Annotated in this window: 110 protein-coding genes, 1 tRNA gene, 1 pseudogene and 2 other annotated features (1 of these 114 running past the window's edge); of the genes and pseudogenes, 51 read left to right on the forward strand and 61 right to left on the reverse strand. The window is 36.0% G+C overall.

Going from position 1 to position 115,343, the window contains the following annotated elements:
• Positions 1 to 364 precede the first annotated feature (364 nt).
• The 4 genes from nrdJ to OZX59_RS06060 are packed head-to-tail and all read left to right on the forward strand — an operon-like array spanning position 365 to position 4,100.
• Positions 365 to 2,599, forward strand: a complete 2,235-nt coding sequence (gene nrdJ / locus OZX59_RS06045; protein ID WP_277125233.1) for a ribonucleoside-triphosphate reductase, adenosylcobalamin-dependent — start codon at positions 365 to 367, stop codon at positions 2,597 to 2,599.
• Between the two features lie 34 nt (positions 2,600 to 2,633).
• A complete protein-coding gene (locus tag OZX59_RS06050) occupies positions 2,634 to 3,029 on the forward strand; it encodes a DUF4430 domain-containing protein (RefSeq protein ID WP_277125235.1) in 396 nt (131 codons plus the stop codon).
• A 16-nt stretch (positions 3,030 to 3,045) separates the two neighbouring features.
• Complete coding sequence (locus tag OZX59_RS06055; protein ID WP_277125237.1) at positions 3,046 to 3,561, forward strand: ECF transporter S component; 516 nt, start codon at positions 3,046 to 3,048, stop codon at positions 3,559 to 3,561.
• Positions 3,561 to 4,100 (forward strand): cob(I)yrinic acid a,c-diamide adenosyltransferase, encoded by a 540-nt coding sequence (locus OZX59_RS06060; RefSeq protein ID WP_277125239.1) that lies wholly within the window; start codon positions 3,561 to 3,563, stop codon positions 4,098 to 4,100. Before OZX59_RS06055 ends, OZX59_RS06060 begins: the two co-directional genes overlap by 1 nt.
• A gap of 41 nt (positions 4,101 to 4,141) precedes the next feature.
• Here OZX59_RS06060 and OZX59_RS06065 read toward each other — a convergent pair whose 3' ends face one another.
• The 6 genes from OZX59_RS06065 to OZX59_RS06090 form a co-directional block, all read right to left on the reverse strand.
• Positions 4,142 to 4,993 (reverse strand): aldo/keto reductase, encoded by an 852-nt coding sequence (locus OZX59_RS06065; protein WP_277125241.1) that lies wholly within the window; start codon positions 4,991 to 4,993, stop codon positions 4,142 to 4,144.
• A gap of 28 nt (positions 4,994 to 5,021) precedes the next feature.
• Positions 5,022 to 5,885, reverse strand: coding sequence for an NAD(P)-dependent oxidoreductase (locus OZX59_RS06070; protein WP_277125243.1), 864 nt, complete (start codon positions 5,883 to 5,885; stop codon positions 5,022 to 5,024).
• Between the two features lie 167 nt (positions 5,886 to 6,052).
• Positions 6,053 to 6,718, reverse strand: coding sequence for a hypothetical protein (locus tag OZX59_RS06075; protein WP_277125245.1), 666 nt, complete (start codon positions 6,716 to 6,718; stop codon positions 6,053 to 6,055).
• A 94-nt stretch (positions 6,719 to 6,812) separates the two neighbouring features.
• Positions 6,813 to 8,183, reverse strand: a complete 1,371-nt coding sequence (locus tag OZX59_RS06080) for a DHA2 family efflux MFS transporter permease subunit (RefSeq protein ID WP_277125247.1) — start codon at positions 8,181 to 8,183, stop codon at positions 6,813 to 6,815.
• 319 nt (positions 8,184 to 8,502) lie between these two features.
• Entirely contained in the window at positions 8,503 to 9,726 is a 1,224-nt protein-coding gene (locus OZX59_RS06085; protein ID WP_277125249.1) for an SLAP domain-containing protein, read from the reverse strand.
• A 185-nt stretch (positions 9,727 to 9,911) separates the two neighbouring features.
• Complete coding sequence (locus tag OZX59_RS06090) at positions 9,912 to 10,916, reverse strand: NAD(P)-dependent alcohol dehydrogenase (protein ID WP_277125250.1); 1,005 nt, start codon at positions 10,914 to 10,916, stop codon at positions 9,912 to 9,914.
• A 114-nt stretch (positions 10,917 to 11,030) separates the two neighbouring features.
• On the opposite strand from OZX59_RS06090, the gene OZX59_RS06095 reads away from it, so the two are divergent.
• A complete protein-coding gene (locus OZX59_RS06095) occupies positions 11,031 to 11,564 on the forward strand; it encodes a TetR/AcrR family transcriptional regulator (protein ID WP_277125252.1) in 534 nt (177 codons plus the stop codon).
• Between the two features lie 87 nt (positions 11,565 to 11,651).
• Here OZX59_RS06095 and OZX59_RS06100 read toward each other — a convergent pair whose 3' ends face one another.
• Positions 11,652 to 12,512, reverse strand: a complete 861-nt coding sequence (locus OZX59_RS06100; RefSeq protein ID WP_277126999.1) for an aldo/keto reductase — start codon at positions 12,510 to 12,512, stop codon at positions 11,652 to 11,654.
• A 114-nt stretch (positions 12,513 to 12,626) separates the two neighbouring features.
• Here OZX59_RS06100 and OZX59_RS06105 point away from each other — a divergent pair, with 114 nt between their 5' ends.
• Complete coding sequence (locus OZX59_RS06105) at positions 12,627 to 13,031, forward strand: MerR family transcriptional regulator (protein WP_277125254.1); 405 nt, start codon at positions 12,627 to 12,629, stop codon at positions 13,029 to 13,031.
• Positions 13,032 to 13,100: 69 nt separating this feature from the next.
• Here the strand turns inward: OZX59_RS06105 and OZX59_RS06110 are convergent, their stop codons facing one another.
• The 11 genes and pseudogenes from OZX59_RS06110 to OZX59_RS06160 all read right to left on the reverse strand — a co-directional run bounded on the left by OZX59_RS06110 (position 13,101) and on the right by OZX59_RS06160 (position 19,908).
• A complete protein-coding gene (locus tag OZX59_RS06110; protein ID WP_277125256.1) occupies positions 13,101 to 14,120 on the reverse strand; it encodes a matrixin family metalloprotease in 1,020 nt (339 codons plus the stop codon).
• A gap of 469 nt (positions 14,121 to 14,589) precedes the next feature.
• Positions 14,590 to 14,966 (reverse strand): annotated as a pseudogene (locus tag OZX59_RS06115) (N-acetyltransferase).
• A gap of 377 nt (positions 14,967 to 15,343) precedes the next feature.
• Positions 15,344 to 16,423 carry a tyrosine-type recombinase/integrase gene (locus OZX59_RS06120; protein ID WP_277125258.1) on the reverse strand — a complete coding sequence of 360 codons (1,080 nt, stop codon included), beginning with the start codon at positions 16,421 to 16,423 and terminating at the stop codon, positions 15,344 to 15,346.
• The gene (locus OZX59_RS06125) at positions 16,369 to 16,569 is read right to left on the reverse strand and encodes a hypothetical protein (protein WP_277125260.1); all 201 of its coding nucleotides are present in this window, start codon (positions 16,567 to 16,569) and stop codon (positions 16,369 to 16,371) included. Before OZX59_RS06125 ends, OZX59_RS06120 begins: the two co-directional genes overlap by 55 nt.
• Before the next feature lie 61 nt (positions 16,570 to 16,630).
• Positions 16,631 to 16,858 carry an HTH domain-containing protein gene (locus OZX59_RS06130; RefSeq protein ID WP_277125262.1) on the reverse strand — a complete coding sequence of 76 codons (228 nt, stop codon included), beginning with the start codon at positions 16,856 to 16,858 and terminating at the stop codon, positions 16,631 to 16,633.
• 3 nt (positions 16,859 to 16,861) lie between these two features.
• Entirely contained in the window at positions 16,862 to 17,245 is a 384-nt protein-coding gene (locus tag OZX59_RS06135; protein ID WP_277125264.1) for a hypothetical protein, read from the reverse strand.
• The gene (locus OZX59_RS06140) at positions 17,229 to 17,684 is read right to left on the reverse strand and encodes a replication initiation factor domain-containing protein (RefSeq protein ID WP_277125266.1); all 456 of its coding nucleotides are present in this window, start codon (positions 17,682 to 17,684) and stop codon (positions 17,229 to 17,231) included. Before OZX59_RS06140 ends, OZX59_RS06135 begins: the two co-directional genes overlap by 17 nt.
• Before the next feature lie 5 nt (positions 17,685 to 17,689).
• Positions 17,690 to 18,028 carry a hypothetical protein gene (locus tag OZX59_RS06145; protein ID WP_277125268.1) on the reverse strand — a complete coding sequence of 113 codons (339 nt, stop codon included), beginning with the start codon at positions 18,026 to 18,028 and terminating at the stop codon, positions 17,690 to 17,692.
• A gap of 89 nt (positions 18,029 to 18,117) precedes the next feature.
• Positions 18,118 to 18,900, reverse strand: a complete 783-nt coding sequence (locus OZX59_RS06150) for a cell division protein FtsK (RefSeq protein ID WP_277125270.1) — start codon at positions 18,898 to 18,900, stop codon at positions 18,118 to 18,120.
• A complete protein-coding gene (locus OZX59_RS06155) occupies positions 18,884 to 19,417 on the reverse strand; it encodes a hypothetical protein (protein WP_277125272.1) in 534 nt (177 codons plus the stop codon). The genes OZX59_RS06150 and OZX59_RS06155 overlap by 17 nt, the downstream gene beginning before the upstream one ends.
• On the reverse strand, positions 19,414 to 19,908 hold the full coding sequence (locus OZX59_RS06160) for a hypothetical protein (RefSeq protein WP_277125273.1): 495 nt from the start codon (positions 19,906 to 19,908) through the stop codon (positions 19,414 to 19,416). Before OZX59_RS06160 ends, OZX59_RS06155 begins: the two co-directional genes overlap by 4 nt.
• 293 nt (positions 19,909 to 20,201) lie before the next feature.
• On the opposite strand from OZX59_RS06160, the gene OZX59_RS06165 reads away from it, so the two are divergent.
• Positions 20,202 to 20,876 (forward strand): hypothetical protein, encoded by a 675-nt coding sequence (locus OZX59_RS06165; protein WP_277125275.1) that lies wholly within the window; start codon positions 20,202 to 20,204, stop codon positions 20,874 to 20,876.
• A 58-nt stretch (positions 20,877 to 20,934) separates the two neighbouring features.
• On the opposite strand, the gene dcm is transcribed toward OZX59_RS06165, so the two are convergent.
• Positions 20,935 to 22,209: a DNA (cytosine-5-)-methyltransferase gene (gene dcm, locus OZX59_RS06170; protein ID WP_277125277.1), complete on the reverse strand. Its 1,275-nt coding sequence runs from the start codon at positions 22,207 to 22,209 to the stop codon at positions 20,935 to 20,937.
• A gap of 114 nt (positions 22,210 to 22,323) precedes the next feature.
• On the opposite strand from dcm, the gene OZX59_RS06175 reads away from it, so the two are divergent.
• A complete protein-coding gene (locus OZX59_RS06175; RefSeq protein ID WP_277125278.1) occupies positions 22,324 to 23,250 on the forward strand; it encodes an NgoPII family restriction endonuclease in 927 nt (308 codons plus the stop codon).
• A 20-nt stretch (positions 23,251 to 23,270) separates the two neighbouring features.
• Positions 23,271 to 24,620: a hypothetical protein gene (locus tag OZX59_RS06180; protein ID WP_277125280.1), complete on the forward strand. Its 1,350-nt coding sequence runs from the start codon at positions 23,271 to 23,273 to the stop codon at positions 24,618 to 24,620.
• A gap of 221 nt (positions 24,621 to 24,841) precedes the next feature.
• Here the strand turns inward: OZX59_RS06180 and OZX59_RS06185 are convergent.
• A tRNA-Thr gene (locus tag OZX59_RS06185) sits at positions 24,842 to 24,914 on the reverse strand.
• A 153-nt stretch (positions 24,915 to 25,067) separates the two neighbouring features.
• On the opposite strand from OZX59_RS06185, the gene OZX59_RS06190 reads away from it, so the two are divergent.
• Together OZX59_RS06190 and OZX59_RS06195 are read left to right on the forward strand one after the other, a co-directional pair.
• Positions 25,068 to 25,769: an MgtC/SapB family protein gene (locus OZX59_RS06190; protein WP_277125282.1), complete on the forward strand. Its 702-nt coding sequence runs from the start codon at positions 25,068 to 25,070 to the stop codon at positions 25,767 to 25,769.
• Between the two features lie 93 nt (positions 25,770 to 25,862).
• Entirely contained in the window at positions 25,863 to 27,062 is a 1,200-nt protein-coding gene (locus tag OZX59_RS06195) for an Mbeg1-like protein (protein ID WP_277125284.1), read from the forward strand.
• Between the two features lie 63 nt (positions 27,063 to 27,125).
• Here the strand turns inward: OZX59_RS06195 and OZX59_RS06200 are convergent, their stop codons facing one another.
• The 13 genes from OZX59_RS06200 to dnaA all read right to left on the reverse strand — a co-directional run bounded on the left by OZX59_RS06200 (position 27,126) and on the right by dnaA (position 41,502).
• Positions 27,126 to 27,284, reverse strand: coding sequence for a CsbD family protein (locus tag OZX59_RS06200; protein ID WP_277125286.1), 159 nt, complete (start codon positions 27,282 to 27,284; stop codon positions 27,126 to 27,128).
• A 133-nt stretch (positions 27,285 to 27,417) separates the two neighbouring features.
• Positions 27,418 to 28,800, reverse strand: coding sequence for a replicative DNA helicase (dnaB, locus tag OZX59_RS06205; protein ID WP_277125288.1), 1,383 nt, complete (start codon positions 28,798 to 28,800; stop codon positions 27,418 to 27,420).
• 39 nt (positions 28,801 to 28,839) lie between these two features.
• Positions 28,840 to 29,295 (reverse strand): 50S ribosomal protein L9, encoded by a 456-nt coding sequence (gene rplI, locus OZX59_RS06210; protein ID WP_277125289.1) that lies wholly within the window; start codon positions 29,293 to 29,295, stop codon positions 28,840 to 28,842.
• 12 nt (positions 29,296 to 29,307) lie between these two features.
• Complete coding sequence (locus OZX59_RS06215) at positions 29,308 to 31,326, reverse strand: DHH family phosphoesterase (RefSeq protein WP_277125291.1); 2,019 nt, start codon at positions 31,324 to 31,326, stop codon at positions 29,308 to 29,310.
• Between the two features lie 150 nt (positions 31,327 to 31,476).
• Complete coding sequence (gene rpsR / locus OZX59_RS06220; RefSeq protein ID WP_277125293.1) at positions 31,477 to 31,713, reverse strand: 30S ribosomal protein S18; 237 nt, start codon at positions 31,711 to 31,713, stop codon at positions 31,477 to 31,479.
• 25 nt (positions 31,714 to 31,738) lie between these two features.
• Positions 31,739 to 32,260 carry a single-stranded DNA-binding protein gene (gene ssb / locus OZX59_RS06225; protein ID WP_277125295.1) on the reverse strand — a complete coding sequence of 174 codons (522 nt, stop codon included), beginning with the start codon at positions 32,258 to 32,260 and terminating at the stop codon, positions 31,739 to 31,741.
• A gap of 44 nt (positions 32,261 to 32,304) precedes the next feature.
• Positions 32,305 to 32,601, reverse strand: a complete 297-nt coding sequence (gene rpsF / locus OZX59_RS06230; RefSeq protein ID WP_277125296.1) for a 30S ribosomal protein S6 — start codon at positions 32,599 to 32,601, stop codon at positions 32,305 to 32,307.
• Positions 32,602 to 32,810: 209 nt separating this feature from the next.
• Positions 32,811 to 35,291 (reverse strand): DNA gyrase subunit A, encoded by a 2,481-nt coding sequence (gene gyrA, locus OZX59_RS06235; RefSeq protein ID WP_277125298.1) that lies wholly within the window; start codon positions 35,289 to 35,291, stop codon positions 32,811 to 32,813.
• Between the two features lie 10 nt (positions 35,292 to 35,301).
• The gene (gene gyrB / locus OZX59_RS06240) at positions 35,302 to 37,263 is read right to left on the reverse strand and encodes a DNA topoisomerase (ATP-hydrolyzing) subunit B (RefSeq protein WP_277125300.1); all 1,962 of its coding nucleotides are present in this window, start codon (positions 37,261 to 37,263) and stop codon (positions 35,302 to 35,304) included.
• Complete coding sequence (recF, locus tag OZX59_RS06245) at positions 37,264 to 38,391, reverse strand: DNA replication/repair protein RecF (protein WP_277125302.1); 1,128 nt, start codon at positions 38,389 to 38,391, stop codon at positions 37,264 to 37,266.
• A 3-nt stretch (positions 38,392 to 38,394) separates the two neighbouring features.
• Positions 38,395 to 38,616 carry a S4 domain-containing protein YaaA gene (gene yaaA, locus OZX59_RS06250; protein ID WP_277125304.1) on the reverse strand — a complete coding sequence of 74 codons (222 nt, stop codon included), beginning with the start codon at positions 38,614 to 38,616 and terminating at the stop codon, positions 38,395 to 38,397.
• A gap of 220 nt (positions 38,617 to 38,836) precedes the next feature.
• Entirely contained in the window at positions 38,837 to 39,967 is a 1,131-nt protein-coding gene (gene dnaN / locus OZX59_RS06255; protein WP_277125306.1) for a DNA polymerase III subunit beta, read from the reverse strand.
• Positions 39,968 to 40,137: 170 nt separating this feature from the next.
• Positions 40,138 to 41,502 carry a chromosomal replication initiator protein DnaA gene (dnaA, locus tag OZX59_RS06260; RefSeq protein WP_277125308.1) on the reverse strand — a complete coding sequence of 455 codons (1,365 nt, stop codon included), beginning with the start codon at positions 41,500 to 41,502 and terminating at the stop codon, positions 40,138 to 40,140.
• 466 nt (positions 41,503 to 41,968) lie between these two features.
• Between dnaA and rpmH the strand changes: the two genes are divergently transcribed.
• The 9 genes from rpmH to OZX59_RS06305 all read left to right on the forward strand — a co-directional run bounded on the left by rpmH (position 41,969) and on the right by OZX59_RS06305 (position 51,641).
• Positions 41,969 to 42,109 carry a 50S ribosomal protein L34 gene (rpmH, locus tag OZX59_RS06265; protein WP_003549412.1) on the forward strand — a complete coding sequence of 47 codons (141 nt, stop codon included), beginning with the start codon at positions 41,969 to 41,971 and terminating at the stop codon, positions 42,107 to 42,109.
• Between the two features lie 57 nt (positions 42,110 to 42,166).
• On the forward strand, positions 42,167 to 42,535 hold the full coding sequence (gene rnpA / locus OZX59_RS06270; protein ID WP_277125311.1) for a ribonuclease P protein component: 369 nt from the start codon (positions 42,167 to 42,169) through the stop codon (positions 42,533 to 42,535).
• Position 42,536: 1 nt separating this feature from the next.
• A complete protein-coding gene (locus tag OZX59_RS06275; protein WP_277125312.1) occupies positions 42,537 to 43,403 on the forward strand; it encodes a membrane protein insertase YidC in 867 nt (288 codons plus the stop codon).
• 114 nt (positions 43,404 to 43,517) lie between these two features.
• Positions 43,518 to 44,903, forward strand: coding sequence for a tRNA uridine-5-carboxymethylaminomethyl(34) synthesis GTPase MnmE (gene mnmE / locus OZX59_RS06280; protein ID WP_277125314.1), 1,386 nt, complete (start codon positions 43,518 to 43,520; stop codon positions 44,901 to 44,903).
• Between the two features lie 9 nt (positions 44,904 to 44,912).
• Complete coding sequence (gene mnmG, locus OZX59_RS06285) at positions 44,913 to 46,811, forward strand: tRNA uridine-5-carboxymethylaminomethyl(34) synthesis enzyme MnmG (RefSeq protein WP_277125316.1); 1,899 nt, start codon at positions 44,913 to 44,915, stop codon at positions 46,809 to 46,811.
• Positions 46,812 to 47,085: 274 nt separating this feature from the next.
• The gene (gene spxB / locus OZX59_RS06290) at positions 47,086 to 48,894 is read left to right on the forward strand and encodes a pyruvate oxidase (protein WP_277125318.1); all 1,809 of its coding nucleotides are present in this window, start codon (positions 47,086 to 47,088) and stop codon (positions 48,892 to 48,894) included.
• A 105-nt stretch (positions 48,895 to 48,999) separates the two neighbouring features.
• Complete coding sequence (gene gndA, locus OZX59_RS06295) at positions 49,000 to 50,385, forward strand: NADP-dependent phosphogluconate dehydrogenase (RefSeq protein WP_277125320.1); 1,386 nt, start codon at positions 49,000 to 49,002, stop codon at positions 50,383 to 50,385.
• Between the two features lie 284 nt (positions 50,386 to 50,669).
• Positions 50,670 to 50,861 (forward strand): immunity protein, encoded by a 192-nt coding sequence (locus tag OZX59_RS06300; RefSeq protein WP_277125322.1) that lies wholly within the window; start codon positions 50,670 to 50,672, stop codon positions 50,859 to 50,861.
• A 39-nt stretch (positions 50,862 to 50,900) separates the two neighbouring features.
• Positions 50,901 to 51,641 carry a CPBP family intramembrane glutamic endopeptidase gene (locus OZX59_RS06305; RefSeq protein ID WP_277125324.1) on the forward strand — a complete coding sequence of 247 codons (741 nt, stop codon included), beginning with the start codon at positions 50,901 to 50,903 and terminating at the stop codon, positions 51,639 to 51,641.
• Between the two features lie 106 nt (positions 51,642 to 51,747).
• On the opposite strand, the gene OZX59_RS06310 is transcribed toward OZX59_RS06305, so the two are convergent.
• The 3 genes from OZX59_RS06310 to OZX59_RS06320 form a co-directional block, all read right to left on the reverse strand.
• Positions 51,748 to 52,413 carry a type II CAAX endopeptidase family protein gene (locus OZX59_RS06310; RefSeq protein ID WP_277125325.1) on the reverse strand — a complete coding sequence of 222 codons (666 nt, stop codon included), beginning with the start codon at positions 52,411 to 52,413 and terminating at the stop codon, positions 51,748 to 51,750.
• 82 nt (positions 52,414 to 52,495) lie between these two features.
• The gene (locus OZX59_RS06315; RefSeq protein ID WP_277125327.1) at positions 52,496 to 53,806 is read right to left on the reverse strand and encodes an NCS2 family permease; all 1,311 of its coding nucleotides are present in this window, start codon (positions 53,804 to 53,806) and stop codon (positions 52,496 to 52,498) included.
• Between the two features lie 170 nt (positions 53,807 to 53,976).
• Positions 53,977 to 55,284, reverse strand: a complete 1,308-nt coding sequence (locus OZX59_RS06320; protein WP_277125329.1) for an NCS2 family permease — start codon at positions 55,282 to 55,284, stop codon at positions 53,977 to 53,979.
• A gap of 224 nt (positions 55,285 to 55,508) precedes the next feature.
• Between OZX59_RS06320 and OZX59_RS06325 the strand changes: the two genes are divergently transcribed.
• Positions 55,509 to 56,300 carry a Cof-type HAD-IIB family hydrolase gene (locus OZX59_RS06325; protein WP_277125331.1) on the forward strand — a complete coding sequence of 264 codons (792 nt, stop codon included), beginning with the start codon at positions 55,509 to 55,511 and terminating at the stop codon, positions 56,298 to 56,300.
• On the opposite strand, the gene OZX59_RS06330 is transcribed toward OZX59_RS06325, so the two are convergent.
• The 6 genes from OZX59_RS06330 to OZX59_RS06355 form a co-directional block, all read right to left on the reverse strand.
• Positions 56,297 to 57,145 (reverse strand): amino acid ABC transporter substrate-binding protein, encoded by an 849-nt coding sequence (locus OZX59_RS06330; RefSeq protein WP_277125333.1) that lies wholly within the window; start codon positions 57,143 to 57,145, stop codon positions 56,297 to 56,299. The two genes, OZX59_RS06325 and OZX59_RS06330, sit on opposite strands and share 4 nt — an antisense overlap.
• Positions 57,146 to 57,799 carry an amino acid ABC transporter ATP-binding protein gene (locus tag OZX59_RS06335; protein WP_277125335.1) on the reverse strand — a complete coding sequence of 218 codons (654 nt, stop codon included), beginning with the start codon at positions 57,797 to 57,799 and terminating at the stop codon, positions 57,146 to 57,148. It abuts the gene before it with no gap.
• Between the two features lie 14 nt (positions 57,800 to 57,813).
• Positions 57,814 to 58,455 carry an amino acid ABC transporter permease gene (locus OZX59_RS06340; RefSeq protein WP_277125337.1) on the reverse strand — a complete coding sequence of 214 codons (642 nt, stop codon included), beginning with the start codon at positions 58,453 to 58,455 and terminating at the stop codon, positions 57,814 to 57,816.
• 224 nt (positions 58,456 to 58,679) lie between these two features.
• Positions 58,680 to 58,913: a binding site (T-box leader), on the reverse strand.
• Between the two features lie 89 nt (positions 58,914 to 59,002).
• Positions 59,003 to 59,689: a deoxynucleoside kinase gene (locus OZX59_RS06345; RefSeq protein WP_277125339.1), complete on the reverse strand. Its 687-nt coding sequence runs from the start codon at positions 59,687 to 59,689 to the stop codon at positions 59,003 to 59,005.
• Positions 59,690 to 59,702: 13 nt separating this feature from the next.
• A complete protein-coding gene (locus OZX59_RS06350; RefSeq protein WP_277125341.1) occupies positions 59,703 to 60,350 on the reverse strand; it encodes a deoxynucleoside kinase in 648 nt (215 codons plus the stop codon).
• 212 nt (positions 60,351 to 60,562) lie between these two features.
• Positions 60,563 to 61,183, reverse strand: a complete 621-nt coding sequence (locus OZX59_RS06355) for a hypothetical protein (protein ID WP_277125343.1) — start codon at positions 61,181 to 61,183, stop codon at positions 60,563 to 60,565.
• 134 nt (positions 61,184 to 61,317) lie between these two features.
• Between OZX59_RS06355 and OZX59_RS06360 the strand changes: the two genes are divergently transcribed.
• Positions 61,318 to 61,842 (forward strand): adenylylsulfate kinase, encoded by a 525-nt coding sequence (locus tag OZX59_RS06360; RefSeq protein WP_277125345.1) that lies wholly within the window; start codon positions 61,318 to 61,320, stop codon positions 61,840 to 61,842.
• Between the two features lie 44 nt (positions 61,843 to 61,886).
• On the opposite strand, the gene OZX59_RS06365 is transcribed toward OZX59_RS06360, so the two are convergent.
• The 9 genes from OZX59_RS06365 to OZX59_RS06405 all read right to left on the reverse strand — a co-directional run bounded on the left by OZX59_RS06365 (position 61,887) and on the right by OZX59_RS06405 (position 71,315).
• Positions 61,887 to 62,510, reverse strand: coding sequence for a helix-turn-helix domain-containing protein (locus OZX59_RS06365; RefSeq protein ID WP_277125346.1), 624 nt, complete (start codon positions 62,508 to 62,510; stop codon positions 61,887 to 61,889).
• Positions 62,511 to 62,668: 158 nt separating this feature from the next.
• Positions 62,669 to 63,178 (reverse strand): Asp23/Gls24 family envelope stress response protein, encoded by a 510-nt coding sequence (locus tag OZX59_RS06370; protein ID WP_277125348.1) that lies wholly within the window; start codon positions 63,176 to 63,178, stop codon positions 62,669 to 62,671.
• Between the two features lie 24 nt (positions 63,179 to 63,202).
• Positions 63,203 to 63,382 (reverse strand): DUF2273 domain-containing protein, encoded by a 180-nt coding sequence (locus OZX59_RS06375; protein ID WP_277125350.1) that lies wholly within the window; start codon positions 63,380 to 63,382, stop codon positions 63,203 to 63,205.
• Positions 63,383 to 63,392: 10 nt separating this feature from the next.
• Positions 63,393 to 63,947 (reverse strand): alkaline shock response membrane anchor protein AmaP, encoded by a 555-nt coding sequence (gene amaP, locus OZX59_RS06380; protein WP_277125352.1) that lies wholly within the window; start codon positions 63,945 to 63,947, stop codon positions 63,393 to 63,395.
• A gap of 136 nt (positions 63,948 to 64,083) precedes the next feature.
• Complete coding sequence (locus tag OZX59_RS06385) at positions 64,084 to 64,797, reverse strand: glucosamine-6-phosphate deaminase (RefSeq protein WP_277125354.1); 714 nt, start codon at positions 64,795 to 64,797, stop codon at positions 64,084 to 64,086.
• A gap of 85 nt (positions 64,798 to 64,882) precedes the next feature.
• Positions 64,883 to 65,155: a DUF2087 domain-containing protein gene (locus tag OZX59_RS06390; protein WP_277125356.1), complete on the reverse strand. Its 273-nt coding sequence runs from the start codon at positions 65,153 to 65,155 to the stop codon at positions 64,883 to 64,885.
• A gap of 110 nt (positions 65,156 to 65,265) precedes the next feature.
• A complete protein-coding gene (locus tag OZX59_RS06395) occupies positions 65,266 to 67,605 on the reverse strand; it encodes an ABC transporter ATP-binding protein/permease (protein WP_277125358.1) in 2,340 nt (779 codons plus the stop codon).
• A 170-nt stretch (positions 67,606 to 67,775) separates the two neighbouring features.
• Positions 67,776 to 70,118, reverse strand: a complete 2,343-nt coding sequence (locus tag OZX59_RS06400) for an ABC transporter ATP-binding protein/permease (protein WP_277125360.1) — start codon at positions 70,116 to 70,118, stop codon at positions 67,776 to 67,778.
• A gap of 108 nt (positions 70,119 to 70,226) precedes the next feature.
• Positions 70,227 to 71,315 carry an ElyC/SanA/YdcF family protein gene (locus OZX59_RS06405; RefSeq protein ID WP_277125362.1) on the reverse strand — a complete coding sequence of 363 codons (1,089 nt, stop codon included), beginning with the start codon at positions 71,313 to 71,315 and terminating at the stop codon, positions 70,227 to 70,229.
• A gap of 85 nt (positions 71,316 to 71,400) precedes the next feature.
• On the opposite strand from OZX59_RS06405, the gene OZX59_RS06410 reads away from it, so the two are divergent.
• Positions 71,401 to 72,123 (forward strand): type II CAAX endopeptidase family protein, encoded by a 723-nt coding sequence (locus OZX59_RS06410; RefSeq protein WP_277125364.1) that lies wholly within the window; start codon positions 71,401 to 71,403, stop codon positions 72,121 to 72,123.
• Here OZX59_RS06410 and OZX59_RS06415 read toward each other — a convergent pair.
• Entirely contained in the window at positions 72,063 to 73,247 is a 1,185-nt protein-coding gene (locus tag OZX59_RS06415) for a cation:proton antiporter (protein ID WP_277125366.1), read from the reverse strand. The two genes, OZX59_RS06410 and OZX59_RS06415, sit on opposite strands and share 61 nt — an antisense overlap.
• A gap of 40 nt (positions 73,248 to 73,287) precedes the next feature.
• Positions 73,288 to 73,347: a sequence feature (sodium ion sensor (DUF1646 type); this cis-regulatory element may regulate processes involved in with the transportation of sodium ions), on the reverse strand.
• A 463-nt stretch (positions 73,348 to 73,810) separates the two neighbouring features.
• Between OZX59_RS06415 and OZX59_RS06420 the strand changes: the two genes are divergently transcribed.
• On the forward strand, positions 73,811 to 74,776 hold the full coding sequence (locus OZX59_RS06420) for an ABC transporter substrate-binding protein (RefSeq protein ID WP_277125368.1): 966 nt from the start codon (positions 73,811 to 73,813) through the stop codon (positions 74,774 to 74,776).
• 110 nt (positions 74,777 to 74,886) lie between these two features.
• Here OZX59_RS06420 and OZX59_RS06425 read toward each other — a convergent pair whose 3' ends face one another.
• The 3 genes from OZX59_RS06425 to cbpB all read right to left on the reverse strand — a co-directional run bounded on the left by OZX59_RS06425 (position 74,887) and on the right by cbpB (position 78,202).
• On the reverse strand, positions 74,887 to 76,752 hold the full coding sequence (locus OZX59_RS06425; protein ID WP_277125369.1) for a heavy metal translocating P-type ATPase: 1,866 nt from the start codon (positions 76,750 to 76,752) through the stop codon (positions 74,887 to 74,889).
• Between the two features lie 132 nt (positions 76,753 to 76,884).
• Positions 76,885 to 77,442 carry a hypothetical protein gene (locus tag OZX59_RS06430; RefSeq protein ID WP_277125371.1) on the reverse strand — a complete coding sequence of 186 codons (558 nt, stop codon included), beginning with the start codon at positions 77,440 to 77,442 and terminating at the stop codon, positions 76,885 to 76,887.
• Positions 77,443 to 77,719: 277 nt separating this feature from the next.
• Positions 77,720 to 78,202: a cyclic-di-AMP-binding protein CbpB gene (cbpB, locus tag OZX59_RS06435; RefSeq protein WP_277125373.1), complete on the reverse strand. Its 483-nt coding sequence runs from the start codon at positions 78,200 to 78,202 to the stop codon at positions 77,720 to 77,722.
• 994 nt (positions 78,203 to 79,196) lie between these two features.
• On the opposite strand from cbpB, the gene OZX59_RS06445 reads away from it, so the two are divergent.
• The 8 genes from OZX59_RS06445 to OZX59_RS06480 all read left to right on the forward strand — a co-directional run bounded on the left by OZX59_RS06445 (position 79,197) and on the right by OZX59_RS06480 (position 85,954).
• Positions 79,197 to 79,349, forward strand: coding sequence for a teichoic acid D-Ala incorporation-associated protein DltX (locus OZX59_RS06445; RefSeq protein WP_277125375.1), 153 nt, complete (start codon positions 79,197 to 79,199; stop codon positions 79,347 to 79,349).
• 15 nt (positions 79,350 to 79,364) lie between these two features.
• Complete coding sequence (dltA, locus tag OZX59_RS06450) at positions 79,365 to 80,879, forward strand: D-alanine--poly(phosphoribitol) ligase subunit DltA (RefSeq protein WP_277125377.1); 1,515 nt, start codon at positions 79,365 to 79,367, stop codon at positions 80,877 to 80,879.
• The gene (gene dltB / locus OZX59_RS06455) at positions 80,879 to 82,117 is read left to right on the forward strand and encodes a D-alanyl-lipoteichoic acid biosynthesis protein DltB (protein WP_277125379.1); all 1,239 of its coding nucleotides are present in this window, start codon (positions 80,879 to 80,881) and stop codon (positions 82,115 to 82,117) included. The genes dltA and dltB overlap by 1 nt, the downstream gene beginning before the upstream one ends.
• A 29-nt stretch (positions 82,118 to 82,146) precedes the next feature.
• Positions 82,147 to 82,386 carry a D-alanine--poly(phosphoribitol) ligase subunit DltC gene (gene dltC, locus OZX59_RS06460; protein WP_277125381.1) on the forward strand — a complete coding sequence of 80 codons (240 nt, stop codon included), beginning with the start codon at positions 82,147 to 82,149 and terminating at the stop codon, positions 82,384 to 82,386.
• Positions 82,379 to 83,686 carry a D-alanyl-lipoteichoic acid biosynthesis protein DltD gene (gene dltD / locus OZX59_RS06465; RefSeq protein WP_277125383.1) on the forward strand — a complete coding sequence of 436 codons (1,308 nt, stop codon included), beginning with the start codon at positions 82,379 to 82,381 and terminating at the stop codon, positions 83,684 to 83,686. Before dltC ends, dltD begins: the two co-directional genes overlap by 8 nt.
• Positions 83,686 to 84,660, forward strand: coding sequence for a serine hydrolase domain-containing protein (locus OZX59_RS06470; protein ID WP_277125385.1), 975 nt, complete (start codon positions 83,686 to 83,688; stop codon positions 84,658 to 84,660). The genes dltD and OZX59_RS06470 overlap by 1 nt, the downstream gene beginning before the upstream one ends.
• 224 nt (positions 84,661 to 84,884) lie before the next feature.
• Positions 84,885 to 85,571: a DUF975 family protein gene (locus OZX59_RS06475; protein WP_348636455.1), complete on the forward strand. Its 687-nt coding sequence runs from the start codon at positions 84,885 to 84,887 to the stop codon at positions 85,569 to 85,571.
• A gap of 8 nt (positions 85,572 to 85,579) precedes the next feature.
• Positions 85,580 to 85,954, forward strand: coding sequence for a hypothetical protein (locus OZX59_RS06480; RefSeq protein WP_277125387.1), 375 nt, complete (start codon positions 85,580 to 85,582; stop codon positions 85,952 to 85,954).
• A 92-nt stretch (positions 85,955 to 86,046) separates the two neighbouring features.
• On the opposite strand, the gene OZX59_RS06485 is transcribed toward OZX59_RS06480, so the two are convergent.
• Both OZX59_RS06485 and tenA read right to left on the reverse strand, forming a co-directional pair.
• The gene (locus tag OZX59_RS06485) at positions 86,047 to 86,283 is read right to left on the reverse strand and encodes a hypothetical protein (RefSeq protein WP_277125389.1); all 237 of its coding nucleotides are present in this window, start codon (positions 86,281 to 86,283) and stop codon (positions 86,047 to 86,049) included.
• A 64-nt stretch (positions 86,284 to 86,347) separates the two neighbouring features.
• Entirely contained in the window at positions 86,348 to 87,010 is a 663-nt protein-coding gene (gene tenA, locus OZX59_RS06490) for a thiaminase II (protein ID WP_277125391.1), read from the reverse strand.
• A 154-nt stretch (positions 87,011 to 87,164) separates the two neighbouring features.
• On the opposite strand from tenA, the gene OZX59_RS06495 reads away from it, so the two are divergent.
• The 4 genes from OZX59_RS06495 (at position 87,165) to OZX59_RS06510 (ending at position 94,074) form a co-directional block, all read left to right on the forward strand.
• Positions 87,165 to 88,472 carry a PTS sugar transporter subunit IIC gene (locus OZX59_RS06495; RefSeq protein ID WP_277125393.1) on the forward strand — a complete coding sequence of 436 codons (1,308 nt, stop codon included), beginning with the start codon at positions 87,165 to 87,167 and terminating at the stop codon, positions 88,470 to 88,472.
• Positions 88,459 to 89,319 carry an alpha/beta hydrolase gene (locus OZX59_RS06500; protein WP_277125395.1) on the forward strand — a complete coding sequence of 287 codons (861 nt, stop codon included), beginning with the start codon at positions 88,459 to 88,461 and terminating at the stop codon, positions 89,317 to 89,319. The genes OZX59_RS06495 and OZX59_RS06500 overlap by 14 nt, the downstream gene beginning before the upstream one ends.
• A 2-nt stretch (positions 89,320 to 89,321) precedes the next feature.
• Positions 89,322 to 91,877, forward strand: coding sequence for an ATP-binding cassette domain-containing protein (locus tag OZX59_RS06505; protein ID WP_277127002.1), 2,556 nt, complete (start codon positions 89,322 to 89,324; stop codon positions 91,875 to 91,877).
• Positions 91,878 to 92,007: 130 nt separating this feature from the next.
• Positions 92,008 to 94,074, forward strand: coding sequence for an ATP-dependent Clp protease ATP-binding subunit (locus OZX59_RS06510; RefSeq protein WP_277125397.1), 2,067 nt, complete (start codon positions 92,008 to 92,010; stop codon positions 94,072 to 94,074).
• A gap of 251 nt (positions 94,075 to 94,325) precedes the next feature.
• On the opposite strand, the gene OZX59_RS06515 is transcribed toward OZX59_RS06510, so the two are convergent.
• Positions 94,326 to 96,077, reverse strand: a complete 1,752-nt coding sequence (locus OZX59_RS06515) for an oligopeptide ABC transporter substrate-binding protein (RefSeq protein ID WP_277125399.1) — start codon at positions 96,075 to 96,077, stop codon at positions 94,326 to 94,328.
• 184 nt (positions 96,078 to 96,261) lie between these two features.
• On the opposite strand from OZX59_RS06515, the gene OZX59_RS06520 reads away from it, so the two are divergent.
• The 3 genes from OZX59_RS06520 (at position 96,262) to manA (ending at position 99,917) form a co-directional block, all read left to right on the forward strand.
• Complete coding sequence (locus OZX59_RS06520; protein ID WP_277125401.1) at positions 96,262 to 97,581, forward strand: C1 family peptidase; 1,320 nt, start codon at positions 96,262 to 96,264, stop codon at positions 97,579 to 97,581.
• Between the two features lie 187 nt (positions 97,582 to 97,768).
• A complete protein-coding gene (locus OZX59_RS06525) occupies positions 97,769 to 98,791 on the forward strand; it encodes a branched-chain amino acid aminotransferase (RefSeq protein WP_277125403.1) in 1,023 nt (340 codons plus the stop codon).
• Positions 98,792 to 98,954: 163 nt separating this feature from the next.
• Positions 98,955 to 99,917 carry a mannose-6-phosphate isomerase, class I gene (manA, locus tag OZX59_RS06530; protein ID WP_277125405.1) on the forward strand — a complete coding sequence of 321 codons (963 nt, stop codon included), beginning with the start codon at positions 98,955 to 98,957 and terminating at the stop codon, positions 99,915 to 99,917.
• A 47-nt stretch (positions 99,918 to 99,964) separates the two neighbouring features.
• Here the strand turns inward: manA and OZX59_RS06535 are convergent, their stop codons facing one another.
• Positions 99,965 to 100,690 (reverse strand): GntR family transcriptional regulator, encoded by a 726-nt coding sequence (locus OZX59_RS06535; protein ID WP_277125407.1) that lies wholly within the window; start codon positions 100,688 to 100,690, stop codon positions 99,965 to 99,967.
• A 145-nt stretch (positions 100,691 to 100,835) separates the two neighbouring features.
• Between OZX59_RS06535 and OZX59_RS06540 the strand changes: the two genes are divergently transcribed.
• From OZX59_RS06540 to OZX59_RS06585, 10 genes are all read left to right on the forward strand, one after another.
• Positions 100,836 to 102,206: a glycoside hydrolase family 1 protein gene (locus OZX59_RS06540; RefSeq protein ID WP_277125409.1), complete on the forward strand. Its 1,371-nt coding sequence runs from the start codon at positions 100,836 to 100,838 to the stop codon at positions 102,204 to 102,206.
• A gap of 14 nt (positions 102,207 to 102,220) precedes the next feature.
• Positions 102,221 to 103,534, forward strand: a complete 1,314-nt coding sequence (locus OZX59_RS06545; protein ID WP_277125411.1) for a PTS transporter subunit EIIC — start codon at positions 102,221 to 102,223, stop codon at positions 103,532 to 103,534.
• Positions 103,535 to 103,547: 13 nt separating this feature from the next.
• Positions 103,548 to 105,524 carry a hypothetical protein gene (locus OZX59_RS06550; protein WP_277125413.1) on the forward strand — a complete coding sequence of 659 codons (1,977 nt, stop codon included), beginning with the start codon at positions 103,548 to 103,550 and terminating at the stop codon, positions 105,522 to 105,524.
• An 18-nt stretch (positions 105,525 to 105,542) separates the two neighbouring features.
• Positions 105,543 to 106,424 (forward strand): ROK family protein, encoded by an 882-nt coding sequence (locus OZX59_RS06555; RefSeq protein ID WP_277125415.1) that lies wholly within the window; start codon positions 105,543 to 105,545, stop codon positions 106,422 to 106,424.
• 33 nt (positions 106,425 to 106,457) lie between these two features.
• Positions 106,458 to 106,793, forward strand: coding sequence for a PTS sugar transporter subunit IIB (locus tag OZX59_RS06560; protein WP_277125417.1), 336 nt, complete (start codon positions 106,458 to 106,460; stop codon positions 106,791 to 106,793).
• Positions 106,794 to 106,805: 12 nt separating this feature from the next.
• Entirely contained in the window at positions 106,806 to 107,150 is a 345-nt protein-coding gene (locus tag OZX59_RS06565; protein ID WP_277125419.1) for a PTS lactose/cellobiose transporter subunit IIA, read from the forward strand.
• A gap of 382 nt (positions 107,151 to 107,532) precedes the next feature.
• Positions 107,533 to 108,126, forward strand: a complete 594-nt coding sequence (locus OZX59_RS06570) for a TetR-like C-terminal domain-containing protein (RefSeq protein WP_277125421.1) — start codon at positions 107,533 to 107,535, stop codon at positions 108,124 to 108,126.
• A 141-nt stretch (positions 108,127 to 108,267) separates the two neighbouring features.
• The gene (locus tag OZX59_RS06575) at positions 108,268 to 109,158 is read left to right on the forward strand and encodes an SDR family NAD(P)-dependent oxidoreductase (RefSeq protein WP_277125422.1); all 891 of its coding nucleotides are present in this window, start codon (positions 108,268 to 108,270) and stop codon (positions 109,156 to 109,158) included.
• 2 nt (positions 109,159 to 109,160) lie between these two features.
• Complete coding sequence (locus OZX59_RS06580) at positions 109,161 to 109,814, forward strand: nitroreductase family protein (protein WP_277125424.1); 654 nt, start codon at positions 109,161 to 109,163, stop codon at positions 109,812 to 109,814.
• Positions 109,815 to 109,958: 144 nt separating this feature from the next.
• Positions 109,959 to 111,353 carry an APC family permease gene (locus tag OZX59_RS06585; RefSeq protein WP_277125426.1) on the forward strand — a complete coding sequence of 465 codons (1,395 nt, stop codon included), beginning with the start codon at positions 109,959 to 109,961 and terminating at the stop codon, positions 111,351 to 111,353.
• 44 nt (positions 111,354 to 111,397) lie between these two features.
• Here OZX59_RS06585 and OZX59_RS06590 read toward each other — a convergent pair whose 3' ends face one another.
• On the reverse strand, positions 111,398 to 113,113 hold the full coding sequence (locus tag OZX59_RS06590; RefSeq protein ID WP_277125428.1) for a BspA family leucine-rich repeat surface protein: 1,716 nt from the start codon (positions 113,111 to 113,113) through the stop codon (positions 111,398 to 111,400).
• Positions 113,114 to 113,232: 119 nt separating this feature from the next.
• On the opposite strand from OZX59_RS06590, the gene OZX59_RS06595 reads away from it, so the two are divergent.
• Positions 113,233 to 113,601 carry a hypothetical protein gene (locus tag OZX59_RS06595; protein WP_277125430.1) on the forward strand — a complete coding sequence of 123 codons (369 nt, stop codon included), beginning with the start codon at positions 113,233 to 113,235 and terminating at the stop codon, positions 113,599 to 113,601.
• A 129-nt stretch (positions 113,602 to 113,730) separates the two neighbouring features.
• Here OZX59_RS06595 and OZX59_RS06600 read toward each other — a convergent pair whose 3' ends face one another.
• Positions 113,731 to 114,723 carry a GMP reductase gene (locus OZX59_RS06600; protein WP_277125432.1) on the reverse strand — a complete coding sequence of 331 codons (993 nt, stop codon included), beginning with the start codon at positions 114,721 to 114,723 and terminating at the stop codon, positions 113,731 to 113,733.
• Between the two features lie 194 nt (positions 114,724 to 114,917).
• Between OZX59_RS06600 and OZX59_RS06605 the strand changes: the two genes are divergently transcribed.
• Positions 114,918 to 115,343 carry the 5' portion of an adenylosuccinate synthase gene (locus OZX59_RS06605; protein ID WP_277125434.1) on the forward strand. The gene runs 861 nt beyond the window's last position, so 426 of the gene's 1,287 nt are visible here — the first part of the coding sequence; it begins with the start codon at positions 114,918 to 114,920; the stop codon falls past the right edge of the window.

A 115,343-nucleotide genomic window follows, 5' to 3' on the forward strand; every position in this document is an offset into this window, starting at 1 on the left:
AAAATTTTTGCTTTCTTATTAATTTGTGCAGTTCTCTTTTTCTGCTTTATTCATTTGTTGATACCTATTTTAATAATTATTGCTGCCATCACTATTTTCTGGGCACTCATCCGTTTTTAAAAAGAAACAATTTATATTTACACGCTAGGACCACTTACTTTCTAACGTGTTTTTTGATGGTAAAACCTTCTTTTAGTAAAAAATTTCAGACTCACAAATCCCATTCTGCCATATAATTGTAATTTACAAGTTAAGCCACCAACTTCATTTCTTATATTTATCACAAGATATTGTGGTATAGTTTATAGGTAAGCCATATATGATGTATATGTGAAACGTTTATCTTTTTAGGAGTTGCTTTTACATGGAAAACACTAGTATAACTTTAGATCAAGCCTATATTGATCAAGTGAAACAAAACATTAAACCACACTGGGGAGAATTAGGTTGGGTTACTTACAAGCGTACCTACGCTAGATGGTTACCAGACCAGAATCGTTCTGAAAATTGGGACGAAACAGTAAAACGGGTTATCGAAGGAAATATTAATCTTGATCCTCGTTTAAAAAATAACCCTACTACTGAAGTAGTAACTGAATTAACCAATGAAGCCAAACAACTATTCAAACTAGTTTATGGTCTTGCTGCCACACCTTCTGGGCGGAATCTTTGGATTTCGGGTACAGACTATCAAAAGCGTAATGGTGATGCTTTAAATAACTGTTGGTTTATTGCCATTAGACCACAGAAATACGGCAACAGCTCAATTGTACCAAGTTATCTTGACCAAGATCAATTGGCCGTCTCACTCCCCTTCTCTTTCTTATTTGATCAACTAATGAAGGGTGGCGGTGTGGGTTTTTCTGTCGCGGAAGAAAATATCGTCAAAATTCCTCAAGTCGATAATCAAGTTGCCTTAACAATTGTGATTGACCAAAAAAGTCCGTCTTATGATAACTCACTTGAGCATGGCGCGGTTGATTATGCAGATTGGGCACAGGCAAACGCGGATGCTGATAATTATATTTATTATAAATTACCTGATACGCGCGAGGGCTGGGTTTTAGCTAATGCTCGCCTAATCGATATGCATTTTAAACAAACAAATCCAGAAAACAAGACAAAACTAGTACTTGATATTAGTGACATTCGTCCCTATGGCGCAAAGATACATGGATTCGGTGGAACTGCTTCAGGCCCAATGCCATTAATCGACATGCTGCTTGATATTAATCAAATTATCAATGAGCGACACAATCAACGAATGACCTCAGTCGATGCAACTGACATTTGTAATCTAATTGGAAAAGCTGTAGTAGCCGGCAATGTTCGTAGATCTGCAGAATTGGCTCTTGGTTCGAATGATGATCAAGATTTTATTACCATGAAACAAGACAAAGATAAATTATATCATCACCGCTGGGCTTCCAATAATAGTGTCGCCATTGATGCAAACTTTGATAATTACCAACCAATTGCTGATGGCATTAAAGAAAACGGTGAACCAGGTGTAGTTAATCTTGACCTATCACGCAATTACGGTCGAATTATTGATGGCTATCAAAAAAACATTGATGGCGAGGTTGAAGGCACTAACCCATGTGGTGAAATTTCTTTAGCAAATGGTGAACCTTGCAATCTTTTTGAAGTTTTTCCTTATATTGCGGAACAACAAGATTGGGATTTAAACGAAGTTTTTCGCTTAGCAACACGTTACACTAAACGAATCACTTTTAGTAACTATGATTGGGAAATTTCCCGGGAAATAATTTATCAAAATCGCCGAATTGGTGTTTCAATTTCAGGAATTCAAGATTGGCTATTAAATGACCTTGGCCACCGGGTAGTTACAGGCTTTAAGGATGAGTTTGATGAAGAAACTGGAGAACAAATTAAGGCACCAATTTATGATCCTAAAGGAATAGAAATGCTTTCCAATGCCTATCAGGCCGTGATTAATGCCGACAATGAATATAGCAAAGCTTTAAATTGTAATACTTCAATTAAGCATACTACCGTAAAGCCATCTGGGACAGTGGCCAAACTAGCCGGTGCTTCTGAAGGCATGCACTTTCATTATGCTGGCTACTTAATTCAACGAATTCGGTTCCAAGCTTCAGATCCATTGCTAAAAGCACTTGATGCCTGTGGTTATTATTCTGAACCTGATACCTATTCTGAAAATACGATTTGCGTTGAGTTTCCAATGCGTGCCGCTCATGCAGATAGTAAAGACTTTGCATCAGCCGGAACAGTTTCAATTGCTGAACAATTCGCTACTCAAGCTTTTTTGCAAACTTATTGGTCAGACAACGCTGTCAGTTGTACTGTAACTTTTCAAAATGACGAAGCAGATCAGATTACTTCACTATTGAAACAATATCGTCACTGCATTAAATCAACTTCTTTACTACCTTATTATGGTGGTTCCTTGAAGCAAGCACCAAAAGAACCAATTGACAAAACAACTTACGAACAGAAGAAAGCTCAGATAAACGGTAATGTTGCTGAGGTATTTGCCAAGCAAAATGACGATCAGAAAGATCTAGAAATAGTTGATCAAACCGACTGTGAATCAGGAGCTTGTCCAGTTAAATAAAAAATAATGCTTTATTAAACTAAGGAGAAAAATCATGAAAAAACAAAAATTAAGTATTGTAACCATTATTGCCACGGTGTTTACCTTTACTTTTGCTGGAACTGCTCAACCAACAAATGTTGCAGCCAAAAGCAGTAAAATTACAGTCACCTATACTTTAAAAAAGAATAATAAGAAATTCGCCAAAAAGAAAGTCAAACTGGCCAAAAAAGGTGCTACTGTAATCAAAGGCCTACGTAAAGCTTGGAAAGTTAAAGGTAAGACTTCACCAGTTCTTGGCTTCATGGTCACCGGCATCAATGGCAAAAACCAAAATACTAGTAAAGGTATCTACTGGACCTATAAATTAAATGGAAAATTTGCTAACAAAGGCGTTAGTTCTCAAAAAGTTCATAACAAAGATCGGGTTGTCTTCAACTTAGCTAAGTAAGTCAGTCTAACCAAAAATGAAACATCAACAAATCAAACAAATTGCCTTGTTAGCCATTTTAACTGCAATGTGTGTTACTTTGCGCATCTTTAAAATTATCCCGATTCCTAACGTACAGCCCGTGACCGATATTTTAATGCTGGTTACTTTAAACGTTGGTTTCGGTTTTGGCTTCGCATTAGCTATCCTTACTATGATAATTTCTAATATTTACTTGGGGTTTGGCATTTGGACTATTTCCCAGATTTTAGCCTATGGTGGCTGTATTTTAACCGTCATTTTCTTTGCGAAAATTACTCCATTGAAAAAACACTTTATATTGCAGCTAATTTTGGCAACTTTCTTAGGCTGGGAATACGGCTTTTTTGTCGATTTAGGTATGTCAATTTTCGGTGGAATTGCTGCATTTTTAGCCTATTGGGCAAGCAGCCTCGCCTTTGACACCTACCATGCAATCGGCAATTTAGTTTTTTATCCTATTTTATATAAACCGATTACCCTGGCTCTTGGCCATTACAAACGGAGAATCTGATGACCCTAAAAATTTATACTAAAGTTGGTGACCAAGGATTCACTAAACAGGTTACTGGCAAAATGGTTCCTAAATATGACCTACAAATTGTAGCAGTTGGCGATATTGACGAACTAGAATCTTATCTTGGTGTAACTACTGCTAACCTGTCAGACAAATGCAGCAAGTTAAAGCAACCTTTACAAAATCTACAACGGCAACTTTATTTACTTGAAGGCGATATTGTTGTTAAACGACGCTCAGAAATTACTGCAGAGAAAGTTTCCGTTCTAGAAAAGAAAATCGACCAATTAAATACTGAATTACCAGAAATGACAGAATTTGTTTTACCTGGTGGTTCAATTACTGCAGCCAATCTACAATATGCCCGTACTATTGCTAGACGTGCTGAACGCTCACTAGTTAAATTAAACATAGAACAACAAGAATTAGCTCCAGAGTGCTTACAATACCTTAATCGTTTATCCGACTATCTCTTTACGCTAGCGCGTTACGCCAACGTTTTAGACGGCGTAACGGATATTAAAAGCAAATATTAACTAAAAAAGCAGCTTCAATCGAAGTTGCTTTTTTCATGCTATTAATCCAAATCCAATGGAATCTTATGTGTCGGTCGAGGATACTCCTTATCAATCAAGTCTAAGTCAGCTTGAGTTAATTCCAAATTGGCCGCAGCCAAATTATCTTGCATATGGCTCACACTGGCAGTCTGCGGAATTGCAATCGTAATATCGTCACGAATCGTCCAAGCTAGTAATACTTGATAAACTGAAACCTGATGCTCTGTAGCAATTTGCTTAATCACAGGATTAGCTAACATATCAGTATGCAAATTGTTGTTAAGTCCGCCAACTGGACTATATGCTAGTAATGGTACATCATGTTCTTTTTGCCACGGAATCAAATCAAAATCTAAGCCACGCGCATTCAAGTTATACAGATCTTCATTAGCAGCTAGATGATGTCCTGCTGGCAGTGCCTCAACTTCTTCTAAATCTGCCACATCAAAGTTGGAAACACCCCACGACTTAATCTTGCCAGTTTCACGCAAGCGATCCAATTCCGCAATTGTCTCAGCTAACGGCACATTACCGCGCCAATGATATAAATATAGATCAAGATAATCTGTCTGCAAACGCTCAAGACTAGCATCCAAATGGTGTTCCATGTCTTTCTTGGTTGCATTTTTGGGTAAAACCTTTGAAACTAAGAACAAGTCTTCACGCCGATATGGTTTGATTGCCTGACCAACTAAACGCTCAGAATCGCCAGAACCATAGGTTTCTGCGGTATCAATTAACTTGGCTCCAGCATCAATTCCCGCTTGGATAGCAGTTAATTCCTGTTGCTTTTTAGCCTCATCGCTACCCATGTGCCAAGTACCAATCCCAATCGCTGGTACCTCTTGATTATTAATTTTTACTTGCTTCATTTGTATTTTCCTCTCTACAATAAATAGTTTATTGCCACCATAATTTGATCAAACCTTGCGTTCCCAAGTCACCTAACTGCTGCTTATCAACCATAGTTTCATACAGTTTTTTGGCTTGCTTAGTAGCAGGTAAATCTAGCTTCATTTCTTTTGCCGTATCTAGCGCAATGCGTAAGTCTTTTAAAAAGTGTTTACTAAAAAAGCCTGGAGAATAATCATTCTTCAAAATTCGCGGTCCATAATTAGTTAAACTCCAATTAGCAGCACTGCCTGCCCCTACGGTTTTAAGAACTTTTGACAAATCCAGTCCCGCCTGTTGCGCATAAACTAGCATTTCAGTTAGACCCGTCATAGTGCCAGCAATCATAATTTGGTTCGCCATCTTAGTATTTTGTCCACTACCTGCTGGACCAAAGTATTGGACTTGTTTACCAAAATCACCAAAGACTGCCTTAAGTTTATTAAAGCCAGCTTGGTCACCGCCAACCATAATCGTTAATGTCCCATTTTTGGCACCTAAATCGCCGCCAGAAACTGGTGCATCTAGGACCTTGGCACCCAATTTTTCACCAGTAGCATAAATTTTTTGTGCTAATTGCGGTTTAGAGGTAGTCAAATCAACTAGATACTTTCCTTTAACTGCGACTTTAAAAATACCATGTTCGCCAAAATAGACATCTTCGACATCGCTAGGAAAACCCACCATCGTAAAAATTACATCGGCTTGCTCGGCCACTTTTTGCGGATTAGCACACCACTTAGCACCGCGATCCATTAAGTTTTCTGCCTTAGACTTAGTCCGATTATAGACCCATAACTCATGACCAGATTGCAACAAATTCAGGCAAATTGCATTGCCCATTACTCCTGTACCTATAAAACCAATTTTCATCAAATCATCTCCCTTAAACTAAATTTGTTAATACTACTAATTTAATCATAGCACGATTAGTAGTTATTTGAAAAAGCGTTCCCTTAATTGAAGCATATGCCTTATTCTTTATAATACAAAAAAGCAATTATCATTAGCTCAAGATGAGATGATAATTGTTTTTTTAGTTAAATACTTGTTGCAAAAGATTGTCCGCTATCAAGAATCGCTGCTTTAACAGCTGGGCTACTCTTCTTGCCTGCCTGCGTTTGGCGGATGGTAAAGGATCCAGTCTTGGCTTTAAGTTCATCAGCGGAGAATACTACCGTTGTCTTTTCCGTATCAGCGCTAACAGAACAGACTTTTTGCTTGTGATAGTAAAAATTGAGTCCACATCCCTTGTTAGTAGCTACTTCATAAGTCATAGCCGCTTGCGTGCGATTGCTAGTACTAATCCAAGGCTTCGGAGCAGCATAATTTTGGCTCGTAATCGTTACTTTATTAGTTGCCTTCTTACCTGCTTTATTTAAACCTAGCAAAGTAAAGTTTTTGTAACCTGTAAATTTGGCATTAGCAACAAACTTGTTAGATTTCTTAACCTTAACTGTCTGCACTAATTTATTATTATAAAAAACTTTTACTTTTTTGATTTCTTTAGCAGCCGTGCCCGTAAAACCCGCTTGCTTTTTACTGCTATCGTAAGTAACTTTAACGTGTTTTAAATTTTGGGATGCTTTTGCATGAGTCTTGGCAGCTAGAGTGCTAAATGCCGCATCAACTGGACTTGCTGACACACTTCCTATCCCAATCACCAAGACACTAATTATTGCTAAAATACTTTTATTGATTTTCATAATCCTAGCCCTCCCTTAACTAAATTATGGGACTAATTAAATTAAGAATACTAGCATCTTCCACATCTTGCAATCGTTTTTATTGATAAACAAACTAGCTATCCTTTCTACCAATTAAATTTATTAGACAGAATATTAGGCCAATTACCGCTAACATAACTAATATTATTAGAACCGATTTATATCCAGCAGTTGTTCCGATTATCAAATTACTATTTTGGGTCTGCATCAGTCCCATAACTGAAGCTGCCATTGCTGTACCAATCGCACCAGAAAACGGTTGAGCCGTCATATAAAGAGCATTGCCATCATTTTTTTCACTTTCAGTTAGCTGGGACAAGCTAAGTGTCATAATATTGCCGTAGCTTAGTCCCAAGCCAATCATAAATATTATGTAAGTAGCTACCACACTCAATACCGAAAGTTGGTTAATTGCTGCCCCTAATAGTGCAACGATGATGATGCCAAGTCCTAAAATTATGGGTAATTTGTGGCTTATTTTATCATAAATCTTCCCAGCTAAAATTGACATGAGTGCATCAATCACGGCAGCTGGTAAAATTAGCAATCCGGTAATATCAGAAGTTTGTTTGAGAGCTAATTGCAATGTATTCGGCATTAGATATGACATACTTAGCGATATTAGCTGTAATAAAAAGAATGTCAGTAAAAATAAAACGAATTGCTTATTCTTAAATAAAGTTATATCAACTACACCTGATGAATTCCCCCGTTCCACCTTTACAAATAGAACACAACTAATGACTACCAATACGAGCAATATCAAGGCTTCATTGATATTGGCACCTGAGGACAAATTGATAATTAGTAACAATGATGACACTAGCAAGACTACCAATAATGCCCCACCCTGATAATCAAAAGATACTCGCTGCAATGCTTGCTCCTGGCTAATACTTATTTCACCTAAAATCCAGGCAACCGCAATTATCGGAACTATCAACCAAAATAAATAGTTCCAAGTAAAGTTTTTCAAAATCAAGCCACCATAAACAGGTCCAACTGCTGGCGCAAAGGCAATCACTAAATTGCCTAAGCCCATAAAAGTCCCCATTTTAGTTGCTGGTGCTTGCTCCAAAATCAGCGAAAACATTAGCGGCAAGCAAATTCCGTCTGCTACTCCCTGTAAAAGTCGTCCGCATAATAAGATAGAAAAGTTATTGCTAACTGCGGCGCAAAGTGTCCCTATTAAAAACGTCGCTGCTGCTACCCGAAATAAAATAAGTGCCCTGAATCTTTTTCTTAAAAACGAGCCGAACGGAATAATTAATGTCGAAACAATCATATAGCCGCTGGTAAGCCACTGAACTGTTACTGCAGAAATCTTGAATTCTTGCATTAAACTTGGAAAAGCAATGTTAAGTGCAGTTTCAATCACAATCCCTAAAAAACTTAATAAACCTATCCCGAAAATTGAAACAATTAATCTAGTATTTTTAGTCAAAATGCATCCCCCAATTACTGCTGAAAATAAAATTATCTTAATAAATTGCCATACCATTATTTCCATATATGGTACCTAGGTACATATTATACCACAACATATTGAAGTGACTAATCAGCATATTGTGTTTTTGCTGGTCATCTCTTAAATATTCAAGACTTGTTTTAACTAATACAAATTTTTGTAAACAAAAAAGCAGCCTAGAAATTCTAGACTACTTTACAAAATTTTTACTCAGCTAACCATTCTTGGGGAGGCACTTTCTTAATTCTGCTAATTTGATATTAATTTATCACTTGAATTAACTATCAGATCTTGCTTAATAAGTAAGCCCAACAGCAGAATAAATTTGTCCACTATCCAATGCGACCACAGCACCCAATCCTATCGTCTTTTGATTAGGATTTAATAAAATATCGCGATGTCCCCAATTTGAATCAGCATCATTATAAATATATTCATAAATCATATTTTGAGCGACATCAGCTGAAGACCCACCATCTGGAGCAGGAATTAATTCATTAGTATCATGGTCCGTAACCCAACCCCAAGGATACATTGCTAAACATTCGCCAATACTATAATAGCTTATTCCGGCATTTTTATAATAGTCTTCAAGAATAAAGCTACCATTTTTATCAGTATGACTAAAATTATTTGGTAGTAATTGCGATCTCTTCTGAACTACATCATCATGCTCAGGATCTTCTGTAACAGTGGTTAATCCACGTTTTGAACGTTCATTATTTAGTGCTGTTATAAATGCCTTTCTGAAATCACTAAGTGAAAAATCAGCGATAGAAGTTGCGCTTGACCCACCAGTACTGCCAGCAGAATTACCGCCAATATTATTAGCAGAATTATTGATACTATTCCCTGAATCATTATTAACAGTTCCGCTTTCACTTGTCCCACTGGCTTCATTTGCAGAACTATTGCTATCAGTTTTATCTGGTTGACTCACTGATGAAGAATTATTTAAATTGTTATCTATGCTGTCTACCGGATTAGGAACTGGCTCGGGTTGACGTACAGTAACATTGGTAGCGAGAATATATTGACCATTACCTAAAGAATAATACTTTTTACCCTTAATGTTTTTAGTGCCATAAACATTAATCGTTTTGCCTTTTTTCAAGACTTTCTTGCCATTACGCTTACCCTTTTTAGTATATAAGTAAGATTTTTTAACCACCGTTAACTTTTGAGATAATTTTACTTTATTTTTCGGTACATAATATCCATTACCTAAAGAATAGTACGTTTTATCTTTAATTACCTTAGTTCCATATACTTTAACAGTCTTGTTTTTCTTAAGGATTTTCTTATTAGCGCGTTTGCCTTTGCTATTATAAACATAACTTTTTTTCTTAATTTTGCCTGTTTTAGCAGTACCAGTATCTTCGTGTACTGCTGTTTGTATAGTTGCCGCATTAGACACATCAGTCTGACCAAGTAACATATTTAAACCACTAAAAACACTGCCTAATGCAATAATTACAACAAGCACATTTCGTCTAATTTTTTTATTTTTTAAACCCACAAAATATCTCCTAACTATAAATCAATAAGTACTAAATTAATCATAACTGTTCTTTTCAAAAAAGCAATATGCGCTCAAGTTCTGCAAACAAGAAAAAAGCCTATTACCAAATAATTCATAGAACCTTGATAATAGACTTCTTTTTAAGTGAGAAATATTCTGACCATGAATTTATATATTCTTACTTAAATATCCATTTTGATTACAACTTTACCATGAGTATGATATTTAACTATGTATTGAATTGCAGCAACCGTATCATTTACTGAATATATCTTGTCAATATAAGGTTTTACTTGGCCTGTATCGGATAACTGCTTAATAGTCGATAAAGCATTTTCCTGTTTAACACTTTCTGCAAAAGAAGCTCCAGTAAATTTCTTACTACTTCCTATAGATGAAATGCCACCAAACATACCGCCCATTATTCCCTGTTTAATACCACCAACCGACACATATATACCATTAGGTTTTAATAATTTTCGATACACATGAAGAGGATTATAGCCATTTATACCAAGTATGACGTCAAACTTATCGTTGCACTTAGTAAAATCTGCTTTTTTATAATCAATCGTTTGAGAGCAACCTAGTTTTTGTGCAATTTCTACATTTCTGGTACTACACACTCCCGTAATAATTCCGCCAGATGCTTTTGAAATTTGAATTGCATACTGTCCAACTCCGCCAGACGAACCATAAATTAAAACTTTTTTTCCTGGTTCAACTTTCCCTTTTCGCACCGCTCCTAAAGCTGTAATAGCAGATATCGGAAGAGCCGACGATGCTTCGAATGTTAAAGATTCGGGCTTTTGATAAACTAAATCATCAGAGCAAATTGCAAATTCTGCAAGACCACCATTGGGAAAAGATCCTAATGTAACGCCAAAAACTTCATCACCTATTTTTACATTTTTAACTTGTTTGCCAATACTTTCAACAACACCCGCAATTTCTCCACCGATTGGTTTACCAGGGGCTTGCTGTACTTTATCAATCATTTTAGCAAAAAATGACATTTTACCGTTACTTTTAGTAGTAGTAAATCTAGTATAATCATTTACATTTAGAGAACATGCTTTTACTTTAACCAATACCTGATGATCTTCGGGAACTGGTTTAGCAATATCTTGTATTTTTAAAACTGCTTCTTGATTAGTGCCTTGTTTAGTATAAATTACTGCTTTCATTAAAAATTCCTCTAAAATTAGTTGTCACATTTGTGTCTTTATATAATGTATAATAATATTAAATAATTACTTATACAACACAATTATATTAAGTGCTACAAAGGAGTATGCTCTGTGACAGATAGAAAAACTAGAACTAAACAGATTAGAGTATCTAAAAATTTATTGGTTAATGCTCTATTAGCTTTAATGTCAAAGCAACCATTTAATACCATTACCATTTCTGAACTGACACAAGAAGCAGGAGTTTCTCGGAGAACTTTTTATCGTCATTTTAAAAAAATAGAGGATATTTTAACCTATTATCTTGAAGATTTATTGAATTTATTAATCGAAAAATTAATGAAGCAAGAAAAATTTGACTTACAAAGTATAGTTATCCAATTTTTTGAATTTTGGAAACAATATACAGATTTCTTAGTTATATTAGATAAAAACAATTTATTCTACTTAATCTTTGGTAACTTTTTTCCTAAAGCACCAATAGAACATGGCGATTATCAAAACATTGAAGAAGAAAGCTATGCCTACTATTTTATTATTGGTGGTTTATGTAACTTACTTTTAAAATGGATTAGAGATGGTGCAAAATTAAAGCCAACAGATATAGAGAAGATTGTCGAAACAATGCTCACTCAGTTCAAATAATCAAATTATGACCAAAAAAGCAGGCATTAAGCCTGCTTTTTAAAAATATATAAATCGCATAATACTGGGATTTCATTAACTGAAAACCTATTTTGGAGCGTTATTCTTGCTATAATCCACAAAGAATTTAACACTCTCTGGTGCATCATGGTCAAGTGTCAATGACTGCCCCGTATCCAATTGACGAATTTGTTCTAATTCAACTGAAGTTAATTCAAAATCCCAAATATTTATATTTTGTTGCATACGTTCTTTGTGTGTCGATTTAGGAATAATTATTATGCCATTTTGTGTCAAAAATCTTAAAGCTACTTGTGCTGGCGTCTTATTATACTTTTTACCAATCTCAGTTAAAACTGGATTGGTAAAAATATTGTTCGCACCTTGAGCCAACGGAGCCCAAGCTTCAAGCCTAGTTTGATATTGATCAAGATATGGTCTAATTGCTTGCTCTTGGTAAAAAATATTCGTTTCTAACTGATTAACAGCAGGAGCAATCCGATTAAATTCAGCCAAATCAACTAACCTAGCTGCCGACCAATTTGAAACACCAATTGCACGAATCTTTTTTTCATCATATAAATCTTCTAATGCACGATACGCGCCATAATAATCATTAAATGGCTGATGTAATAAAACCAAATCAAGATAATCAGTTTGCAACTTTTGCAAGGATAACTCAATTGACTTTTTGGTTAGTTCATAGCCATAGTCATCAATCCAAACTTTTGTAGTCAAAAAAATCTCTTCACGAGAAACTGGACTTTCAGCAATTGCTGCTCCAACTGCTTCTTCATTATAATAAGCTTGTGCAGTATCAATTGAACGATATCCCACCTCTAAAGCATCCTTAACAGCTTGTTTACATTCACTTAAATCATCAATTTGATATACACCAAAACCTTCTTGTGGCATTTCAACCCCATTATTTAATGTAATCATTGGTATCTTACTTGTCATCACTTTACCTCTATTCATTTTTAGTATAAATTTATTATATTCGCTTAGAGTTACTCTAAGGCAAGCAAAAACTGTAAAAAATAAATGAAAGAAGTTAAATATATGAAACTAACTGTTAAACAAGCAGCCGAAAAGTTAAATATGAGTGAACACACAATCAGATTTTATACAAATAAGGGACTAGTTCCTGCAGTCGAACGCGATCAAAATAATCATCGTTTGTTTAATCAAGAAGCACTTAATTGGCTTGAAGGAGATAATTATTTGAGAAAAACTGGCATGTCATTAACAGAAGTTAAGCACTATGTTGACCTCTGCATTACTGGTGAAAAGACCATTCCTGAGCGCTATCAAATAATTAAAGCCCAAATGGCTAAGACTCAACAGCAATTAGCTGATATTCAAAAACAAATTGCTTTTTTAAAACATAAAGAGGAAATTTATCAAACAGCTTTAACAAATACTGCCAAAGATTATTTAAACCCAAAAACCTGGAACAGAGAATAATCAAAATCCTATTAGCCAGAATAGGCAAATACTTGTCAATAAAGGTTTTATGTTCATACTATTTCTTTGCTAATTTTGATAAAGCACTGCCACAGCCTGTTTATAATGATTATCTAACAGCTCCTTATCCTTATCAACACGGCGTGTAGTTGAATAATTGGCCATAATATCATCGCCCGTATTTTCACAGTGTGCTAAGCCTATCGCATGACCTAATTCATGTGCCGTTACTGTCATAAAAGCAGATTGATAATTAAGTTTCGGTTCCCAAGTTAACCAATGTCTAATTCTGGCTGGCAGAATGGTAACATGATTTTGAACGTCTTCATCTAATCCTTTATGTTGATTCTTTTTGAATGGCTTAAAAGAAGTTAACCCAACCGCATTTTTTCCAATACCATCATGTTGCTGAATATAGTTGTCATCGTTACTATTTTCAACAGTAAAAATGATGTTGGCACTGTCCTTATTGCTTGTCGGTACAAATTTTACTAAATTTAAGTTATTAATCTGTTTGATAACTCGCTTTACATAGTTTATGCTGTCTTTGTCAACCTCATCTGTATTGTAAGTAATTGATAACTTGGCCCATCTGTGTCCTTCTAAGTGGTATTTATCAAGAACAGATTTATCAAAACTGCTGATACTTGGTGCGTTGTATGCAGGGTTTGCCTCAGCTTGTTCAAATCCATCATTCGAAGTAATAGTAACTGGCATACTAACAATTTTAGTATTGCTATTACCATCGGGATCGGTAATTGTAACCTTTGCTTCGTAATTAGTCTTACCCACTTTGGAAGTATCAGGTACAGTAACCCAAGTTGCTTTAACCTCATAGCCTTTTTCCGCAGGAAAACAATAATTTAAAAGCTGCTCAACAATTGTTGGATTAGTCCCTAGTTGAAAACTAGGCAGTTGATTAATTGTAAGGTGACTAAACGGATTGTCAGAATTAGCTTTTTTAGCAGCCTGCACGGTCTGTAAAAAGTTTGAATTTAAATTGGTATTACTAATGAAACTAGTTGCTCCAATACTTACTAATATAGTAGCTGAAATCCTAATTAGTTTTTTGCTATTTTTACTTTTCATGATAGAACCTCTTTCTAAATATTAAGCTGTTGCCATTCTAATCAGAAAACCAATAATTAACACACACTTTGCTGATTAAAATTTTTTCACCAGTTCAAGTACCGATATCTTGTTCTGGCTCAATGGTTGGCTCCGCTTACAACTCTAGCTTTAATTTAGTCAGATTTGAGTCTCTATTCAAATTATTTGCACTTTTTTGTTTGACTAGCAAATCAAAAACAGCTTTACCACACAAAAACCAAATATTAACAACTTTGCATAACTATCAACTAAGAATTAAAAATAATAAAAAAGTCTATTACCAAGGTATTTATAGAACCTCAATAATAGACTTCTTAAAACTAATTTATAAAATTGTGACTAAGCATGGAGACTTGTTAATTCTTATCTTGCAACAGTAATATTCATAATTACCATTAAATTGTAAAACTCACCCCAGAGCTTTTATCAACTTAAACATAAATAGTAACTATCCGTTAAATTTTCGTCTCATTTCAATAAAAGGATAACCCGAATTATTTGTTTCTTGCTGGTGCTTTTTAACTGGTATAAAGCCCAATCGCTGATAAACCTTTTGTGCACGTACGTTAAATTCGGCTTCATCCCCAATCCTAATTCATAGCTACCTTGATTTTCATCCGCTGGTTCAATCACAAAAAAGCCGATTAATTTATCATCAGCAAGTACCTGATAATAACTATTTTGTCGCAATTTTGGAGTAACGATTTCTTCATAATCTTCTGGGTCAGCAGTCATATCATAAAAAGCATACTGCCCATCATAGTGCCATTTATCAGCAATTTCTACTGCATTTTCTTGCGTTAATTGCGTAATTTTATAGGTCATATTATTTAGTCGTCCATTAACCTTTCTTCAATTTTCTTAGTTTATATTTTTCCCAGATTTAAAATTTCAATACCCAGAACCATTACTATCTATTCCAACTTGATCACAAATATTTTTCAGTATATCTTTCATGCTTTTTTGAACTTCCGGATAGCCTAATGTACACAAACGAAAACCTTTGATATTTCAACATTATAAGATCATTTTTATTAGCCGTATCCTGCTCAAAAAGAGAACTATTCTTGTAGCACGTAAAGCTTTTTCAGTGACTGCAGAAAAAATTTACAAAAAAATAAGCCTAACTAATACACTGTTAAGCTTATCTTATTTAAGTCTTTTAATTGTACATTTTACAGCACCTTAAAAGTTCAGTGTGTTCAGTGTGTTTGACTCAAAAGTTTCATCATATACTGACTTTGATCCCTTGCAACATGAACATAAGTTTTCAAGAACATTTCAGTTGTGTGCCCTAAGCGCGAAGCTGCCCAAGGATAAGACATTCCTGGTGTATTTCCCAATTTAGTTGCTATTGTGTGTCTACAAGTATACATATTTATTTCTTTACTTGTTGCTTGAACTCCAACCTTTTTTGCAATCTTTTTAATAATTTCATTCATACTTGTCTGAACAATCGGCATACCTTGTTCAGCTCGTCTATAGTCACGAACGTTCAATAAAATAAAGTTATTACCATTCACGATTCCTTTATTATTTAATATCTTATCTTGGCTACTCTTATAGCAAAGTAAAAGGTTATATAAATCTTCTGATAAAGGAAGAGTTTTGCGATAAAAGCCATGTGGTCGACTCTTTAAATGGCCATTCAATCGATGAAGTTTTTCATTCCAAGCATCATTAATTTCAAATTCAGGATAATCTCCTTCTTTGACTAATTGCTGCCATTTTATAGCTTGTAATTCTTGAGATCGCATTCCAGTTTCAAGAGCAATTAAAACAGCTAATCTACTTACCCAAAAATCTACTTGCAATTTTTTCAATTCACAAAATATTTCTTGTTTAATTTTAATAACTTCTTCTGAAGAAAATACATATTTTTCTGAAATCACAGAAAATTCTTCTATCCTAAAAAACTTTCGTAGCGGATTTTTGGGAACTGGATTAATTTTGACTATTCCTTGCTCTTTTAATACTGAAAAATATTGCCTAAAATGTTGCAAACGCCTATCTATAGTTGAATGTTTTGAAACTTTTGCCTTATGCGTTTCAATATAGTTGCGTGAGAAAGCTCTAATTTTTAACTCAGTAATATCTTTTATCCTAGTTTCACCAAAATACTTACAAACCAAGCGGCATGTATATTTCCAATCGCCATAAGTAGATAAACTCCATCTACCAGCACTATGTTCTTCCTCACAATAATCAAGTAAGCTTTGTGCAAAGCTTATACTACTTTTACTATCAAATACAGAACTATCTTCTTCAAATTCAGCCCACATCTTTCTTTCAAGTTTTTTGCCTCAAGAAATGTTCCAACAACTTTACTTGGTAAACTAATTTGCTTTCCTGTTGTTATATCTTTAGGCTGAATTCTTACACGAAATCCACCTGCATATCTTCCTTTAATAATTTTAGTAATTGACATTTTTACTCCCTTAAAAAATAAGAGAGTACCAAAACAGTACTCCCCCATTATAACAATTAATTTATTTGTCAGGAACAAAGTTAGAAATTTCATCTAACCAGATTTCCATCTCTCGAGCATAAAAATATTTTCTACCAGTAGAATATGTTGCATGTTCTGGACATCTATGAAGATTATATTTCTTTGCCTTTTTCTTATTTTCTTTGATTGCACGCCATAAAGTAGTCTGACTAACATGCAAAGCAGTTGCTAATTCTGTCTTATTCAGTTTTTGTTCCGTATTCAACACTTTTTATCTTCCTTTTGTGTCATTTTCATATAGATTTTTACTAATCTCAGTCAAGTATTCATCTAGTGCAAATAATCTTGCAGATTCACGATACTTACCTAACTCAGTTTTGACATTAGCGGATGGATGATAATGTCCTAATGTATTTTCATCGTCCATGTACTTCAAAACAAATTTAATAAATTCTTCTAAGCCTGAATTTCCAAAAATACTTTTTATTAAATATAGAATGCCAACGGACCCATTAAACAGGAACCATTGAACTTTATGGTCTAACCAAATATCAAAGTAAGGTGATAATCTATCTGTACTAACATCACTTTCTTTTGCTAGTTTAGCTATTTCTTTCCACTCTTGCGTATAAATAATTTTATTCTTGGCTGCCATCATTAATCACCATTTTCCAATGCTTTAAAATGCATCCAGCTAAATAAGGATAAATATTATTAGTATTTAAAGTAGATATCATTGCACCAATAGCGTGAGCTTCACGGTGCTTAAATTCGCCCTCAAATCTAACCCAATTATCATGCTTATCAGCAATTAAGCGATATAATCTTTTATTATCACTTTGCTCTTGCTTTTTATTGTATAAACGTAAAAAAGCATCTGAATTCCTACTTCCTACATAAATGGTAAGGACTTCATTCTTGGTCCCTATACATCGAATTCTGTCTGCTTTAATTACTTGATTACGGGTATTTAAGAAAAAGTATTCTTCACATTTTAATTTTGTGAAAATTTTGTTAATTGAAAAATTATAGTCAATAAAATCAACTGCAATATCAATTCTTGATATATGCCCTAAAAATTTTTGATAAATCATTTCAATTATTTTTTCCAATTTACTTTAATGTCTTGTAATTTACATAAAGATTCAAATAATACTTTGCCACTAGCGGTAAAATCAATCAATAATCCCATATCTAACCGATTAGGATTAAACATGATAGTTACTAACTCATCTTTATTTCCTGAACCATAAGAAATTGATAAAGTATATCCATTCTTACCAAAAGCCGTAATAGTTTTTTCTGAAAATACCGTATCAAAACTAAATAAATTATTTATCGCAATCAACTCTAATGGAAATTCATTCCTTTTAAGTTTTTGATCTCTTACAGGAACCATTAATCTAATTTGGTCTATCTTGATACTGTTTAATTTCATATTTCACCACACCCGTATTACTAAGCGGGTGTCAGCTAGAGCGCTCCGCTTGGGCAACCTAAATTGCCCATCTACTGCCACCAAACTATCTACCATTGCCAATAATCTTCTTTAGCAAAATTATTAACATAATAACGAGAATCTAACTTCTTTACAATCTCAGGTACCGTTACTTGAGAAATATCTGGAGCAATAAAAGGTTGCGGAATGCCTAATTTACTAAAATGGTCATCATAAATCAACCCATATCCAGGTATATTAGGAATTATCGGAATTTCACTTGTATCACATCCAGGAAAAGCCAACGATTGACTAATACTGTCTAAATAATTCATTCCAATTCTAGTAGAAAACTCTGACGTGACATTTCTACCTAACACATCTGCCGTCAATTGTTGCGATGCCAAAATTGTATATATACCACCCATTTGCCTTGACTTAAAAATAATTTGTTTTAAATACTTATCAATTTCTGCTTCAGTTTTCTTATCTGCCTCTGCAATTGTAGCGGAAAATTCATCAAAAATTAAAACTACCGGTCTCAAACTATAATCAACCCAGTCCATTCCCCAATTACCCATATGCGTTTCATATCGATTAGTCATCAAGTCACTCAACTGTCTTAGTATTTTAGCTATTTGACTCGGACTTGAAGCAACACGTTCATTCCCATTAATCAAATAATCTTTTAAAGAATAGAAATCAGAGCGCTTAGTATCACAAACTAAGGCAAAACCACCTAGTTTTAAAATTTCTAATAGTAAATAGGTAGTTAAGACTGACTTCCCACTTCCGGGCTTACCCACAATAATGGTTCCTGTGGAACCTCGTAAACTAAGCATATTGCCATCCAAGTCAATTATAGTTCTCATTAGTCAGACTCTTTCCATAACTCTTCTTAATAATAAGATACTTTTTAGGTAACCTCTCAGTTAGTGCAACTGTATACTGCGGAAGCTCTGCTTGTAAAAAAGGCAATAAATCAATAGTTGCATTAGGACAGCCATTAGGCAAAAAAATCAACATGAATTTATTTTCACCAGCTTGATATGCTTTAAAAATAGGACCGTGCTCAACGGCATTATAGCCAAAAATCGTACGATGCTTAGGCACAACTTCTTTTGTTAACCCTGCCGAACTAACAACTTTCTCTAACGCTCCTATGATCCACCCAAACTTTTTAAAGCGAAAGTACTCATACACAAAAGGAAAGAGAATAGGTACACAACCAACCAACAAAGCAATATCTAAATTACCCTCCCCTTGAAGACTAAAAAGTAACCAAAAAATAATAGTAATAATTTCCCAAATAGTGAGAATCATACCAAACAATCCTGGACTAAGTCCCAATGGATATTCAGTTTCATAAGTCAATTCAGAGAAATTCACCGTTCACTTGCCTCCTTTACACTAACTTGTACTTTACGTACAGAGCCAGCAATCAAAGTCTCGCCAGCATTAAAATGATAGTAAGCTAGATTATCAAAAGCTAAAACAATTGGTTTTTGTATTCCTAGGGTGACACTTTCAATTTCTTGTTTTGTAAAAAGTGGTTCAGTATCTTTTACCTTAACCTCAATAGTAGATCCAAATGGCATTTCTGCTTTTTTGCTTATGATTTTTACATAATAAATAGTAGATTTATTAATCTTATTTTTATTAGTAAAATCAGGTTTTTCTTGACGCTCCTGATTGTCTAAGACAAAAAAATTACCAATTATATCTTTTAAATGTTTAGCCATATATGACTGAACCAAAGAATTTTTGTTTACATGTACTTCTGAATATGTAGAACCTACTTCAACTTCATTTTGATTCAATACTTTTTTGCCAACAGACAATTCTTCACCTATATTGCTACTAGTAGCTTGCTTTTGCATTTTTTATCTCCTTAGTTAAAACAATAATAATTTTTTCAAGACTAATTCTATCCGTTTATTTTCGTTGCTCATATTAGTCATATTTCTTATTTTAAAAATAAGAAATTTTATCCTTTTTCACAAAAGTTGATTTATCAGCCTTTTATATTTCACTAAACCAATTTTATAGAGCATTTTTTCAAATTATGAGTAATTCAGACAACCATAATTTTTAAAAGTAAACTTAGCCTATTCTTTCGAAAGCTAAAAATATAGAAAGGTTATAATAGGCCAGTACTGTCCCAAACAAGGGAATGATCAGAAAAAAATATAATCCTCAAAACGGATTAACACATTTATTAACTTTACAAGAGGAGTCATACGAAATAATAGCTAAACAAGTTTTTAAAAATATGCCCAATGTCAAAAAAAATAAAGCTAATTTAGAATTTTTTACATATCGAATTAAGCAAATAGCAAAGAAAGGAGCTACACCTACTCCTGATGAAATTATTGGCTTATCTATTTATTTCTTTGATTCATCAAATAACTGGGCTAAACTATTTTTTCCAGATTCAGATTATGTAACCACTTATTCTTTAATCACAATTAATAATTTGTTAGATAGATACTGTACCGTAGATTCTTTTACAGACTTTATGAAGAATAGGAATAAGTTTAATATCAATCGAGGTTTATTTGATAAAAATGTAACAACTAAAACCGTAACTATGATAGTAATTTCGTATATAATCTACGACTTACGAGCAATAAATAGAAGCAAAAAATCTACAGACATAATCGATGACTATAAAATTTATCAAAATGATATAAGGGATCATTTGAAATTTTTAGTTACACAAACTATGTCTAATGAAAAGGCACTTCTAAAACTGCAATATTCTTTAAAGAAAGATATTGATATTGATAATCTCAGCCCTAGAACACTCGCATTAACAATAACGCGAACTTTAATAAGCCTGATTTAATAAAAAAGCGAAGGAATTTTTAACTCCTTCGCTTTTTGAAATTAACCAATGTTTTCATTTATAGTCTTACTGATTTCGAATTTAATAATTCAGGATTTGCAGAAATACTGAGTCTATCAATTAAATAATCCAACACATAGCTTGTAACATATTTTGCTAATAATACCGGTACAGCATTACCAATTTGCTTATATTTTTCATTTAATCGATTATTTTCACTTACATTTTCTCTATTACCATCAGAAAATTCAAACCAATCAGGAAATGTTTGTATTCTTGCACATTCTCTTACTGATAAGCGTCTATTCAGATTACCTTGAAAAATCCATTCTGTACTAGAAACTTTCTTCATAGGTTCGCCACCTGGATACTGAGGGGCTTGTCTGCCAGAAGCCTGTATTGTATAAGAAACATCGTTCCATCCCTTTTTTCTATTCCGCGACATATACATAGAACTATAACTACTATCAAAAACATCTTTAGGATTTTTAGGTAAATCACCAATAGCATCACTCAAAGTTACTAATGGCTCTTGTAGAGTACCCGTAATCGGTAATGGATATTCATATTGATATTCTTCATGAATATCATTTCTCACGCCTACGATAAATACACGTTCTCTTGATTGAGGCACATAATAATTTTCCGCATTTAATAATTGTACAGTTACATAATAGCCAGCTGCTGCAAAATCTTCTTTAATTTGCTGTAATACCTGACCATGAGCCATTGTAGTTAATCCTTTAACATTCTCTGCTATAAAAACTAACGGCTTAGAATCCATTAAAGCTCTAATATAATGGACATAAAGAAAATTGCGTGGGTCATCTAATAACCTAGGTCCTGCTACACTAAATCCAGGGCATGGAAATCCACCAAGCATTAAATCACTTTTGGGAAAGTGAGTAACTTTTCGAATATCGCGTGTATCTTGAATACCATGTGCCAACAAATTTCGTTTATAACTTAAATTAGCAGCCATATAATTATCATTACTATAAACTACATTCAAAATTTCATTAGCAAATTTGTGAAATTCTTTTTTGTTATTATAACTACTATAAAAAGCCTTTTCTCCAAAATATTGATTAATTGCTGCTAGTTCTGTTCCTAAGTCTAATCCACCAGCTCCACTAAAAAGTGACAAAATATTAATCTTACTAGCATCATATTTTGCATTTAAAAAAAGATTTTTTTCAAAATTTATACTTTCTTTTGTTTGATTTTTTTTAGCTTCCTCTTTTTCTTCCTCAATTTTTTGCTTTAAAACAGAGGTCACTTCTTTTGAATTCATAGAAAGTGATGAAATAAACTTCTTTTCTTTTTTAGCCATATCAATACTCCTTATGAAGAATAGAATATCACATAAAAACCGACTTGGCCAGTATATACTTTAGTGTAAAAATAATATTGTAAAAACAAATAAAGTCGAAAGTGAGAATTACATATGAAAGCCAAATCAAACGTCCTCATAGCCTTACGTAACATTTTAAAGCACAACTCTACCAGATTAACACCAATATACAAATCAAACGGTTCAGCGAATGCCACAGGTGATAACCTAGAATTTTTTATAAAAGATATGTTCTGCTGGAATGCATTACAGTATTCTTATCAAGAACAAAAAGAAATGGAATATAAAAAATTATTTTCTTGGACCGGAGATTCTACACATTTTCCTGATCTAATAATTAAAGGTGGAGCAGGTGTTGAATCAAAAAAAGTTAATGATGATTCCTATAGTACGGTTCCATTGAACAGCTCTTATCCTAAAGATTATATAACACGTGAAACACAAAATTATCCAAAGGATTCATTAAAAAATGAACCCATTCTTGATTGGGATACAAAACCTGTTATTTACGCAGTTGGAAACCTAAATACTAAAAATCCTCAAAATTTAAATCAATTAAAAAGTTTATGGTTTGTTTACGGTAATACTATGGTTCCGAAAAATCAATATTATCAAGATATAATAAAAGGTATTCGGAATTCAATTCAAAAAAGCGCTCAATCCAATATAGATTGGATTAAATCAAAAGAACTCGCTCGTGTTCATGGAATCGACAAGCTTAAAAGAACTAATATGAGAATCAGGGGTATGTATGAACTTCAACACCCTGAAAAAATTTTTAATAAATACATTAATGGTATCGCTATACCAGAAAATAAAAGCAAAATTTATGTTGTCCTATTAGATTCAGATCTAAATGAACTCATTCAAGATATGGGTCAAGAATGGGAAAATTTATCAAAAGAATTAGATACTTATAAAGCAGCCGGTAATCTTTTTGTTAAAAATATTAACTTACCTGATCCAAACGGCATTAAACTTAATTTACCAGCTACATTATTTGCAGGATATACTGACTAATTTATAGAAAGGACCTACTTATGTTTAATTCAGATATTGAAAAAATCAAAGATCCAGAAACAAAGAAATATTTAAAAGAAGTTATTTCATCTTTGGAAAACAAAAATTATAGATCTGCTATTGTTATGCTTTACGTAGTAATAATAATTGATCTAATATCGAAATTACGTGAGCTTAGAGATTTTAAAGCAAGCAAGCGTGCTACAAATATATTAAACAGTTTAAATAACTCAAACACTAAAGCTGGTTATTATGAATCTATTGAAAATACTCTTATAGACAAAATAATGAAACGAAAATCCAATGAAGATCAATCTGAATCTGTAAGTTGGCTTTTAAGTGATTCAGCTTTAGCAACTATAAATTGTGTTAAAAGCTATCGAAACTTGTGTGCTCACCCTAGTTTCGACAAAAACATATCCGATAAATTAATAGAGCCAAGTAAAGAATTAGTTACTGGATTAATTAGAAGTTGTTTTGACAATATTTTTTTACGCTCTGCCAATTTTGGTAAAGACGTTTTTTCAACACTTACTGATGATTTAGCTCAAAATAAAGATTATTTCATAAAATTAGGAAATGATTCTTTAAAAGAGTATCTAATCACAAATTACTTAAATAGATTCAATGATGATACATATAAATATATTGTTAGCAATTTATTCAAAGAAACTTTTTGTAGAGACAGAGACATCGAAAATCAAAATAGAAAAATCAATTACACAGCTTTAACTATATTAATACATTACGATTTTAGTAAAGCAAATGATGCACTTAAAAATTCCATTTACTATAATCAAATATTAAAAAATGATGATGTAGACCATTATTTAAGTTTATTATTTAGATCATTTCCCAGTTTATATTCTGATATACCGAGTTATTACAAGGATGAATTAAAAAGATATTCAACTACAACATCAACTTTACAATTAGAAAATTTCTTTATTGATTCTAGTGATATTATTCAACACGAAAATAAAATATTTAATTCTAACTGGTATAAAAACTGTGCTCAAGAACTAACTACTAACAGTGAGCTTGACAATTTATATCTTATTTACTCTAGAAACGGCAACTATAATAACTTCTATAAACTGTTAAACAGTCTATATGCATCAGCTTATAACTTTAATGTAGCTGATACATATTTCAAATTATTTATCACTCCATATTTAAATAAATATGATAAAGAATCAATACTTGATTTAATCAGTAAAGCAGACAAAAATGATCAATGTTATGCCAGAAATTGGTCTAAATATGATCACAGGCAAGTATTTGAAGCATTAAACAACGTACTTAAAGATCCATTATCAGAAAAGAAATTCAAACAAAAATATCCTAATTTTTGTTGCTATTGGAATTAGACATAAAAAAGCAGGCTAATTAACCTGCTTATCGTACTATTTCAGATACTCTCAATTATCAAACACACTACAAACACAAAAATTATTATTGTGTTTATCAATGTGTTTTTTTACTTTAAATTATACTTAATTCATATTTTTTCAAAATATACAAAAACCTTTCAAGTACTGTTCTAATAGAACTTTTTTGAAAGGCTTTGAAACTTAAACTTATTAATTTATGCTGACTAGAGGATTCGAACCTCCGACCTCATCATTACTAATGACGTGCTCTGCCAACTGAGCTAAGTCAGCATTGTCTTACTTGACAACGATATTAATTAAACCATATTATCTGGAGATATGCAAGTCATTTTTGACCTTTTTTTATTTTCTGTTATGATTATCTAGTGTTAAACATTAGTATCATTAATAACAAAGCAAATTTAAGAGAAGGAGTATCTTTTTATGGCAGACATATCACCAATTGTCAGCCAATTACCTTGGCTGTTGCGAATCATCATTGCTGCCCTGTGTGGAGCACTAATTGGCTATGAACGAGCAATTCAACGTAAAAGTGCTGGCATCAGAACTCACGTTGTAGTTGCGATTTCATCAGCACTTTTCATGATTATTTCAAAGTATGGTTTCGCTGATATCTATAAGCTAGACGGCATGGCACTTGACCCCTCACGGATTGCCGCGCAAATTGTTTCAGGAATTTCTTTTATCGGCGCTGGTACTATTCTAGTTAAGCGGCAACAGGTATCTGGCTTAACCACTGCTGCTGGTATCTGGGCAACAGCTGCTATCGGCATGGCGATTGGCTCAGGACTGTACTTCATCGGCATTATGTCAACTGTACTGCTATTCATTATTCAAATGATCTTCCACGATGATACTTTGTTAGATAAGTTTATTCGCCACATTCGCTTCAATATCCAGATTGAAGCAGTTAACAAGCATGGCATTTTAAAGACGATTGAAGAAGAACTAGCCGTTAATCATGTAGAGAACGTTTCCGTCAAGATCCTTTACGTGAATGATGAAAGAATCATCTTTCACGTTGATAGCGTAATTAATAATAATATTGATGAAAATGATATCATTATGGCCTTGCGTAAATATCCAGATATTAAGCGAATCAGTTATGCAGGACTAGATAAATAGTCACAATTGCTAAGTAATGGTTAATTCCATTGCTTATTTTTTACCTTTTAAAAGTAAAACTACTACAATATATTAAATGAAAGGAGTAATTTTATGGCAAATCCACTCGATTATTTACGTTGGCGTGGTGATCTGACTTTGCAGGAGAAGCCATTCAACAGCATTGATGCTGCTTTAATCTCATCAATCATGTATTTACCTGCTGATGACTCTGTCGTCAACCATACTTTAGGAGAACTTACTCAAAAGCTGGCAAAATTGCCTTCCTTTCAACACCAAATGCATGATGAAACTGGCGCCGAAATTGTATTACTATCCCAAAGTCCACGACTTGCACAATTAAAAATCCTTGATTGGACTGACAGACTAGAAAAAGAACCACATCCTCTGCAGTTCACAGCTGCCACCTTTTCCCTTGATGAGCAAACAATCGTGATTGGTTATCGCGGTACTGACAGTACCATGATTGGCTGGAACGAAGATCTGCTTATGAACTATCAACCAGAAATTTATGGTCAAAGTGTTGCCGCACAATATTTAACTGACATTGCTCAGAAATTTCCTAATAAGAAGATCTATCTAGTCGGCCATTCTAAGGGTGGTAATTTTGCACAATATGCCTTAAGTGCTGTTCAGCCAGAAATTCAAGATAGAGTTATTCAAGCTTTGAGCTTCGATGGATTGGGCTTTTTTAGTCAAGTTTACTCTACCCAAGGTTTTGTGCGAGCAATGCCAAAGATGAAAACATACATTCCACAGGGATCAATTTTTGGCGCAATGCTTGATCATCCTGAGCACACCATGGTTGTCAAAAGTACTGTCAGTATGCGTAAACAACACGATCCACGACGCTGGAGTGTTGGTCGCGATAGCTTTACCCTTGCTCAAGGATTGGCTCCTGGTAGCCGCATCATTCGCCATGCACTGATCAATTTTAATCAAAACATCCCAGAAAATCAGCGTGGAGCAACTTTTTCGGCATTGTTTGAAGCTTTCGAAAACTTCGATATTAATGAACTGTATCAGCTAACTAATAATAAACTATTGGGCACTTATAAAATGGGGCGAGTCTTTCTATCACTTGACTCAGATCAACGACAATTATTTACCCATGCAATCAGCGATCTTTGGCACTCATACAAGAATAATTTAACTCTGCCAACTACTGCTAATAATTATGAATTGTATCCAAAAAGCAATGATTCTTATAAAGCTCCTATCTTTTATGAATTTTATGATATTTCAAAACCTAATTTGAAATTACCACCTGAAATCGAGCAAAAGCTGCATTAATGTTTCATGTGTAACACAAAAAAGGCTAAGCAATGACTTCATTGCTTAGCCTTTTTTAACTAGCTATTTTTTAGCTTTATCTTTGACATCATCAAATTTGTCTTTGACAGTATCAGCGGCATCATGCATCTTTTCTTTAGCCTTACCAGCAGTCTTTTGGGCTTTGCCTTCAACTTCTTTAGCTTTACCCTCTACTTTATCTTTAAAATCTTTTTCAGCCATAATTATCTGTCCTTTCCAACAAATTAATAATATAAGTTTATACTCTAATCATACAATCTTAGTAAAATAAATTCATTGAAAATGCTTCATTTTAGCTAAAAAGTTTAGCAATAAATAACCACTAATCTAACAATTACCCATTTGGCTGATCATGACTGTAATCAAGATTAGAAAAGCGATTATACGGCTTAGAGAACATCAGCTTGATAGTGCCACGACTCCCAGAACGATTCTTTTCAATAATCACTTCTACTTCACCGTTGTCGTCTTCGGCTCCAACTTCAGTCTGACTCTCGTCATCTTCATCTTCTTCACGATAATAATCATCCCGATATAAAAACGACACAATATCCGCATCCTGCTCAATCGAACCAGATTCACGAATATCTGACAACACCGGACGCTTATCTTGACGCTGCTCAACCGAACGTGATAATTGCGATAGTGCAATAACTGGCACATGAAGTTCCTTAGCCAACTTTTTAAGTTGCCGCGAAATAGCAGAGACTTCTTGTTGACGTGATTCACTACGAGGGCCTTCAATTAGCTGCAAATAGTCAATCACAATTAAACCTAGATTGCCCTGTTCTTTAGCCAGACGCCGCGCTTGTGCCCGAATTTCACTCATTTTAATGCCCGGCGTATCATCAATATAAATCTTAGCAGTCGCCAAAGACCCAGAAGCAACTATCAACTTGCGCCATTCTTCTTCATCGAGTTGCCCCGTACGCAAGTGTTGGGAATCAATTAATCCTTCAGATGCAAGCATTCGCTGCACTAGTTGCTCCCCGCTCATTTCTAATGAAAACATTGCTACACTTTTATCCGTGTGCAAGCCAACAAATTGTGCCACATTTAGCGCAAAAGAAGTTTTACCAACACCTGGCCGCGCTGCAATAATTACTAATTCATCATTATGAAAGCCAGTGGTCATTTTATCCAGTTCAGCAAATCCAGTTGGTAAGCCGGTAACCATGTCCCCGTCTTCTGGAATATTATTAATTTCTTCAATCGTCGAATTAACAATTTCTTTGATTTCGCGAAAACCACTAGTATTATTTTCTGAAGAAACATTCAGAATTTCACTTTCAGCATCATCCAAAATGTCAGTGACATCATCAGCATCTTGAACAGCAGTCGTAATAATTTTTTGACTGGCAGAAATTAGGCGCCGTAAAAGTGCCTTACGATGAACAATCTCAGCATAATAGGTAACGTGAGCGGCAGTCGGTGTAGCAAGTGCTAATTCCGAAACATAGGCAATTCCGCCAATATCGTCTAATTGGTTCTTTTTCGTTAATTCATCTTGCAAAGTTAGCGGATCAATCGGAGCTTCACGGTCTGATAGCTCTAACATTGCTTGAAAAACTAACTGATTAGCCCTTTTATAAAAATCATCCGTTTGGACAACACTACTGGCATCCGCAATAGATTCAGGATCAATAAAAATAGCTCCTAAAACAGCCTTCTCCGCTTCATCATCATGCGGAATTTGTTGTGAGACAATATTATCCATTAATTATGACCACTTTTAGTAAACTTCAATCCAGTACAATTAATCTTGTTCAGTAACATGAACACGAATTTTAGCTTCTACACCCTTAAATAACTTAACTGGAACATTGGTATAGCCAAGTGCCTTGATTGGTTCAGGTAAGTTTAACTTGCGTTTGTCAACTTTAATTCCAAATTGTTGTTCTAAGCCTTCAACAATTTTTTTGCTAGAGATTGAACCAAACAAACGTGCATCTGTTCCAGCCTTTGACTTAAAGTTAACAACAGTTGCATCTTTTTCAAGCTCTGCCTTAACTTTTTGTGCTTCTGCCTTTTCTGCTTCATAAGCAGCCTGCTCATTTGCGTTACGTCTCTGTAAGGTGTGCATATTGGCCTTAGTAGCTTCTTTGGCTAATCCACGCTTAAACAAAAAATTCTGCGCATAACCATCTGGCACATTTTTAACTTCACCACGCTTACCGCGTCCTTTAACATCTTCAGTAAAAATAACCTTCATGATTTTTCTCCTTTATTCATTTTCTTTTTCATAAGTATCAACCGCTTCGGTTAATTTTGCAAGTGCTTGTTCAATTGTTAGATCTTTAATTTGTGTAGCAGCATTAGACAAATGACCACCACCACCTAATTTTTCCATAATGACCTGAACATTGATGTCTCCCATCGACCGTGCAGATATTCCGATTGTTTCCTTATCACGTCGAGTTATTGCAAAACTTGCCTCAACATTTTCTAAATCAAGTGCTGTATCAGCTGCCTGCGCCGTTACAATCGGATCAATCACTTTATCATCTGGACCACATAAAACTGCCATTTGCGGCTTAATCATCTTCAATGTCGAAACTAACTGGTTACGCTCAAGAAAGCTATCAAGGTTCTCTTTTAACAACTCACTGACGCCAGTCGAACTTGCGCCAATCGAACGTAAATAGCTAGCTGCATCAAAGGTTCTAGTTCCAGTCCGTAGCGAAAATTCTTTAGAATCCACTGTAATCCCTGCAAGCATTGCAGTTGCTTCGATTTCAGTCAAGACTCGTTTACCAGAACGCGGTTGCTGATACTCAATCATTTCTGTCACTAATTCACACGCCGAAGAAGCATAAGGTTCAACGTAAGTTAACATTGGATTTTCTGGAAACTCTTCACCGCGACGATGGTGATCAATTACAATAATGCGATTTTTCAGCCGGTCATACAATTCTTTAGCATAAGTAATTGAATACTTAGAATGATCAACCATCACTAACATTGATTTATTAGTCACTTTTTCTAAAGCATCTTTAGGAGTAATTAGTAAGTCAGCTTCTTCTTTACTCTTTTGCATCTGAGCAACTAACCGACCAACATCATAATTAGTTTTATTAACGTCTAATACAAAATTAGCCTTAACATCGTGCAATTGCGCAATTTTGACAACCCCGATACCACTACCAATTGAGTCCATATCAGGATTGGCATGACCAACCACGAAGACCCGATCCGCTTCTTTAAATAACTCACTAATGGCTTGGGAGACCATCCGCGCACGAACCCTAGTCCGTTTCTCCATTGGATTCGACTTGCCACCATAAAATCGGACATCTTTACCAGGTTGCGATAACACCACTTGATCGCCGCCACGTCCTAAAGCTAAGTCTAGATTTGATTGTGCCTGATCGGCCAGTTCTGTAATTGAACTACTGCCAAATGCAATTCCGACTGATAATGTTAATGGTGTATTGTTACGACTGGTTTCCTGTCGCATCTTGTCCAAGACTGAAAACTTATCTTGTTCCATCTTAGTTAAGTCTTGCATATGTAACAATAGCAAAAAGTGGTCTTCATCAATTCGCTTTAAATAAGCATTAAACCCTTTGGCATAATTACTCAAAGTGTTTTGCACGTATGAACTCATATTGGTCAATTCTTGGTCATGCATGGTTTCACTTAATTCATCATAATTATCAATGAAAACTTGACCAACTGCCAGCAATTCATCATTATACCTTTGCTCAATTTCAGCATAGCGAGTAATATCCAGTAGATAAACCACACCTAAATTGTCTTGAATACTGATTTCAAATTGATGACCATCCCACTCTACAACTCGATTTTCGTTTGTTTTAGCAGCTAAAGCTTCATCAATTAACTTATTCAAAGCAGGATCAACTGCCTTAATTTTATGCCCAATCAAGTCGTCATCTTTGAGATAAAGCTGCAAATATGGATTAACCCATTGAATTTGCCGACTTTCATCATAGAGTAAGATCCCAAGTGGCATCTTGATCATTGCTTCTTGCTCACTGCGTTTGATGCGATACGACAAGCTAACTGCAAAATTATTGGCATTGCCGGCTAAAATGTAAGCACCGTATATCGTAATTGCAACAGTTAAAATAAAAATTACCACCATTGCTAATCCAAACAGCGGATTCATAATCATCGCAATAATACTACCCAAAAGCGATAAAGCCAAGATGATCACTACCGAAGCCATCAAGCGTGAATCTTTAATAAAAGCAGGGAATTCATTACGTAAAAAATCTTTCATGCAAGATCCTTCCTAAATTAATGTAAAATACATTACCCTTATTATACCTTGTATCCCCTCGATAAGAAACTCCCCAATATCATGCTTAAAATAGCGTACAAAAAAATGCGGAAAGTTTATTCCCACATTTTAATTTTTTATTTTGATTGTTTAATCTTCAGTAACAAATGGTAACAAGCCCATAATGCGAGCTCTTTCAATTGCCTTAGCTACTTTACGTTGATTTTTAGCGCTGGTGCCAGTGACACGACGTGGTAAAATTTTACCTCTCTCTGAGATAAAACGTTTCAACAGATCAACGTCTTTGTAGTCAACGTAATCAATATGATTGGCTGCGATAAAATCAACCTTACGACGATGACTGCCACCTCTTCTTTGTTGAGCCATATCCTAGACTCCTTTCTTTAAAAGTTTAGAATGGGAGATCGTCATCAGAAATGTCAATCGTATCACCAGAGCCTGCAAACGGATCTTTAGGCGTATTGGCTTGGTTGTTATTCGGCATATTCTGATCAAACGATCCCATATTTTGCGAATTATTAGTGTTTTGACCACCAAAATTCGCATTATTATTCGGTGTATAACCACCATTTTGACCACGGGTTTCACGATCTTTACGTGATTCAAGCAGTGAGAAATTGTCAACAACAACTTCGGTCACATAGACTCTTTGCCCGTCTTTATTATCGTAAGTTCTGGTTTGAATTCGGCCGTCAATTCCAACAAGTGAGCCTTTAGAAGTAAAGTTACAGAAATTTTCTGCAGCCTTACGCCAAATTACACAACTGATAAAATCCGCACCTCTCTCACCTTGAGCGTTAGTAAACTGACGATCAACAGCAAGAGTAAACGTAGCAACCGAGATTCCACTCCCAGTAGTACGCAATTCAGGATCACGTGTTAAACGGCCAACAAGTACAACTCGATTAATCATACTTCATGTCCTCTCTTTCCTAAATCACGAAAACGATAATAAAATTACTTGTCCAACTTAACAGTCATTGAACGTAAAACAGCAGTGTCAATCTTAGACAAACGATCAAATTCGTTAACTGCGTCAGCGTTATCAGCAGTGAAAGTCATAATGTGGTAAGTACCTTCACGATACTTATCGATTTCATATGCAAAATGACGCTTTTCCCAGTCTTTAGATTCAACCATTGTACCGCCGTTATCAGCAATAACCTTATCATAATTTTCAGTTAGCGCTTTTTTTGATTCCTCATCAATATCAGGCTTAATAATATAAGTTATTTCGTACTTAGTAGTTGTCATACTAGTGCACCTCCTTTTGGTCTAAATGGTTCTTGCTAAAATCAAGAACAAGGAGTAATGAATTTATTACTCGCAATCTCTAATTTTAGCACATAAATAAAAAAATTACCAAACTATCTTCACGTGATCCCCTGAGAAATTTTTACTCTAAAGATAATTACGTAAAAAAGCTTGCTAATTTTTTTCGTTTTTAAATTAATAATTTATAACTAGTCAACCGCTTCAGTTGAATCAGAAACTACTTCTTGGTCAGCTTCAGCAGGTACCAGTGCTAGACTTGCTACTTTACTTTGGTCATTCACTTTGATTAACCGCACACCGACCGTACTTCGACTGGTCTGCGACACATTGTCAATCTTAAAACGAATCATAATCCCGTCATTAGTAATTACCATGATGTCTTGGCTACCATCAACTACTGTAACACCAGCAAGTGGCCCATTCTTTTCGGTAATATTAACGGTCTTAATTCCTTTACCACCACGACCTTTAACCGGATATTCCTTAGCCGAGGTACGTTTCCCGTATCCTTTTTCAGAAATAACTAAAACTTCATCGCTATCCTTGATCGTACCATCACCAACAACATAGTCACCGGCGCGTAAATTAATCCCGCGCACGCCAGCAGCAGTCCGTCCCATTGAACGAACCACTTGCTCGCTAAAGCGAACCGCATAACCTAAATGGGTCCCAAGCAAGATAGTTTGTTGACCATCTGTCGTTAAAACATTGATTAATTCATCGCCATCACGCAGAGTCAATGCAATCAACCCACTATTTCTAATATTAGCAAATTCACTAACCTTGGTCCGTTTAACTGATCCTAACTTAGTAACAAAGAAGAGATATTGATCATCAGCATCTTCTGGAATATTAACAATCGTCTGAATTCGCTCACCTTTTTCTAATTGCAGCAAATTGACAATTGGCAAACCTTTAGCTGTTCGACTAAATTCAGGAACTTCATAAGCCTTCTTGGAATATACCTTACCCTTGTTAGTAAAGAATAGCAGCATATCGTGGGTACTTGCATAAATTAGCTTTTCAATAAAGTCGCCATCTTTGACGCCCATTCCTTTGATACCTTTACCACCACGATTCTGAGTCTTAAACTCATTGATTAGCATGCGCTTAATATAACCGCTATGTGTTAGCGTCAATAAGACATCTTGCTTTTCAATTAAATCTTCATCTTCAATTGAAACGACTTCGCTAGCACCAATTTCAGTGCGACGCTTATCGCCAAAGCGTTTTTGAATATCTAGTAATTCATTGTAAATAATTTCATTAATTCGTTCAGGCTTCGCTAAAATATCTTTGTAATCAGCAATTTTGGCTTGCAATTCACTATATTCAGCTTCCACCTTATCACGTTCTAGTCCGGTCAGTCGGACCAATCGCATATCCAAAATCGCTTGTGACTGCTTATCATCAAGTCCAAAACGACTAATTAGAGCGGCTTTAGCAATATCGCTTGAGTTACTTTCACGAATAATATGAACGATTTCGTCAATATGGTCAAGGGCAACTTTTAACCCAGCCAGGATATGTGCTCGTGCCTGAGCTTTCCCAAGTTCAAACTTAGTTCTACGAGTTACCACATCTTCTTGATGACGCAGATAATGTTGCAGCATTTCCTTAACAGTCAAGAAATGCGGCGCACCATCAACGATCGCCACCATATTCATCCCAAAATTAGCCTGCATTTGTGTTAACTTAAATAAATTATTTAAGATTACACTAGCACTGGCATCACGGCGGATATCAATTGTAATTCGCATCCCAGATTGATCGGATTCATCCCGCACACCAGTAATACCATCGATCGTCTTGTTACGTGCTAAATCAGCAATTTTCTTAACTAGTTCTGCCTTATTAACTAAATATGGCAACTCACTAACGACAATTCGTTCACGCCCACTCTTTTCAGTTTCAATCTCAGTCTTAGCGCGAACGACAATATTACCACGACCAGATTCATAAGCGCGATAAATGCCGCCACGTCCCATAATAATCCCGCCAGTTGGAAAATCTGGACCCGGTATGGCCTTCATCAATTCCTTAGTGGTAATATCCGGATTATCCATTAGCAAATGAATTCCACTGATTACTTCTGACAAATTATGTGGCGGAATATTCGTAGTCATTCCAACAGCTATTCCGCTAGAACCATTAACTAGCAAATTAGGAATCCGTGCCGGCAATACAACCGGCTCATTTTCCTCATCATCATAGTTACGTTGCCAATCAATCGTATTCTTATTGATATCACGCAGCATCTCTACCGCGATTTTACTCATCCGCGCCTCAGTGTAACGCATTGCGGCTGGCTCATCACCATCAACAGAACCAAAGTTACCATGGCCATCAACCAGCATGTACCGATAACTAAAATCTTGCGCCATATGCGCCATTGCTAAATAGATCGAAGAATCGCCATGGGGGTGAAATTTTCCCATTACTTCCCCGACAATTCTAGCTGATTTTTTATAAGGCTTATCAGGAGTTACGCCTAATTCACTCATTCCATATAAGATTCGCCGTTGAACAGGCTTTAGACCATCTCGAACATCAGGCAAAGCCCGCGCAACGATAACTGACATCGCATAATCTAAGAATGAACTATTCATCACGCTAGTCAAATCAACATTAGTTATCCGATGATCTTGACCTTGATTGTCATTATTCATTTAAGCCCTCCTAAGCATCCAAGTTTTCAACATATTTGGCATTATCTTCAATAAATTTGCGCCGAGGTGCTACTTCATTGCCCATCAACAGCTCAAAGACCTCATCAACATCTTTGGCATATTCCGGACTAACCCGATCAAGCCGCCGATTTTCAGGATTCATGGTAGTTTCCCATAATTGCTCGGGATCCATTTCCCCTAATCCCTTATAACGTTGAACAAGTGGCTTAGGACTTGGCTGTAATTGACCTAGGTAATCGTGCAGCTCTTCATCAGTATCAAGATATCTAATTACTTTACCTTGACGAACCTGATATAGAGGTGGCTTGGCAATATATACATAGCCTTCATCAATCATTGGCTTCATGTAATTGTAGAATAATGTTAAAAGCAAAGTTCTAATATGTGCTCCATCAACATCGGCATCTGTCATAATAATTAGCTTATGGTAACGAGTTTTAGTAATGTCAAAATCGGCACCAAATCCTGTTCCTAAAGCAGTAAATAGAGAACGAATCTCTTCATTAGCCAAAATTCGATCCATCGAAGCCTTTTCCACATTCAGAATTTTTCCTCGAATTGGCAAAATTGCTTGGGTCAAACGTGAACGCCCCTGTTTAGCAGAACCACCGGCAGAATTCCCCTCAACAATAAACAATTCTGAAATACTTGGATCATTGCTAGTATTATCTGCTAATTTCCCAGGTAGGTTGGCAATTTCTAAGCCTGACTTTTTGCGGGTTACTTCCCGAGCTCGCTTAGCAGCACTACGCGCTCTTTCAGCCAGTTGTGCTTTTTCGACGATTTTACGACCAACTTGCGGATTTTCCATCAAAAAACTAGTAAATGCTTCAGAAAAGGCCTTATCAACCGCTGTTCTAGCATCAGAATTTCCTAGCTTAGTCTTAGTCTGTCCTTCAAATTGTGGATCTGGGTGCTTCACCGAAACAACAGCCGTCATCCCTTCACGAATATCTTCTCCTGAAAGATTATCGTCTTTTTCCTTCAAAATCTTGGTTTTGTGAGCATAATCATTAACTACTCGAGTAAGAGCTGTTTTAAAGCCAGCTTCATGAGTTCCACCTTCATAAGTATGAATATTATTAGCAAAAGTCATTAATGTGGTCTTATAGCCAGCTGTATATTGCAATGAAACCTCAACGTTGATTTCATCATAATTTCCTTCAACGTAAATTGGCTCGTCATATAAAACATCGGTTCCCTTATTTAAAAAGGCCACATACTCCTTAATACCACCTTCATAGTGATAAACATCAGTTTCTGCACTATCTTTACGCTTATCTGTAAAGGTTAACTTTAATCCCTTATTTAAAAAGGCCAATTCCCGAATTCTAGTTTTTAAAATCTTATCATCAAAGGCTGTGGTTTCAGTAAAAATGTCTGGATCTGGATAAAAGTGAACTTTGGTCCCATGCTCACTGAGCGGAGCATTACCAATCATTGTCATTTCTGTCTTAACGCGACCACGAGTAAAATCAATATAATACTGTTTACCATCACGCACAGTGGTAACATCTAATTCAGTAGACAAAGCATTGACCACAGAAGCACCAACACCATGCAAACCACCTGAAACTTTATAGCCGCCACCGCCAAATTTACCACCGGCATGCAAAACGGTAAAAACAGTCTCCAATGCTGGCCGCCCCGTCTTTTTTTGAATATCAGTAGGAATTCCGCGGCCATCATCTTGAACAGTCACGCTACCATCTTCGTTAACTGTAATTTCAATTTTGGTAGCAAAACCAGCTAAACTCTCGTCAATACTGTTATCAATTACTTCCCAAACCAAATGATGCAGTCCTTGCGAACTAGTAGAGCCAATATACATTCCCGGTCGTTTACGAACCGCTTCAAGTCCACCCAAAACCTGAATTTGACTAGCATTATATTTATCAGCTTCTTTTTCATATTGCTCGATTTGCTCAAGATTTTCTTTATTATCAGCCATTTAATTCTCCTTTGCTAAACGAATTTTTCCAGAATTAATTTGATATATTTTAGGTTTTTTGATTATTTCCCGGGAAATACCTGCAAGATCAGTTGTCGTAATAAAAGTCTGCGTCTTGCCATGAATATAACTAAGCAATGCACCTTGGCGCTCATGATCTAATTCACTCATTACATCATCAAGTAACAACAACGGGTATTCTGAAGTTAATTGATGGACCAACTGAATCTCTGCTAGCTTAATGCTAAGTGCAATCGTACGTTGTTGCCCTTGAGAACCATATAGATGAGCATCTTTGCCATCTAATTCAAAACTAATGTCATCACGATGGGGACCAACTAAGGTAGTTCCCTTTTTTATCTCAAGTTGCTTATTCTGCTTAAAATTTGCTAACAACTTGTGATAGACGATTTCTGTATCATCTTGTTCAGATACGTCAGCAACTGATGGGTGATATCGCAGTTTTAGTTCTTCACCACTAGAACTGATGCTTTTATAGGCATCCTGTGCAAATTCATCTAAATACGTTAAAAATTGGTAACGCCGAACAACGACTTCCGCTGCTACACCTGCCAGTTGATCAGATAGCACATCTAAAAAAAGCAAATCATGTGCTTCTTTTTTAGCCAGCTGTTTTAGATAATTGTTTTTTTGTTGCAGAACTTGTTTATATTTACTAGCAAAATACAAATATTCTGCATTAATTTGGCCAAACTCTTGATCCATAAATCGCCGACGCAAAGCTGGTGCACCTTTGATCAATTCCAGGTCTTCTGGCGAAAATAAAATTGCATTTAACTGACCCACATATTTAGATAACTTTGCCTGCTCCACACGATTAAGCCAAACCTTTTTGCCTTTTTTAGTGATTAATACTCGTAAAGTTAAATCAACCTGACTCTTGTAAACATGACCATAAACATTAGCAAATTCATCACCGAAAGCGATTAATTCCTTGTCACTATTAGTCCTGTGCGATCTAGTCAATGCTAAAAAATAAATTGCTTCTAGTAAGTTAGTTTTCCCTTGCGCATTTTTTCCAATGAAAATATTAACATTAGGATCGAATTCCAACTCAAATTCTTGTAAATTCCGATAGTGCTGCGCCTTGAACTGCTTCAGATACATCTTTTATCGAAACACATAGTTCGTTTGCTCTACTTGAAGTTGGTCACCAGGGCGAAGTTTTTTGCCACGCCGAGCTTCCTTTACCTCGTTCAACCAAACTGGATTTTCTTGCAGATACCACTTTGCTTGTCCACCAGAAGAAATGATACTTTCTTCTTTTAAAAATTGACTGAGGGTAATGTAATCCCCCTTGATCTTAAATTCCTTAATTGTTTTCACCTTCACCACTTCTATTTACCTATAAGTTAAGTATATTCGTTTCACTAGCAAAAAACAACTCAAATAGCCAATATAACGCCATATAAACGATGTTTTGTAAAAGATACTTTTCATAGTGAACGACTAAAAAGACACAAGAGAGTGCTGATTTAGTCAATTCTTAAAAATTTGGACTAAAAAAAGCCATCAACCAGATGGCTTTTAGCTTTTGTATTACTAATAATTATTAAAACGTTCTTACTGGCGTAATCAACTGTACAAAATTAATTGTATTATCAGCTGGGTTAACCGTAAACGGCCGCAGTGGTTGCGTAAATTCTGTTACCACCGAATCAGTTACTGAAGCCCGTAATGCATCACGTAAATAATCTGGATTAAACGAAATCTTTAAATTTTGACCAGATAATTGCTTAAAACTAACTTCTTCTTCAACATTACCGATTTCTGCAGATTCACCTGATAAAGTAACTGTCTGCTTTTCCGTATCCAGAGTTAAATCAACTACATTATTTCGACCGGCATGTGTTAATAAGCTTGCACGGTCTAATGCACTAGATAGTTCTGCTAAGTCAAATTCAGCGCTAGTAGTACTCTCTGTAGGAATTAAGCGATCAGTATCTGGATAGCTACCTTCAAGTAATCGAGAATAAAACAGCATATTCCCAATTTCAAATAAAACTTGGCTATCCCCAGGACAAACCTTGATTTCCGGATCAGTTTCACCAATAATTCGCGCTAGTTCAAGCAAACTTTTACCAGGAATAATTAAATCAGTTTCAGTTTGTGGACCTGCAGTTAAGCTGAGAGCTCGACTGGATAAACGATGTGAATCAGTGGCGACTGCACTGATCTGCTCTGGGCTAAAGGTAAAGTGAACACCCGTCAAAACTTGACGGCTTTCCTGGGTAGCAACTGCAAATTGCGTTTCTGTAATAATTTCTCGAAAAGTTTTCCCCAAAATAACAAAAGCGGACTCATCAGCAATTTCCGGTAATCTTGGATAGTTATTTGCATCCAGGCCATTGATAGTAAATTCACTGTTTTCAGAAATAATTTGAGTTTGCATACTTTCTTTAACTTCAAGCGAAAATTCTTTTCCCGGAAGCTTTTTAATAATTTCGCTGAAGAAACGTGCAGGTAAAACAATTGCTCCAGGTGATTCAACAGTTAGATCTTCACTAGTCGGAATACGTACTTCAATTGAAATATCAGTATCACTACCAGTTAGCAGTAATTCATTTTCCGTTAAATTAAGTTTGATACCACTTAAGATGGGAATCGTTGTTCTTGATGAGATGGCACGCATCACATTATTTAGATTATCGATAAATAGGTTTCTGTTAACTGAAAATTTCATTTTGGACCTCCTGAAGTTAGGTATGCTTTTTTATTATTTATTATATAAATTAGTAGTATTAGTAGGGCCTGTTTATTCTGTTGAAAAGCACTAGTAGCCTTAAAATAGCGTAATTAGTACGGTTTACAAAATGTGCACAAGCCAGAGAGTTTTCCACAATTATACACCAGCTAATGATCCAGCATTTGCTTTAAGTCAAAAACTGCAGTTTTGATTTCAGAATCTGTTTTAATAGCACGGCTAATTTTTTCACATGCATGCATGACAGTGGTATGGTCTTTGCCACCAAATTCCTGACCGATTTTCGGTAAACTAGAATCAGTTAATTCGCGTGATAAGTACATGGCAATTTGCCGAGGAACAACGATTTGTCTGACCCGCTTCTTACCTTTTAGTTCATGTGTCGAAGTTTGGAAGTAATTGGCGACAACCTCTTGGATTTTAGAAATTTGTAGTCCACGGTTCTTCTGTACGAGCTTTAGATCAGCTAGTGCCTCGCGTGCCAAATTCACGTTGATATCTTCACGCTGAATCGTGGCATGAGCCTGAACTTTCACTAAGGCACCTTCAAGCTCTCGGATATTAGTGTCAACCTGCGAAGCAATGTAATCCAGTGTATCATCATTAATCGTTAAATCTTCAGCTTCAGCCTTTTTGCGTAAAATCGCAATTCTAGTTTCTAAATCAGGTGGAGTAATTTCAACTTGCAAGCCCCAGGTAAATCGTGAGACTAAACGTTCCGATAGATCTGGAATTTCTGTTGGTAAGCGATCACTGGTCATGACGATCTGTTTTTGATCGTTATACAGGGTTTCAAAAGTATGAAAGAATTCCTCTTGAATTCCTTCTTTTTTAGCAAAAAATTGAATATCATCAACTAATAATAGATCGCAAGTCCGATATTTTTTACGAAATTGGTCTTGCGTTTTGTTTTTAATAGAATTAATGAAATCATTGACGAAAGTTTCACTTTGAATGTAGACGACTTTGGCGTTTGGGCGTTCAGCCAACATTTGGTGACCGATCGCTTGCATCAAGTGAGTTTTACCTAAACCAACTCCACCAAAAATGAATAATGGATTGTAAAAACTGCCGGGACTGTCAGCGACTGCCAGAGCTGCTCCGGCTGCTAGCTTATTGCCTTCACCTTGGACGAAATTATCAAAAGTATACTTTTCGTTTAACTTTAGATTACGAACAAAATTATTGTTGGTAATCGTAGGTTGAACAGGTTGAGTTGGCGTTTTCGGTTTAGGTGCTACAATTCGTTCAGTACTCTGCTCATCGGCAATCTGAAAAACTGGAATAACTTCAATATTAGCATAGCCATATGCGGATTGAATTAGTTCTGAAGCTAGATTCTTTTCCCAATATCCCTTTGTTACCGGGTTTTGGACCACAATTTTTAATTCATGGGTATCATTATTGTAGGAAATGGGCTTAGTATTTTTGAACCAGGCGTTATAGGCAACTTCGTTAAAACGTTCGCGCATTTCATGATTGAAATGTTGCCAAAATTGATTAATGTCAAACAAAATAAATTCCTCCAATAAGTTTAAGCACTATTTATTCTATCATCTAATAAAAATGTTTTCCACAGGTTAATAAAAGAAATTAAGAATTAACAAGATGTGGATAAAGTTTTACAAATAATCCTCAAAAATATTGAAAATCCTCGAAAATATTATTAATAGCCAACTTGTATTGTTGATAACTTTACCAATGTTTGCAAGAACTTTGCCATTAATTCAAGCATAATATCAACATAGTGTGAATATCTTTTTCCACAGCTTGTTGTTTGTGGAAAAGGCTGTGAAAGATATTGTGTATTTTGATTTTGTGGATAAATTAGTTAGGTGAAATTTGCACAAGTAATAAAATTTTTACAGTGAAAATCCAAGTTGTAATAGATTTATTTAATATTTAGACTTGGTTTTTATTCGTAATCATGCTATCCTTAATACTAAATTGTGTAATTACACAAATTGGAGGTGTAGTTTAATGACAACTAAGAGAACTTACCAACCTAAAAAGCGTCACCGTTCACGCGTTCACGGCTTTATGAAACGGATGAGCACATCTAATGGCCGCAAGGTTTTAGCTAGACGCCGTGCAAAAGGTAGAAAAGTCTTATCTGCTTAAACCACTGAATCCCAGTGGTTTTTTTAGTATTCAATAGTGGAATTGGAATGAAGCGTTTTGAGAAAGTCCTATCGAGTTAAAACAGAAAATGATTTTCAGCGGGTTTTTAAAGCCGGTAATTCAGTTGCTAATCGGGCTTTTGTGATCTATCAAATAGATAGAACGGAAAACCAGCATTTTAGAGTCGGGATTTCTGTTGGTAAAAAGGTCGCTCATACTGCTGTTGTTCGTAATCGACTCAAGCGTTATATACGGGCAGTTATTAGTGAAAATAAGACTGCAATTGAACCAAAAATCGACTTTTTGGTAATTGCTAGACCGTATGCACGTAATTTTAAGAAGGCTGATGTACAAAAACATTTATTGCATGTACTTTATTTGGCCAACATTATTGAAGAAATACCTAGTGAAAATGAGGAAGATTAGTGTGAAGGACATTTTAACTAAAAAGAATGTCAAACGTTTACTGGCAGTGCTTGCCGTAGTAGCAGTAGCTGTTGTCTTGACTGGATGTAGTAATACGGCTGCTAAGCCAACGCCGATTTCACATACAAGTGGTAATTGGTGGGATCGCTGGGTTATTTATTATATGTCCTCTTTCTTGCTGTGGCTGGCTAAGATTATGGGGAATAGTTATGGCTGGGCAATTATTGTCTTTACGGTAATTGTACGTCTGCTGCTATATCCGCTTAGTGCCATGTCGATTAAGAGTACTACGAAAATGCAGAGCGTTCAGCCTGAACTAGATGCATTACGGAAAAAATATCCTGGTAGTGATACTGAATCGCGAACTTTATTGTCTGAAGAGACCAATAAGCTGTATAAGGAAGCGGGTATTAATCCGTATGCTGGTTGTTTGCCGCTGATTATTCAACTACCAGTTATGTATGCTTTATATGGTGCAATTTGGCGAACACCACAGCTGCAAACTGGACACTTCTTATGGATGGATTTAGGTAAACCAGATCCTTACTTTATTATGCCGATTTTGTCGATGGTGTTAACTTTCTTATCGACTTACATCAGTCAAATGTCTACGCCGCAACAATCCAAGAACTTATCTACTAAATTTATGACATATGGTATGTCAATTATGGTTGGGGTAATGGGAATTTACTTCCAATCAGCAATTATTTTATATTGGGTAATTTCTAATTTGTTCCAGTTGATTCAGACATTCATTCTGCAAAATCCGATTAAATATCGTAAAGAACAAGAAGCTAAGGCCGAAAAAGAACGCGAACGCAAGCGTAAGCTGCGTAAAACATATAAACGGTTAAAACGCAAAAAGTAAATATTAATCTAAAGTGATTTTTAGATAAAGTAGTCAAAGTGCTTTATACATCACGAATTATTCGTGGTGTTATAATGCGCTTTTTTGATTGAGTTTTATTAAAAGGAGAAAATCATGGTTCAGACTTTAACTGAATTCGATACGATTGCTGCTATCTCAACTCCAATTGGAGAGGGCGGTATCTCGATTGTGCGGTTGTCAGGTGAGGCTGCAGTACCAATTGTTAATCAAATCTTTAAAGGTAAGAATTTAATAAAGGTACCAAGTCACACGATTAATTATGGGCATATTATTGATCCTGAAACTAAGCAAGTGATTGATGAGGTCATGGTGTCGGTAATGCGTGCACCAAAAACTTTTACTCGCGAAGATATAGTTGAGATTAATTGTCATGGTGGGATTGTAGTGACTAATCGCATTTTACAATTACTACTGGGTCATGGCGCTAGAATGGCTGACGCGGGTGAATTTACTAAACGGGCTTTTATGAATGGACGCATTGATCTAACGCAAGCCGAAAGTGTGATGGATATTGTGCGGGCCAAAACTGATAAGGCACGTGAAGTAGCAGAAAAGCAACTTGAGGGTGGCTTATTGACCAAGATTCAAGCAATGCGGCAAGAAATTTTGGATACTTTAGCTAATGTTGAAGTTAATATTGATTATCCAGAATATGATGCTGATACGATTACAGCTAAGCAAATGGCTGGTGTATCTAAATCAGTTATTGCTAAAATAGAACGGTTATTAACGACTGCTAGTGAAGGAACTGCCTTGCGCAACGGCTTAGCTACAGCAATTATTGGGCAACCTAACGTGGGAAAGTCGTCTTTGCTTAATTATTTAACTAAAAGTGATAAGGCAATTGTTACTGATGTTGCTGGGACTACGCGTGATACGTTGGAAGAGTATGTTTCAGTGAAGGGTGTTCCTCTTAAATTAATCGATACTGCTGGAATTCGGCAAACTGATAATAAGGTAGAAAAAATTGGCGTTGAACGATCGAAAAAGGCGCTAGATCAGGCAGATTTAGTTTTATTATTGCTTGATGCTAGTCATAATTTAACTCCAGCTGATCAAGAACTAATTGCAGCAACAGCTAATAAGAAACGGATTATTATTCTCAATAAAACTGATTTAGGTCAGCAGCTAAATAAGGAAGAGCTTGAGACAACAACAGCTAGCGAAGTTATTGCCACTTCAATTTTGCAAGAGCAGAATTTGACACAGCTTGAAGACGCAATTAAGCAGTTATTTTTTAATGGAATCGAAAATTCTAATGATGAAGTATTAGTGACTAATCAGCGACAAGTCGGATTATTGCAAAAAGCCAAAAAGCAGCTTGAGGATGTAATCATGGCGGTTAATGATGAGGTGCCAGTTGACATTGTACAGATTGATCTGAATGGCGCTTGGGATACCTTAGGTGAAATTACGGGTGAAAGTAGCCCTGATGAATTAGTCAACGAGTTATTTAGCCAATTTTGTTTAGGTAAATAGGAGAGACGGATGATTAAGAATTATTCTTCGAATGACTATGATGTAATCGTAGTTGGTGCAGGACATGCGGGTTGTGAAGCAGCTCTTGCTAGTGCCAAGATGGGACAAAATACTTTGCTGTTAACCATTAGTTTGGATATGGTGGCCTTTATGCCATGTAACCCTTCTGTTGGTGGTCCAGCTAAAGGGACCGTTGTACGCGAAATTGATGCTTTAGGCGGTCAAATGGGGAAAAATATCGATGCAACTTATATTCAGATGCGCATGTTAAATACGGGTAAAGGTCCGGCTGTACGTGCATTGCGGGCCCAAGCAGATAAGTGGCAGTATCATCAGCAAATGAAGAGTGTAATCGAAAATACGCCACATTTAACTTTGCGCCAAGCGACAGTTGATAAGTTATTAGTTAAAGATGGCGTTTGTCAAGGTGTGGTTACCAACACTGGTGCTAGTTATCTAGCTAAAAGTGTGGTTTTAACTACAGGAACTTCAGCACGAGGTAGAATTTATATTGGCGAGTTGAATTATTCATCTGGACCGAATAACACAATTCCGGCAATAAAATTATCAGAAAACCTTGAAGATTTAGGATTTAAATTGCGTCGCTTTAAGACAGGGACGCCTCCCAGAGTCAACGGTAACACAATCGATTATTCAAAAACCGAAGAAGAACCGGGGGATGAGGAACCACGACATTTCTCTTTTACTAGTAGGGATGAAGATTATCTCACAGAGCAGGTCTCATGTTGGATGACCTATACTAACCAGAAGACCCATCAGATTATCAACGAAAATTTGACACGATCACCAATGTTTTCAGGTCAAATTAAGGGTGTAGGTCCTAGATACTGTCCTTCAATTGAAACTAAAGTAGTTCGGTTTGCTGATAAATCACGTCACCAAATCTTCTTGGAACCAGAAGGTAAGGATACTAATGAAGTTTATGTTGGTGACTTTTCGACTTCAATGCCTGAGGAAATTCAGCTCAAAATGTTACATTCGATTGCTGGACTTGAAGATGCGGAGCTAATGCGACCTGGTTATGCGATTGAATACGATGTGGTTGATCCTTGGCAATTGAAGCATACTTTAGAAACTAAAAACATTAGGAATTTGTTCACTGCTGGACAGATGAATGGTACTTCAGGGTACGAAGAAGCAGCTGGTCAAGGCTTAATTGCAGGTATTAATGCAGCCTTGCGTGCGGCTGGTAAAGCTGGTTTTACCTTAGGTCGGGATGAGGCTTATATTGGCGTTTTAATCGATGACTTAGTTACTAAGGGAACTGAAGAGCCATATCGATTATTAACCTCGCGGGCTGAGTATCGGTTAATATTGCGTCATGACAACGCCGACTTGCGCTTAACTGACTATGGCTATCAACTGGGGTTAATTTCTGAAGAACGCTACTCCAAATTTACTGCTAAGAAAGCGCAGATTACTCAAGCTAAACGTGTGCTTGAATCAATTACGATTCATCCAACTAAAGAGGTGCAGGAGTATTTACAAGGAATTGGTGAAGATGAGCTTAAGGCAGGACTTAAAGCAGATGCTTTTCTGCGTAGACCACGGGTTACGATACCGGATATTGAGCAACTAAGTGGAACTAGTATTTCTAGTGATCGCTATGTTAAAGAACAGATTGAAATTAATGTTAAATATGCTGGTTATATTAAAAAAGAACAGCAACAAATCGATCGACTTCATCGTCAAGAAGCCAAGAAGATTCCAGCAGACCTTGATTATCAGGCAATTAATGGGCTGGCAACAGAAGCTAGACAAAAATTTGAAAAAATCAGACCGGAGACTTTAGCTCAGGCAGAACGAATTTCTGGAGTTAATCCAGCAGATTTAGCAATTTTAAGTGTCTATGTTCAAAATGGTCATTATGAAAAAATAAAAGATTAAAATTAGTCTAAAATTTTGAAAAAGGCGAAAAATATTTTAGCTAAATTAATTATTTAAAAAATACACAAAAATCCAATAAATGATCAAGTAATCACAAGTGAGAATATTGCTATCACGTATAAGCGTTATCATAGCTGCTCAATATTGTGAAGCTAATATCTTTACAAAGCGCTTACATATTGCACGATTAACAAATTTTAGTTACTTGAAATTGTGAAATTATATGTTTTAATACAGTATGTAAGTAAACATTATTTAAGGAGATGCACTTAAGATGACAAAAATTAATGGCTCAGATGCTATGCTTCAAGTTTTGCTTGACTGGCATATTGATCATATTTATGGTTTTCCGGGTGGTTCATTCGACTCAACAATGAACGCTATCCACAACTTTAAGGGTAAGTTAAAATATATTGAAGTTCGTCATGAGGAAGCTGGCGCTTTAGCCGCAGCTGCTGAATACAAGTTCACTGGTAATGCTGGTGTATGTTTCGGTTCTGCAGGTCCTGGTGCCGTTCACTTGATGAATGGTTTGTACGATGCTAAGTACGACAAGGTTCCAATGGTAGCGATTGTTGCCAACGTTCCTACTAGTCGTCAAGACATCGATTTCTTCCAAGCTTTTGATGAAAAGCCATGGTTTGATGCTGTTGCTGTTTGGAACCATCAAGTTAAGACAGCAGATCAAATTCCAGGGATGATGGATGAAGCTCTTCGTCAAGCATACGCTAAGAAGGGTCCAGCTGTTTTGATCTTGCCTAAAGACTTTGGTTGGGACAAGATTAATGACAACTTCCGTGTAACTTATGATTCATTGCAAGCAATTCCTAACTACGCTGCACCTAAGAAAGAATCAGTTGATGCAGCTGTTAAATTGCTTAAAGAAGCTAAGAATCCGGTTGTCTACTACGGTGTTGGTGTTAAGGGTCATGGCGATGTTTTGAAGGCCTTTGCTAACAAGTTCAAGACTCCACTACTTTCATCAGTTATTGCTAAGGGTGTTGTTGAAGATAAATTCCCTGCATACATGGGCTCAATTGGTCGTGTTGCTCCTAAGGCCAGTGATGATATCCAAACGCACGCTGACTTGGTAGTTTGGGTAGGTAACAACTCTCCATTCTCAGTCTTCTTCTTTAATCCAAAGGCTAAGGTTATTCAAATTGATGTTGATTCTGAAAAATTGGGTAAACGTCATGCAGTTGATGTACCGATTCTGGCTGATGGTGCTAAGACTTTGCAAGCGATGATTGATGCTGGTGAAGACCGTGAAGAATCACCACTTTACAAGGCTGCTCTTGCAGACCGTCAAAACTGGGATGAATGGCAAGAAAGCTTTGTTGATTCAGATCAAATGCCAGTTCGTCCAGAGCCAATCTTTGACGTAATCAATAAATACGCTGATGATGATGCAATGTTTGCTATTGATGTTGGTAACATTAACATTAACTTCCAACGTTTAGTTAACTTGCATGATGAACAAACTTGGGCAACTTCAGGCTTGTACGCAACTATGGGATTTGGTACTCCAGCTTCACTTGCTGCTGCTACTACTCATCCAGAGCGTGAAGTTTGGAACCTTGGCGGTGATGGTGGTTTTGCCATGATGAGTCAAGAATTGTTAACTCAAGCTCGTTACAACATGCATGTACTTAACGTTGTCTTCACTAACGAAACTTTGGGCTTCATTGAAGCTGAACAAGTTGACCAATCACACCAACCATTGTCAGGTGTTATCATGCCAGATAACGACTGGGCTAAAGTTGGTGAAGGTATGAACGTTAAGAGTGTAACTGCTCGTACTAAGAAGGAATTCGAAGACGCAGTTAAGGAATTCAAGCAAATGGATGGCCCGATGTTAATCGACGTTAAGTTGACTCACGAAATGCCATACTCAACTGAATTGAACACTCTTGATGATCCAGAATTCGTTAAGAAGTATCAAGCAGAAGACTTGAAGCCATTTAGCTACTTTGCTGAAAAATATGGTGTAGTTGATGATACTGCTTCAGGCGCTTCAGAAGAAGAAGCTGAGCCTGAACCAGAAGAAGAACCAGATACTACTTCTGGCGCTTCAGAACACTAATTTAATATTAGTAAAATAAAAAGCGAAACTTATTGAAAGTTTCGCTTTTTTTCTGTCTTACAAGTATAATATTTAAGAGACAATATTTGATATGGAGGATTAAAGATGCAACAATTTGGAGTTATTGGCTTATCTGTCATGGGCAAAAACTTGGCCTTGAATGTACGAAACAGTGGTTTTTCTGTTTCTGGTTATAGTATTGATAAGCCAGAAGTTGATGCTTTTGCAGAATATCAAGATGAAAAGTTATTACCGACTTATTCTTTAGCAGAGTTTGTTAATTCACTTGAAAAACCACGGAAAATTTTAATTCAAATTGCAGCCGGTAAACCGGTTGATGAGACTTTACAGAAATTACTACCTTTACTTGATAAAGGTGATATCATTCTAGACGGTGGGAACTCTAATTTTCATGATACTAACAGACGCTTTCATGAAATGGAAGCACATGGGATTCATTTCATTGGAATGGGCGTGTCAGGTGGTGAAGAAGGAGCATTAAACGGTCCTGCGTTGATGCCAGGAGGAGATGAAGCAGCCTACCGTGAAGTTGCACCAATCTTAGAAGCAATCGCTGCTAAAACGCCACAAGGTCGGCCATGTGTTAGTTTTATTGGTCCTGAAGGTAGTGGTCATTATGTCAAAATGGTGCATAATGGGATTGAATATGGTATTATGCAAGAATTTTCTGAAGTATATGATCTGTTACGTAAAGTAGCGGGTAAAAGTAATGCGGAAATGTCGAAGATCTTTGCTGATTGGAATCAAGGGTTAGTTCAGGCTTATCTAAGTGAAATTACTAGTGAAGTTTTGAAGCAAAAAGATGACTTAACAGCTGATGACGTGATTGATCATATCTTAAATGTTGCTTCTTACAAGGGTACCGGTAATTGGATGTTAGAAGATGGTGTTCATCTAGGTGCACCAATTAGCGTAATCGCTGAAGCTGTCTTGGCCAGATTTATGTCCAAAGCAACAACGCGTGAAGGTCAAGAAATCACTTGGAATGGTGAAGTACCAAATGGTTTAATTGATAATCTGGGTAAAGCTTTGCAATTAGGGCAAGCAGTAGCGTATGCGCAAGGATTCCAACAATTGAAAATGGCAGCTGATGCTTATCATTGGGACTTACGGTATCCAGCTATTGCTCAGGATTGGGAAGCTGGCTGTATTATTCGCTCGTCAATGCTAGAAGATATTGAGAATGCCTTTGCTGATGGGAAGCAGTTAGACAATTTATTTCAAGATGCTTACTTTAAAGGCTTAATGCAAAAAAATCTGCCAGCCCTGCGAGCAGTAATTGAATTAGCTACTAAAGCTGGTATTCCAACTCCAACTTTGAGTGCAGCTTTGAATTACCTGGAATCAATTTTTAATCCAAGCTTACCTGCTAACTTAATTCAAGGTCAACGGGATTACTTTGGTGCCCATACCTATTATCGTAATGACCGTGAAGGCATCTTCCACACTGAATGGTATGAAGAAAAATAAGTATGTTACACGTGTAACACAAATAAAACTCTTACAAAAAGCTGCATAAGGCGGCAATTTGTCAACAATAAATACAGAAATAGACTATTTAACCCTTTTGATTTAGAGCTAAGATAGTCTATTTTGTTGTTGGGCATTGGGTTTTATTTCAAAATCTATGTAGGTAAAGAAATATATGAATCATACCATTCTGGCAGCTAAAAGCAATTATTGACAAATCCAAATAGTCGATATAATATAGCATTAAGTTTTAAGTAATCGGTTACAAAGATAGAGAAAATACAATGGAACGATTTACTGGAATTGTAGTAGTATTACTTAGCATTTGGGAATTTTATACAGTTTATGGTGCATTTAAGGCAGTTAAAAAGGTTGGTACTACATCACGATTTCTACCTCTAGCACTGTGGAGTGGCACTTTTCTAGGAATTGTGTTTTTAGGAATAGGCATTAGATTAATACTGAACGGCTATTAAATCAATGTTGCCAACTGAAAAACTACTTAAGGGGGATTTATGAATAAAAGGCACACCTTCGTTAGCATAGTACTTTTAATCTTATTAGTTCCAATAGTTATGCTTTTGTTTCCATCAATTTTATATTTTATTATTCCTAGTAAGTATTATCAAGTATGTTGTGATGCACTTATAATAGTTATATTATTTATTTCGAATAAGCAATTTTTTAATGTAAAATTGAATGTGATATCATTTAATCATATATTCACTCAAATATTATTATGTATTCCTACAGTAGCTTTTTTACTGTTGACAAAAAATATTAAAGCGATATTTGATAACAAAGCAGATATATTTGTATTAATAACTACTTTGTTTATAGCATTAGCAGAAGAAATATTGTTTCGTGGCATAGTATTACCCTTGTCTTTACAATATACCTCTTATAAATATTTTGCTTCATTATTGATAAGTAGCGTTGGATTTGCATTTAGTCATATTGTAAATATAGAGCATGCACCTGTTGAAATGGTCTTTTTACAAATGATCCTAGTCTTTTCTGCTGGAATGTTGTCAGGTGCTTTATATTTAACTACTAAGAACTTGAGTCTTCCTATAGTATTTCACTTTGTGAATGACTTACCAGTCTTAAATAATGTTCAATCACCAGCTATTGCATTGTCAAGCTCGCAATTAAAATTTATGTATATTTTAGTTCTTGCGATAGCAATGATATGTAGTTTTATTTCTTTCATTCAATTAAAGCTATTTATTAATAAAGATAGAATACATAAGTAGCATGGTTAAAGTATCATGCGGTAAAAAGTAATGTAATATGTAGCATGAATTAATTCATATAAAGTGAATGTTTTTACCAGTAATTAAGATAAGGTATTGCAAAAAATCAAAAAATAAAATTAATAGAATATACGATAAAGTTCGATAAACCGTGACAGAAAATAGCTGTTCCCCAATCGCCTGTATGATAATAAGTTATCGCGTATGCTAAGCCAGAGCAAAAAAGTTGTAATGTATCGTAGGAAAAAGAATATCCATGTGCGAGCGCAAACAATAAGCCAGTGATTAATATTGTAAAAAATGGATTAAAGCTTTTTAGGATTCCTCCTTGTAGGGCTCCTTGCCACAACAACTCTTCTAAAAGAGGAGATATAAAGATTAATGTCACCATTAAAATGGGAGCTAGTCTAGATTTTGAAATCATGAATAATTCTGTATCATTGTCATTAGTTTTACTTATTAGAGCTATGTAAGATTGCAGAACTTGCGATAGCATGGCTAAGCAGGCAGCAAAACTATAATTCTTTACCAAGTTGGTTTTTGAAAAGATTGGTTTATGATTTAAAGAATGATAAAAGATAGTGACAAACCATAATATAATTATTGTGGAGAATAAAGTAATACCTATATGTAATAAGAAATTAAACTTAGTTGGAGTTTCTCCAGGTAAAAAAGCTTCTCCTAGAGTTGGAATTTGAATAAGAATAAAAAGCAAGCCAAATATAATTAATTTGCATATTAGTTTTAGTAATTGCTTAATCAGGTTAGCCATAATGATTTCCTCTGTACTTTTTTATACTTTTGAAATATATAAAACTCATACAAAAAACCGCCATTTCAGCGATTTTCTTAGATTACATATTGGTTACTAAAAAGAAAATAATGAAAACTACTAATAGGACATACATCATCGGCGAGACCTTTTTAGGTTGCTTAGCAGCAATCATCGTAATGGGGTAGGCAATCATACCTAGTGCTAAGCCGTTAGAAATACTGTAAGTGAGCGGCATACCAACAACGGTTAAGAAAGCAGGTAAGGCAATTTCAAACTTATCCCAGTTAATTTTCTTTAAGTTGCCAGCCATTAATACTCCAACAATAATCAGAGCCGGTGCGGTAACCGTAGTTGGGATTACTGCTAATAAAGGACTAAAAATCATGCTAATCAAAAAGAAGATACCAATAAAGACAGCAGTTAGGCCGGTGCGTCCACCCATCGCGATTCCAGCGCTTGATTCAACTGAAGTTCCCAGTGGTGCGGTCCCAAGAACTGCCCCTTCCACCATTGCTAGCGAATCTGATAAAAAGGCGTGACCAATGCGTGGTATCTTACCATTTTGGTCGACCATGCCTGCTTGTTCCGTCATTCCAATTAATGTGCCGGCAGTGTCGAAAAAGGTTACTAATAAAAAGGTTAGTACTACGATGAATAATTGCGGTGTGTTAATATCTTTTAGATGGAAAACCGCTTGTCCAAAGGTTGGAGTAATACTAGGAGGCATGGAAATGATTTGACTAGGCAAAGGAATTTGCCCAATCACAATGCCAAAGATAGCTGTTACTACCATGCCAATGAAAATTGAACCAGGGATATTCATTGCCATTAAGATAACAGTTAGCACTAGGCCAAATAAAGTGATCCAGACGGCTGGTGTATTAAACTTACCTAAAGCAACTAAGTTTGAATCACTATTGACGATTAATTTACCGTTTTGCAAACCAATAAAGGCGATAAATAACCCAATTCCAGCAGAAATAGCATATTTAAGATCCTGGGGAATAGCATCCACAACTTTTTCTCGTAATTTTAATACCGTAATTAAAATAAATAATACTGAGGCAACTAGCACAGCCGCTAAAGCAGTTTGCCAATTTATATGCATACCGCCGCAGACGTTATAGGCAAAGAAAGCTGCGCTGCCAAGTGTTGGAGCTAGCGCGACCGGGTAATTCGCAATAAATCCCATGAGGAAACAGCCAATTGCAATTGAAACGGCTGTAACCGTAAATGCTGCTCCTTTATCAATACCAGCTGCGTGCAAAATGTTCGGGTTAACAAAAAGGATGTAGGAGAGGCTGACAAAAGTGGTTAATGCAGCGATTAATTCACGTTTGACAGTGGTATGAGCATCGTTTAAATGAAAGACTTTATCTAGTGTCGACATTTTTCCTCCAAAAATAATAAAAATACAAAAGTTAACTTATTTAGTATATAACTAAAACCTAGTTAATTGCCATATCTTAGTTGGAAAATATTTCCTAGGAAATATTCTTAAAGAAGGATAAACAAAAAGCAAGGCTTTGGCTGACCTTGCTTTTGTTAATAATTAATCTTTTAGAAATTTAAAACCCAAAGGAAGAAGATAAAGACGACAAAGAGAATCCACATCATTGGTGTGACTTCTTTTCCACGTTTGGCAGCCAGCATACAAATTGGATAGGTAATCATACCTAATGCTAATCCATCAGAGATTGAATAAGTCAGAGGCATACCAATTAAAATCAGAAAAGCTGGTACGGCAATTTCCATTTTATCCCAATGAATATGAGCCGTATTTTGAGCCATTAAAACGCCGACAATGATTAAGGCAGGTGCAGTTACGTGAGTTGTGAATAATCCAATCAATGGACTAAATACCATTGAGATTAAGAAGAAAATGGCCACAAAAACTGCGGTTAAGCCAGTTCTACCACCAACGGCAATTCCAGCACTTGATTCTACAAAGGCACCAACTGGGGAAGTACCAAGAATTGATCCAGCCATCATGGCGGTAGAATCTGATGCTAAGGCTTTACCAACTCGAGGCATTTTGTTATCTTTCATAAAGCCAGCTTGTTGAGCTAGACCGATTAAAGTTCCAGCTGTATCGAAAAAGGTAACTAATAGGAAAGTTAAGACAACTACCCACATTTGTAAGGTATTGATATCTTTAACGTGAAAAACAGCTTGACCAAAAGTAGGAGCAATACTTGGTGCCAAAGAAACGATTTTAGTTGGCAAAGCAATTTGACCGGTAACAATTCCGAAAATGGCCGCTAAAACCATGCCGATAAAAATAGCACCAGGGACGTTCATGATCATTAAAATAACTGTGATTAGTAAACCAAAAATGGTAATCCAAACAGCTGGATCATGTAAAGAACCTAAGCCAACCAAAGTTGATTTATTAGCGACAATTAGCCCGCCATCTTGTAAACCTAAAAAGGCGATAAACAGCCCGATTCCGGAAGAAATGGCAAATTTCAAGTCAGCTGGAATAGCGTTGATGATTTTTTCTCGTAATTTAAACAATGTGATCAAGACAAAAATGATTGAAGCCACGAAGACAGCTGCTAATGCTGTTTCCCATGAAACATGCATACCAACGCAAACCGTGTAAGCGAAAAAAGCATTAATTCCTAAAGCTGGTGCTTCACCAATCGGATAATTGGCAACGATCCCCATGATGGCTGTACCTAGAGCGCTGGCTAGGGCAGTAGAAGTGAAAACGGCGCCTTTATCCATGCCACTCGCTCCCAAGACACTTGGATTAACGAAAAGGATATAGGACATACTGATAAATGTAGTTAAGCCAGCTAAAAATTCCACTTTAATACTAGTTTTATATTTATCGAGTTGAAAATAGCTCTTAATAAAGTTCATTTTATTTCTCCCAGAAATTTAATGTTCGTGTTTTTAAAATAAATTTACAACTATTATAGTTTATCACGACAAAAAATAAATGCAAATCCGAATTATAGAGAGAAGCATTCGCTTATAAAACAGCATCTGCATTACCAGAAATTACGCTGCACATTGACTACTAACCAAGCTAGTCGTTAAAATAGCTTTAAGAGTAAAAGCAGTAGACTTGTTAAGGAGAAAAAATGAATAGATTGATCTTTTCGGATATTGACGGCACGCTACTCAATTCAGCTTTAAAAGTAACGCCTAAGACCCGTGATGCTTTACGTAAACAGATTATTAACGGCAATGTATTCATTCCGGTATCTGGGAGAATGCCGCAAGCAATAATGACTGCAGCTGGTCAGGTTACTAAGGTATGCCCACTGATTGCTTATAATGGCGCGTTAGTGCTAGATGAAATGGGGCAAGCACTGAATTCCCAATTTATGACAGCAGCTAAAGCATTAGAAATTTGCCAATATGTCGAAAAAAAGGATAATGGAATTGCTTGGAACGTTTATAGTGGCTATGACTGGTATTATTCCCCAGGAAATAATCGTTCTTTAGTTGAACAAGAAGAGCAAATTGTTGGCTTAAAGGCTACTGCAACCTCGCTTGAGCAATTAAAAGATTTGCAAGGTGTCCATAAAGTCTTGTTAATGGGAGCTCCACAGCGCTTAGATGAGGTACAAGCAGACCTAGCATCCCGTTATCCTGATTTATATATCGTTAAGTCGGCGCCTAATTTACTTGAAGTAATGATTAAGGAAGTCTCTAAAGGGCGTGGAGTCGAAATAATGGCTGAGAGTTTACAAGTAGAATTAATGAATTGCTGGGCTTTTGGGGACAATTATAATGATGAAACTATGTTGGAAACAGTGGGACATCCAGTTTTGATGGCTAATGCACCAGCTGATTTAAAAGAGAAGTTTCAGACTACCACCTTAGATAATAATCATGATGGCATTGCCGCTACTTTGGCAAAGTTTTAGTTATTTGGCAAAAGAGGAGAATTGGCATTGTTACCAAACCACTTACGATTAATCTTGGCTAGAGTTCCATTTTTGGCTAGCTTATCAAGTCCCGCATTGATTTTACGTTGAAGCGTATGATCACTTTTGCGCATACCGACGCCAAAAGCGTCTTTGGGAAAGGCTCCCTTAACGGAAATAAAGTTGTTGGGATCTTTTTGACGAGCAATATAATAGTCAGAATATGAACTATCAATTAATAGCCCTTGAATACGGCCCGCGTTAAGATCAATAAAGGCATTGGTGAATGAGTCATATAACACGGGATCATGGTCTTTAATACGATTTTTAAGCACTTTTGGCTGCGCCATAATGTCATTATAGCCAGACGAACCGGTTTGCGCACCTAGGGTTTTATTGGTCATATCAGTATAAGTTTTAATTTTGTTTTTGCGTAGGGAAACCAGAACTTGTTCTGAATATAGATAAGTCTTACTGAATGCGACTTTAGCTTTACGAGCGGGAGTCTTAGTAAAGCCATTCCAGATAAGGTCAATAGTACCATTTTTTAATTCAGTGGTATTCATTGACCAGTCGATTGTTTGAAAACTGACCTTGAGACCATATAATTTAAATACAGCCTTAGCCAGGTCAATGTCATAGCCAACTAGCTTGCCGTTTTTCTGCCGAAACCCCATAGGTACAAAGGTATCATCAACGCCGATTGTAACGTAACCGCGTTTTTTTAAGCGACTCCAATTGTCGGCTTGATTAGCACGCTTGCCAACAGAAACATCACTGCAGCCAGTAAGAGTTACAGCTGTAATGATTAGGATTAATAGGGTAAAGAGATTTTTACGTTTCAATTATTTTACCCCCTTTTGGTCGAGAGCCTCGACTGTAAAAATTTTATCGGCGACTTCCTGAGCAAAGTCCAGATCATGAGTCACTATGATTTGGGTCATTTGCTCTTCTTTTTGCAAGTTTAAAATAATCTCGGCGACTGTTCCGCGTAATGCAGGATCAAGTGCAGAGGTAGGTTCATCATAACAGAGAATTTGGGGTTTCATAGCTAGAGCTCGTGCAATAGCAACTCGTTGCTGTTGACCTCCAGAAAGTTGTGACGGATATAAGTTGTTTTTACCAATTAAATTAAGCTTTTGCAATAGTTTGGTCGCTTGGCCTTTTGCTGTTGCCTGGTCTTCTTTTAAAACTAGTGTGGGAGCCAAAGTAATATTTTCCAGTACCGTTAGGTTAGGGAATAATTGATAATCTTGAAAAACAACTCCGATAATTTGCTTGCTATCAGCTGGATTTGCAGGATTAAACGTCTTGCCGTCCCATAAAAATTGACCGCTATTAATTGGCTCAAGTCCGCTAAGGCAGCGCAGTAAAGTAGTTTTGCCAGCACCAGACGGTCCAACAATGGCTAAAATTTGACCATTAGTAATCGTCAAATTAAGCTGGTTTAGAATGATTTTTTTACCAAAATTTTTAGTAATATTTTTAAGTTCTAACATATTTTCACTCCCCCTTAGTTCCATTTACTGAAGCTCTGTTCCAATTTTTTTAGTAGGTATGATGCAATTCCAGTCATGAATAAATAAATTATTCCAACTAGTACTAACGGAATTAAGGTAACATCTCTTGCAGTTGCCACGTTCCCAGCACGCAGCAGATCGCCAAGCCCAATTACGTAAACTAGTGAAGTGTCCTTAACTAAATTAATGATTTCATTACCAATTGATGGGATTACGATTTTGACTACTTGGGGGATAATGATATGTTGCAGTGTTTGCAGCTTTGATAAACGTAAGACACGGGCGCTTTCATATTGACCAGTGGGAATTGCTTGAAAACCGCCGCGAAAGATTTCGGCAAAGTAAGCAGCATAATTAAGGATAAAGGCAAACAGTGCCGCATCATAACGTTGAAAGATGATACCCATGATTGGCAAGCCATAGAAAATAAAAATTAGCTGCAATAATAGTGGTGTACCCCGCATGATCCATACGTAAAATTTAAGTATCAGCCGCAAAGGCTTAAAATGGGAGAGCAGGCCTAAGCTGATAACTATTCCTAGTGGGATAGAAATAATTAGAGTCCAACAAAACAGGGACAGGGTCATTTTGGCACCTGAGAGTAATGAAGGCATGATTGAAACGATATAGTCCATAACTTTCTCCTTGTGATAAATAAAAAGCGTCCTCTTAAGCTAGATAGCTTAAGAGGACGCTTTGACGTTGTTCCACCTCAATTTGTTATTTACTCACGTAAATAACCTCAACCAGTTCGAATATTGCCATAAAAATGGTGATATTCGAATTGGAGCGATAACGGGACTACCGGAATTTCCTAATAATAGTAAGTAAAAAAAGCCGCCATCTTAGACATAGTGTCTAAGAGGACGACTTAACGCGGTTCCACCTCAACTTCGTTGCTTACTCACATAAGCAACCTCGAGCAGTTTAATAATTACTATTAAACTGGAAGTGATAACGGAACTACCGGAATTTCTTACTGATTCAGAAAAACGGTTCGCAGGTGTGATTCATGTTGGTACTTGGTGTCTTTACAGCAACTGACACTCTCTAAACAAGTCCATAACATTACTAGTCTGCTCATAACCTTTTAAATTTATTTTAATTATAGTCACTTACACCAAGAAGTCAAGTATTTATTTTTTATTACTAAAAAAGCTATCGTTAAGATAGCACTTCTAGTTATTCCGTAAGTTTGACCCTAGTTGATTTGTCCCAAGAATCAGGTAACTTGCCAACTTCCTTGAGTTTAGCCACAATTTGATCTAAAACGACTTGACGATCATCTTCGTCGGTCATAAAGTCAAGTTGATCGCCATCAATTTCCATCTTCGGTGAATAGTCATATTTTTCGTACCAAGGCTTATAATAACGCAAAAGCCGTTTGTAATAATCCTCAAGAGTAGCATCATAACTCAACTGCTCATAAGGACGGCCGCGTTTTTCAATTCGCTTGAGCATAGTTTCGTATGAAACGTTAATATGGACAAGTAGGTCGGGGTTTTCTTTTGGCATATGATCGAGTTCGCCCATCATATTATTGAGCAACTCATAATATGTGTCGACCTCTTCTTTGGTTGCACGTCCGATATCGGCATTCATTTGGAAGAATAGAGCATCTTCATAGATGGATCGATCTAAGACATTGTTATCTTCTGTTAGAGCATCTTTAATGCTGCGGAAGCGAGTATTTAAGAAAAATACTTGCAGCAAAAAGGCATACTTTTTAGGATCGGCATAAAATAGCGGCAAGACAGGATTGTCATCAACGCTTTCATAAAATGGTTTAGTTCCTAAATAATTAGCTAAAATACTGGTTAAACTGGATTTACCGGCTCCAATTGGCCCGCTTAAAACAATAACAGTCATCACGTTCCTTCTTTTATAAATTTCCTAGTTCGCGTAATTTATTATCAATTTCGCTTAAAACTGCTTTTTTGGCGTCTTCATCAACGATAAAGTCATATTTATCGCCATCAATTTTAATTTTTGGTGAAGCATCATATTCTTCATACCAAGGCTCATAATACCGAATTAAACGCTCATAATAGTCTTTTAAACTGGGATCAGTACTAATTTGTTCAAATGATCGACCACGCTTCTCAATCCGTTTGAGCATTGTTTCAAGCGAAACATGAATGTAAATAAGTAGATCAGGCTTTTTACTTGGCTTGCCAGGAACATCTTCCATCATGTTCTCGAGTAAGCTGTCATAAATCTTAAATTCGGTTGGATCAGCAACTTTATTTTCTGCATTCATCTTGAAAAAGAGCGCGTCTTCATAGATTGACCGATCTGAGACGCTGTTTTTATCCTGTACGGCTTGATTAATCTGCGCTAACCGATGGTTCAGCAAGTAGATATTAAGTAAAAAAGTATATCGCTTCATATCTTGATAATACAAAGGTAAAACGGGATTGTTATCCACGCCTTCATAAAACGCTTGTGTCCCTAAATGCTCAGCTAGAATACTGGTTAAACTGGATTTACCGGCTCCAATTGGCCCACTTAAAACAATAACTTGAATCACGTTCTTTCTTAAAAATACAACATGTAGACTCTTATTTAGTTTAATACGAGATGTAGTGGTAAACAAGGAAAAAGTTAATTTTAAGAATTCACAATTTGTCAAGTGATTTTGTATAATACAGTGAAGAAAATATCCAAGTTATCAGCTTCACAATAAAAAGCATCAAGTTTAGACTTGATGCTTTTGCTAATGTTACACGTGAAACCGATGAGTTACCGCCAGTTAACTTCTGTGTATGTCATATCAGCAAATTTAGTCGATTGATACTTATCAGCTAAGTCTTTAGTGGTGAAGTATTGATTATAAACCTTGCCTGTTGTTGGATCAGCTTCGAAAACCACTTTGATGGTTTGATCATCAACTTTTTCGTTGCGAACAGCATACGCGTCACCGTCAGCAGTTGACTTTTCGGTTGGTGAGCTCAAGATAGTCCATTTAACGCCGTTAATTGTTTTGGTAGTACCACGCTTGACGTTCTTAAAGGTCTTAGCATGTTTATTCTTCCAACTCTTACTCATTTGCCATGGGTACTTTTTAGTGCCTTTAACTTTACCAATCACTGCTACTTTGGCTGTTTTACCAGTAGCAGGTAGGACTAATGAAGACTTATGGATATTCAATGGCTCAGGAGTTAAATTGTTATTGCTATACCATTTACCTTGTAAATCTTTACTAAATTTGAAGGACTTGCTGATACCATATTTTTTATCCTGCTTTTTCTTTGAAACTTGGCTAGTCTTAGCTTTCTTTGCACTAACATCAGCTGTAAACACACTACTAGTTAGTCCCATTGCAGCAACAACTAAGCCTAAAAGTTTAACCGTTTTTTTCATAATATTCCCTTTCTACATTATAAACAGTAGCTATTTTATGCTTTAATTATAACTTATAAGGTTTGGCATTGACAATATAAAAGTAAAACTTTTATAACGATATGGTAGAATCTAGATGAAGGGAAGTGCTTGAATTGGAAACCAAAGTATTGGTAGTTAGTGGTATCGCAGCAAGCGGAAAGACTAGTTTGATTACCGCTTTAAAACAAATATATTTAGAGAGTAAGGTGCTATCTTTTGATGACTATGACATTGATCAATTAAGTACTACTCCAAGCATTAAGACACCACTAAAAAAAGCAATTAATCAATATGATATCAGTGAGTTAATGCTTGATTTTAAGCAGAGTTATCACCAAATTCCACTAATTTTACTTGACTTTCCTTTTGGATATTGTCATCAAGAGTTAAGGCCATATATTGATTGGGTAGTTTATTTGAATACACCACTTGATATTGCTTTTGCACGTCAATTAATTCGAGATGAGCAGTCGAGCAGTGCTCAAGAAATAATTAACTGGGCAAAGACATATTTATCTCAGGCAAGACCATATTTTGTTGATAATCAAAGGTATGTAGCGCAAAGTGCTGATTTGATTTTAGATGGTACAGCTTCAATTGCTGAAGAAGTAGCTCAAGTTAAAAAATTAATCGAATAAGCTAATGTTTTACATGGAACAAAACTTGTTGATATATTAAAAATTCAGTTTTTGATGTGTTTACTAATTAAATGAAAAAGCCAAACAAAACTTGAGATAACTACTACATAGGCAATTATCGTATCAAGATATTCAGTTTTAGGTTCTTTTGCCAGTTCAACTATTGCTACGATTAGCATAGGGATTATAAAAATAAGATAAGGGACCCATTTATGTTTATTTGCAAACTCACGTGCCTTATATTCTATTCCTAAAGATTTTTCATGATTAAATTTTCTAATGTGGTTATTTATAATTTCAATTAAACATTCAACTATCCATAATGGTACTGAGAGACCATGTAAATTTATAATACCAAATATATCGGCAAAAAGAATCACCAAAATCATGACTAGTGCCCAGTTTAAATCTTTTGAAATTACTTTCAATTCTTTTGCAACATCTTTTTTCTCTAAATATTCACGCATTCCTGTATCCTCCTTTAATAATGTATCAAGTGAGATTTGATAGTAATTACTTAACTTGATAAGACTCTCTATGTCGGGATAGGTCTTTTCATTTTCCCAGCTAGAAATCGTTTGTCTGCTCACAAAGAAATATTTTGCGACTTCTGTTTGAGTTAAGTTCTTAGCAATTCGCGCTTGTTTTAAGTGCTCACCAAATTTCATTGTTTATTCCTCCCGAATTACTATTAATTATGAATAGTTTGGGAATTAAAATAAGCAGAGATTCCTTGCATTATTGCTAGTTAAAGGAAATATTTCCCAGGAAATAAAAAAGATGTGGTACATCGGCACCACACCTTTTTGGTAATTTAATAAGCAAATTATTTAACTCTTTGTTGTTCAGCTTTTTGTTCTTTATTTTCTTTTTGCTTCTGGTCAAGTTTTTCTTTTTGATCATCAATCTTGTCTTCGGCAGTCTTAGTTGCTCCTGAGAGACGATCCTGCAGACTAACTGAATCTTTTTCATGTTGTTTTTTAGTCTTGATGTCAACGACAGTTACGTTAACTTCAACTGTTTCAAGGCCAGTCATGTCTTTAATTTTATTGTAGATTTTTTCTTTAATTTCATCATACAACTTAGTGATTTGTACACCGTATTCAGCGACAATATCAATGTCAACTGCTACTTGCGTTTTACCAACTTCGACGTTTACACCAGAGGTAACATCATCATTGTTGACGATTTTATCAGTTAAATTGGAGAAGAAACCACCGTCGACAGTTAGCAAGCCTTTGATATCTGAAAGGGCAATACCAACTATTTTTTGAACTACCTTAGAATCATATTTTAGATCGCCTTTAACTGTTTGCTTTGGATTTGTTTGTGCCATTGTAAAAAAACTCCTTTCGAATAGTTATTTATTTTGTAACTTTTTTAGAATTGGCCAGTAATGACCAATGAGACCGCCACATACTAGCATGACAATTACAAAAATAGTTTTGAAGAATCCCAGTCCTAAAAAGCAAAGTGCTAATAATATCCCGATAACTGCACCGCTTATTTCTGGGAGGTATTTTTGCAAAATTTCTTTCATCTCTACCTCCTTACTGAACGCGCTTTTCAGGCTTTTCTGAATTGTGATAATTGGTAAAATTAATCTTAATTTTTGGCTTTTGCTCAATACCTAATAGTTGCTTTAGGTTACCTTTTAGCTGCTCAAGATAATTGTTGAGTAGATTAGCAATATCTTCACCTGCACCTAAATCACCGCTGACTTTAATCTTAACGTGACGTTTGGTCAATCGTGATTCGACTTTAGCGTTGCTTAGATAAGGAACATCTGCTAAAGAATTCAAAACGTAGCCGTTGATTGCCTTACTTGTAACTTTAACTTGACCGGATCGCTTATGGATCAAATTAAAGTTTCTCTGAGTTGGCCAAAATAGTAGAACAATTATGCCAATAATTAAAATCACTAGCACAAGTGCGCTAATACCGATTAGATACCAAGCAAATATTGGATCAAGTTTTCCTAAGTGGGGCAGGCTAAGCTGCAAGTACTTTTGCCAAACTGGACTTGTTGCCCACAAAAGGTAGATTGGAGGTGGCAATAGTAGAATTGAACCTACAATCAATAACCATTTTTTACTTCGTTTCAATTTATCACATCCTTTCAACCTTTATCTTGATTCTAATACGGACTATTTTAACAGTCTAATAATATGCGCTAATAAGTATATGCTTTTTAGTTGATACACTTTATAACAAAAAAAGATGCATTACTGCATCTTTTAATTAATTATTTAATTTGCTGGCTGCTGCTTCATCAACAATGACTGTTACGTCATTATGTTTTTGTAAAATTGAAGCCGGTACTTCTTCAGTAACTGGCCCTTCAATCATTTGCTTAACAGCATCAGCTTTGTTTGCACCAAAGGCCATCAATACGATCTTCTTAGCTGACATAATGTTGGCGATACCCATGCAGATTGCAGAAGTAGGTACTTCAGTAATATCGTTGAAGAAACGGGAATTGGCTTGAATCGTGTTATCAGTTAACTTAACTTCATGAGTGACAGAATCAAAAGCAGTCCCAGGTTCGTTGAAAGCGATATGTCCGTTTTGTCCGATACCTAAAAGTTGAATATCAATCGGGTTTTCTTTAATAATTTGATCGTAATCAGCTGAGGCACCTTCTGGGTCGCTAGCGGCCTTAATACCATCAGGGACATAAGTTTTTTTGAACGGTTTTTGGTCAAATAAGTGTTTCTGCATGAAGTAGTGGTAACTTTGATCATTATCAGGTGTTAGACCAACATACTCATCCAAATTAACACTGGTTAAGTTACTGGTATCTAAATCACTGTTAACCAATTCTTGATAGAGTGACAATGGCGTAGAGCCAGTAGCTAATCCTAATACTTTGGCACCGTTATTGATACCTGCTTCAAAAACTTTAAATGCTTGAACACCGCCAGCAGCTGCGTCCTTAGTAGTGATAATTTTCATAAATTCTCCTCCTTGTAATTGTTAATTTTATTATAAATTGGTATATGCCAATTTGTCAACTAGCAATTGTTGCAGAAAAAGAAATTTAATTTTTTGAATCAACCCAATAAACACGGCCGTCATCAGTTCGTTGTAATAAGTTGCTTTCAACTAAGTCGCGCCGTCTGGTAACATAATCATCAATGTACTGCCGCAGTAACAGATTGACCTCTGGTTCTGAATATTTTTGACCAGGTGTAAATTTGCTAGCTAAGTATTTTAAGATTAATTCCCGCTTTTTGGCTTTACCTGGCCATGTTTTGACGAAACCATCATTATCTAAGTAGCGACTAATAATGTTTTGCTCTTGCTCATTCATAATAATATGTCCTTTCTTAATTTAATGCAGCATAGCACAATTTGGTAAAATAAAAAAGCGCAATCAATGCTGTTTCATGTGGAACATTAATTGTGCTTTTTAAAATTATCTTATTCGCTTCTTAATGCAATTGCTGCATCTTTCTTAGCGGCTAGTCTTGCCGGAATATGTCCACCTAGCAGAGTTAAAATCGTTGAAATAATGATTAAAACTAGAGCATGAGTTGGATTGAGTTGAGCAACATTGGATAAGCTACTGATGTTATAAAGTACACTATTGATTGGGAAAGTCAATAGGTAGGCTACACCAACTCCAAGTGCCCCAGAGAAAATTCCTAAGATAAAGGTTTCAGCGTCAAAGACACGAGTAATATCTTTTTTACGAGCTCCAAGCGCCTTAAGAACACCGATTTCCTTAGTACGTTCAAGAACAGAAGTGTAAGTTAGAATACCAATCATAATCATGGAAGTAATCAATGAAATTGCTGCAAAGGCTACTAATACATAAGTGATACCGTTAAGCAGGCCACCAGTCATTGTTGTAACGGCACTTGACATGTCGGTATAAATAACTTTGTCATCTTTAGCTTTGCCCTTGTTCCATTTATCGAGGTACTTCAGGACTTTGTCTTTAGCATCAAAGTCAGTTGGATAAATCATAATGCCAGTTGGTGTACTAGAACCACCAATAGTTTGCATAACTTGCTTCTTTTCAGAAGATTTCATCTTTTGGCCAGTTAAAACATTCGAGTTTGTCTTCTTTTGAGCTTTAACAATATCTGACTTTTTATTAGTTTTAATTATTTTTTTGGTTAATTTGTCACTATAAGCAATTCCCGAAGATAAAGGAGACAGTGAATCCTTGTTCTTTGGCCGAATAACTGCTACTAAATGTAACTTAGTTTTCGCCTTATTGTACATTGTAGAATTGATTTTTTTAGGAACAAACATTCCAGTCGGTAATTGTTCGTAGAAATCGTTATTATCAGCGACTCTAAATTCTTGTCCGATTAACTTGTTGAACTTAACTTTTTCATTAGCTTTGACTTTGAAGCCAAGGTTCTTTAAAGAATTAATATTAACGGTGTTGCGGCGATCGGCGACCAGTACGATATCAGTTGCTTTCTTCGGCCAAGAACCAGATAGTAATTGGTAATTTTCCTTTAGAACTGAACCTTTTCTATTGTTTAGTTCAGTTGGAAAGACTGATGAACCAGCGCCAAGTGCACTAATTGCTTGGGAACGAATATTGGCAATCGATTGTTCACTATCTTGAGCATTTTGCGAGAAAGTAACAGCTTTGGTTTTACCGTCGACTTTGCCCAATAAGTTCAATTTAACAGCTCGCTGAAAAGAAACATTGTTGGCATAATCAGGATTAATCTTTTTAACGTATTTCACGTATTCAGGGGTAATCTTATTTTGTCGTGACGTTTCTTGATTGAGGTCTTTTTCAGCAGTTAAATAGCCTTTATTTTTAGCAGTTTTGTCTGTGTCCTTAATCTTAGTCAAAGCTGTACCATCAATCGCAGTTTGATTAATTGAAACTGGATATTTAGCTAATGCCTTACTCATGGTATTGTCAATTTGCTTTTGAAAACCATTAGAGATAGCTAGAACAATCGCAATTGAAATAATTCCGATGCTTGAGGCAAAGGCGGTTAAGATCGTTCGACCTTTTTTAGTTAAAATGTTGGTAAAACTAAGTTTAATTGCGTTCCAATATGACATCTTAGTGCGCTTTAACTTGAACGTGTCTTTTTCTTCTTTTGGATTATAAGGATCAGAATCATTCAGAATTTTACCATCTTGGAAGTTAACAGTTCTAGTGGCATATTCGTTAGCAAGCTCCGGGTTGTGAGTTACCATGATAACTAAACGATCTTTTGACAAGCGTTTAATTAATTTCATGATTTGTTCAGATGTTTCGGTATCTAATGCACCAGTTGGTTCGTCACAAAGTAAGATATCTGGGTCATTAGCTAATGCCCGAGCAATAGCTACCCGTTGCATTTGTCCACCGGATAATTGGTTAGGGCGCTTATTAACTTGTTCTTTCAAGCCAACTTGTTCTAAAGCAGCCTGTGCACGTTCATGGCGTTCTTTAGTTGGAACACCAGATAAATTCATCCCTAATTCAACGTTATCGATAATTGAAAGGTGAGAAATTAGATTGTAATTTTGGAAAACGAAGCCGACAGAATTGTTGCGGTATGCATCCCAATCGGTTTCTTTGAAATTCTTGGTAGATTTACCATTAATAATCAGGTCACCACTATCGTATTGGTCAAGTCCACCAATGACGTTTAGCATAGTAGTTTTACCGGAGCCGCTTGGCCCTAAGATAGCTACGAATTCCTGGTCACGAAATGAAATGGAAACATCGTCAAGTGCATGGGTGATAGTATCACCAACATGATAGGACTTTCGTAAGTCTTTTAGTTGTAACATATTGTTTATCGCTCTTTTCTTTATATATACATTGATAGAAACAAGTCTAACATGGATAAAACAGTGAAGCTAGTGATAATTGTTAAGATCAGTTTAAGTTTGAAGCTAAAAAATATCCAAATTAAAAACCAACTACAAAAATAGTTGGCTTTTAATGAATAATAGTAAATTTACTCACTTCTTAAGGCAATAGCGGCATCTTTTTTAGCAGCGATACGTGCTGGAATGTGGCCACCAATTAGGGTTAAGATAGTTGAAACAATAATCAAAATAAGAATGTGTAATGGATTAGGCTGGGCAACATTTGCTAAGCCAGTGACTTTTACAAATACACTGTTGATTGGAAAACTTAGCAGATAAGCAATTGTAACTCCTAATACGCCGGAAAAGATTCCTAGAATAAAAGTTTCGGCATCAAAGACTCGTGTAATATCTTTTTTGCGAGCACCCAATGCTTTTAAGACCCCGATTTCTTTAGTACGTTCTAGAACTGAAGTATAGGTTAGAATTCCAATCATAATCATTGAAGTAATTAAGGCAATAGCGGCAAAAGCGATTAAGACGTAGGTAATACCATTAATAATACCTCCTGTCATTGAAGTAACAGCGCTAGACATATCGGAGTAAATAATTCGCTCCTCTTTAGGCTTACCTGCATTCCAATTATTCAGATAGTCTAAAACGCGATCTTTGGCCTTAAAGTCATTAGGATAAATCATAAATCCAGTGGGAAGTGAGACTCCACCAAGGCTTTCAATAACTCTCTTTCGACCATAGGAATTAACTGTTTGGCCGTTTAAGACATTATGTTTAGACTTCTTTTGTGCTTTTACAATTTCAGAATTTTGGTTAGCTTTAATGATCTGTTTGGCTAACTCGTCACTATAAGCAATACCGTCGGCTAGAAGTGACATTGAATTTTCATCTTTAGGGCGAATAACTGCTTTGAGATGTAAAGTAATACCATTGCTATGATACATTTCTTGATCAGCTGGTTTAGGTACAAAAAGACCAGTTGGAGTTTTTTCATAGTAATTGTCGTTATTAACAATTTTGAATTTTTTACCTAGTAAGCGTTTGAAGTTTACTTTGTCGCCGATTTTCAAGTTATAACCAAGGTTTTTAAGACAATTAATATTGACTGTATTTTGGTTATCAGCAACCATTACCAAGTCAGTTGGCTTTTTTGGCCAGGAACCTGATAATAATTGGTAATTTTGTTTAAGAAATGTTTGCTTATTGGTATTAAGAGTTGTTGGAAACACTGAGGTACCAACACCAGTAAAGTTAATTGCTTGAGCACGTACAGCATCACTGTTTTGAGCATTATGGGTGTCATTGGGTGAAAAGATGACTCGCTCAATTTTATGATTGTTTTTGGTTAGTAAGTTGAGATTAGTACCTCTTTGATAGGAAATGTTGTTAGCATCATCGGGATTCATCTTATTAATGTACTTAGTATATTGTGGCGTGATTTTATTGACATGCAGAGATTGGGCCATTTTATCTTTCTCAGCCTTAATATAACCATGATTTTTGGCCATTTTGTCTGAAGAACTTTGTTGGCTAGTAACGGCATTAACATCACTAATTGATTCGTTGATAATGACTGGATATTTTGCCAATGATTTACTCATGGTCATGTCAATCTGTTTTTGGAAGCCATTGGAAATCGCTAAGACAACAGCAATAGAAATAATACCAATACTAGCAGCAAAAGCAGTCAATGCAGTACGCCCCTTTTTACTCATGATATTAGTAAAACTAAGTTTGATTGCATTCCAGTAAGACATTTTAGTCCGCTTGAGTTTGAAGGTATCTTCTTGTTCTGTTTGTTCATAAGGACGTGAATCATTCAGAATTTTGCCATCTTTAAAATTAACAATTCTAGTGGCATATTTTTGAGCAATTTCTTGATTGTGAGTCACCATAATTACTAGGCGCTCTTTAGACAATTCTTTGATTAATTGCATAATCTGTTCAGATGTTTGACTATCAAGTGCACCTGTCGGTTCGTCGCAAAGTAAGATATCAGGATTATTGGCTAGAGCACGGGCGATAGCTACTCGCTGCATTTGTCCACCAGATAGTTGACTAGGGCGTTTGTTAACTTGGTCTTTTAAACCAACCTTAGTTAGTGCATCCATTGCTCGTTCATTTCTCTGCTTAGCAGGGATGCCAGAAAGATTCATTCCCAGTTCTACATTGGCAATAATTGATAGATGAGAAATCAAATTATAGTTTTGAAAAACAAAACCAACGGAATTATTACGGTACGCGTCCCAATCGGTATCAGAGAAATCTTGGGTAGATTTACCATTGATGATTAGGTCGCCGCGATCATAACGGTCTAAACCGCCGATAACATTTAATAAAGTGGTTTTTCCAGAACCGCTTGGTCCTAAAACAGCAACAAATTCTTGCTTACGAAAAGAGATAGAAACGTCATCTAAAGCATGAGTAATAGTATCTCCGACATGATAAGATTTAGATAAATTTTGTAGTTGAAGCATGGTGGTATTTCCTTCTAGATAATGCTAATAATAACCTATGTAATATAACAATAAGCTTAGCATTAATATAACATATAGTCCAGTAAAAAAATACCACTTATCTGTTATTTAATACCCTAAAACACCTATGGCAGTAAGGAAAGACAGAATAATAAAAAACAATAAAATTAATGAAATAATAAGTATATGTCGCTTCTTATTCATAACTAAAACACCAGCAAATTCGCGAACAATCGCATTAGGTAGGAAATAAAACCTAGTATAACACCCAACTCCATTAGCAGATAATCCGGCTTTTTTAGCAAAAAGGGATGCGCGAAAAATATGGTAATTATTACTAAAGAATTTGGCTTTGTATGAATTGTTACCAGCATCTTTAGCTGCCAGTTGTCCAGAAAATAGCATGTTTTGGTAGGTGTTTTTGGATTCTGTTTCACGGAGAATATCTTTAGGATTAATACCGCGGGCAATAGCATATTCGGCCATTGCTTGTGCTTCTGGTACTTTTTCGTCACTGCCCTGACCACCTGACATAATTAGTTTAGGCATTTTACGTCCTTTGGCAACTTGTTTTAGGGCATACTGAATAGCGCGATTAATTCTGGCTGCTAATAATGGGGTTACGATTTCGCCTTGATATAATCCTGCACCTAAGATAATTAAATAGTCTTGATCATATTGCTTTGGTACCAGCTGATAGAGACCAAGATTAACTAAAAAGTTGTAGGCCACCAGTAATAAATATCCAACTACAGTTGGTGTCGCGTCAAGTAAAATTCTAAGCCAGTCTGGAAGATCTTTGAAGGGATGGAGCAAGACAATTATCCAAGCAATGATTAGCAATAGACCAATGAAAAGTGTTAGTAAATTTGAAAGATTGTGACTTTCGCGCTGCCAGACAAAATAAGCATTCCATAAAAAAAACACCCATGAAAAAGCAGCCATTAGAGCAATAGTTCCAACTATTAAACCAATAATAATGAAATAGGAGATTAATAAAGGTCGTAAGTTGGTTGCTAGTACCAATACGGTAAACCAGATTCCTAGCATGATGATAAAGAAAGTAAAAAGAACACCATTAAACAATTTACGTGGTTCTTTAAACCAAGAAAATAAAAAAATAAACAATGAAATTAGCAATGCAAGTGATAAAAATGTAAATGGCTGATCATGATTGAATAGTTGGAAAAATTGCATTATCTGTCTCCAAAATAGGTATTATTGATTAAATCCATTATAATGAATACATTGAAAAAAGTCATAGAAAGTGAGGAACTTTTCGATGAGAAGATTTTTTTATTTCCTGGGAAATATTGCCTGTATGATTTTGGCATTTGTAGGTTATAGTTTCTTACAGGTATTTTATTTTTTCCCGAAGCAGATTCAAAAAAAGCTACCACTGACTAATGGGAGCTTATTATTCGTAACTGTGATAGTAACGATAATTATTTTAGGATTACTATTTTATTTATATTCCAAACAATTACAAGAAGATAATGATTGGGAATTTAATGAACGACCGCACTGGGACGGACGGCGAATAACTATCGCTTTATTTGGAATTGTATTGGCGTTTATCGTGAGCATTACTTTGCAAGCAGCTGTGGGTTTAACTAATGGTAAGACTTCAGCTAACCAAGCAGAACTAAACCAAATTTCAAAGCAAGCAGGACTAAGCTATTTATTGATGGTTTGTCTAGTTGCTCCAATTTGTGAAGAAGTCATCTTTCGGGGCATGTTTTTTAATCTTTTTGATCTTATTTTTGATCATGAAACTCCAGCTAGCAAATGGCTTGGAATCATCACAGCAGGTTTTATCTTTGGGTATATGCATGATCCACAGATTACCAAAGCAATTTTAGTTTATTGGGCCTTGGGCTGTGTATTATCTTGGGTATATATCCGGACTAAGGATTTACGGTATTCAATCTTGACGCATATAGGCTATAATTCGTTTCCGTTTTTGTTACTGTATCTGGCATCGTTATTATCTTTAATAAAGTAGTTTAGGATAAAAGGTGACAGGACAGTTGTAATGATAATGACAAAAATTAGGCTAGAATAAATGTCTTGTGGGAAAAGCTGATTCTTGCGACCAATCTGTGCGACGATTAAAGCAACTTCACCACGTGAAATCATGCCTGCACCGACAATATTAGCTGCTGTTTTATCAAAGCCAAATAATTGGCAACTATATTTACCAGCCCAAAACTTGGAGATTATTGCTAAGACTGTCATTACAGCGATAAAACCTAAGTCGCTTAGAAAGCTAGTAAAGGTAATCTCTAGTCCAATTTTTGCAAAAAATACGGGAATAAAAACAGTGTAACCAATAGTACTAATAGCTGTATCGAGTTCTTTATATTGGGTGGTTTGTCTAAGTGCTAGTCCTCCGAAGAAGGCACCGATTAAGTCAGATAGTCCAACGTATTCGGCGAGCCATGCCATGCTTAATACTAAAATTAAGGCGACAATCTTGTTAGCGTGAGCGATGTTTAGTCGATCAGCAACTTGCATAATGTGTGGTGTTAAACGATAAATTAGCCAAAGGAAACCAAAAAAACTAGCTTCAAGTAAAAGATTAATACCTAAATTATTGGTCGGACCACTATTTCCATTAGTATGGCTGAAAGTAGTAAATAAACTTAGTATGACTACAGCAAGAATGTCATCAACCACTGCGGCACCTAGAATTGTCGTGCCAGCAGGTGTGTGCAACTGTCCTTTTTCTTGTAAAACAACTACCGAAATGGATACACTGGTTGCGGCAAAGACGATACCGATAAATAGTGCTTCGATGATTTTCATACCAAATAAAAGACTAGCTGCTCCCATAAAAACTACTGGTAGAATCACACCAACACTAGCAACGGTAAAGCTTAACTTAAAATATTTTTTGAGTAAAGCAAGGTCACTTTCTAATCCTGCTAAAAACATCAATAGTATGACGCCAAATTCTGAGAAGAGGTTAATTAATGCTCCTGGTTTGACGCAATTGAGTAAAGCTGGTCCTAATAAAATACCTGCGATTAATTGTCCAATGACAGCAGGGAGGTTAAGTCGCGTAAATATTTGTCCTAAGAGTACTGAACTAGTTAAAATTAAAATTAATTCTCCTAAAAAATACATTGTTTTCCTTTCATGGGGTAAATAAAAAAACTTTCAAGCTGCCTCCTGACCCAAAGAAGCAAATCTTGAAAGTTTTTACTGTGTAAATAAGAACCCAACCACTAAAAATATTTGTTTGGTTATAATTTTAAGTTAATATCTGATAATTTGCAATCCGATCTGTCTGTTTGAAACTTTTTACGATATCTTAGAATTTACATTATCTAATCTAGCTTTGAGTTTGATTTTCGAATTAAAATAAAATTTTATTGACTTTATTTTTTAAACATTCTATAATCTTTTTATCAAGTATCGGAGGTAATGATTATGATTATCAATAAATGCCATCAGTTACAATTGAATACTTATTATAGCTATTATAGATAGCGTTTGGAGTCATCTAGATGGGTTCAGACGAAAATAAGTTTGAATTTATCTATGATGGCTAGAGCTATTTGTTTGCGGTTAGTCACATAATTCTTAAGTGGCTAGTTGCAGCGATTAATTTTTTAAAATAATTTTGTGATACCTGCTTAGGAATAAGTGGGTATTTTTTTGTTACTAATTTTTATGGAGGAACAATAATGAAAATTAAGAAAATGTTAATGGGTCTTAGCTTAGCCGGACTTTTATTACTGGGCGGTTGTAGCAATAAGTCTGATAAAAAAGCCGAAGTTAAACATGTGGGCGTCTTGCAGGTGGTACAACATCCATCGCTTGATAAGTCATATAAGGGATTTAAGAAAGGCCTTAAGGAGGAGGGGTATGTTGAAGGTAAGAACCTTAAAATTGATTATCAAAATGCCCAAAATAGTCAAGATAATTTGAAGAGTATGAGTGATAAGCTAGTTCATGAAAAGCCAGATTTGCTCTTAGGTATTGCTACTCCAGCAGCACAAAGTTTAGCTAATGCTACCCAAGATATTCCAATTGCTGTGACTTCGGTTACTGATTTAAAAGCTGCAAAATTGGTCGACTCTTATGCCAAACCTGGTAGAAATGTTACAGGTACGACGGACATGGCCTCAGTTGATAAGCAAATTAAGTTATTATTGTCAATTGTGCCTAAAGCTAAAACGATTGGCATCATGTATAATGCGGGAGAAACAAATTCAAAAGTACAAGCTGATTTGGCAATTAAAGAATTGAAGAAGGCTGGGGTTAAAGTTGTGATCAAGACTGCCAATACAACTAATGATGTGCAACAGGCAACAGAGACTTTAGCCGGCAAAGTTCAAGGTATTTTCTTACCGACAGATAATACTTTTGATTCTGCCGCTTCGCTTGTCGGAAAAATCGTTAAGGAAAAGAAGGTACCATTAGTTGCTGGTTCAGTTGATCAGGTTAAAGTTGGTGGTCTTGCTTCAATTGGAATTGATTTTGAAGCTCTCGGTGTACAAACTGGAAAAATGGCAGCTAAAATTTTGTCAGGTAAGGCTAAACCACAAAATATGCCAGTGCAAAAACCGGCTAATCTAAAATTAGTAGTTAACAAGAAGATGGCTAAGGCTCTAGGAATTGATCCTAAGTCCATTAAAGCTCCTAAATAAAATAAAAAGTCTTTGGATAAAGTCTGCATGCAGCTTTAAGCCAAAGGCTTTTTGTATTTGAGATTATATTGTACTTTATTGCTTCTTTAAACAGTTATCCAATAATTTTATCACTTGCTTACTAGACCTGTTTGCTCAGGATTTTTGGGGGTAGTTTTGGCCAGTAAAGCTAAGCTAATGGAAATCATATCAACTACTTCTTGTAAAATGGCACCAAAAAACGCGGGAATTACGCCGGTAAAAGCAATTAATTCAATGATGATAACGATTGTGATTGCGGTCAAGACATCAACATTAGCGACTTTCATTGTGTGTTTAGAAATTGCTACAGCGTCGTTCACCTTGGACAAATCATTAACCATGATTACTGCATCAGCACTTTCGCTGGCAGCTGAAGCACCCTTGGCACCCATAGCGATACCAACATCTGCAGCGGTCAAGCTTGGAGCGTCATTGACGCCATCACCAGTCATCACTACTGGACGATTTTCGGTTGGAACATCTTTAATTGCTTGAATTTTTTGTTCAGGTAATAATTCAGATCGGATATCATCTACACCAACAGCTTGTCCAATTTGATCAGCGACGTCTTTGTGATCTCCAGTCAGCATCATAATATGACGACCACCTTGGCGCTTAAGACGGGCAATAGTGGTTTTACTTTCAGGACGCAGCTCGTCTGTGAAGGTAATATAACCGGCGTACTTGCCAGCAATTGAAATATAGACTGCGGTTGCGTTAACACCAGTAATTTTTTGTTCAGGATCTATATAGCTAAGCTTGCCAACCTTGATTAATTTGTTTTCAACCATGCCACTGACTCCGGCTCCAGTTGCTTCTTTAATATCAGTTGCAGGTTTAAGCATTTGTTTAGGTGTAACGTCGACTAAAGAATTAGCGATAATGTGATTGGATTGCTGTTCAACACTAGCCGCGTAACTTTGCAAAGTATTTTTGTCGTAACCTGCCTGTTCAATTGCGACAATTTGATCGACAACTAAATGATTTTCTGTTAAAGTTCCAGTTTTATCAAATGCAAAAGTTTGGGCGTTAGCTAACTTTTCAATTGTTGGACCAGACTTGACAATAATATGGTGCTTGGACATGGAACTCATTCCTGATACTAAGGCAACTGGAGCGGCAATTAGTAATGGACAAGGAGAAGCAACAACCATTACTTCGGCGAAGTTCACAGGATTGCCAGAGTGAATCCAAGCGGCAATTCCGATTGCTAATGAAATTACTGTAAAAGGAACAGCGTAACGATCAGCCATCTGTACAAATTTAGCAGGTTTAGCCTGAGAAGATTTAACTAAAGCAACGATTGTTTGATATTCAGACTCACTGGCTTTTTTAGTGACGGTCATCTCGACTGCAACGTTACCGTTAATAGAACCGGACATTAAATCGTCACCTGGTTTTTTGTTAACCGGCACAGATTCTCCAGTTAAAGAAGATTCATCAAAACTAGATGTTCCTTTAACAATTTTGCCATCTACCGGTACTTGTTCGCCTGGTTTAATTAGCACGTGGTCATTTAACTTTAATTGTTCAACATCAACCGATACCAGATTGTCGTTAACTATTTTATTGGCAATACTTGGTGAATTATCAAGTAGCGATCTTAATTCACGATCGGCTTGCCCAGTGGCATAATCTTCAAGAGTTTGACCACCAGTCATCATGACTAGAATCATCCATTCTGCCCACTGATCGCCAATTAAAATAGTTGAGACTACAGCGATAACTGCTAAGATGTCTACGCCATAGCGCCCACTTTTGAAATCCGTCACGATTTCAAGTAATAATGAAATTGACATCATAATACCGATAATATCAATTAGAATAGTTTGAATTGGGAATTGTAAATTTCCAATTTGAAATAGGCTTTTAGCTTGGAAACCAAACTGGCAGATTAGTCCAATTACGCCGACTACTAAGACCAGAATGAATTTCCATTGTCGTTTTAAATTCATTGTTTGTTAAACCTCCAAAATAATTAAAATAACAATAATTACCTTAAGTTTAACATGGATTTAGCAATTTTAATTAGAATAAGTCTAAATTGGACTGAACCAAACTGGGATAATAAAAAAAGACTAAATTTTTTAGTCTTCCTTGTTGCGATAATTGCTTAGTTTAATAACTTTATCTGTCTGGTTAATATTAGGTCTTACCGAGTCGGTCTGATAATTATGCAGCTCGTCAGAATTAAGCTGTGCATTTTTTGCACGACTAATTGAATCAATGATATCCGAAGAGGACATTGTAATGAAATTATCATTATCGCCGTGATCATGTTTATCGGTAAAGTAGTGGTTAATCTTATGAATTCCAGCCATAGAAAAGTGTTCTTCATGAGCTAATTCTAGTAGCATATTGTGCAGTCGGCTGGCTGAAACTACTTCATGTTCAAGCATTTCAAAAATTAATGAAATGCTAATGCTGTTTGCTTTAAACTGTTTAGCAATTTTTTCTTGATCAAAAGCAGCAGAAATCGGTTTAATTTTGTCGGATTGTTCTGAATCTGTTACTAAGCGTTGCAATTGCTCGATTATTTTGTTCTTTTCGGTTGGTGATAATTCCTCACTACGGGAATAGGAGCTGTTTTTGATAATATCTTCGATTATCAAAAATAAGGTATTGATATTGGTCTTTTTTATCATTTTAGACTCTCCTTACCTGAAGATTTTTGCTAATTGTTATTCTATTATCGTACAATATTTCATAATAAAAAATAACCTGTGTTATTTTTTAAATTACATGTGTTATATAACTTCAGCTTTACAATAAGTTAAATTTTAATTGAATAGTATACTCAAGTAAAACCCATATAGAATAACAATTAACAACGTTTTCATGTCTTTTTATTTATTATAGTACATAAAAAATAAAAGTACATAGTAAGTTTAAAAAAACAGTAAAAAGACCAAAAAATTGTAGTTAGAAATCTTTTTTTGTAGCTAGTGTTACTTTATATTTTTGCTCAAAATTGTGAACGACGTAATTAAATGCTTTAATCCATTCGCGTCTAGTTAGCAGCCCTTGAAAGACGCCATAGTCATCAACAACAGGTAAAAATGCATTATCAACTAAGAGATGAAGTTGTGCCTCTAAGGTAGTTTGGACAAAATTGATTTTATCAAATTCAGTTTGCATAACATCTCGTACTTTTAATTGATTCAATGGTTCAAGCGTAATTTCGTCAGTAGCCATCATTTTATCTGTAATCATTGCTAAACTAAGTAAACCAACCACGTGATTTTCTCGATCAAGTACTGGAACTTTAGAATATTTGACACGGGTCAAAATCAAGAATGCATGGTAGAGCGGATTTTCATCCTCTACAATAGCAATACGAGAAGCTGGAATTAAAAATGAACCAGATTTTTCTTGAATTAGTTGTTTAATTGCTGGTGAGAACATCGGAAGTCCTTTCGAATATTTAAAAAGTCCCATAAAAAGGGAAAAGGCCCGCAAATTTTGCGAGCCTGTTAGTTTCATCTACTTTGAAGGAGTAAGAATGAATGAAATAAAAAAGTGGGAGTATGTAGCAAGTTTTTTTACTTCCTTGCTACAATTTATATAATAGCTTGAAATTATGAATTAAGCATGGAAAAAGTCTTACGAAATGGTAAAGAATTTCTTTAGAACTGTTAAAGGAGAAAGAAAAACCCACGCAACACACGTGAGTCGAAAGGGATAGATATAAAATTGACTTATAAAGTCATTTAATTTGTTTCATTATTTATACTTGGAGGAGTATGAATGAAAAACAAAAAAGTTGATTGTAATATAGCAAACTTTTTTGTTTTGCTACATTACACTTTTAGTATAATCGATAAATGTGAAAAAAGTATGACGAAATTAAAAATAATTATTTTGTTCATAATCCCAAAATTGTTTGCTTTAGCATCACTTGTTATAATTAACAGTGTTTTAGCAAATCAGATTATTGTCATTATTTGACACAGAGGAGAAATATGGAATCTCAAAAGTATCAGTAAAAAACCGTTTTTTGGCTAAGATTTTCAGGCTGGCTGTGCTTACTGCCTGCTTCAGGCTGGCTCTATTTTTACCAGATTGCTAGTCAATCAAGTTTTGGTAATAATTCATATTTATTTTTGCTGCAATTGTTAGTAATTGTAGTGTTTGCAATTTATTTGTTGGTAACTGCTAATAATCAGCGTTGGACTAAGCCGAAAAATTTACAAATATTAATGATTTTTTCACTTTTATGTGTTTCGTTTATTGTATTCATTCCAATTTACTTAGCTTATAGCAACTGTAAGAAACTGAATAGATGAAACTGATGCCGATAAAATATTTAAATTTAGTAAAGGACTAGGCATAATTCTATGTCTCATAACAATGTGTAGTACTATAACAGTTAAGTATATTTGTTTGTTGAGGGAGAAATATGAGTAAAAAAGAGCAGGTTGATTCAAAAAGCAAACGCTTAGGGAAGTTTGTTTTAACAACAATTATCTACTGCCTTATTTTAATGGCATTAATCTATTTATATCAATATAGCGGTCTTAATTCAGTTCATTTCATATACAATGAATTTTAAGGTGGTGCTAATTAAATGATCAAAGATATAATTAAAAAAATTGATGAAATTGCTTTAGCTAATCCAGATCGTATTGCTTATGATTATCTTGGTCAAACCAATACTTATGGCGATCTGAAACAACGTTCAGATGCTTGGGCAAATAAAATCAATCAGCTAAATCTTTCACCAGCTAGTCCTGTAATGATTTGGGGTGGTCAAACTTTTGAAATGGTGGCTAGTTTTTTGGGATGTGTCAAGGCTGGACATGCCTATATTCCAATTGCTAGTTATTCGAATGCTGAGCGATTAGTAATGATTCAGGAGATTGCGCAAAGCGAAGCTGTTTTAGCAATTGATCAATTACCTAAAATTGCTATGCCTAAAGTTCAAGTAGTTAAACCGGATCAAGTTGAAAATACTGATGTTGAGTTAGATTCAGCAAATTTTGTTCATGGTGATGATAACTTTTATATCATTTTTACTTCAGGAACTAGTGGCAAACCTAAAGGGGTACAAATTAGTCACAATAACTTACTTAGCTTTGTTAATTGGATAATAACTGATTTTGCATTGCCCAAAAATCCAAGTTTTTTGGCGCAGGCGCCATACTCGTTTGATCTTTCAGTAATGAGTCTTTATCCTGCATTGGTAACTGCGGGTAAACTAGTTGCATTGCCTCATGAGGTAACAGAAAACTTTGCGCAGTTGTTTGCGACTTTACCTAAATTACAATTTAATGTTTGGGTTTCTACTCCATCATTTGCACAAATGTGTTTTTTGGATAAAACTTTTACGGCAGAGCATCATCCTAATTTGTCACATTTTATGTTTTGCGGTGAAGAACTGCCTCATAATGAAGTAACGCAGCTTAAGCAGAAGTTTCCACAAAGTAAGATTTTTAATACCTATGGACCAACTGAAACAACAGTTGCAGTGACTGAGGTTGAGATCACTGATGATATTTTAGCGCAGTATGATCGTTTGCCAATTGGACGCGTTAAGGCTGATACGACGATTACAATTGATCAATCCAAAGGTGATGAGCCAAATGAAGGTGAGATTGTCATTGCCGGTCCCAGTGTTTCTAAAGGATATTTAAATAATCCTGCTAAAACGTCTGCTGCATTCTTTAAAGCATCAGATAGTCAATATCCTAGTCATCGGTCAGGTGATGAAGGATTTTTTGAAAATGGCTTACTCTTTTATCGTGGACGAATTGATTTTCAGATTAAATTTAATGGTTATCGGATTGAACTAGAAGAGATTAATCATTATTTAAATAAAAATAAGTTAGTTGATGTGGGGGTGGCTGCTCCCATTTATAATCAAGATCATACCGTTAAGCAAATTGTTGCTGTAATTAAGTTAAAGGCATCGGCCAAAGAAAAGTTTACGGAAGCTGAAATCACTAAACAGATTCGGGCTAGTTTAGCTAAAGATATTATGCCGTACATGATTCCGCAACGTTGTCTTTACCGTGAACAATTACCGATTTCACAGAATGGTAAGGTTGATATCAAAACGGTTATAAAGGAGGTTAATGAGTAGTGCATCTTAACTTCATTAACTTACAGCCTTACGCCAATCCGCAGTATTTTTTGTATTTGATCATTGGGTTAATTCCGATGATTGTCGGTCTATATCACGGACACAGATTTAAAACTTATGAAGCTGTTTTTTCATTAGTCTTCTTATTTCTGATTTTTGATGCTGATAAATGGCAACAAGGTGTTAGCCTGATCGTTTATTTGGTATTGGAATTACTTTTAACCTATGCTTATTTATATTATCGTAAGGTGGGTAAAAATAAAACCTGGATCTTTTATCTAGCTGTGATTGCGGCGATTATACCGCTCATTTTAGTAAAAGTACAAACAGCTTTTCCCAAAGCTAAAATCCCAGGTGTACTTGCTTTTTTGGGTATTTCCTATATTACCTTTAAGACAGTGCAAGTAATTATGGAGATTCGCGATGGGGCAATCAAAGAAGTAAGTTTCAGTACTTATCTAAGATTTCTACTATTTTTGCCGACTTTTTCATCGGGACCAATTGATCGTTATCGTAGGTTTGCTAAGGACGCTAATTCGGCTCCCCAGAGGTCGCAGTATCTCGATGATTTAAATCATGCGGTGCGCTATTTATTTCAAGGCTTTTTGTATAAGTTCGTCTTGGGTTGGTTCTTTGGAACTTATTGGCTGCCAAGATTAAGTAAGGCGGCTTTGATTGCTGGAACAGCGCATGGTGGATTAAAATTATCATGGTCGCTTGTAGCCTACATGTATTGTTACAGTATGTATTTGTTTTTTGACTTTGCTGGTTATTCATTGTTTGCAGTGGCGATTTCATATTTCATGGGAATTCACACGCCGATGAACTTTAATAAACCATTTAGTGCTCCCAATATTAAAGAGTTCTGGAATCGTTGGCATATGACTTTATCGTTTTGGTTTCGGGACTACATTTATATGCGGTTTACATTCTTTGCGATGAAGAAAAAGTTGTTCAAGAATCCTGTTAGGTTATCACAGGTTGCGTATCTGTTACTCTTTCTAGTTATGGGATTTTGGCATGGCTTGACTTGGTACTACATTGTTTATGGGATTTTTCATGCAACTGCAATTATTATTAATGATGCTTGGCTCCGTTTTAAAAAGCGGCACAAGGGTTTACTGCCATCGAATAAGTTTACGCATGGTTTAGCGATATTTACAACATTTAACGTAGTTTGTTTTAGTTTTTTAATTTTTTCTGGGTTTCTTAGTCAACTATGGTTCGGCTGGATGTAAAGAAAGTTATATTTAAGAGGTTTTTTATTATGGATATTAAAAAAGAAGTTTTAGCAATTTTACAAGATTTAACTGGTGAAGATTTGTCAGATAAAATGGATGAGAATATTTTTGATGATGGCTTAATGGATTCAATGGCTAGCGTGCAAATGTTGCTTAACTTGCAGGAAAAGTTTGCAATTGATGTACCAGTTTCCGAGTTTGATCGCAGTGAATGGGATACTCCGAATAAGATCGTTGCAAAGGTGGAAGAATTAGCAAATGAGTAACAAACGCCGACTGTGGCAAATTTTTGGCCCAGTTATTTGCGCTGTTATTTTGTTGTTGGTAATTTTTTTGTTGCCTTGGGAGCGAACTTTTTCCAAAGAGTCAATCTATCAAGCCGCTAATTCACAAACTACAACGGTTTTCAAGGGCTCACGAATGAAGCAAAATGCTTATGATGATGGGTATGTTCCGTTTTATGGCTCTAGTGAATTATCGCGGATGGATCCGCTACATCCAAGTGTTTTAGCAGAAAAGTACCATCGCGATTATCAGCCATTTTTATTGGGTGGACCAGGTAGTCAATCTTTAGCACAATTTTTGGGGATGCAAGGTACGACTAAGCAAATGCGCAACAAAAAGGCGGTTGTGATTATCTCTCCACAATGGTTCACTAAAAAGGGTCAAGATCCTAACGCATTTACGTTGTATTATTCGCCGTTGCAGGCTTGCAACTTCTTGTTAAGCATTAAAAGTCTTAATAAGGCTAATCAATACGCAGCCAAGCGATTTTTACAAATGCCGGAAATTAAAGGTGAAGTTAAGGCAGCAATGAAACGAATTGCTCACGGTCAGCAAATTTCTGCAACACAGCGTTTTGCTTTAGAGGGACAACGACGGATGCTGGATAATGAAGATAAGTTCTTTAGTTCATTTCAATTGCGTGATCGTAAGCCTAAAATTGAAAAGCAGGCAAAGTTATTACCCGGGAAATATTCCCTAGCAAAACTTGATGAAGTTGCAGACGAGCAAGCTGCTAGTCATACTAACTCAAATTCATTTGGTATAAATAATAGCTTTTACAAATTACGGTTAAATAAGCGTAATTTGCGTAAGTTAAAGGGTAGTCAACAGCACTTTAACTATACTAAATCGGTTGAGTATAGTGACTTTGAGCTGATGTTGCATCAATTTGCCAAACAGCATACCAATGTTTTATTTGTTATCCCACCGATCAATCAAAAGTGGGCTAGCTATACTGGGCTATCTCAGACTATGTATCAAAAGTCGGTCTCTAAAATTAAGTATCAACTTGAGAGTCAAGGCTTTGAAAATATTGCAGATTTGTCCAATCGTGGTGGTGAAAAGTATTTTATGGAAGATACGATTCATCTTGGTTGGCGTGGCTGGGTAGCTGTTGATGAGGCGGTTAAGCCATTTATGGCGAAGGATAATATCCGTTATAACTACAATCTGCACAATTATTTTTATTCCAAAAAATGGCAAAAAAAGCCTTCTGTTGTTAGTTTGAACAATTCCAGTCCACAGACGGAAAGTCAAAAAGAAAATTTAAAAGAGAATTAGTGCGCCAGCAAATTGCAGTTCTGGGGATTAAGGGTTCAGTTTTAGTTCTTAGGAACGGTAAGACTTTGCTCAATTATGCTACAGAAAATACCACTGACACTAGTTATTTAATTAATTCAGTTCAAAAGTCGATGACTGCAGCAATGGTAATGCACGAAGTACAAGCAGGCAAATTAAGCTTGCATGATCGACTAGATAAATTTTTGCCGGATGTTCCGGGTGCTAAAAAGGTAACAATTAAACATCTATTGACGATGACAGCAGGCCTTGAAATCGAACCAGGAGCGAAACTTGGCTCTGAGTACTTTATTACTGATGAAGATAATTTGCAACGTGATATTGCCAAAACTATTTTTAAGCCCCAAATGTTAGGCCAATGGTATTATAGTTCGCTAAATTATGTGTATTTATGTGCGGTTATGAGTAAAGTCACGCACAAGAGCTATGAACAATTATTTAACCAGCTTTATATTAAACCACTAGGATTAAAGCAGACCGCGTTTTTGTGGGCTAATCCTGAACAATTGCAGGCAAGTGGCTTGGCAATGGGAATGCAATATCATCGTGGTCAATATGTTCCAATTAGACGTAAGCAGGCCTTGCGTGATGCCCATAATGAGCTTGGTGCCGGGTCAATTGTCATGTCCAATCATGATATAGTTAAAACATTGCACTATATCTTAGCAGGTAAATTGCTGTCAGCCAAAAGTCGCAAGCAGCTATACCACTCTCAACCGCCGTATTATTATGGTGGAGGGTTTTATAACGATGATCAGTTAAAATTAAAGACGGCTAATGGAGCTGGTGCTGGATATTATACTTTCATGCGTAGTACAAATGATGCTCAGACGATGATTATTATTCAATCAAATCGCACGCGTCACGGTCAATTTGATCGATTAAAACCTGAAATTGATGCTTTAATGTGGCAGCTGCTTGATATAAAGCCCAGTAATGAAAATATAACAGGTTAGACTTGTCTTTTATGCTATAGCATGCTAAAATTTTGTTGTGCCGCCACGAGAAAGTATTCATTTTCTCCGGTAGCGAAAATGCTAACTTCTATATGTGGTCAGTAGTGGCGGTTTTACACTGTGTGAGCTTAGTTCCGATGTTGGTGGAACTAGGCTTTTTTAGTGTCTTTTTATTACTTAGTAAGAGTATAATGTGGTTAATTAAGTAGCAGGGAGGAATAGTAATGACTAGAGCAGAATTAAAAGAAGATGCGAAGGCTAAACTTCATGGTAATTGGGCTTGGGCTGCAACGATTGGTTTGATTATGATAATTATTTATATTATTTTTGATTTGTTGCCTCTTACAACTACGACCAATAGTTTTAACTATAATAAACAATTAGCAGGTAACTTTTCTTCATCGAATTTTTGGGCTGGACGAGCCAATAATTTTGGTAGTAATTTTATCATAGGATTTTTAATGTTAAGTGCTGCAATTGTCTTTTTGCACTTTTTAGAAGGACGCAAAGATCATGCAATTGGTGGCGCGTTTTCCGTTTTCACAGATGGGCGATTTGTTCCTGAATTCTTAAATTACTTGCTCAGCTATATCTTCCAGTGGTTATGGACGTTGTTGTTAGTTATTCCTGGTCTAGTTAAATCTTATTCTTATGCTATGACACCTTATATTGTTAATGATCTAGTTGCTAGTGGACAAGAAGTTGGGCCAACTACGGGGATTAGCGCCAGCCGTGAACTAATGGACGGCCATAAATGGGAATTTTTTGTGTTAGATCTTAGTTTCATTGGTTGGGACATCTTAGCGGTCTTAACGCTAGGAATAGGCTTTATTTGGTTGATACCTTATGAGCAAACCACTAAGGCAAACTTCTATCGCAATTTAGCCGGGGATAAATTTAGAACGATATAATAGAGGTCATGAAAGTATTTAAAATTTTATCAGCTGTTATTGAAACAGTTGGATTTGTGCATGGATTATTATTGTTTTTTAGCGAAATTGGTGGTGTTAGTAACCCTAACTTTGAATTAAGAGCGTTTAGCACGATTTACGCTATTAGTGGAGTATTAATGGTTGTTGGTTGTGTTTTGCAAGCGCTTGATATATTCAGTAAATTTGGGTTGAAGTATTTGGTTATTAGTGAATTAAGTTGCTCAGTATTGAGTTTTGTATACATAATAATTTTGTATAATAATATGCCTGCTGAAATTTATCGAGCTTTGTTTTCTATTCTGATAATAGTCATTTTGATAGTCTTAGATTTTTTAAAGAACGTAATGCTTGGCAAGTTTTAGCCGGGGATAAATTTAGAACAATTCAATAAAAACCATTTATAAATAAAAAAAGAGCAGAAGAACCTGCTCTTTTTTAGTTTAATTAATCTAACTCAAAATCGATTCAAATGATCAAGAGTACTCTGGAATAGTTGCTCAGTATACTTAGAATCTCCACTGTCAGTATCTTGGAGTGCCTCTTTAATCTGACTTGAATTTAAATGCTCAACGAGGAAAGCTTCAAGAGCTTGATTGGTTACTTTGTCTAGATCAAGACCGGAAACTTGCAGATATTTTTGGGTTAGTTTTTCAACTTTTTCGTTTAAGGTGATTTTTTTCTTACTCATCATTAATTCCTCTCTACAAACAATTTTATTATAGCATTTTTGCAATAAAATAAGCGCTTAATTTTATTTATTGCCACTTTTCATCATCCAAAGCCATTTGCCAGAATTGTAATTCGTAGTAACTGCTGCGTAGAAAGGCCCGTTGCATTTTTTGTTGTTCTGATAGTGTAGCATTAGTGGCTAATTGCTCAGTTAATGTTAGAATTTGCTTAACATTTACGGCATACCAATCACTATCATAAGTGTCAATCCAAGCTTGGTAGTATGATACCGGTGAACCAGAATTTGCCATAGCTTGACCTAGTTCTTGGTAAAGCCAGTAACAAGGAACAATCGCAGCTACTGCTGAATTAACGCCGTCGCGCTGCAGGGTTGTCTGCAAGTGGTTTACATAATTATAAGCAGTCGGAGCAATCTCTGTTTGTGCAATTTCTGCAGAAGTGATTTTTAATTGCTGGAAAAACTGCTCGCGGATACTTATTTCACTATCTCGCAAACTTTGGGCTCCATCAAGCAAAAATTTTTGCGTTTGCACAGTGTCTGCTTGTTGTGCGACTAATTCATGAAACTTACTGAATTCCTCTAGATAATAGCGATCTTGTAATAAGTAAAAGCGAAACTTGTTTAGCGGCAAGGCACCGCTTTCTAGTTGTTTAATAAAAGGGTGGTGCATGCTTTGTTGCCAAAGATTGCTAGCAGCTTGGTGCAATCGCTCAGTAAACTTTTCCAAAATAATAACCTCTAAATTAAATACTTAACGTCTAAAATGTAACTAATTATATTATCCCACTTGAAGCATATGTAGAGCAATTCGCTAGATTGACCTGTAGTAAACAATAGTAGTAAGATGCTACTAAAATATAGTATAAAATAGGATTTTGATAATGATAAATTTTGTAACTAAATTAATACTTTGGACTAAGGAACGCTCGTTTTTTCGCAGTGTACAAGCAACGTTAGTGATGCTAATGCCAATTACTGTAATTGGCTCATACTTTGACTTAATGAATAAATTGGTTTTTTCACCTAATGGCTTAATCTATAATATTTTCAATTTAGATAAAATTATGTCAGATCATATTTGGTATGGTGGTTCGTTTGTATGTCGCGGGATGGTAAGTATAACCTTTGGTGCATTTGGTGCTTATGCAGCTTTTTTTATGGCACGCTATACTGCCAGGATTTATCACAAAGATTCAACGATGGCTGGCCTATCAGCTGTTTTAGTCTTACTATTTTGTTCGTATGCATCAAGCAGTGTCAACCAGCGGCTTGGTACAACTAACCTTTTGCAAGTAAATGGCATTTTTATAGCATTGATGGTTGGTTACGGAGTGGGGCAAATCTTTCATTGGCTAGGGGCACGGTACCAGTTAGTTGCAAATGAAACAGCTGGTTGGATTCGGCGACGTGCTGAAAATAGTGCCCTACCATTGCTAGTCTCGTTAATTTTTGGAATTATGCTTGGAATTATCATTTACGAATTACAATTAAAGGTTTTAAATTCGGGTAGTTTTCGCGGAATAGTGTTGCGGCTACAGACAACTGATAATTTAGGAGATGTATTACTGTTGTCAATTTTAGTTACAGCTTTAGCTTGGTTAGGAATTGGTTATCCGTTAGAATCTCTTTCGGGTGCAATCAGCAATAATTATACAACGGCAAATTTGACGTATGCATTGCAACACGGTAATTCATGGCAGGTTCCTTACAAGTTTTTGGGAAGTTCTTTGATTAATAGCTATGGCATTATGGGAGGTGCAAGTGTGGTCTTAGCTGTGATTGTCTTGATGTTATTACGTCATAGAAATTCAAATATCGAAGCGTTGGCGCTAGTTAATTTATTGCCGGCAGCGTTTGGCTCAACTGTGGGGTTTACATTGGGGTTGCCAATCATTTTAAATCCATTATTTTTGTTACCGATGGTTACTTTACCTCTAATTAATATGGTTTTGGCAGCTAGCGCAATTAGTTTGAACTTGATACCAGCCAGTGTATATCCTATTTTAACTGGAACACCTGGAATTTTGATTCCGTTTTTTGGAACTAATGGCAATTGGTCAGCACTAGTTTTTGCACTTATGCTATTTTTACTTGATTTGCTGTTATTGTGGCCCCTAATTAAAGTCAGTGAACGGATTGATCAGCAAGCCAAACTACGCCGGGAGGCAACGATTGATGTTCAAAAATAAAAATTTAAAGTGGCTTTTATTATTGTTGACCATTCTGATTTTGTTAGAAATACCTGGCTATGCCTGGATGAAACAAGCCAATAATACGAGGGCTCAGCGGAGCAAATCGCTATTATCACCAGTAATCATGGTACCTGGGTCAAGTGCTACAACGGAACGCTTTAACGAGTTAATTGACCAACTTAATCAGACGACCGCCAAAAAGCATAGCGTCTTAAAAATTACTGTTTCACGTGAAGCAAAATTAACTTATCGTGGCTCAATTAATAAAAACGATCAAGAGCCGTTTATTATTATTGGTTTTGATAATAATAAAGATGGCTATGCCAATATTAAAAAGCAATCGCAATGGCTAGATGTTGCTTTTAAGTCGCTAATGGAAAATTATAAATTTAATAATTTTAAGGTATTTGGTCATTCAAATGGTGGGTTAATTTGGACATATTGGTTGGAACACTATTATCAGCAATATGCCAGTGAAACTAAGATGAAGTGCTTGATGACTTTAGGTACACCATATAATTTTACTGAAAATAACCCTAATAATCATACGCAGATGTTGGCTGATTTTATTAAAAAGCGGAATAAGTTACCACATAATCTAAAAGTTTATTCACTTTATGGTGGTAAAAATTATGAATCAGATGGGATTGTACCAGAGACTAGTGTGGCAGCTGGTAAATTTATTTTTCAAAATCAAGTCAAAGCCTATACTGCAGTAATGGTTACTGGTGAAAAAGCTGATCACTCAGAGCTACCGCAAAATAAACAAATAATTCAAGTAATTCAGCAATATCTTTTAGAAAATGATAAGTCGCCTAAAGATAACAAGGAAAAGGATGATTAATGATGAGCTATGCCGAGCAACCCACCGAGATTGAAGTAATTGGCGGTCGGGTTAATAATCTGAAAAATATCAAAGTTAATATTCCGTTACATAGATTCGTTGCAATTTCGGGACCTAGTGGTTCGGGAAAATCGAGTTTAGCGTTAGGAATTTTATATGCAGAAGGCTCAAGGCGTTATCTTGATTCACTGGCAACCTACACTAGGAGGCGAATTGGTCAGGCAGGACGGGCGCAGGTTGATGAGGTGCGTCATATTCCCTCGGCTTTGGCATTGAAACAGCGACCAACTGTTCCTGGGGTGCGTTCAACTGTTGGAACAGTAACTGAAATTTTTAATGTTTTGCGGTTGATTTTTTCTAGACTTGGTTCACCAGTTTGTCCTAATGGGCACCAAATTCCGCCGACAATTAAAATTGCACAAGCGATGGATTTAAGTGGCGAAGCAATGGGTAAAATTACTTGTCCAACTTGCGGAGTTGAATTTATGGCTTTTAGCGCAGAAGACTTTGCCTTTAATTCGACAGGTGCTTGTCAAAAATGTCAGGGTCTAGGTACTGTTGAACAAATTGATGACCGCAAAATTATTGCGGATGAAAATTTGTCATTAGAAAACGGGGCGGTTGCAACTTGGCAAATTCCTGGACGAAATTGGATGTGGCGGATTGCGCGTGAATTAGGCGTGCGGACTGATATTCCATATCGTGAATTAAGTGATCAAGAAAAAGAATTGGTTTTGCATGGTGATGAACGTAAGGTGCCGGTAGATATACCAACTAAGACTGGGCGAGTTTATCACTTGGATGCTCTGTATGAGAATGCCTATAATGCGGTGATTAATTCCCGTAAAACTACTAAGACAGAGCGTGGTTTGGCTCGGATTAACAATTTTTATCATTTTAGTACCTGCCCGCGTTGTCAGGGTAAACGAATCGATCCAAGTCGTTGGCAGCAGCTAGTTGCAGGTAAAAATATCGTTGAAGCAGAGCAATTAACGTTAGGAGAATTGCCAGATTACGTGGCAGCCATTTTGGACTGGCTCCCAGCAGATATGCAGCAGTTAGCCCAAAATTTGACGAAAGAATTGCTGCACTTGGTTAAACCGCTAATTAAACTCGGATTGGATTATTTGGAGATTGCCCGTAAAGCCAGTAGTTTATCAACTGGTGAGTTACAGCGGATTCAGTTAGGACGAACTCTGCGAACGCAGACAACTGGTGTACTTTACGTTTTGGATGAGCCATCAGTTGGTCTGCATCCAGATAATGTAGCTGGCTTGATTGATGTTTTTCATCAGCTGGTTGATCAAGGTAATTCTTTGGTGGTTGTCGATCATGAAACTGCAATTATTGATGCCGCAGATTGGGTAATTGAAATTGGCCCGGGATCTGGTGCAAATGGTGGGCAAGTAGTTAGCCAAGGGGCACCTAAGCAATTGCGTCAGAATAGTAAGTCGCTGATTGGACCATATTTGACAGGTTCTGCTCCGTTAATGGTGAGACCGCAAATTGAGCCAGAAGAGTTGTTTAATGCGGGACAAATGACATTGACAGTTGCTAACCACTTTAATTTGGACCATGTTCATGTTCAAATTCCCATAGGTCGGCTGACAGCCGTCAGTGGTTTTTCTGGTGCAGGTAAAACTACGCTGATACTTGATTCTTTGTTACCAGCATTAAAAGCCCAAGAACAGCGTCAGAATGCCCCTGAATGGGTAACTGATTTGGATTCTGGTGGAATTAAAAAGGTAATTAGCGTTGACTCTAGTCCGGTTGGCAAAAATCAACGCTCAACTGTGGCAACTTATACGGATATTATGACTAATTTGCGAAAGTTATTTGCTAAACAGCCGTTGGCACGTAAATTGGGATATAGTTCAACCAATTTTTCTTATAATAATAAGGCAGGTGCTTGTCCGGTTTGCGGGGGTACAGGTGAGACAACGCTGGATATTCAATATTTGCCTGATATGGTTGAAACCTGTTCTGCTTGTGGCGGACGACGTTATAATCAAGCCGTTTTGCAAGTGAAGTGGCATAACTTGAGTATTGCAGATGTTTTAGCTTATTCAGTTGATGAGCTACTGCAGTTAGGCTTATTTAAGGATGAACCAGCAATTCAAAAAACAATTATTACGCTGCATGATATGGGATTAGGGTATCTGCACTTGGGTGAAGCTACACCAGCACTATCGGGCGGAGAAGCACAAAGATTAAAGCTAACTAGCCATTTACATCATGAGCAAAAGAACTGTCTATTCATCTTTGATGAACCAACTGTTGGCTTACATCCTAGCGATGTCCGAGTATTGTTAGCAGTCTTTCAAAAGTTGCTAGATCAGCATGCTACTATTATTACAATTACTCATGACTTGGATATGATTGCTAATAGTGATTATATGATTGACTTGGGACCGCGTGGTGGTACTAATGGCGGTAAAATTGTTGCCAGTGGGATGCCACGAGCAGTTGCTGAGGGCCAGGAAAGTCTGACTGCTAAATATTTAAATAAACACTTTAAATTATATGCTGATAACTTAAATAATACTAAAATCAAATAGCTGTATTGCATTGAGCAAAATAGTTTGTTCTCATTAAGCAACCTATTATACTGAGAAATAGAGGTATAGCAATCACTAAGAAAGCTATACGTTATGATATTTAACAACTATAAATAAGGGGTGTTTTTAGATGGCATATTTTGACAGCGACTTTGACAATTTATTTAACGAATTAAACAATTCTTTCTTTAACAGTAATTCTGGGCAGAGCAATAATTCGGCTCCTAGGCATTACGCTAACATGAATCCGGACTTCCAAAATGCTTCAGAAGATGGACAAGCTGATGGTCAACAACCAGAGAAGCCGATTGGTGTTGATTTAGTTGAGCAAGCCAAGAAAAATAAATATGACCCAGTGATTGGTCGTGATGAGCAGATTCAAGCAACTATTGAAATCCTTAGTAGACGCAAAAAGAATAATCCAGTTTTAGTAGGACCTGCTGGTGTTGGTAAAACTTCAATTGTTGAAGGTTTAGCTGAAAAGATTGCTAGTGGCAATGTCCCAGATAAAATGAAAAATAAGCATATTATTGCGATAAATATTAATGATATGGTGGCTGGATCAAGCTTGCGTGGTAGCTTTGAAGAACGGCTTAAAAAAGTGATTGATCAAGCTAAAGAAGATCCTAATATTATTTTGTTTATTGATGAATTGCATAACATTGTTGGCGCAGGATCAACTGATTCAGAAAATAACAATGGTGATGCAGCTAATATTTTAAAGCCGGCTTTAGCTAGTGGTGACTTGAATTTAATTGGTGCAACAACAACTAGTGAATACCGCAGAATTGAAAATGATGCAGCGTTAGCTCGTCGTTTTCAAGCAGTGCAAGTACCAGAGCCTTCAGCCGAAGTAACAATCAAAATTTTGGAAGGTTTAAAGCCTAAATATGAAGAATTTCACCATGTTAAGTATGATGATAGTGCCTTGCGGCTAGCAGTTGAATTGTCACAGCGGTATCTTCAAGGGCGTTATTTACCTGATAAAGCAATCGACATCATGGATGAAGCGGGTGCTAAGAAAGGTTTAGATACAGTTCCTAAAGACAAGGCTAGTTTGCAAAAACAAATTCACCACCTTGAAACTGAAAAGTCGGCAGCTGCTAAAAAAGAAGACTATGCCAAAGCTAGCGAGCTTAAAAAACAAATTTCCGAATTGCACGAGCAAATTAAGCAGGTAGAAGATGAAGTAACACCGCGGGTTACTGATGAAGATATCTATGCCTTGATTGAAGCTAGAACTAAGATTCCGATGAGTGAACTGCATGCTGATGAAGGTCAACAAAATATTAATTTAGCTAAAAAATTAAAGCAGGCTGTCATTGACCAAGATAATGCCGTGGATATCATTACTGATGCGATCGCTCGTAAGCAAATCTTTAAAGATAGTAATCGACCAACTGGGTCATTCTTATTAACGGGTCCAACGGGCGTTGGTAAAACTGAATTAGCTAAACAATTAGCCATTCAATTATTTGGTGGTGAGAATCATTTGATCCGTTTAGATATGTCTGAGTACCAAGATCAAATGGCAGTTAATAAGTTAATCGGATCAGCTCCTGGTTATGTTGGCTATGGTGAAGGTGGCCAACTGACTGAAAAGGTCCGTCACGATCCATATAGTTTGATTTTATTTGATGAAATTGAAAAGGCTAACCCACAAGTCTTCAATGCTTTGCTGCAGATAATGGATGATGGGCGGCTAACTGACGCACAGGGCAGAACAGTCTCCTTTACAGATACGATTTTAATTATGACGTCGAATGCTGGATATTCTGACAAACTGCTCGAAGATGGCAAAGTTGATCATGACAAGCGGATTAAAGCCTTAGAGGCTTACTTTAGACCTGAATTTTTGAATCGATTAGATGCCATTGTGCCGTTTAATTCGCTTAATGAACAAGATATGACTAAGATTATTGATATTTATATTGAGCACGTTAAAACTGTTTTGGCTAAGAGAAATGTCAAAGTTGGAGTTTCACGTGAAACTAAGTCATATTTAGCCAAAAAAGGCTATGATAAAGAATTTGGTGCACGTCCACTGCGTCGGGTAGTTGAGCAAGATCTAGAAACACCGATTGCAAAATTACTTATGCAAAAGCCAGATACTAAGGAAGCTAAGTTTACTGCTGACAAAGAGCATGTTTATCTAAATGGCGAGCCAATTTTATCGATTAGTGAATCTAAGAAGTAAAAACTGAATATATAGAAAAAGACACGATGCTACTCGTGTCTTTTGATGTATTTATTAAAAAGCTGACATAATATGTATTAGATGAGAGCAAGGTTTGCGTACAAGCATTGAGCAATTTGTAAAGTTTCTATTGAAGCCTTTGATGTTAGAGTCAAGGGCTTTTTATTTTGCATAAACAAGAGTTTTTGGCTCAATTTAATGACTTTGGCTCTGGATAAATTATCATTATATAGATCAGTTATCTTTAGATTTTATTTGTTAAAACCAACATTATACCAACCAGTCCAAGAAGGTTTTTTAGAATAACCACTAATTTTATCGTTAACTGCAGTAATTTTATACTGGTCATCAACTGGTAATACATATGCCTGATCTAACATATATCGTTGCCATTCGTGAAACTTCTTTACCCGATAGCTATGATCAAATGACTTTTCAGAATCAATTTCTGCTAATAGTCTATTGTTTTTAGCTGTTACGAATCTGCCATAATTATAAGGCGCTTTTTCATTATAGTAATCGTTGGGTGATGGTTCGGTTGATAGAGCCCAACCAGCTAGAAACATATCGATTTTAGGATCATCATGCTGCACTTTATCATAAAAAGAATTAAATTCAGTCAACCGATCATTTAGTAATTTTACATTGAGACCAATTTTATGCCATTGTTGCAAATAATTTTGTACGATAGGCTCCTGAGTTGTATCACCACTCATTGCCGCAAAAGTAATTGTCAAAGGCTTTCCATTGGGTTGGGTACGCCATTTGCCCTTCTTTTTGTAGCCAGCCTGATCTAATAGCTTGTTAGCCTTTTTAAGGTTGTAGTTATACTTACGGGCATTTTTATCGAAATAATCACCGAATTGGGATAGAACTAGGGTTGGAACGTAGAAGGTAAGTCCATTAGTATAGCGTTTGTTTACGGCATCGATATTCATTGCATAGCCGATTGCCTGTCGCAGAGACTTATTATTCATCTTAGCGTTAGGATTCATTACGTTTTTGTTGGCGTGGCTGTCCCATTTACCAACTTTGAAAGATAAATAATGATATTGTAAAGCTAAATTAGCAACAAAAGTGACGTTTTTAGTATTTTTAACGTTAGTCCATTGGGTGTTAATCACGTCTGCTACGTCAAATTTGTGATTTTTAATTGCCTGTGAAACTGAATTGGGCGCAACAGTTGAAATTACAATTTTAGCTAGTTTAGGCTTTCCTCGCCAGTAATATTTATTTGGAGTCCAAGTGATGGATTGCCCACGGACTACTTTTTCAACTTGAAATGGTCCAAAGAATAATGGCTTTTTACGAATCTGGTCACAAGATTCTAGTTTATTAAATGGAACATTCTTTAAATAATGGTATGGTTCGGCATTTTCCCAGAAATAACCGTTACCTGATTGGGACATTCCTGGCTTCATCTTCTTAAAGTGAATGACTACGGTTTTGCCATTAGGGCCATCAGGCATTTTAATTCCAGAAATGGTTGGGGATTGGCCATTGTGATATTCTGAAATTCCTTGAATATTGGCGATACTTCCGGTGTAACGCTGACTTTTAGTTTGTTTATTAGCAATGATTTCATATGGATATTCAACATCTTTGGCTACAACTTCTTTACCATCTGACCACTTGATACCTGGCTTAACTTTAATTGTTATAGTTTTTTGCTTAACATTAGTTTTTAAAATAGCAGCACCGCGATCAGTAATTTGGTAATTATCGTCAGTTGCAAATAATGCTTCTTGACCAAACGCAACTACGTCTCTGTCGATTTGTGCAGTAGAAAGCGTATTAGTAAAAATACCGGTAAATGGGGTATCAGTTTCGGCCGCAATTTTTAGAGTTCCCCCTTGGTGAACTTTCTTTTTGGGCATGGCACTAGGAAACGTTTTGGCCGTTTTAACTGCTTGGTCACTATTATTTTTAGTATTACCACATGCAGTTAATAACATAACTGCTAAGGTAAGTACTAGTGAATGACTCAATTTTAGTTTATTCATATTCATCAACTCCTATCAACTAAAAATATTTGAATTCTCATCATTATATATAGATAATTATTAAAAATCAAATATAATTTTAATTTATTTTGGCAGTTTTATTATGAATTAAAGAGTCAGCTTGACTTTACTTATTTGTAGGCAATGATATAATTATAAAAATATTAAAAAGGAGACAAAGATTATGGGACACGAGATAACTAATCAAGAAATAGCAGAATTTTCAGCTGATTTTAATAGCGATCCAAAAAATCGGGTAATTGCACGTGCCACGGGTCGTAGTGGAATTTATGCGGCTGCATATAATGATCGCGCAAAAGCTGAACTAGATCGGGTTTTTTCAGTAGAGTTGCCAACGCAGAATGTTACGGCTCAGCAGCAATCAGGACGCTGTTGGGAGTTTGCGGCTTTGAATGTATTGCGACATATTTTTGGCAAACAATATCATGTTAAGAATTTTACTTTTTCACAAGCCTATAATTTTTTCTGGGATAAGATTGAGCGTGCTAATATTTTTTATAATCACATTATTGAGTCTGCGGATCAGTCTTTAGAAACACCAGAAGTAAGAAAGTATCTGGCTAGTGCAGGTCAAGATGGTGGTCATTTTCAATTGGCTGTTTCATTAATTGAAAAGTATGGTGTTGTGCCAACGTCAGTAATGCCTGAGAATTTCAATACCAATCATACTGATGCCTTGAAGCTTGTTTTAGGTAAAAAATTGAAAAAAGATGCATTAGTTTTACGGCAATTAAAGCAGGCAGGTGAGGATGAGAAATTAGTCCGAACTCAAAAGCAATTCTTGAATGAAGTGTATCGCATGACAGCAATGGCTGTGGGTGAACCACCACGAAAATTTGACTTTGAATATCGTGATGACAATGGAGGCTACCATCTTGATCGTGATCTAACACCTATTAGCTTTTTTCATAAATATTTAGCAGAAGTGAATTTTTCTGATTATGTGGTATTAACTAACTCGCCTAATCATGAATATAATAAATTGTATGGTATACCAGCTGATAACAATGTGGCTGGTGGTGGAGAAATCAGGTTGTTGAATGTGCCAATGGAGTATTTGGCTTCTGCGACGGTTAAGCAGCTAAAAGATGGGGAAGCAGTCTGGTTTGGTAATGATGTTTTACAACAGATGCATCGCCAAGAAGGGTTGCTTGACTCAGAGCTTTATCAATTTAGTGACTTGTTTGATGTTGATTTAAAGATGTCCAAGGCAGATCGTTTACGTACTGGTGAAGCTAACTTTTCACATGCAATGACTTTTGTTGGGGTAGATGAGGACCACGGTAAGATTCGCCGCTGGAAAGTTGAGAATTCTTGGGGTGATCAAGTCGGAGATCAGGGCTTTTTTGTAATGAACAATGATTGGTTCAATGATTATGTTTATGAAGTGGCAGTTCATAAACGGTATCTGACTAAGCAGCAACAAGAGCTAGCAGCCGGACCAATTACTGAAGACCTACCTGTTTGGGATCCATTAGGTTAGATCAAAATTGTAAACTACCGCATTTTTTAACTCCTATGTAAGTTAGGAAAAGGTGTTGACAATAAGGTAATTATGGTTTAAATTAATTATCAATTAAATAATTATGAAATTAGTCAAAATGGATTTATCGATTGGTTTTAACTGAAATTCGTAATATAGAGTAATAACTTATTGTGGGGTGCATCTAATGAAACAAAAAGTAGCAGATCTTGATTGGAATGATTTAGGTTTTAAATATCGCGATTTACCGTATCGATTTGAGGCTAAATATAAAGATGGTCAATGGCAAGAAGGTAAGTTGACACAAGAGTCAACCGTAACTTTGTCTGAGGGTGCTGAAGTCTTGCACTATGGCCAAGAGATTTTTGAAGGGTTAAAGGCCTACCGACGTAAAGATGGCAAGATTAATCTCTTTCGTCCTGATCAGAATGCGCATCGTTTTGCTTTGTCAGCTGAGCGTTTGGCAATGCCTGCATATCCAGAAGATAAGTTTGTAGAAGCTGTTAAAGAAGTTGTTAAGGCTAACGAAGAGTTTGTACCACCTTATGAAAGTGGTGCGACTTTGTATATTCGACCTTATATGATTGGTACTTCGAAGGTTTTAGGTGTTGAAGCTGCAAGTGAATATACTATGCGCATGTTTGCTACACCAGTAGGTGCATATATTAAAGGATTAAATCCTGCTGCCTATGTTGTTAGTGAATACGATCGGGCCGCATATGCTGGTACTGGTCAAGCTAAGACTTCAGGTAATTATGCCAGCAGTCTGCTGCCGACAGTTGAAGGACATGAGGCAGGTTTTGCAGATTGTTTATATCTTGATCCGCGTGAACATAAGTATGTCGATGAATTTGGCGGGGCCAATTTCTTTGGTATTACTCAAGATGGTCAATTTGTAACCCCAAAATCTAAATCAATTTTGGTTTCAATTACTAAACGCTCCTTGTTAGAAGTTGCTAAGCGTCAGGGCTTGAATCCAGTTGAGCGACAAATTACTCTGGAAGAAGCTTTCAAGATGAAAGAAGCTGGTGCGATGGGTACAGCCGCAGTAATTTCACCAGTTGGCTCTATCACTTATGAAGGCAAGAAGCACGTTATTCATAGTGAAACCGAAACTGGCCCGATAACTACTAAGCTGTACAATGAGCTGATTGGCATTCAATATGGTGATAAAACTGGTCCAGAAGGTTGGGTTCAAACAGTTGAATAATTGCTAAATCTAATTAAAAGAAACTAATTTCGAATTAAATTCGGAACTAGTTTCTTTTTTATTTAGCTGATTGCGCTTGCAAATTAATATGCATGAGGGCTACAATCATAAGCAGCAATTTGATTAATTTATTTTTAGTTAGCTTTGGAAGGAATAGCAAAAGATGGAACCAATATTTTTAACACCGTATTTTCGCCCAAAAATTTGGGGTGGACGTAAATTACAAACGATTTTTAATTATGATATCCCAGAAGGTAAAGTTGGCGAGGCCTGGATTATTTCCGGCTACAAAGATGATGCTTCAACTGTTTCAACAGGAGAATTTCAAGGTAAAACGTTAAGACAGCTATATCATGAGCAACCAGCACTTTTTGGTAATCCACAAGCAAAAGAATTTCCTTTGTTAGTCAAGTTTTTGGATGCCAATGATAGTTTGTCAGTGCAAGTGCATCCAGATGATGATTATGCTTCTAGAGTGGAGCATGATCAGGGTAAAACGGAAAGTTGGTACGTCTTACAAGCTGATCCAGATTCATATTTGATCTATGGTCATACTGCCAAGACTAAACAGGAGCTTGCAGATATGATTGAGCGCGATGAATGGGATCAATTATTGCGCAAAGTACCAGTGAAAGCTGGCGACTTTTTCTATGTGCCAGCAGGAACAATTCATGCGTTGACTAAAGGAATTATGGTGATTGAAACCCAGCAATCTAGCGATGTTACTTATCGCTTGTATGACTATGACCGTGTTGATGAAAAAACAGGACAAAAACGGGAACTGCATACGCAAAAATCGCTTGATGTCACAACCGTACCTCATCGAGATCCGCAAATTACAGTTAAAAAGACTACGGATCAGGCCGCCAAGATTAAGACCTTGGTTGAGCCACCAATGTCGCCACACTTTTATTTGTGGCAAGTTGACCTAGCTGGCAAATGGCAAACTAGCCTGGGTGAGCACCCGTATATATTGGTTTCGGTAATTGCGGGTACAGGTATGTTGATCACGCAGGATGAGGAATATGATTTAACGATTGGGACGAATTTGATTATTCCTAATCAGTTAAAAGATTTCACTTTTACCGGTGACTTGCGATTAGTTATGTCTGCGCCAAATGATTAAAAACTGTACTTAAAAAGCTGTCTGATATCAGGCAGCTTTTTTATGTGTTACAAATTTGGATGTCCAGTTTCAAAAATAGTATATTTTCCTTTATCAAATCTTTGTCTAGTCCTTGAAAATTCAAAGGCTACGCCGTCGTCTAAATACACTATTTGTTGAACTTGTAAAACTGGATCAACAGGCAAACAGTTTAAATATTGCTGATCAAGTTGGTCTGGCTTATCTGCACTAATTGTACGGTAGGCCGAACCGATGGTTAGATTAAGGTCAGTTTGAATATAGTTATAGATACTATCGAGTAGGACTGATTGATTAACACCGGGAATTACTTGCGTGGGCATCGTAGTATATTCCAAAGCATAGGAAATGTCATCAACTAGGCGTAACCGCACAATATTATAGACGGCTTGGTCATATGTTATTTTTAGTGCATTTTGGGCTTCTTTAGTAGGATTACTAATATTAAAAGTAATAATCTTACTTTTAACATGATGACTTTTTCCAAAAAGATGAGTTGCTCCAAAATATTGATTACCGGGAATTTTCATGTCTGTTAAGAAGTTAATATTTTTTTTAACATAAATGCCTGAGCCTTGAACCCGGTAGATTAAGCCTTCGTTGTCTAAGACATCGAGGGCTTTTTGAATGGTCATTCTACTAGTATTAAACTCTTTAGCTAAAGCCTTTTGTTGCGGCAAACTAGTACCAGCTTTATATTGGCCACTATTAATTCTTTGCTTTAAGGTTGTGGCGATATCGATATATTTTGTCATAGTTAAATCTCCTAAGATTAATACACATTATACGAAAAATCCCGTTAAAGTGCTATTCACAAAATTTGTAAGTTCTTTTTTAAAATTTGACTTTACAAATTTAAGGAAGCGTTTTATTATGTTAGATGATGAGGAGGAAATGTAAGTGAATAAATTAAGTAAAAACTTTTTGTGGGGGAATTCGGTTTCCAGTATGCAAACTGAAGGTGCTGCAAATGAAGGTGGTAAAGGTAAATCTGTCTATGATACCTATGAGGCAACAGCTGAAACTTCTGATTGGCAAGTAGCGATTGATGAATACCATCGCTATCCAGAAGATATTGCTTTGATGAAGGATTTAGGAATGAATTGCTATCGCTTTCAAATTTCGTGGAGTCGTGTTCAACCTGACGGTGAAGGTGAATTTAACGAAGAGGGCATCAGATTCTATTCGGATTTAGTTGATCAGTTGTTAGCAGCTGGTATTCAGCCAATGGTAGCTTTGTATCACTTCGATATGCCGCTTAATTTAGCAAAAAAATATAACGGCTTTGTCAGTAAGCAAGTAGTTGAAGATTTTTATCAATTTGGTAAAAAAATGGTCGATGTCTTAGGTGATCGAGTTAAGTATTGGCTAACTTTTAATGAACAAAATTTGTATAGTAGTCAAGAAGCCTTTAAGTATAGCGGCTACTTAGAGGGGGACAAGACCTTACACGATTTATATCAGATTAGTCATAATGTGATGCTAGCCCATGCTAAAGTTGCTAATTATGTTCATGCTAATAAGCCGGATTTAAAAATTGGTGGTATGGAAGCTTATCGTGAAGTTTATCCGGCAACTTGTAATCCACAAGATGTTGCAGCGGTCCGTGAATATCAAGAATTTACCAATAATAATCTAATTAGTTTATTTACACAGGGGAAATATTCACCAGAAGTAGTCACGTTCATGGAGAACAATGGTCTAGCAGATATCTTGGATGAAACCGAACTTGCTGAACTTAGCCTGGTAACTAGCGACTTCTTTAGCTTTAGCTACTATTCAACTAGTACGATTGATAGTACTAAGATTCCGGCTGGCACACCGCCTAATTACTATGAAGTTTATGGCGAAAAGAAGAATCCATATTTGGCCGCTAATGAGTGGGGTTGGGCGATTGATCCGACTGGATTTGAAACAGTTTTGGTTGAACTAGCTAATCGGTTAGATATTCCAATTTTTCCGATTGAAAATGGGATCGGAGTACGTGAGCATTGGGATGGTGTTCACCAAATCAACGATACCTACCGAATTGAATATCATCGTACCCATATTCAAGCAGTTAAAAATGCGGTGGCTAAGGGTGCTAATATTCTTGGTTATCTTGGCTGGGGTTTAATCGATATTCCAAGTTCTGCGGGTAATATGGAAAAACGCTACGGCGTAGTTTATGTCAATCGCAGTAATCATGACTTGAAGGACTTAAAGCGAGTACCAAAGAAGAGTTATGATTGGCTGAAAAAAGTTATCTCATCAAATGGTGAGATTTTATAAGGAGGTGCTAATTAATGGAAGGTAAGTTACAAAACAATTCGGCAGTACAAAAGTTCTCAAACTTTTGTGGTAAAGTCGGCAATGAGGTTCATTTACGGTCATTGCGTGACGCATTTGCAATGATTATGCCGCTATTCATTTTAGCTGGGATAGGAACACTAATTAATAGCGTTATTTTTCCTTGGTTGTTTAAGGGGCAAACGCTAGCGAATTTGCAAGTTTGGGGAACTTTAATTTCAAATGGGACGCTTAATATTGCTGGGTTAGCCTTAGCTCCAGCTACAGGTTTTACGTTAGCTAAGAATAAGAATTATAAAAACCCGATGGCTGCAGCGATTATATCGCTTGCTGCATTAATTATGATGATGCCACAGAAGGTTTCCTTAACTTTGGCTACTAATGCTAAGCCAGTTGATGTTACAGGTGGCTTATCCTATGCCAACCTGGGTACCAGTAGTATGTTCTCTGGCATTATTGTAGGATTGCTGGCAACCGAGCTATTTATTTGGCTAGGTAGTATTAAAAAACTCAAGATTAATTTGGGTGATAAGGTGCCACCAATGGTTGGCGAATCCTTTAACTCGATGATTCCTAGTATTTTAACTGCTAGTGCATTTGCATTAGTAGGTGCTTTATTAGCAGTTTTTGGTCAAACCGATTTAATTTCGTTAATTGTTAAGTTAATCCAAGAACCATTAAGATCGTTCAATACTAGTTTGCCAGGTTCATTATTTATTTATAGTATCGGTAACTTTTTATTTACTTTGGGAATTCACCAAACCGTTGTTAATGGTACGTTACTTGATCCTGTGTTATTGATTAATATGAATAAGAATATGGCTGCCTACAATGCTCATAAGGCTGTGCCATACATTATGAATAAGACCTTCTTAGATACATTTGGCATGATTGGCGGTAGTGGTTCAACAATTTGTTTAATTATTGCAGTCTTTTTAGTTGCTAAACAAAAATCTAGCAAGACAGTAGCTGGTTTATCACTCGTCCCAGGATTATTTAACATTAATGAACCAATGATCTTTGGTTTTCCAATCGTATTTAATATTCCATTGATGATTCCATTTGTTTTACAGCCAGTAATTGGCTTACTTATTGCCTACTTCTTTACAGCAATTGGTTGGATGAGTAGAGTGGTAGTTTACATTCCATGGGTTACGCCACCAGTGTTGAGTGCCTTTTTAGCAACAGGTGGTGATTGGCGAGCAATCTTTGTGCACTTGTTAATTATTGTTATCGGAGTTTTGTTCTATATGCCGTTTGTTAAGATTAGTGAAAGAGTTTCGGCGCAAAATGCTGCTGTTGAAAATTAATTGAGGCATCATGATGAAACATAAAAAAATCAAACTATTTACTATATTAAGTGTAGTAACTACGCTGATGGCACCAATTTTAGCACCAGTAACGACTAGTGTAGCTGCCAAATCAGCAACAAATCAGAAAAAGACCAAGAATGAATTAACCAAATATGATCGCAAATGGCAGACCTATAATAGCAACGATTCTGATGTTAAACTTGATTATCACGATGACGAAGTAATCGCCAGTTTTAATAAGTCAAATGGGAAAGATTATTGGGATTCGCAGTTATTTTTACCAGATATTAAGCTGGCTAATGGAAAATATCAATTGAGCTTTAAGGTTAAGGCAACAAAGCCAAGTAGTATCTATTTTGATATTGAAGATAGTAATGACTATCAGACTAAGTATTATCCTGAAAAGTTGCTTGATTTAGACACCCAATATCAGACTAAAACGATTAACTTTGACTTGAAAGATCAAAGTATTTTAGATGATAAAAAGCAGATTAAATTACAATTTAATTTGGGACCAAATGAAAATACTAAGTCTTTAGCTCAACAAAAATTAACCTTTGCTGATTTTAAATTAGTCAAAAAGGCCAATGCATCTAAGGTTAAAAAACAAAAGGCTAGTTTTACCGTTAATGGTGATAATGTATTAGTTAAGGATTACAAGGGCTTTGGCGTGCAATGGGATCCATATACCGCCCGTCCAGTTACTGATCAAGAATGGACCATGATTACTAAGCGAGTAGATTATTTGCATCCTTCATTTGTTCGGGTAATGCTTTATGCCAATACTTACTGCAAGGGACTAGATAAAAGTGGTAATCCTATCTATGACTTTGATAGTAAAGCTAATCAGGCATTGTTACGTGAGCTTCGCTATTTAAAACAAAAAAAGATTCCAGTAATTCTGGGAGAATGGGAAGCTCCAGGACGATTTAATGGAGCCTTTAGTGGAATTAATGCAGACAATCCAAAGTGGGCTAAGATAATTGTTGGTTTCTTAAATTATCTAGTTAATGAACAGGGCTTTACTAATATCAAGCATTTTAATTATATTAATGAAGCCAATTCTGACTGGTCATATTGTGCAGATTATGATAAATGGCATCAAGGGATAACTTATCTTTATGATGAGCTGTCTAAATATCAGTTGACTGATAAAGTGACAATTACGGGACCAGACACAGTCTGGGATGATCAAAATTCTTGGCTGCATAATATTGCCAATGATCATGACTTTTCACAAAAGCTTGGCTTATATGATACTCATATGTACCCTTCGGTAGAAGAAATTACTGATGGCAAGGTTGAACAGCAGGTTGCTGAGCAACGTTCTGTGGTAAAGGGCAAAGACTTTTATATGACTGAACTTGGTCTGGTAACTGGTAAAACCAATGGCGATTCACAATCATATATTAGAGATTATCGCTACGGTATATTGATGGCTGATGCAGCGGCACAAGTGGCGCGAGGAGGCTTTAACGGTGTATCTCTTTGGGATTTAGATGATGCAATGCATGATCAAGATAATGGCTTTCCAAGTAGTGATATTCGGTCTTTGAAGCAGTGGGGATTTTGGAATTCAGTTGGTGGTCGTTTGTATAACGAGCCTAAAGAAGAACAGATTAGACCGCACTTTTATACTTGGTCATTGATGACTAAGTTAATACCACCACATTCAGAGATATTGGGTGAAACCAAGACGGGTAAGTCAGCTGGATTTAGAATTTTAACTGCCAAAAAAGGTAAAGATGTGACCTACGTGTTGATTAAGGACTCGAATAAGAGTGGTAGCTTAAAGTTAAAGAGCAAGAATTTATCTAAAACTAAACAAAAATTTTATCGGTATAATTACTTTAAAAATCAGCGTAAAGTTAATACCAATGGCTTCCCTGTTGCGACAAGTAAGAAAACAATTAAGCTCAATCATGGTAAGACTTTTAACTTTTCTGGACCGGGAGTAATCATCTTGTCTACCAAAAAGGTTAAGTAATGGGAAGTGAATTTGCATATGCTAGTTGGTAGTATTGAAGCTGGTGGCACTAAGTTTATTTGTGCACTTGGCGATGAAAATTATCAGATTAAAGATAAAGCTTATTTTCCAACGACTACACCGGAAGAGACTTTAGGCAAAGTAGCAGATTATTTTAGTCAATTTGCGGTTGAAGCAATTGGAATTGGATCATTTGGACCACTTAATTTGGATCCGCACTCACCTAAATATGGTTATATTACTTCTACTACTAAACCGTACTGGCAAAATACCAATTTTGTGGGTTATCTTAAACAAGGGTTACACGTGCCCATTTATTGGACAACGGATGTTAACAGTTCGGCCTATGGTGAGTATGTAGTGTCCAAAAGGAAACAATTACCGGTTGATTCGCTAGTTTACTATACTGTAGGAACAGGAGTCGGTGCTGGAGCCATTATTAACGGTCAATTTGTTGGCACAATTGGTAATCCTGAGATGGGACATACTTTAGTCAAACGACATCCACAAGATCGTGATTTTACGGGAAACTGCCCCTATCATCAAGATTGTCTTGAAGGATTAATCGCTGGTCCAACTTTTTTAGCTAGAACTGGTAAAAAAGGCGAGAATGTTCCATTAAGTGATCCAGTTTGGCAAATAATTGCCTATTATCTTGCTCAAGCAGTTATGCAAGCAACGTTAATTTTGCGTCCTAACAAAATAATCTTAGGCGGTGGTGTGATTAGCGAAGAATTGCTGTCTAAAGTTAGAGCAGAATTTGCACCAATGTTAGCTGACTATGTCGAGGTACCTGACTTGGCAGATTATATTAGTATGCCGGCAATTGAACATAACGGGTCAGCCATAATTGGTGGTTTCGCATTAGCTGAACAAGCATTGTGGTCTAATCAAAAGTAATTATTAAACAAGATATAAAGAAGAGGAAAAGTTATGGCAAAACAAACAATAATGCTAAATTGTGCAGCAGGGATGAGTACATCATTACTAGTTACTAAGATGCAACAAGCAGCAGAAAGTCAGGGAATTGATGCAAAGATTTTTGCTTGCGCTGCAGGTGAAGCAGATGCCCATATTGAACAAGAACAGATTGATTGCGTTTTATTAGGGCCACAAGTTAGCTATATGAAGGATGACTTTGCTAAAAAGCTAGCTGGGAAAAGTACAGCGGGTGCTGATATTCCTCTAGGAGTTATCGATATGCAAGCTTATGGCTTAATGGATGGCGCTAAAGTCTTGGCTCAAGCCGAAACATTAATTAACGGATAAAGGAAAATTAAGATGGCAGAAGAAAAACAGACGTCAAAAGATGAAGAAGCTTTAATGGCTGCAATGGGTTTAATTGCTAATGGTGGTAATGCTAAAAGTCTGGCTTTTGAAGCAATTAGATTAGCCAAACAAGGTGAAATTAGTGCGGCACGAGCTAAATTAGCAGAGTCAGATAAGTCACTAACAGATGCACATAATTCACAGACTGAGATGCTGACTAAGGAGGCTCAAGGCGAACATACTAAGGTTACTTTGTTAGTGGTGCATTCACAAGATCACCTAATGAATGCTATTACTTTCCGCGATCTTGCTGGTGAAATGGTCGACTTGTATGAAAAACTATTTGCACGGGAATAATTAATGATACCAATTAATAAGTGTCTGGGAAATAACTCTGATTTTTAAAAATTAGGGTTAAAAGTGACCGTTAAAATCGAATATTATTGCAAATGTTTTTAAGCTTTGTAACTTTTTCAGAGCATAATATGAACAAAAGATTGCATCAAAAAGGGAATGTTAGCTTTTTATTCTAACATTCCCTTTTGTGCTGAGTTTTTTCCCAGACACTTTTTTGTTTAGGCTAGCGTTGATAATATGGGAGAAAGGCTGCTAAGAGACTAAAAAAAGTTTGGTCAATGTATTGCTTGTGCAATAGAAAACAATCTATAATTAAAGTATTAAAAAAGCGCTTTATAGATAGTTGCTTAATTAAAATTATGATGTGCAGAAGAGGCAAAAAATGAAGAATACTGAAATTAGTTTACAAACTAAAAGAGATTTTTCTGGTGCACTAAAGCAGTTACTTAAAAAAGAACTATTAAACAAGATAACGGTGAGAGAACTTTTAGAAGTAGCAAATAAAACTAGGCCAACTTTTTATTATCATTTTGAAGATGTTCAAGATCTTATCAAATGGACGGTTCAAGACGAGATTATTGCTCTGTTAAATGAATCCAAAGGCTATAAAAAATGGGATGAAGATTTGTATAAAGTCTTAACTTATTTTCAGAATAACCAATTATTGGGACGAGCATTTTATGATAGTCTAGATATTTATCAATTTAATTTATTTTTCAGAAAGCCGCAAATCAATGTTTTATTGGGCTATATCGATGAAATTATTAAAAAATACCATTTGCAAGTTCGAGCAGATGACAGATTATTTATTGCAGAAATGTTTACAGGTGGGTTTACTGAAATTATCTTTGATTGGCTAGGTAATGGTCAAAAAGAAACACCAGACGAGATTAGGCAACGGTTGTGTCGAACACAGCAAGATATTATTGTCTATTCTCTTAAAGTAGCTGATAAAAATAAGAACTTATTTTGTTAATTAGTATTCTAATAATTTATCAATTTTGTAAGATATATTACAAAAACTGTTAATTGTATCTTTGATTGCTTTTGAAAACGCTTAGAATGTAAATATAAGAAATATTTAGTTATAAGCTTAACAAAGAAAGGATATTTCGTAATGAAAGAATTCAAGGATAAAGTTGCAGTAATTACCGGTGCAGCACATGGGTTTGGGCGTGAATTTGCTTTAGAAGCAGCTAAACGCGGCATGAAACTTGTATTGGCAGATATTGATGAACCAGCATTAGCAAAAACGTTGCAAGACGTTAAGGAAATTGGTGTGCAAGCAATCAGTGTGCTTACTGATGTAACTGAAGAAACTGAGATTGATAATCTAGTTAATCAGACAATGAATAAATATGATCAAATTAATTTATTGATAAACTCAGCTGGTGTTGCAATTCCTGGCCCCGTTTGGGAATTGCCAACTAGGGATTGGGAATGGATCTTGCATGCTGACTTAATGAGTCAAGTTTGGGCATTAAAACGCGTAATTCCAATTATGCGCAAACAGAAAGAACACGGCGACATTTTGAATGTAGCATCAATTGCAGGGTTAATGACTAGTCCGCAAATGCCAGCATATTACGCGACTAAGTTCGCTGTCGTCGGGATGAGTGAGGCAGTTGAATATGACTTACAAGTTGCTCAAGCCAATGTTGGATTACATGTATTTTGTCCAGCCTTTGTCCAAACAGACTTATATCATACAGAAAAGCATCGCCCGGAAAAATATACTGATAAAAGCGATCCTTATTATACTAGTGAAACTTTTAAAGCTGGACAAAAACAGGCTAAGGTTGATATTACAACAGGCATGGCACTTGATGGCGTAGCAAATCTTGTTTTTAAAGCACTTGAGGATGATAAGTTTTATATTTTGACCCATCCAGGTGTAAATGATGCGATCGTTGGTAGAACAAAAGGTATTCCAGAGGGCAAAGGTCCAGACTTACAAGCACTGGCTCCGTTTTTAACCCAAACACATAAATTAGAAGGAGATAATTAATTATGGCAGATAAACAAATTGTAAATAATGATTTCAAAGACGTAGTATTTAATCGACAATCGGTAAGAAATTTTGACTCAACCGTGAAAATTTCACATGAAGAATTTGAACAAATGATTACAGAGACGACTACAGCGCCGTCATCATGTAATTTGCAGGCATGGCATTTTGTCATTGTGGACACTGAAGAAGGTAAAGCAAAGTTAAAGCAATATTTTATGAAGTTTAATACGCCGCAAATAGATACTTGCTCAGCGATGGTACTGTTGTTTGGTGATACTGATGCATATAAGTCATATCGCGATCTTTGGACTAAGGCGTATCATAATGGTCAGATTGATAAAGCAAAATTGGATGAGGTTTTTAGTACCTTTTTGCCTTTGTATGAGCATGCGGATTATGACACCTTGGTAATGGATTCTGCGGTTGATTCATCTTTAGCCGCCATGCAGTTCATGTTAGTGGCACGTGCGCATGGTTATGACACTAACCCAATTGGTGGTTATGATACTACTAAAGCGGCAGAAATGTTTGACTTGGATCCTAAACGTTTTGTACCCGTTATGGCTATTGCAGTAGGTAAGACTACTAAGGATTACGTTCCTGAGATTAAATCTGTACGCTATCCTGTTAAGCAGGTATTTAAATTTGCTTAAGTTATAAAGATTAAAATAATTATACTTTAATAGTAGCAATGAATTAAGCTTATTGCTGCTATTTTTGTATAAACAAATAATCACTTGCCTTACTTATTACCGATTATAATATTAGTAAGATTAGCAATAATGAGGTGATTCATAGTGAATAAAAGTAGAAAGTTTAATGATAAGCTGGGCTTCTGGTCAATTGTATTGCTGGCCATTAATTCAATTATTGGGTCTGGTATTTTTTTAACACCAAGTAGTGTAGTAAAGCGGGTAGGAAGCAAGGCATTAATGGTTTATCTAATTGCTGCGACTTTGGCAGCAATTATAGCTATCTCATTTGCAGCAGCAGCTAAATATGTAACTAAATCAGGAGCTGCATATGCTTATGCGAAGGCAGCTTTTGGCGATAATGTCGGCTTTTATATTGGAATTTTACGCTATTTTTCAGCTAGTGTAGCTTGGGGCGTAATGGCTGTAGGAGTGATCAAATCAACGATTGCAATTTTTGGTGGGCAGGCTGATAATCCGATAAATATAACGCTCGGCTTTTTATTATTGATGTCAATTATTACTATGATCAATTTATTGGGACAGAAGTTTTTGAAGTTGGTAATGAATATTGCAACAGTTGGTAAAATTGCTGCTTTAATTTTAATAATTATTGCTGGAGTTAGTTTACTGTTAAAGAGTGGGGCTTCACTTGATTTAACAGCGGTTGATCAAATTACTCAGCATGGTCAAAAAATTGTTCCGAATATAACACTAACTAACTTTGTCATGGCAGTAGTCGCTGCTTTTTTCGTATTTACGGGCTTTGAGTCGATAGCTTCTGGTTCTGATGATATGCAAAAGCCGGAAAAAAATCTCCCTAAGGCAATTCCACTGGCTATTTTGATAATTGCGATTATTTATATTGGTGTGATAACAGTGGCAATATTACTCAATCCGCAGGCATTGATGACTACTAAACAAGTGGTGGCAATTAGTGCAGTTTTTAATAATAAAATCTTGCGAGCAATAATTTTAGTTGGCGCACTAGTTTCGATGTTAGGTGTCAATATTGCTTCAAGCTTTAATGCGCCACGAATCTTGGAAGCAATGGCCCGTCAGCAACAACTTTCGCAATCCTTAACTAAGCGCACGGAGCACAACTTTCCGGCAAGAACATTTCTTATCTCTGTTGCACTAGCAATTTTAGTGCCACTGGCTTTTCAATATAATTTAACCAATCTAATTACGCTAAGTGCCATAGTCAGATTTTTAGGTTATTTAGTCGTGCCATTAGCAGTAATTGCCTTTTATTTTGATAAAAGTAAGGAAGCAGTTTTACCTGCAAATAAAAATGTTTGGACTGATCTAATTGATCCGATTTTTTCCATTATTTTAGTTGGCTTTCTATTAATAAAATATGATTGGCGGCTGCAGTTTGGTATAGTCGATAATGGGAAAATAATTGGTGTTAATTGGTCAGCAATTGCAGTAATGCTTTTTGGGTTAGTAATTTTGCCGCTAGCAATGTTTTTGATTTCAAGAAAAGATCGCAAATAAAAGCAACTGCTTGTGTACGCAATTGCTTTTCCCCAATAACTTTTTTAAAAATTAGCAGCTTTGACATACTGATTATTTCCCAGGAAATAATAATAGTGCTTGCCAATCAAGACTGCATTACCATAAGTTGAATAGACTTGTTTGCGCTTTAGAACCTTTTTGCCAATGCGTTTACCGTTAGGGGCGTAAAGATAGGCATTATGGATCAATTTACGCTTGGTTGTGGCATAACGATTAGCGGGAACGATATGCTCTGCATCTGCTTCATAATAGTTTTGTCCATTTTTGTTTTTTATAATGGCACTTGAAATTGTCTTATTCGGTTTAAAGACTACAATACTTGTTGGTAAATCGTTTTGATCAGTTAGGGTTGTTTGAGCAACTGCTTTGCCATTAACAAGCAAGTTACCATTACCCTTGGTAGTAGTTCCAATATCGTCATTAGCAATATATAGTCCATTGCCCATATAGTAAAACTTCTTGCCGTTAATAACAGCTGAGTCGTAAGTAGCAACTTTGGAATCTGCTTGGATAGTAATTTGGTTGACACGTAGACCTGTTCGATCATAGAGATAAGCGTTGTGCTTAGTAGTTCGATCAACTATTGCGAGAGGTTTTTGCTTAAAATTCACAATCTTACCCTTGGACATAATATATGTATCGGTAGGACAATTTTTGGCGGCCTGGTTGTATAAGTCTTGGAATTGTTTGAGTGAATAAGTTGTGCCTTGTGGGTGGTCAAGCTCACCATTACCAATTGCTCTAATTTGCGTCATTTTGTTGCCAATAAAAGCTGACTTCCTGAGTCTGTGGTTACCTAGTTTTAGCACGAAACCCTCGGGATTACCACAATTGGCTAAGATTCCTAATGTACGTAAATCGTATTTGGCAGCTTGAGTAGTATCAAAGTTACTAAGATCAAGCGATGTCAAGTTAGTATCGTCAAGAAACATGTAGCTAAGATCTACTGTATTGCTAGTATTAAAACTAGCTAAATTTAACGACTTAATCTTTGTTAAGTCACTGAACATATAATCCATATCTTGTACATTGATGGTATTAAAGCTACGCAAATCTAATTTGGTAAGCTCACCGTCACGAGCAAACATTCCGCTCATTGAAGTAACTTTGCCGGTATCAAAGTTACTAAGATCTAAACTAGTGACCTTACTAAGCCCTTCAAACATATAATTCATATTAGTTACATTGCTGGTATCAAACTTGTTGACATTAAGCTCAGTTAGTCTTTCCATACTGGCGAACATGGCATTCATATTAGTTACTTTTTTAGTATTAAAATTACTTAAGTCTAGCTTAGTTAAATTATGGTCATATTCAAACATGGCCATCATATTGGTTACATTGCCTGTATTGACTAAATTGAGTCCTTGAATATTTTCCAGTTTAGTTAAATCTTTAAATTTACTCTGTGAATTTTTGGCTAAATTAACTGGGTGAGTAAAGTTAATTTGTTTGAGTTCTTTAAATTGCGGATTAAGTTTAGTAATAGGAGTTGAGGAAAGGCTAGCATTAGGCTTTTGGGGCCTGAAGGTTAAAGTCTTACTGCTTGGATCGTAGTCCCACTGACAAGATCCATCCATGCCAATTAAGTGTTGATTACTGTTAGTGGTAGTTGTGTTTGGCAATAAATCGCTTGCCTGTACTGGTTGTGGATTTGCTAATCCAATTGTAAATAGCCCGGCGCTAACGATGCTGCAGCATATTACCAATAATTTCTTATTAGACCAGAATTTTTTCATAATTAGCCTCCTTTTTTTAAGCTTCACGCACATTGTATAACGATAAGTATATTAATGCTGAGAATCTGTTTAAGGGAGCTGTATAATGAGCTTATAGCTTATATATGAGGAGTTTTAATATGAAAAGAACGTTTCAAAAGCTTTTATTTGTATTGTTAGCATTGGTTCTACTACTTGCTGGTTGTTATGGCTTATTAGTTATTCATGATAACTTATACAATAGTCGTTTGGCTAACGTTGTTCAACAAGGTCTTTCAACTGACAAAGGAATAAGACGATATGCAGCTGATAAGTTAACTAGAAAATATTTGCGGAAGAAAAAAATTACTAAGGTAGAGATATCATCCGATAATCAAGGCAGTGGTAACATACTTTATTTTGCTAGTAAAATTAATCACCGTTATTACATGATAACTTTCAAAGACCGTGGATTTGGCAAAACACCATTGTTAAAAACGATTCAAGATGCGGCAGAAATGCCTGAGTAGACTAATTCAATTATTTTTCCTTAAATGCAAAAAGTCTCAGCACCGACTACCTAACAGTGCTAAGACAATTATCATTTTAACGGAAATGGTGTCTTATTGCTACATTAAATTAAAATTTAGCTAAAAAATTTATTTGTCTCCATTAAAGATTGAGCTTTTTACGATGACGTAATCGACAAGTTTGATTGAACTAAGGGTTTTACCACCAGCATAAGAAATCGCTGATTGTAAATCTTCTTGCATTTCTGTTAGCGTGTCGGCAATTGAACCACGATAATCTACTAGCATTTGTTTACCTTCAACATTGCGATAAGCACCTTTTTGTACTTCGGAAGCTGAACCCCAATATTGTTTATAAGTTTTGCCGTCAATCTTAATAACATTGCCAGGGGATTCTTCGTGCCCAGCTAACATAGAACCAATCATTACCATTGTTGCACCAAAGCGGACAGACTTAGCAATATCACCGTTATGTCTAATGCCGCCGTCAGCGATAATTGGTTTGCTAGCAACCTTGCTACACATTCTAAGAGCAGCTAGTTGCCAACCACCAGTGCCAAAACCAGTTTTGAGTTTAGTAATACAGGCTTTACCAGGGCCGACACCAACTTTAGTTGCGTCTGCTCCGGCATTTTCTAATTCGCGAACTGCTTCAGGCGTAGCAATATTGCCAGCAGTTAAAAAACTATCTGGTAATTTCGATTTAATGTATTTAATCATTTTAATAACAAAGACTGAATGGCCATGAGCGACATCGATAGTAATATACTCGGGAGTGATACCCTCACTAACTAACTTGTCGATAAAGTCGTATTCACTGTCTTTGATGCCCACTGAAATAGAAGCAAAAAGTCCTTTTTGGTGCATCATTTTAATGAAATTAAGTCGTTTTTCTGGTTGGAAACGATGCATAACATAATAGTAACCATTTTGGGCAAGCCAGATAGCTAAATTATCATTAATTACGCTCTCCATATTTGCAGGAACAACCGGTAATTTAAATGTTCGGTTTCCTAGCTTGACGCTGGTATCAGCTTCGCTTCGGCTCCTAATAATTCCCTTGTTTGGTACTAATTGAATATCATCATAATCAAAGGCTTCCATGCTGAAGTAATTACTCATAATTAACTCGACTCCTAAATTCATACATCATTGAACGTGAGTAACTATAATAGAATTTTTCGAGCTTGTCAATACAAAAATCGAACTATTTAAAATATATTAGCTTAAATAATTCGTATTTAAATTTGACTAATGTCAATTGACTTGGTAAAATTATTACCGTAATATTGTGGAATTTTATGAGGTGAATAGTAATGACAGCAGTTGCAGTTGTTGGTAGCCAATGGGGCGATGAAGGTAAAGGTAAAATTACAGATTTTTTAAGTAAAGACGCAGCTTATGCAGTCCGGGCAAATGGCGGTAATAATGCTGGCCATACCATAGAAATCGATGATAAAACTTTTAAAATGAGATTAACACCATCAGGGATTTTTACTGCTAAAAGTGCTGTAATTGGTAATGGTGTGGTAATTAATCCAGAAGTTCTGCTGGGTGAGCTTGAGAACCTTGAGGCTAACAATATTGATACTAGCAAGCTTAAGATTTCTAATCGGGCGCATGTCATCATGCCTTATGATATTCTGCAGGATGAATATCAAGAAGAAGTAAAGGGCGCTAATAAGATTGGCACCACTAAGAATGGAATTGGTCCAACTTATATGGATAAGGCTTCGAGAATT

It is taken from the genome of Lactobacillus sp. ESL0681, from assembly GCF_029392835.1.
GTDB lineage: Bacteria > Bacillota > Bacilli > Lactobacillales > Lactobacillaceae > Lactobacillus.

Excerpts from the sequence above, each read along its gene's own strand:
- OZX59_RS06495 (WP_277125393.1), top strand. The coding sequence starts at position 87,165 with ATGATAAATTTTGTAACTAAATTAATACTTTGGACTAAGGAACGCTCG.
- OZX59_RS06555 (WP_277125415.1), top strand. The coding sequence starts at position 105,543 with ATGCTAGTTGGTAGTATTGAAGCTGGTGGCACTAAGTTTATTTGTGCA.
- dcm (WP_277125277.1), bottom strand. The coding sequence starts at position 22,209 with ATGGCTAAAAAAGAAAAGAAGTTTATTTCATCACTTTCTATGAATTCA.
- OZX59_RS06140 (WP_277125266.1), bottom strand. The coding sequence starts at position 17,684 with ATGATTTATCAAAAATTTTTAGGGCATATATCAAGAATTGATATTGCA.
- gyrB (WP_277125300.1), bottom strand. The coding sequence starts at position 37,263 with ATGGCTGATAATAAAGAAAATCTTGAGCAAATCGAGCAATATGAAAAA.
- nrdJ (WP_277125233.1), top strand. The coding sequence starts at position 365 with ATGGAAAACACTAGTATAACTTTAGATCAAGCCTATATTGATCAAGTG.
- OZX59_RS06135 (WP_277125264.1), bottom strand. The coding sequence starts at position 17,245 with ATGGCAGCCAAGAATAAAATTATTTATACGCAAGAGTGGAAAGAAATA.
- mnmG (WP_277125316.1), top strand. The coding sequence starts at position 44,913 with ATGATTAAGAATTATTCTTCGAATGACTATGATGTAATCGTAGTTGGT.
- OZX59_RS06415 (WP_277125366.1), bottom strand. The coding sequence starts at position 73,247 with ATGTATTTTTTAGGAGAATTAATTTTAATTTTAACTAGTTCAGTACTC.
- OZX59_RS06580 (WP_277125424.1), top strand. The coding sequence starts at position 109,161 with ATGGCAGATAAACAAATTGTAAATAATGATTTCAAAGACGTAGTATTT.
- OZX59_RS06195 (WP_277125284.1), top strand. The coding sequence starts at position 25,863 with ATGGCAAATCCACTCGATTATTTACGTTGGCGTGGTGATCTGACTTTG.
- OZX59_RS06065 (WP_277125241.1), bottom strand. The coding sequence starts at position 4,993 with ATGAAGCAAGTAAAAATTAATAATCAAGAGGTACCAGCGATTGGGATT.
- OZX59_RS06165 (WP_277125275.1), top strand. The coding sequence starts at position 20,202 with ATGATCAGAAAAAAATATAATCCTCAAAACGGATTAACACATTTATTA.
- OZX59_RS06190 (WP_277125282.1), top strand. The coding sequence starts at position 25,068 with ATGGCAGACATATCACCAATTGTCAGCCAATTACCTTGGCTGTTGCGA.
- dnaN (WP_277125306.1), bottom strand. The coding sequence starts at position 39,967 with ATGAAATTTTCAGTTAACAGAAACCTATTTATCGATAATCTAAATAAT.
- recF (WP_277125302.1), bottom strand. The coding sequence starts at position 38,391 with ATGTATCTGAAGCAGTTCAAGGCGCAGCACTATCGGAATTTACAAGAA.
- OZX59_RS06405 (WP_277125362.1), bottom strand. The coding sequence starts at position 71,315 with ATGCAATTTTTCCAACTATTCAATCATGATCAGCCATTTACATTTTTA.
- rpsF (WP_277125296.1), bottom strand. The coding sequence starts at position 32,601 with ATGACAACTACTAAGTACGAAATAACTTATATTATTAAGCCTGATATT.
- OZX59_RS06525 (WP_277125403.1), top strand. The coding sequence starts at position 97,769 with ATGAAACAAAAAGTAGCAGATCTTGATTGGAATGATTTAGGTTTTAAA.
- OZX59_RS06445 (WP_277125375.1), top strand. The coding sequence starts at position 79,197 with ATGAGTAAAAAAGAGCAGGTTGATTCAAAAAGCAAACGCTTAGGGAAG.
- OZX59_RS06315 (WP_277125327.1), bottom strand. The coding sequence starts at position 53,806 with ATGTCGACACTAGATAAAGTCTTTCATTTAAACGATGCTCATACCACT.
- dltA (WP_277125377.1), top strand. The coding sequence starts at position 79,365 with ATGATCAAAGATATAATTAAAAAAATTGATGAAATTGCTTTAGCTAAT.
- OZX59_RS06105 (WP_277125254.1), top strand. The coding sequence starts at position 12,627 with ATGAAACTAACTGTTAAACAAGCAGCCGAAAAGTTAAATATGAGTGAA.
- OZX59_RS06505 (WP_277127002.1), top strand. The coding sequence starts at position 89,322 with ATGAGCTATGCCGAGCAACCCACCGAGATTGAAGTAATTGGCGGTCGG.
- spxB (WP_277125318.1), top strand. The coding sequence starts at position 47,086 with ATGACAAAAATTAATGGCTCAGATGCTATGCTTCAAGTTTTGCTTGAC.
- OZX59_RS06110 (WP_277125256.1), bottom strand. The coding sequence starts at position 14,120 with ATGAAAAGTAAAAATAGCAAAAAACTAATTAGGATTTCAGCTACTATA.
- dnaB (WP_277125288.1), bottom strand. The coding sequence starts at position 28,800 with ATGGATAATATTGTCTCACAACAAATTCCGCATGATGATGAAGCGGAG.
- OZX59_RS06420 (WP_277125368.1), top strand. The coding sequence starts at position 73,811 with ATGAAAATTAAGAAAATGTTAATGGGTCTTAGCTTAGCCGGACTTTTA.
- OZX59_RS06120 (WP_277125258.1), bottom strand. The coding sequence starts at position 16,423 with ATGTGGGCTGAATTTGAAGAAGATAGTTCTGTATTTGATAGTAAAAGT.
- OZX59_RS06300 (WP_277125322.1), top strand. The coding sequence starts at position 50,670 with ATGGAACGATTTACTGGAATTGTAGTAGTATTACTTAGCATTTGGGAA.
- OZX59_RS06200 (WP_277125286.1), bottom strand. The coding sequence starts at position 27,284 with ATGGCTGAAAAAGATTTTAAAGATAAAGTAGAGGGTAAAGCTAAAGAA.
- OZX59_RS06050 (WP_277125235.1), top strand. The coding sequence starts at position 2,634 with ATGAAAAAACAAAAATTAAGTATTGTAACCATTATTGCCACGGTGTTT.
- OZX59_RS06500 (WP_277125395.1), top strand. The coding sequence starts at position 88,459 with ATGTTCAAAAATAAAAATTTAAAGTGGCTTTTATTATTGTTGACCATT.
- OZX59_RS06075 (WP_277125245.1), bottom strand. The coding sequence starts at position 6,718 with ATGAAAATCAATAAAAGTATTTTAGCAATAATTAGTGTCTTGGTGATT.
- OZX59_RS06310 (WP_277125325.1), bottom strand. The coding sequence starts at position 52,413 with ATGGCTAACCTGATTAAGCAATTACTAAAACTAATATGCAAATTAATT.
- OZX59_RS06125 (WP_277125260.1), bottom strand. The coding sequence starts at position 16,569 with ATGTCAATTACTAAAATTATTAAAGGAAGATATGCAGGTGGATTTCGT.
- OZX59_RS06400 (WP_277125360.1), bottom strand. The coding sequence starts at position 70,118 with ATGCTTCAACTACAAAATTTATCTAAATCTTATCATGTCGGAGATACT.
- OZX59_RS06355 (WP_277125343.1), bottom strand. The coding sequence starts at position 61,183 with ATGAAAAAAACGGTTAAACTTTTAGGCTTAGTTGTTGCTGCAATGGGA.
- OZX59_RS06550 (WP_277125413.1), top strand. The coding sequence starts at position 103,548 with ATGAAACATAAAAAAATCAAACTATTTACTATATTAAGTGTAGTAACT.
- rpmH (WP_003549412.1), top strand. The coding sequence starts at position 41,969 with ATGACAACTAAGAGAACTTACCAACCTAAAAAGCGTCACCGTTCACGC.
- OZX59_RS06335 (WP_277125335.1), bottom strand. The coding sequence starts at position 57,799 with ATGTTAGAACTTAAAAATATTACTAAAAATTTTGGTAAAAAAATCATT.
- OZX59_RS06520 (WP_277125401.1), top strand. The coding sequence starts at position 96,262 with ATGGGACACGAGATAACTAATCAAGAAATAGCAGAATTTTCAGCTGAT.
- OZX59_RS06515 (WP_277125399.1), bottom strand. The coding sequence starts at position 96,077 with ATGAATAAACTAAAATTGAGTCATTCACTAGTACTTACCTTAGCAGTT.
- mnmE (WP_277125314.1), top strand. The coding sequence starts at position 43,518 with ATGGTTCAGACTTTAACTGAATTCGATACGATTGCTGCTATCTCAACT.
- rpsR (WP_277125293.1), bottom strand. The coding sequence starts at position 31,713 with ATGGCTCAACAAAGAAGAGGTGGCAGTCATCGTCGTAAGGTTGATTTT.
- OZX59_RS06150 (WP_277125270.1), bottom strand. The coding sequence starts at position 18,900 with ATGAGAACTATAATTGACTTGGATGGCAATATGCTTAGTTTACGAGGT.
- OZX59_RS06475 (WP_348636455.1), top strand. The coding sequence starts at position 84,885 with ATGACTAGAGCAGAATTAAAAGAAGATGCGAAGGCTAAACTTCATGGT.
- dltD (WP_277125383.1), top strand. The coding sequence starts at position 82,379 with ATGAGTAACAAACGCCGACTGTGGCAAATTTTTGGCCCAGTTATTTGC.
- OZX59_RS06410 (WP_277125364.1), top strand. The coding sequence starts at position 71,401 with ATGAGAAGATTTTTTTATTTCCTGGGAAATATTGCCTGTATGATTTTG.
- OZX59_RS06600 (WP_277125432.1), bottom strand. The coding sequence starts at position 114,723 with ATGAGTAATTACTTCAGCATGGAAGCCTTTGATTATGATGATATTCAA.
- OZX59_RS06425 (WP_277125369.1), bottom strand. The coding sequence starts at position 76,752 with ATGAATTTAAAACGACAATGGAAATTCATTCTGGTCTTAGTAGTCGGC.
- OZX59_RS06535 (WP_277125407.1), bottom strand. The coding sequence starts at position 100,690 with ATGACAAAATATATCGATATCGCCACAACCTTAAAGCAAAGAATTAAT.
- OZX59_RS06565 (WP_277125419.1), top strand. The coding sequence starts at position 106,806 with ATGGCAGAAGAAAAACAGACGTCAAAAGATGAAGAAGCTTTAATGGCT.
- OZX59_RS06485 (WP_277125389.1), bottom strand. The coding sequence starts at position 86,283 with ATGATGAGTAAGAAAAAAATCACCTTAAACGAAAAAGTTGAAAAACTA.
- ssb (WP_277125295.1), bottom strand. The coding sequence starts at position 32,260 with ATGATTAATCGAGTTGTACTTGTTGGCCGTTTAACACGTGATCCTGAA.
- OZX59_RS06215 (WP_277125291.1), bottom strand. The coding sequence starts at position 31,326 with ATGAAAGATTTTTTACGTAATGAATTCCCTGCTTTTATTAAAGATTCA.
- OZX59_RS06545 (WP_277125411.1), top strand. The coding sequence starts at position 102,221 with ATGGAAGGTAAGTTACAAAACAATTCGGCAGTACAAAAGTTCTCAAAC.
- OZX59_RS06340 (WP_277125337.1), bottom strand. The coding sequence starts at position 58,455 with ATGGACTATATCGTTTCAATCATGCCTTCATTACTCTCAGGTGCCAAA.
- OZX59_RS06055 (WP_277125237.1), top strand. The coding sequence starts at position 3,046 with ATGAAACATCAACAAATCAAACAAATTGCCTTGTTAGCCATTTTAACT.
- OZX59_RS06180 (WP_277125280.1), top strand. The coding sequence starts at position 23,271 with ATGTTTAATTCAGATATTGAAAAAATCAAAGATCCAGAAACAAAGAAA.
- OZX59_RS06395 (WP_277125358.1), bottom strand. The coding sequence starts at position 67,605 with ATGTTACAACTAAAAGACTTACGAAAGTCCTATCATGTTGGTGATACT.
- OZX59_RS06345 (WP_277125339.1), bottom strand. The coding sequence starts at position 59,689 with ATGACTGTTATTGTTTTAAGCGGGCCAATTGGAGCCGGTAAATCCAGT.
- OZX59_RS06430 (WP_277125371.1), bottom strand. The coding sequence starts at position 77,442 with ATGATAAAAAAGACCAATATCAATACCTTATTTTTGATAATCGAAGAT.
- rplI (WP_277125289.1), bottom strand. The coding sequence starts at position 29,295 with ATGAAGGTTATTTTTACTGAAGATGTTAAAGGACGCGGTAAGCGTGGT.
- OZX59_RS06560 (WP_277125417.1), top strand. The coding sequence starts at position 106,458 with ATGGCAAAACAAACAATAATGCTAAATTGTGCAGCAGGGATGAGTACA.
- OZX59_RS06375 (WP_277125350.1), bottom strand. The coding sequence starts at position 63,382 with ATGAAAGAAATTTTGCAAAAATACCTCCCAGAAATAAGCGGTGCAGTT.
- manA (WP_277125405.1), top strand. The coding sequence starts at position 98,955 with ATGGAACCAATATTTTTAACACCGTATTTTCGCCCAAAAATTTGGGGT.
- OZX59_RS06365 (WP_277125346.1), bottom strand. The coding sequence starts at position 62,510 with ATGAAATTTGGTGAGCACTTAAAACAAGCGCGAATTGCTAAGAACTTA.
- OZX59_RS06060 (WP_277125239.1), top strand. The coding sequence starts at position 3,561 with ATGACCCTAAAAATTTATACTAAAGTTGGTGACCAAGGATTCACTAAA.
- OZX59_RS06325 (WP_277125331.1), top strand. The coding sequence starts at position 55,509 with ATGAATAGATTGATCTTTTCGGATATTGACGGCACGCTACTCAATTCA.
- OZX59_RS06090 (WP_277125250.1), bottom strand. The coding sequence starts at position 10,916 with ATGAAAGCAGTAATTTATACTAAACAAGGCACTAATCAAGAAGCAGTT.
- cbpB (WP_277125373.1), bottom strand. The coding sequence starts at position 78,202 with ATGTTCTCACCAGCAATTAAACAACTAATTCAAGAAAAATCTGGTTCA.
- gndA (WP_277125320.1), top strand. The coding sequence starts at position 49,000 with ATGCAACAATTTGGAGTTATTGGCTTATCTGTCATGGGCAAAAACTTG.
- OZX59_RS06510 (WP_277125397.1), top strand. The coding sequence starts at position 92,008 with ATGGCATATTTTGACAGCGACTTTGACAATTTATTTAACGAATTAAAC.
- OZX59_RS06160 (WP_277125273.1), bottom strand. The coding sequence starts at position 19,908 with ATGCAAAAGCAAGCTACTAGTAGCAATATAGGTGAAGAATTGTCTGTT.
- OZX59_RS06480 (WP_277125387.1), top strand. The coding sequence starts at position 85,580 with ATGAAAGTATTTAAAATTTTATCAGCTGTTATTGAAACAGTTGGATTT.
- OZX59_RS06175 (WP_277125278.1), top strand. The coding sequence starts at position 22,324 with ATGAAAGCCAAATCAAACGTCCTCATAGCCTTACGTAACATTTTAAAG.
- OZX59_RS06570 (WP_277125421.1), top strand. The coding sequence starts at position 107,533 with ATGAAGAATACTGAAATTAGTTTACAAACTAAAAGAGATTTTTCTGGT.
- gyrA (WP_277125298.1), bottom strand. The coding sequence starts at position 35,291 with ATGAATAATGACAATCAAGGTCAAGATCATCGGATAACTAATGTTGAT.
- OZX59_RS06070 (WP_277125243.1), bottom strand. The coding sequence starts at position 5,885 with ATGAAAATTGGTTTTATAGGTACAGGAGTAATGGGCAATGCAATTTGC.
- OZX59_RS06390 (WP_277125356.1), bottom strand. The coding sequence starts at position 65,155 with ATGAATGAGCAAGAGCAAAACATTATTAGTCGCTACTTAGATAATGAT.
- OZX59_RS06595 (WP_277125430.1), top strand. The coding sequence starts at position 113,233 with ATGAAAAGAACGTTTCAAAAGCTTTTATTTGTATTGTTAGCATTGGTT.
- OZX59_RS06305 (WP_277125324.1), top strand. The coding sequence starts at position 50,901 with ATGAATAAAAGGCACACCTTCGTTAGCATAGTACTTTTAATCTTATTA.
- OZX59_RS06145 (WP_277125268.1), bottom strand. The coding sequence starts at position 18,028 with ATGAAATTAAACAGTATCAAGATAGACCAAATTAGATTAATGGTTCCT.
- OZX59_RS06575 (WP_277125422.1), top strand. The coding sequence starts at position 108,268 with ATGAAAGAATTCAAGGATAAAGTTGCAGTAATTACCGGTGCAGCACAT.
- OZX59_RS06590 (WP_277125428.1), bottom strand. The coding sequence starts at position 113,113 with ATGAAAAAATTCTGGTCTAATAAGAAATTATTGGTAATATGCTGCAGC.
- dltC (WP_277125381.1), top strand. The coding sequence starts at position 82,147 with ATGGATATTAAAAAAGAAGTTTTAGCAATTTTACAAGATTTAACTGGT.
- OZX59_RS06385 (WP_277125354.1), bottom strand. The coding sequence starts at position 64,797 with ATGAAAATTATCACTACTAAGGACGCAGCTGCTGGCGGTGTTCAAGCA.
- OZX59_RS06370 (WP_277125348.1), bottom strand. The coding sequence starts at position 63,178 with ATGGCACAAACAAATCCAAAGCAAACAGTTAAAGGCGATCTAAAATAT.
- OZX59_RS06320 (WP_277125329.1), bottom strand. The coding sequence starts at position 55,284 with ATGAACTTTATTAAGAGCTATTTTCAACTCGATAAATATAAAACTAGT.